The following is a 115,343-nucleotide window of genomic DNA, read 5'->3' as shown; positions in this document are numbered from 1 at the left end:
TCTTCAGTTCCCGGACGTTACCCGGCCAGGCATACTGTTGCAGATTGGTCAGATCCTGACGGGTTATCCTGCGCAACTCACGCCCGTGCTGGGTTGCGGCCTGGCGGGCATAGAATTCAAACAGCAGCGGAATATCTTCGATACGTTCACGTAACGGGGAGAGGTAGAGGCAGGACACATTAAGCCGGTAGTAGAGGTCCTGACGGAAATTCTCCTCCACGGACAGATCCGCTTTCGATGCAGCGACAATACGCAGGTCCACCGGCACCTGCTTATTGGACCCCAGCGGCTCAATCACCCCCTCCTGTAAACTGCGCAGTATCTTCACCTGCAGGCTGGCGGGCATACTTTCAATTTCATCCAGCAACAATGTGCCGCCATCGGCATGCTGAAACTTGCCGGTACGCTTTTTAGTGGCGCCGGTAAACGCGCCGGCTTCGTGACCAAACAACTCAGTTTCAATCAGGTTTTCCGGAATCGCACCGCAGTTGATCGGTACAAAATTTCGCTCACTGCGGGGACTGAACTCATGCAGACACTGAGCAACCAGTTCTTTACCGCTGCCGGTTTCGCCATAGATAATCACATTGGTATTCAACGCGGCGTATTTAAGAATATCACGCCGCAGTTTCTGGATCGCAGGCGAGATGCCGATAATCTTAGCGTCAATGCCGCTGCGGGATGCCAGATCCTGCTGCAGGCGCAGATTTTCCAGCACCAGCAGTCGTTTTTCACAGGCGCGGTTAATCGTTTCAACCAGCCGTTCAGGCACAAAAGGTTTCTCAATGAAGTCATAGGCGCCATCACGCATCGCGCTGATCGCCATATCCACATCGCCATGGCCGGTTATCAGAATCACCGGCAACTCAGGGATAATGGCACGCGCCTCCTGCATAAACTGTAAGCCATCCATCTGCGGCATCCGGACATCACTAACCACCACACCGGGAAACTGCTCATCAAGGTGGGTCAGCGCCTCAGTTGCCCGGTCACAGGCGATCACCTCGAATCCGGCCATCTTCAACCACTGAGATGTTGACTGCCGGATCACCGGATCATCGTCCACCAGCAATACCTGACCTCTGTTCATGATCACTCCTCTGACTGTCTGATTAATGGCAAGCTGACACGAAAGCAGGTATAGCCGGGTCGGCTGTTAACCCGGATGGTCCCACCCAGATCCTGCACGATTGAACGGACAATTGGCAATCCTAACCCCAGCCCTTCGCCAATCGGCTTGGTAGTAAAAAAGGGCTCAAACAGCTGTGACTGGCTCTGTGCATCGATGCCGCCGCCATTATCAATCACCTCAATACTAACGCTTTCTGCACTGTAGTGTATCTGAATCTCCAGACGCGGCTCGGCGACATCTGTCAGGGCATCACAGCCGTTACTGATCAGGTTAACAAATATCTGCTCCAGACGGGCACTGTCACCACTGACCCGCAGTTGCAGATCGGCATCGGAGTCAGATCGAGAGTCTGATCGGGAATAGTCCAGCTCAATCTGTTGCTGCTCTATGCGCGGACGAAACAGATCAACCACCTGATCCAGTGCCAGCAACGGATCAACCGGGGAAAGATGCTGGGGTTTCTGGTAAGCAAAGGTTTTCAGCTGCCGGGTGAGCACCACCATCCGACTGATCAGATCGTTTATCAGCTCAAGATTATTGTCCAGCTGCTCGGTGTCCTGCCGCTCAATCAGTTGACGGCAGATCGCAATATAGGTTCTCAGGGCCGTTAATGGCTGATTTAACTCATGCACCACCGCTGATGACATACGCCCTAATGCGGCCATTTTCTCAGCCTGTACCAGCTCATCCTGGGCCTCCCGGAGCGCCTGAGTGCGTTGCTGAACCTGATGTTCAAGCTGATCATTGGCCTCTTGCAGCGCCCGTTCCAGTCGTTTACGCGGCGTAATATCGATCACCGTCACCAGATAATTGACGCTGGCTTCCCGCTTGATCTGCTTGATTGAAAAAAGCATGGGAAATGTATTGCCATCGGACCGTTTGCCCACGGTTTCCATCGCGGTAACCGGCGCAAAACCGCGGCTATCCAGACGGTCCAGAACCCGTTTCAGGACCCCCTGTAACACTTCGGGTTCAATCAGGTCACCGATATAGTTTCCCTTAATCCGCGGCATCGACACACCAAACTGCTGCATCGCCATCGGGTTAATAAACAGAATCTGTCCCTGGTTATCCAGCGTAATCATGCCAACATGCGCGTTATTGATAATATCCCGCTGCCGCGATTCGCTCCGTTCCAACGCCTGTTGCGTCTCTCTTCTGGAGATATGCTTCAGCTGCCGTTCCCGTAGCAGAAAGACCAGCAACGAGATCACAATACAGAAGGCGATAGTAAACAGCGTCGCATTGCGCTGTATCCGACCCACCTCCTGCAGATCGTTCAGCACCGAAACCTGCCAGCCAAGGTCATCCAGAGTGACGGTCTGTAACACTGCCCTGGTGCCGTTAGCCAGCCCCACCACGGTTATATCAGAACCATCGAAGAGCTGATCGGTGCGCTGTTTCTGGACAACCTCCTGCAACTGTTTAGCCGTCTGAAAGGCCTTACTGGCGATCAGAATATGCCCCTCTTTGCTGAACAGGTAATGGCTGCCCTGATCCAGCCCCGCCTGCAACAGCGCCAGATCGAGCCGCACCGTTGCCACCCCCATCAACTGACGCTTCACATAGACGGGCGCTGAAAGGTAGGCAGCCCCCTCACTTTCGCCGGAGGGCAACACCAGTTGAAACCCCTGCTGTCCCTCCAGCGCCTGCAGAAAGTAGGCTTGCTGACGGTGACTGACGGTGTAGAAATCCTGCTGCTCACGCCAGTGACTAAACGCCTGAGCACGTCCCTGCACATCGAGGACAAACAGGGCTGTAGAGCCTGCCACCAGGTTAGTTTGTTCAAGATAGCGGCTGACCCGGGCAATTCTGTCCGGAGTGGGATTGCGCAGCAGCTCCGCCACCTCGTTACTTTGTGATATGAGAAATGGAAGGTATTTATAGTCAGCCAGTTCCGTACGGGTCTGGCTGATAATATTCAGCAGCTGGTTTTCACCACTTTCCTTCAAGTCGGTTAAGGCCCAGTTGCGGACAAACTGGGTCACCAGCGTCGTGCCCGCCAGAGAGAGCAGCAACATCAACAGGGCAAGCGGAACAAAACGCGGAAACTGCACTCACTCTCTCCTGTTATGTATCAAGGCAAGGGGTCATAAAACAGATGATCAGAATCTCAAAGGCGATTACCACTGCCGTTTCGGGGCTGATTCATCGCGCACAGCCTGATACCAGGCAGGCGCATCCGTCAGCGCCAGCAGTTCATCCAGCGGCGGATACTCCAGCCCCTGTTTATGACAAAAGTCAGCAAGCTCAGGAAAGCTCCATTCAAACAGAGTATCCTTATATTCCTGCGGATCAAGTCTGGACGCCTCATACATTCCCGCCTTGAGACGCTGATTCTGAGCCTCCACCAGAATAATACCTGCCGCGGTGGACACATTCAGTGAGCCCACCATCCCCATCATCGGAATCAGGATATGCTCATCCGCAAGCGCGGCGCCCTCATCACTGACACCGAACTTTTCCGCCCCCATCAACAACGCAGAGGGTACGGTAAAATCCACATCCCGGTAGTCGATAGCGCGATCGGAAAAATGCGCCGCATAGATTTTCATCCCCTGAGCTTTGGCCCCGGCCACGGCTTCTGTCACCGAGCTATGATTTTGCGTTTTCACCCAGCGATCGCTGCCTCTCGTCGTGCCTTTAAACCCGTAGCCCTCTTTGGGCGTCACCGTATGGATGCGAGGAATCCCCACCGCATCACAGGTGCGAATTAAAGCCGCGATATTACGAGGCTTGTGCACCTGATCGGTGATCAGGGTCAGATCGGGCTGGCGGCGGTTAAGGGTTTGAATAAGTTTCGCGGTACGTTCCGGAGTCATCGGGGTCCCAAATTAAGCTGGTAACAAAGTTGCTGCCATATTACTGAAAAATGTCAGTCTGCTCACTGCAAAAATCAAAATCTGTGACATAATTACCGCCTTACTTATTTTCATTAACCGGAACCAACATGTCAGCTGCACCGAACATCATCGCTTTTCAGGGCGTCGAAGGCGCCTACTCACATCTATCCTGTCGACGGGTATTCCCGGAGATGGAGGCGTTTGCCTGTGAAACCTTTGTTGAAGCGATGTTTATGGTGGATCAGGGCAAAGCCAAGCTGGCGATGATCCCACTGGAAAACTCAACCGCTGGCCGGGTGGAAGAGATCTACCGGCTAATGCCGAAAAGCGAGCTGCACATTATCGGCGAGCATTTTGAACCGGTAAATCACTGTCTGCTGGGCATCCGGGGAACCACCATTGAACAGCTGAAAACGGTTTCCTCACACCCGCAGGCGCTGGCACAGTGTGACGGACATATCAAACAGCTGGGCATTGAGCCGATAGCCGCATTTGATACCGCAGGTTCTGCCTATGAACTGGCACAAAATCCGGACAACACCCATGGCGCTATCGCATCCAGTCTGGCGGCAGAGCTTTACGATCTGGAGATCCTGCGGGACAACTTTCAGGATGTTACCGGCAACACCACGCGTTTCCTGATTCTGTCCAGTGAACAGGGGATTCCGGAGCACAAAGCGGACGTATCCTACATCACCTCCCTGATGTTTACCGTACGCAACATCCCGGCAGCACTCTATAAAGCACTGGGCGGCTTTGCCACCAACGGCATCAATATGGTGAAGCTGGAAAGTTATATGGGCAACGGTCTGACCAAAGGTGCCAGCTTTCATCTGGATGTCGAGGGTCATCCCGATGACCGGATGATGCAGTATGCACTGCAGGAACTGAGCTTCTTTACCAAAGAGATGCGCAATCTGGGAACCTATGAAGCCCATGAATTCCGCGCCCAGAACCGGCCACTGCCGGAATAAGCTGATCGGCAGGTTTTCAGGGGCCATCACCGGCTTCACCTGAAAGTCTGCCAGATCGTTTACGGCTTACTCTTTACTCAGCTTCAGATAGACCCCCAGCGACATCAGCAACGCCACCGCAGCCATCAGCATCCAGACCGCATTCAGCACGTGCCCGCCACTGTCTACCAGCAGCGACTTAAACATCAGCAACAACGATTCTATCGACACCGCGATCACAATAGCCGACATAAAGCGGGTGATCGTTCGTCGGGAGGTATCGTGGTGATGAATGTCTTTATTCGATAAGACCTCCTCTTCCAGAATAGTTTTGCCCAGATCAAAGATCGCCAGCCCCAGAGTGATCAGTATCACGATCCCGAATGAGCGGGTGGTGACATCCCCGCCCAACTCAAACGCTTTCCACAGAGAAGCGCCTGCGGCGTAGATCAGCAAGATCGAAACCAGCACCAGCATACTGCCTATGGCCGCATAGATCGTCTGAAAAATGGGATGAATACCGGCTCGGATCTGATCGCCTTTCAGGTAGGATATCAGCCGTTGCAGATTAAAATTCATCACCAGATAGCCGGCCACATTACCCTCAGCATCATGTACCACCTGAACACTGGAAATCGCCAGCTGATGGGTCGCACAGGAAAGGTAGGGATCCGTAACACAGACCTGATTTTCCGTATTGCGGGCGACCAGCATATAGGGACGATGACTGCGGTCACGCCCTTTACCCGGCTCCCGCTGCTGCCGATAACTCACGCCGGGGCTGCACACGGTATCCATCAGCTGTACACCGTTAACATCCACGCTATACATCAGCTCAGCAAATGGATAATAGCGGCATATCCGGTTCATCACCTCAGCCTGAGCATCGCGGTCCGACAACAATGTGGTACCCGCAAAGCTGGTCATCATCGATTCCAGCAGCCGTTGAATAGCCTGCTCATATTGCTGATACTTCTCTATCAGCCGCAAATGGTTCTGTCTCATCGCAACTTCACCAACACTTCACTAAACATTTCACTAAACACTTCGCTAAACATTTCGCTAAACAGAGATGTGCCACCTGCCCTCTCCTTCGGAAAAAAGCAGGCAACACGGGTGCAAGGATATAAAAATACGCAGACACTCTGCGTGTTTTAAAAAATCAGTTTGAAGATAGAACGAAACAGTTTTCGTCGGGGTCGTCCGCCAGACCGCGCAGGTAATCTGCCGCGCGGTTGAAGCTTTCCGTCATTGAACTGACAGTTGAAGAGGTCTCGGTGACACTCTGAGACTGAGAAGAAATTTCAGAACGGTCCTGAACAGCGTTTTTAGTTTTCATGAAGCCTGTCTGCATTATTTATTATTGTTTGTCTGAGTCTCTGACTTACGCTCCGGCGCTGATATACGGTCACAGAAAACTCTTTACGAAGGTATAACAATACAACACAACCAAAAGACGTTTGATCTATTATTTACATATAAACAACCATGTTCGACTTATATAAAAATTAATTAAACACAAACAGATCATAAATAAACAAATTTAAGGTCATATTGACTAACCAGAAAAACAACCTTCCACAACAATACCGGACTCGCGCTAAAAAGTAGCGATAACAGTCAGCGATTCAGATAGGTAACCCTTTATTTTCCAAAACAATTCAAAGAGCCAAGCGGCCCCTCCTGCAGGAGGGGCATGATTACAAACAATGGACTGAACGCCGGCCATATGAGCGACAGCCCCATTCGCGGATTAGCGGGTATTAATCTCCCGGAACTCGCCGGTAGACTGAGTGCCAAGACTGACCAGATAGATAGCCAACCAGGAAGCAATAAAACCCGGCAGGATTTCATACACACCCGGGCCGCCCAGGAAACTGCTATTCCAGCCCAGCTGGATCCAGGCAATGACCGTAATCGCGCCCACTACCAGACCCGCCACGGCACCACTACCGGACATACGCTTCCAGGTCAGCGACAATATGATCAGCGGACCAAATGCCGCGCCAAACCCGGCCCAGGCATGGCTGACCAGACCCAGCACCTTGGAGTCAGGGTTACCGGCAATTATCGCCGCCGCGATCCCGACCAGCAGCACACAGATTCGACCGATAAAAACACTTTCACGTTCACTGGCTTTTGTATGCAGGAACAAACGATAAAAGTCTTCCGTCAGCGATGACGACGACACCAGCAACTGACTGGAAATCGTACTCATAATAGCCGCCAGCAATGCCGCATAGAGGAAACCCGTAATCAGCGGATTGAACAGCAGATCCGCCAGAATGATAAAAATAGTTTCGGCGTCTTTAACATCCAGGCCGTTACGGACAGCATAAGCGCGGCCGAACACGCCGAGACACACCGCCCCGATCAGGGAAATGGTCATCCATGTCATACCGATGTTCCGCGCCACAGATACATCTTTAACCGAACGAACCGCCATAAAGCGCACGATGATATGCGGTTGACCAAAATACCCCAGCCCCCAGGTAACGGCCGACAGAAATCCAACGAGCGTCAAACCGTGAGTCCACGAAAGATAATTCGGATCGACCGTGGCAAGTGTTTCAGAGGCCTGAGTAAAGCCGCCACCACCACTGCCAAACAACACCACGGCAGGCATCAACACCAGTGCAATCATCATGATGCAGCCCTGCACGAAGTCAGTCAGACTGACCGCCAGGAAGCCGCCAATGACCGTATAGGTCAGTACGATGCCCAACGTCAGCCAGATTCCCACCGAGTAATCACTGACCCCACCAACACTGATCAGTCCGCTAAAAGCACTGGAAAACAATTTACCGCCCGCCACCAGACCGGAAGCGGTATACACGGCGAAAAACACCACGACAATAATCGCGGATACCGTGCGCAGCGCAAAGGCGCGACTCGGAAAACGGTTGGCGAGAAACTCGGGAATGGTCAGACTGTTATCGTAACGCTCGGTCTGTTCGCGCAAACGCGGCGCAACGACAATCCAGTTGACCAACGCCCCCACCAATAACCCTATACCGATCCACGCTTGCACAAGTCCCGAGGCAAACAGCGCCCCCGGAAGTCCCAGCAGCAGCCAGCCACTCATATCCGAGGCTCCGGCAGACAGCGCCGCGACCGAAGGCGGCAGGTTTCGCCCGCCCAACATATACTCTTCGGACGAGGCGGTCGACTTACGCCAGGCATAAAAGCCGATGGCAATCATCAGTACAAAATAAAGCGTCAGACTAACCCACACACCAATCGCCATGATAATTCCTCCCATATCCGGTCAGCACAACAACCGCCTGTACACCCCGAATCACTTTTCGATTACTTAAAGTTGTAGTTGTAAATGTGACAGTTCACAAGTTGAGCTTGAGCAGACAGGCTGTCTATCAGACAGACATTCATCCATTAATTCGACGCCGGGTCTTCAGTTAGAAAAGAATTTCAGCCGACAACGGGGCAGCCTACTGACTGCCCGCCTGCTGCAGGTAATCCAATAACTTATTCAGCGTATCCACCCTGCCATAGTCTGCGTCGGGTACGTTGATTGCCGTCGATTGCTTCAGGGCCGCCAGAAAATGCAGGTAGTCCATTGAGTCGAGATCACACTCCTCTCGCAGTGCTTCATCGGCATCGATCTCATCGCCCTCGATTTCAGGTGCGACAACCTGTATTGCCTCGATCACGGCCTGCTGTAGCTCATCTCTGTTCATAACTTTTCCGGTTTCTGTAATTTATTCGCCAGTGCATTTAAAAACCTCGCCCCGGTCATGCCATCGCTGACCCGATGATCCGCAGCGAGACTGACCGTTACGACCTCGGCCAGCTCCGGCTGATCATCTTTGATCAACATCGTTTTCCGGGGCTTGCCAATACCAATGATCGCCACCTGAGGTGGATAGATAACCCCGAACAGCAGATCGGAGCCACGCTCTCCCATATTACTCACAGTAATACTGGCATCCAGCAACTCTGAACTGCGTAACACCCCGCGACGGCTGCGCTCACTCATATCGCGCAATCTAACCATGATCTCTTCAACCGACAGCTGATCGACATCGTGAATGGCCGGCACCACCAGCCCCCCCTCCCGCAAGCTGATGACATTGCCGATATGGATGGCGCTGTTCGGAGTAAAAGTTTGCTGTTGATAATAGCCATTTAAAGCCGGATATTTATGCAGGGACCGGGCGACGGCTTTTAGCAACAGCGCCAACAGTAAAATACGCTCTTCCGGCCCTCGTTCAGCATTAAAATCCGCCAGCCAGCGTTGCGCCCGGGTGATATCAATCTCCAGTGAGAGATAATAATGCGGGATCTCACGCTTGGATTTTGCCATCGCCGCGGCAATGGCAGAGCGCATCGCCTGAGCCGGATCGGGAGAACCGGCAGCATTAGCCTCAGGTCCATTGGCAGGAAGATCCCGGAGCAAAATCGCCCCTTCAGGCCCTGACCCGGATAGCCGGCTGAGATCAAGTTGCTGTTCGGCGGCGAGTTTTCTGACCACCGGAGAGGCCAGTAAACCCTGCCGCGGTCTGTTCGGTTGAGGTATAACCGTTTGCTGCGACTGATCCGACGTAACCGGTGGCGATTTAATCGCAGCGGCCTGAGCTACAGGATACGAAGCTTCTGGCGCGGCGGGCCGGGCAGCCTCGCCTGCCACGCTCATCCTGGCCATCACCGTCCCCACAGGAACGCTCACCACAGGCTCCAACAGCAATTCCGTGATCACCCCCTGCTGGTAGACCTCCATATCAATCATCCCTTTCTGGGTTTCCAGCAAGGCGATAATATCGCCTTTATTCAAAGTATCCCCGGGTTTGGCCTGCCATTCCACCAGAGTACCTTCGGTCATATCTGCCCCCAGAGAGGGCATGGTGACATCAATTATCTTACTCATCAGCGGCCTTCCATTACCGCTTTCGCCATCGCCACAATGGTCTCAACCTGAGGGATCGCTGCTTGTTCGAGATGGGCTGGATAGGGAATGGGAACCTCAGCGCTACACACCCGTTTCACCGGTGCATCCAGATACCAGAACCCCTCTTCCATGATAATCGCGCTGATCTCCCCTGCCAGACTACCGCTATGCCAGCCCTCATCAATAATCACTGCCCGATGAGTCTTGGCCACACTGGCCAACAGGGTTGCTTTATCCAGCGGCCGTAAACAGCGCAGATCCACGACTTCGGCAGAAATGCCCTCGGCGGCCAGTTGCCCGGCAGCCGCCTGGGCTTTATGCAGATTGCCGCCATAGGCTATCAGGCTGACATCCTGACCCTGTCTGCGCACCAGGGCTTTTTCCATGGGGGCTTCCGCCTGCCCGGCCACCTCACCGGACTCATTCAGCAACATCACATGCTCAAAAATAATCACCGGATCAGGATCGGCTAACGCCTGCGCCAGCATAAAACGGGCATCGGTATGGGTGCCGGGACTGATCACTTTTAAACCGGGAATATGGGCATAGAGATTTTCCCAGCTATGGGAATGCTGGGCGGCAAGCTGTTTTCCGGCCCCACAGGCCATGCGAAACACAACGGGCACATTAAACTGCCCTCCGGACATATGCCGGAGTGTAGCGGCGGTGTTGACGATCTGATCCATCGCCAGCAAACTGAAATTCACCGTCATTATCTCAACAATAGGCCGCATGCCCCCCAGAGCTGCACCAATACCGACGCCCACAAAACCGGATTCACAGAGTGGCGTATCGATAATCCGGGTTTCACCATACTTATCAAGTAAGCCCTTACTGACCGCATAGCAGCCACCATATCGACCGACATCCTCCCCCATCAAAAAGGTTCGCGGGTCAGCATTCAGCGCCGCTTCAATACCCGCACTCAGCGCTTCGCGGTAAGTCATGGTGTGGGGATCAGACGTACTCATACGGCATCTCCTGAAGGTGTCGGCGAATAAACATCTTTGCAGAGGTCTTCCACCGCTTCCCATTCACCGGCTTCGGCAAAGGCAACTGCCGCAGCAATTTCGGCTTCGACCTGCCGTTCAATCTGATCCATTTCTTCCGTTTCAAAATGGTTATACTCCGTCAGCCAGCGGACCAGGCGTTTAACGGGGCCTTTTTTCTCCCATTCGCTGACCTCGGCTTTGTCCCGGTACAGCTGGCCGTCAAAGCTGGAATGACCACGAAAACGATAGGTCAGGCACTCCAGCAGATAAGGCTGCTGATTGTCGCGCACCGCATCGACCGCCTTACGCACCGCCGCTTCGACATCCACCACATTCATACCATCGACCTGAGCCACCTGAAGCCCATAGCTTGCGGCTTTTTTAGCAATGTTCATTTCTGACTCAGAGTATTGTAAAGCCGTGCCCATGGCGTAGCGGTTGTTCTCGCAGATATACAGCACCGGCAGTTGCCAGAGCGCAGCCAGATTCAGGCTTTCATGAAACTCGCCTTCCGCCACCGCCCCTTCACCAAAAAAACAAACGGCAATCGAGGATTGTTGCTGCTGTTTGTTAGCCATGGCCAGCCCGGTGGCCAGAGGCAGCCCGCCTCCCACAATAGCGTTGCCACCATAAAAGTGGCGGGCGTTATCAAACAGATGCATCGAGCCGCCACGGCCGCGACTGCAGCCGTTGGTTTTGCCATACATCTCGGCCATCACCGGCCCCATGGCCAGACCACGAGCCAGGGCATGGCCATGTTCACGGTAGGTGGCGACCACCTGGTCATCCTCATCCAGCGCGGCCATCGCGCCTACCGCAACAGCTTCTTCACCAATATAAAGGTGCAGGAATCCACGTATTTTTTGCTGACTGTAAAGCTCGGCACATTTCTCTTCAAAACGGCGAATACGTACCATCTGCTTTAACTGCTCCAGCAGATGGTCCCTGTTGATATGAAGTTTATTGCTCATCGCTCATCACTCTCCAGGGTAGAGATATCACCTTCCGGCAAGCCCAGCTCCCGGGCTTTTAACAAGCGGCGCATGATCTTACCGCTTCGGGTTTTCGGGAGATTCGTACGGAAGACGATCTCTTTGGGTGCCACTGCAGCCCCCAGGCGTTTACGGGCAAACCCCAGCAACTGTTTGCGGAGTGACTCATCTGCTTCTACTCCCGGTTTCAACGCCACAAAGGCTTTAACAATTTCCCCGGCGATAGGGTCTGGCTTGCCGATCACTCCGGCTTCGGCCACCGCCTCATGCTCCATAAGAGCGCTTTCCACTTCGAAGGGGCCGATCAGATGACCGGAGGACTTGATCAGGTCATCCGCACGCCCCACAAACCAGAAGTAACCGTCAGTATCTTGCATCGCCAGATCACCACTGAGATACCAGCCATTGGAAAAACTCTTCTGATACTTTTCTGGCTGATGCAGATAGGCACGGAACATTGAGGGCCAGCCCGGTTTCAGGGCCAGTTCGCCGATCTGCATGGGTTCGGTAATTTCTTCGCGCGAACCATCATTCTGAGTGACGATGGCAGCCTGAATACCCGGCAAAGGCCGGCCCATCGAACCGGGCTTCACATCCTGGCTGGCCAGATTAGCAATCATGATGCCGCCGGTTTCGGTCTGCCACCAGTTATCGTGAAAAGGCATGCCCAGAACCTCTTCCCCCCAGACCACGGCTTCCGGGTTCAGGGGCTCACCCACACTGGCGATAAAATGCAGCGCCGACAGATCGTATTGCCGACGAATGTCGGGGCCGGCTTTCATCAACATACGGATAGCAGTCGGCGCCGTGTACCAGACACTCACCTGTTGATCCTGCAAAATGCGATACCAGCGTTCAGCATCAAACTCGGCTTCATCAACGATCATCGTCACGCCCAGACAGAGCGGCGCAATAATGCCGTAGGAGGTGCCGGTGACCCAACCGGGATCTGCCGTACACCAATAGATATCATCGGGGTGAAGATCCAGGGCATAAAAGGCCGACTGTTTATGCACCATCACCGCCTGATGAACATGCACCACCCCCTTGGGTTTACCGGTGGTGCCGCTGGTGAAGTGAAGCAGAGCCATCTGCTCAGCCTGGGTTTCCTCACAGGGGAAATGGGGATCACCCTCAGCCATCAGACTGTCCAGAGAGTAACAACCCGGTTCGCACTCCTCCGCTTCAGCATCAATCAGCAACACCGCCTGCATATTTGGCAGCTCACGCCACCAGCTCGCCAGTTTCTTGCGGTACAGCGCTTTGGTGGTGAGCAGCACATTGGCTTCTCCGATCTCCATCCGTGAGCGGATGGGTTCAGGACCAAATGCTGAAAACAGCGGGGTGAAAACACACCCAGCCTTTAAGGTGCCCAGAGCACCGATATAGAGGGAGGGCAAGCGACCTGCCAGGCTGTAGACCTTAGCGCCAGGCTTTATCTCCAGCGTTTTTAAAGCACTGGCGAAGCGACTGGTCTGCTCCGCCAGGTCGCGGTAAGTGAAATCCTGAATCTGGTCTTTTTTGCTGATCCAGCGCAGCGCGAGTTTATCTGCAATAGCTTGGCTAAGATGGCTATCAACAGCCTCATAGGCGATATTCAAACCACCATCAGGCAAACCCTGCAGCTGCGTCCGGGCCTGACTCCAGTCAAATTCTGCGCAGGTCTTTGGGTAATCGATAAGGTTAGGCGCAACGCCCTGTTTCTCTGTTTTTGTAATCGTTCCAGACATTCCTTATCCCTCGGCGATGGAAATCGTTCTGGTCTTTAAAGCTAGCACAGATCTGCATATATGCTATTGCGCTTATATTGACAGAACCGCCGACCCGGAGGCCTTTCACAACATATAAATGAAAGGGATTGCAGTTGCAGGAAGGCGCATCAAACAGCGGCTTACTGGTTAATTAAAACAGAAAAATTGTTATCCAAGACTTAAATTGGTTGCTTTTTTCGCGTTAAGAAACAGAAAAGCATTACAATGCCCTCATTTCTAGTACACGGGTATTTCCTTGAAACTCAGCAAGCGGTTACAGCAGATTGAACAGATGGTGACACCGGGCTATAGCCATATCTGGGATTGCTGTTGTGACCACGGTTTTCTGGGTGCCGCCCTGCTGGCCCGTCCCGACACACAGATCCATTTTGTTGATATTGTGCCGCAACTCATGGCCGGGCTGGAAAGCAGACTACAGCGGTTTTATCCCGATACTGCGACACGATGGGAGACACACTGCATCGATGTCGCTCAGCTGCCGTTAGAACAGTATTCAGGAAAACAGCTGATTATCATTGCCGGGGTTGGCGGCGATCTGATGATTCGGTTCGTGGAGGCCATTCACCAGCAGCACCCCCACCTGAATATTGATTTTCTGCTGTGTCCGGTGCATCACCAGTTTGCATTGCGCCAGACACTGATCAAACTCGATTTCAGCTTAAAAGATGAACGGCTGATTGAAGAGAATCAGCGTTTCTACGAAGTCATTCTGGTTTCATCAGAGGTCGACGAAAACGCACACATCGATCCTGTGGGCAACAAAATCTGGCAATCCACGAGCGCTGAACAAAAACGAATGGTTGAACGCTATCTGAATAATACCCTCAACCATTACCGCCGGATTCAGCAAGGCAACAGCGCCAGCGTAGACCATATTATTGCGGCGTATCGCGCTGTATCGCTGTAATTGAGGCTCAGATCGGTGTTTTGCTAAAAGGATACTGCGATCATCGGCTATAGCGCCGGCAGTGAGTGTTGTTCTCATGCACATCAGAGTCAAAAGCGTGACCCAGACGTGTCGTCACTGAACGGCCGTCTTTCAACCGATGAAGCACCTGATGATAAGGATAATATGGCGTCGTCTGCCGGGGCCATCTATTCGAAGCGTGTGACCTGGTTACGACCATTCTGCTTAGACGTATACAGCGCCTGATCCGCCTGTTCCAACCATTCCAGTGCACTAGCCTGCTCGAATGTCACTTCGGCAATGCCAACACTGATGGTAACTGATAATCTGTGCTCTCCATACGGCATCACGGTTGCCTCCACGGCTGAACGTAAGCGCTCAGCAAAAACTTTCGCATTTTCGCCACAGGTTCCTACCAGAATAGCGCCAAACTCTTCGCCGCCATAACGGCCTGCAATATCCGTTTTTCGCACATATTGCCCAAGCGTCTGCGCTATCGTCTGGATCACCATATCACCCGCCTGATGGCCGTAGCTATCATTCACTTTTTTAAAATGGTCTATATCAAACATGATGACAGAACTGGTTTCTTGCTGCCGCGCAAAACGATCAAACTCTTTTTCCAGGCATTCCTGCCAATAGGCCCGATTATTCAATCCCGTTAGCCCGTCAGTTCTGCTCAGGGATTGCAGCTGCTGATTGGCGGCCTCCAATTTCTGCTGCCCTATCGCATTATCGGTGACGTCGTAGATCAGAATGCCGATATGATCAATCTGCCCGGTAGGTGAGCTTAAAGGGATCAGCGTGACATTCTGATACATATAAGGCGCACTACCTGTAATAGGCCGATGACTTTTAAACGGAAACAGGTAGGGCCTCTGTTCCCATGAGATATAAGCAGTATTGCTTAGCAATAAAACCGCCTCAATCTGTTTCTGGAGCCAAGGCGCCGGTAATTCAGGATAAAGCGAGAACAAATTCTGATGAATCGCTTTGCTGGCAGAGATACCGGAGTGGTTTTCCATAAAACCATTCCACATACAGATATAACTGTCACGATCAAGAACAACCAGACCGACCTCAAGGTTCTGTAATAACCCCAGGTTCCAGTGTAAATCTTCTATTTCCTGGTTGATGCCTCCAGTCATGAACAGTATCTCGCTATTTCCTGTAATTTAGGCAGTGAGTCCTCTGTAAATATCACCAGCAGCTCGCAATGAAAGCCCTGGGCCCTCAACTGGTAGTCTATAGAGATCATCAGCGTCTGTTGCCATTGGGAGTTCTGCTCTGACATACCGGAAAAGTCGCGCAATATTATAGGAGTGGCCCGACTCAAGGAGATGTCCAGCTGCTTTGAAAAGCTTGACGAAAAAGCGCCAATCAACACATTGGAAAGAAACACCTCCAACTCGGCCTGAAGCTGCTCCATATTGCCTTGCATATTCATCAGCCAGGCAATGGTATCCAGATTACTGCGCTTAATCACCAACAAGGCTTCGCCCGCAAGTTCAGGACCCACGAATCCCTGGCTGACCAGATCAAAACCGTTGCCGGCAGCAGACAGCAGCAGCTGTTCAATTTCTGCTGGTGATACCAATTTCACCTTTGGAATGGGAAGATCGACAAAAGTATTCAGTAACCGGGCTAACAGCGCCCCAGCCTCCCCCATCGCTACATTGGATATTTCCTGATAGTAATCCAGGAGTTCAATGGCGTGTTCACTGTGTAGCTGATCCTCAGGGTGTTCCAGCTCAGTGAGTAAACCATATCGGTTTAAGATATCCGCAATAATCTCAGGTGAGCAGGGTTTTTTTATAAACTCCAGCGCCCCAAGCTCTAACACTCGCTTTCTTGCTTCAGGCTGCACATCACCCGAAACGACAATCACCAGGGTTGGCAGATCATCTCTGCGAATCTCTTCCAGTACCTGATAGCCATCCATCATTGGCATATTCAGGTCCAGAAACAGGATATCTCCTTTTTGCGCCCGCACGGCATCCAACCCTTGCTGACCCAACTCAGCAAAGGTGATTTCGACATTCCAGCCATGTAAGGCAGATGCCATCTGCTTACGCGCCAAACCGGAATCATCACATATAACGACGGGAACCGCTTCACTCAAAGAGTTTTTCCTTCTGCATCCTGAGAAATATCAGATATCAAACCAGAAGTAGAGACTAGAGTATGAGCCAGCATAAAACAATGCCTGCGTGTTACCAGAGAGAGACAAAATATAAATACTTATACTGTCGCCTTACAGAGACAAAAAGAAATACAGAAGTACGGTGGTCATATGCGTGCCAACGCCCGAAGCAAAATAAAGCTACCTGGTAGCCAAAAACGCAGCGCTTGCGCATATGACCCTGGTGAATCAAAGCGGATGGTTAAACGATAACTGAATAATAAACTCAACGACTGCGGCACGTTTGAGGGGTGAAGAGCGGTTTTATCTCGAAGAATATGGAGAATTGAGTGAATACGAAAGTAGAGGGCGAAATAGCTGGCAGACCACCAGGTTGATGACAGAGTCTGATAAGGCCAATCTATCAGTCCCCTGTCTCTTTTATCCTTATTGCATTATCAGTCAATACCGCTGTGCGTGATTAAACTGACGCCACATTTTCAGCCTCCAGATATGCACCTAAATAAGCGCTCCACTCTGAAATCTTGCCATAAAACTGAGTGTGTTCCAGCTTCTCCAGTTTACCCTCTTTTTCAGTAATCAGCGTTGGATAGCCACTGACCTGCATTTGCCCCATTAAGCCATGACTCGCCTTAATCATATCCATCATCTCAGGCTCAAACTTCACCATGTTTTCATTCCACAGGGTTTCGTCCAGGCCGATGGAGACGGCGAGTTCTGCCAGCACGTTCCATTCATCTAAGTGTTTACCCTCCTGGTAATGCGCCTTTTGCAGGGTTTCCAGCATTTTATCTGCAGCGATCCCCATTTCCTGCCCGACAAGGAAGGCGCACGTTGTGGCATATGAATCCACCACAAATTCACCGGCACCCGCTATTCTCGTTTGATAAGCCTCGCCGAAGGGCGCGCCCGTCATGGCCGCAATTTTTCTATCGGCGTGCAGAATATGTTGTCTGAAAGCAGGATCAATTGCTTGCTTCATGATCATGCCGCCCGGATGGTAAATAATCTTAAATCCGGGCGTTGCTGCAAGAGTACGTATTAATGAAGACGCGCCATAGCACCAGCCACACATTGGATCGAAGAAGTAATGAACCTTTACCATTGCATTTCTCCCTTATGAACTTTCGCTGCAATATTCAGATTCAAAGCACCTTTAGCATTCGGATATTTCTCAGACATGGCCTGAATAAGCTCAGCGCTGTTCTGGCTTTCTTGCTTCGCTTGCTGAAAGTCGGTGATGTAGTCCATCGTGTAAGTAATAGCGCTTGAATCAGCCGTCGTATCGGCTGCCATATGGCCAGGAATCACAACCGCTGGCTTCAGCGCCAACATCTCTTTTAATTGCGTTACCCAGGCTGTCTGGGATTCGTCAGATTGCGCATCGGCCATCCACAGGTGAATGCTGCCAAATACGGCGACGTTACCCAGAATCGCCTGGTTTTCAGGAATCCATAAATAAGGACGGTGAGCCAATACACCTTCGGTACCACGGATTTCGATAACATGGCCATCGACAGTCAGTGTGGATTGGTTGTAGACAGCAGGCACTATTGGGTTTACAGGTGCATTGTCGCCCATTTTAGGGCCCCAGAACGCCACTTTTCCAGCCAGTTTCTGCTCTATTACTTCTTTGACCGCAGGTGTCGTAATGATCTTGGCATCAGGGAAGATCTTCTGCAGAGTCTCGGCACCAAAGTAATAATCAGGGTCTGCCTGACTAATAAAAATGGTTTTAAGCGCTTTGCCCGAATCTAATACTTTTGCGGCAATGCGCAGAGCATCCGCTTTGGTAAAACCGGCATCGATAACCATAACCTCAGTGTCACCGTACACCACGGTAGACGTTACGCTAAAACTGCTGGCTTCGGCATTGTATACATCCAGGGTTAATGGCGCCTTGTCTGCTGCCAAAGCTGAGAATGTAATCAATGTCGAGGCGGCCAATGCGATAAGTTTTTTCATCTGTTTCTCCGGTAAAGGCTCAATGGTGAGCGTGGACTCATAATAGTGAATTGATCTGAGCGGAAAAATAGACAAAAATGAACATTATTATTTCATATATCGTGCAAATCAGGAGAGTGTAATGGACCGGGTAATCGCCGCTCAGGTGTTTCTCGACGTCGCCGAGTCACGCAGTTTTACCCGTACGTCTGAGCGTCTGGCTATGTCGCGGCCCATGGTGACACGTTACATAGAAGCGATGGAGGATTGGTTGAAAGTCCGTTTGTTACATCGGACAACCCGTAAAATATCGCTGACCAGTGCCGGAGAAGCGTGCTTAAAAGATGTCGAACGATGGTTGGAACAGGCGGACAACATTACCGCTCTGGCCAATACGGGCGAAGAATTATCAGGTTTGCTTCGCATCACCGCCAGTGTGTCGTTCGGTTATTCTCAACTGATGCCCGCGATTCAGAGTTTTATGGCGCAGCATCCTCAAGTCAGTATTGATATTGATTTAGAAGACAGTACCGCAGACTTAACAGAAAAACGCATTGATCTGGCCCTGCGAATCGCCTCAGATCCAGACCCTCAATTAATCGGTAAGCCGATCGCGGTGTGTGAGTCAGTACTGGTGGCATCACCGGCGTATCTTGAAAAAGCGCGTCAAACACTCGATGAGATTCAACACCCACAAGACTTAATCAACTACGAGTGTTTAGGCTATAAAAACTTCAGGCGCCACATCTGGCATCTGTCTCAGGATGAACAGTTCGAATCAGTATCGGCACACTGTCGTGTAACGATTAACGAAGCAACAGCGTTAATGCACGCCACCTTAAATGGCATGGGCATTAGCCTGCAACCGACTTACTTAGCGAATCGATATATAAAAGAGGGCCGGTTGCACCACCTTCTACCCGAGTGGAAACCCAAAGATCTGTCTATTTATGCCTTGTATTCGTCCAGAAAACACCTGTCACCGAATGTCCGGGCGTTAATAGACCACTTAGAAGATTACCTGGCTGCCCATCCCTGGTAGCAGTTCCGTGGTAACAGATCCCTGATAACGCCCGAAACGCCAAAACGACACCCGTCTACCCTGTGTCATCAATTTGCGCTTAACACTTCACGCACGTTATAAACCAAGCTCACTCAATCCGGGGTGGTCATCTGGCCTGCGACCCAATGGCCAATGAAACTTTCGCTCCGTCTCTTTGATCGGTAAATCGTTAATACTCGCGAAACGTCGTTGCATATAGCCTGACTCATTGAACTCCCAGTTTTCGTTACCATAGGCACGAAACCACTGACCGGAATCATCATGCCATTCATAAGCGAAGCGAACGGCGATTCGGTTTTCCGTGAAACTCCATAGTTCCTTGATTAAGCGATAGTCTGATTCACGGGCCCATTTACGCTGCAAAAATTGATGGACCTGCTCACGCCCCACAGGAAATTCTGCCCGATTTCTCCAGACGGTATCTTCCGTATAGACCTGTACAACCCGATCCGGGTCGCGGGAATTCCAGGCATCTTCCGCCATCCGGACTTTTTTAGCCGCCGTTTCGGGGTTAAATGGGGGTAAAGGTAATTTCTGTTCCATAATGATCTCCTGCTCTCTTTATGCACTATTTATGGATCCCAAGTAGACAGATCTGTCTACCCATAAACAGGAGACTACACAAGATAGACAGGTCTGTCTATAATGCGCCAATGCAACCCATTAAAAAATTACCCGCACGCGACCGCATCCTGACCACCGCCCACGACCTTTTTTATCGAAATGGTATCAGGGCCACGGGTATAGATCGGATTATCGCGGAGTCAGGCGTGGCTAAGGTCACCTTCTATCGCCATTTCCCAAGCAAAAATGATCTGATCCGGGCCTTTCTGGAATACCGGCATCAGCGCTGGATCTCATGGTTTAAAGGTGCTCTGGAGCGGCATGGTCAGGACGTTCATGCGATTGTCCCCGCCTTAGCCGAGTGGTTTCACAGTGAGCAATTCAGAGGCTGTGCGTTTATCAATTCCGTCGGCGAACTGGCGAATGAGTTACCGGAGGTCTGCGAGATTACCCGCCATCATAAGCAGCAGATGGTTCAGGTTCTTTCTGAATTCGTGCCGCCATCGACTCAGCGTGACGACCTGTTAAATGCACTGGCCGTTGCCATAGACGGCGCGATTATCCATGCGCAATATGACACCACACCCGAAGAGGCTCTGAAGGCCGTCGATCACATTATTGCCGCATTGATGCAGTGAATTACTGCACTGCCCCCTGTGCGGTTAGATCGAGCAACTAAATGCGCGAAAGACAGCGCAGCAGCACTAAAGGAGTCACCCTGCCCCCTGTACATCAGCAACGCAGGGTCGCGATAACTTACACTAACACTTGCCGCGTGTTAGCGATGTAGTGATGAATCTGACCCTCAATGTCGGAGTCAATCATCACGTCCGGGCGTTTACCATTCGGGCAGGGCATATTAGGTGTGGTGCCAAACAATCGGCAGATCAACGGACGTTCGGCATACACCGTACAACCATCAGGCCCCAGATGGACGCAGGTAAAGTCCTCTAATTTTGCCTGATGCTCAGCCTCAGTTTTCACCGGTAGCCGTGACATCTCTTCCGAAGAAGTGGTTACCGGGCCACAACAATCATGGCAGCCGGGCACACACTCAAACGATGGAATGTTCTCCCGCAGTCGCGCAATTATATCTCGGTTAGTGTACATACAATCCCATCTGCTTCACGGTTCGCTTGCATTATTGTTTTATACCCAATTTACCAGAATGACAGCGCTTCAAATTAACAGAGAGCCATAACATTCTTTTATAACAAAACCTTATATTCAAAATATAAACAGCCGACTATATTTTTCACCATTTAAAATCATTATATGAATCATAGTTTTAGTTCCATATAGATACTCAAAGGATCATATTGATAACTGCCATACTCTTGTCGCTCTTGAAAACCAACTTTTTTATATAAGCTTAACGCTTCAGGCTGTCTGATACCGGCTTCAAGGCGAATCACAGGTAATTGAGATTTTCTTGCATGTGCAATCAACGCTTGCATAATAACTTTAGAAACGCCCTGACCACGGTATTTTGATTTGACATAAACTCGCTTCAACTCACCATAAACACCATCATTGTTTTTATAAACTAAGGCACCACAGCCGAGAATATCCTGATTGTTTTTCACACCTATAAAATGTACATTTTTCTCTTTAAGTTCCTCAATTGATAGTAGCTGGTTACTTTCCTGTGGGTAGAGAGCGTTCATTAACCCATCAATATCTTCAATGATCTCTCTGACATTTTTTGCTGCAGGGTCCAGTTCTATAACTTCCATATCGTTCACGCTTCTTGTTCACCTGACAAAGCCTTCGATTTTGACATAAAAATCCATCTACCGCAGTATTCCCCAGCTTTCCCGGCATTACACGGAGTAAAAACCTATCATATTATCTTCCGTTTCTTTCGCGAGGCAGATGAACCCGTGTTCACCAATAGACATTTTCCCCTTCACAATACTGCCGCCGTTTTTGATAACCTGGGAAGCTTCCTCAGCGCAGTCCTCACACGCAAAATAGAACAGTGTGCCACCACTAACCTTCCATTTTGACGAGCATGCCACAGGCTCCGTAGGTGGCCATAGAATCGTCCTTATCTGCGGGAAAGCTCCACATTTTCATATCCATGTCCTCTATTGGAGCAGGCATTTTTCCAGTTTGACGTTGAACACCGCTTCATAGAGCGCTTTAGCGCGATCCACCTCCTGGACCTAGATTTCAAACCATACAACGGGACTACTTTTCATGGATTTGTCCTTTAACCTGAAGCTAAGCATAGCTTCACCGCGGGCGGTGAAATTACCGTAACAGCATTTTACTAACCACCCAGCCTCTCTCACCCGATCTCAAAAGATGTCACACCAAAAAGGCGCTGTATTGGAAGATCAGGAAAATCGCCCGTATACATTCTGGCCGTTTCAAATGAGGCACTCATATTATTGCCCTCAGCCAATGCAACCGCTGCCGGATTAATATCGGGTGTATCAAGGAAAATCGTTTCCGATGAACGTGTTGTGGATTTTAAGGCCAGAAAAAGAGATTCGGCCAATTCTGGATTGTCCGCATAGAGAGGGCCAATTTTATAACCATTGCGGCATTTACGTATGACACCATAGCCCGCCAGCTGGCCATTCTGCAGGATGCCCAGCGCATGACTCTCAGGCTGGGTAATCCATGACTGGGCAAACTGCGACCTGTTAGCAGGGAAAAATGGCTGATCGTATTGATCAATGGTTTCAAAAGGTAATGTGGCGAGTTCTACAATCTCAGCGTTTTGGGGGTGCGTGCCGCCACCAACCCCTTCGTAGCGGATATTGCGATAGGCAAGCTTAAAACCAGACTTGATGTAGTTTTCTTGCTGGGTCACCACACCATCAAGACCGATGTTAACGCCTTCAAGATATTTAAGCCCCGCGTTCCAGATTTGAATCCCATAGCCTTTGCCACGGTGCTCGGGTTTGACAATGTAGAATCCAATAAAGCCAAAAGACTCTCCATATTTGATCGCAGAAATCGTGGCAATGGGTTCGTCACCCAGCAGCCCGATGAGAAAGCCATTCGAATCAGCGGAGTAATAGCAGTCAGCATCATGCAGGCCGGGATTCCAACCCTCTTTTACTGCCCATTCAATGGCAATATCTATTTCCTTTCGATCCATTGTTTTGATGGTGTAGTTTCTATCTTGCATAGGATCCTCCTGAAAATTTCATCACTGTTTGGCGGCTAAACTTAAGCAGCCGATCATTTAACGGTGTCGGATATAGGCTTTACCGGTACTGCATTGCAGAGTTCTGCCATGCACAAGCATCAGTTTTATATTAGCTCCGAGGCGATGCATCGGTGTTAAATATTTATTCAGGAAAACCGCTAAAACTCTCAGCTTGTAACCCCGGCTTTAATCAACACGCTTCTTCAGCTGTAAAGATATTGGCTTGCGGCTGTATATTGGGTAACTGATTTAATGAACCCGCAGGAACAATTAATGAGGATCTGGCTTTGTTTACAAACGGGACGGCAGAGCCACACGTTTTGCAAAATGACTTGGAGAGCTCTCGTGAAGGGTGTTCATAACGGGTGATCTGGTTTCGGCCACAAAGCCACTCGATGTTATCCCGATCTGTGAAAATGTTGGAGGCAAATGCAGGGCCGGTTAGTTGTTGACACTCCCGACAATGGCATTGGTAAAAAGCCTTAAAGTTATCTGCAACGGAGAACTTTACGTTACCGCACAGGCATTCGCCCGTTAATGTATTGCTCATACCCCGTGTACTCCTGATTGTTAACGCAAAACTAAACGGCCATCAGATTGCTGCGTCCTTGCTTGTGCGCCTGATGAAAAGTGAACGGACTCCTGGCCCTGGTTCTATTTTTTATAAAACTAAATAAATCATAATTGTTTCACGGCCCCCAAATTCCATCGCAGCTGAACTGACTACAGAGAACACGGGATATCGATCCTTAGTCCCCTCCCCCAGCGACGGAAAAGAAGATTTCCGGCAAAGGTTTTGCAGCCGGTTGAGCGCTCGTGGCGTCATACGGTGTCGGTGCCGGTCGGGTGTAGGAGACAACCCCAACCGTGTTGTCATCGTAGATATTCACCCGGGTAAAGCCAAAGTAGGCCCCGCCAGCAGGATTCCAGTTGCTCTCCAGCTGACTGCCGCCATTGCCGGCGATCACCTGAGTTACGTTTTGCTTCGGCCCGAGCTTGTCAGTGTAGAGCCATTCATGGGCATGGGCGGCGAAGTATCCGGCGAATTTCTCTGAGTTGCTGAACAGCGTCAGCAGCGTGTTGCCCAGCGTATAAGGAGCGGTGTCATATACCACATCGTGCGGCCCCGGGTTATCGAGCACCAGTGGCTTATGGGCCAGCACCACGATCCTTTTAATCTGTGGATTCTGTTCCGCCCTGGCGAAATCCTTCTCCACCCAGTGCAGCGGAACCCAACTCGCCACCGTTTTGCCCGGCAGGCTCGGGTTGGGAACGGTCGACAGAGAATCGGTATTCAACATCAGGTAGTGAACACCGCTGCTCAGATCATCGAAGGAGTAAGTCTGGGTCTGGTTGTTGTCTTCTTCCAGCAGGTCACTTTTCAGCTCCGCCGCTCCCGAGGGACCATTGTCCGCCTTGGCAAGATCATGGGTATTCAGCCAGTTCACCCACGCGGACAGGTTGGCCGCGTCCGGATATTCCACGTAACTGCCATCGCTGACCTGCGTTGACGCATCGGCCTCATGGTTACCCACAATCGGTAGCAGCTCGATACCGCTCGTGGCGAACCGGGTTTCATCCACAAGTGGTTTCCAGGCATCCAGCTCAGCTGACAGAGTCTTGCCGCCATCGGCCTGCATTCCCAACACCATATCGCCGACAAAGAAGAAGTAATCAGGCTTCACCGGTAGCGCCGCAATATCGGCAAGGGTCTGCTGCAACTGCGCCACATTGGCCGTACTCGGTGCCGCGTCGGTCGCTCCGAAACCGACCCGGTTGCAGCCGACATAAACGAAATTGGCGATCAACTCCCGCGCACCGGCGGTTATAGGGGTGATCCACAGTGCGACCAGGATGGAGAGGATAAAAACCGAACGGATTCGATGCATGTTATTTCCTTATTCATGCGGCGGAGTAACGTGTTTCCTGCCTATTGGTTTGTGAGGCACTATTGATTTGTGGGGCCCAGGCCATTTAACGCAGCGCTCTGCGGCAAGTCTGTAGCATAACGGAAAATGTGTCCGGCAACAGTGCCCTAGAGTTCTTCCGATGGTCAACTTGGTTTAGGTAAGCCATTCCTGCGAAAAGGCCTTGGTTAAATACTGCATAACCAGTTTTATTCTTTCAACATTACGTAGATCCGGGTGAGTTAACAACCATAGGTTACTGGGATTATTCTCCTGAACACCAAACAATCTTGTTATCTCTGGACGGAGTTGATCATCAGGTAAAAGTGCCAACCCCTGGCCCGACTCTACAAAGTAGGACATCGCGGTCAAATCATCACAACGAGCGATGATTTGATGCGCAAAGTGCTTATCTAACCAGGTGAATGCTGGCAGACGACAGATGGCTCCTGTCGCACCAATTAAAGAATGACTTATCAACTCACTCGTATCTCTGGGTAAACCAAATGTATCTTCATAACGCTTGCTGCCATAGACACTCCAATGAAGGGTGCTTACTTTTTTTCCAATCAAATGCTCTGGCGGTGAAGGTGTCGCTCGCACCGCAATATCAGCTTGACGGTTAGACATATTGAATTCTTGATTACTCACCAACAACTCAATATGTATCTCAGGATAAAGGATATTAAATTCAGAAATGTAACGAGGCAAATAACGATAAGCGATGTTGTTGGGTGCGGTGATCTTCACGATCCCCCTGGGCTGAAAATCTTTGCCAACAATGTGACGGCTGATACCATCAAAAGAGTTTTCAATATTTTGTGCAAGCTCCAGCAGCTCATGTCCCAATGTTGTCAATTCGTAGCGGTTATTTATACGTTCAAACAGCTGACCACCTATTTCTTCCTCAAAGGCATTCAAGCGCCTGAAAATGGTTGAGTGATTAACGACAAGTTCATTGGCCGCCCCGGATAAAGTTCCCCGACGGGCGATAGACAGAAAGACCTTCAATGAATTCCAATCCATACAACTCCCCATGTATTGCAATTTTGCAATATTACTTTGCGAATTTAGCTAATTTACCACTATTACCGCAAACAGCATAATACACAGACACTTACCTAAAGGGAGATAACCACAATGAACCTCATACTCAATCCCGCTATCGGTGCATCTATCTTAAGAGCTTCGCTTGGTATCGTACTTATGGCACATAGCCTCTATCTAAAAATGATCGTATATACCTTAGCGGGCACCGCACAGTTTTTTGCCTCAATCGGGTTACCGGAGATACTCGCCTATATTGTTTTTTTTGTGGAAGCCATTGCTGGTGTGGCTCTTGTGCTGGGTTTTAAAACAAGGCTTTTCTCTGCGCTCGTAATACCCATTTTACTTGGCGCTACCTGGGTGCACTCAACCAATGGATGGCTTTTCAGTAACACGGAAGGAGGTTGGGAATACCCTCTACTGCTTACCATTATGGCGGTGGCACAATTTGGTGTGGGTGACGGGAAATATTCTATCAGTGCATATTTTCAATCAAAAAAATCACCCTGCAACAGATTGGAAATCCACTCATGAAACAACACAGTTTTCATCTCATTAGCCACGCATTGTGTCCATATGTGCAACGTGCAATTATCACGTTGAAAGAGAAGCGTATCCGCTACACCAGAAGCGATATTGATCTTGCCAAAAAACCGGCGTGGTGTGAGCAAACATCCCCTCTGGGAAAGGTTCCTATTCTAGTAGTTGATGATAACCGCACCCTCTTTGAATCAGCGGTCATTTGCGAGTATCTGGATGAAGTGACATCCGGTTCCCTGCACTCAACGGATAGTTTTGAGAAAGCGTATCATCGATCGTGGATAGAGATGAGCGCTGGAATTCTGAACAACATCGCCAGCCTTTACAACGCAAAAGACAGAACAGCTTTTCAAACAAGCCATACTGACATAAAACGGAAATTTCAACTTATTGAAAAGGCGATCTGCGGTGTTCCATTTTTTTCAGGAGAAAAGTTTCACCTGATAGATGCTACCTATGGGCCAGTTTTTCGATATTTTGACGTGTTCGACAGCTTCACTGATTTGAATACTTTTGTTGATTTACCTAAGTGTCAGATATGGCGTAACGCATTGAGACAACGGAAATCTATTCAGCAGGCTGTTTCAGAAGATTACCCGGACCTTTTGATACAATTTTTAATACGTCGGAATAGCTATATCTCACAGCTTATTCCGATTGAAGGCAGCCAGTAACCAGAAAATATAACGTCCATGCTCAGTGGGTTGCGTAGAGTTCGCGAAGCGACTCCATCAGGACTTCTTGTTATGCATTGGAAACTTCACTGAGCACTTGTGTCAGACGATCAATGTTCTGTTCGTTTGCTGAACCAACCCTCTGTTTGACGGCTTGCGCCGTTTCGGCATCTTCAAAAACTTGCTCCCAAACCAAGTGCGTACCGTCACTGACAGGAGTGAGCTGCACAGTAAGCCTGAAGTTTGGAGGGCAATCATGATGGATGACAATTTTGCTATCTGGCACAATTTCTTCGAAGCAGCTTTCATTGGGATAGTGACTCCCGTCAGGGCCGTGCATGATGAACGTCCAGCGCCCCCCCTCAGTGAACTCAAAAATTTCGAAGCTGTTGGAAAAGCCTTCAGGCCCCCACCATAAAGCCAACAGCTCAGCCGACGCAAAAGCGCCATATATTTCTTGGGGTGTATATGGCAAATCTCTGGAAGTGCGCAGTGTTCTCGCTTCGATCATAACCGTGACTCCGAAGTAAGCTGGTTTAGTACAGCATAGCGTTTTACTCACTTGGCAAAGACCAACTCCAGCGAGTAATTTTTCCGGCGGCGTAATTTTTTACACCCCGGACTTAGCTTTTTGAATCAATATAGCTAACTCAGGCTTAATTGGCATTTTCTTAAATGGGCTGACGTTGGAACCACCCGTATTGCCTTGTGGTACCAGCCCAAATACTGTTTTAGACGCAGCACCAAAAATCCGAAAAATCTGACCTGACACTTCCCGGGCTGAGCGATTACGCATAGCCCACACCAGCATTAAGACATGAACTTTAACGTGCCAATAGGTTGATTCCTGCCCTAGCACATGCGCCCGTTCCAAATGGCTAAATTCTTTTTGTGTCTCACCCACTAACCTAGCCCGCTTAGCCTCGGCTAGCTCTGCCTCAACATAATAAGCCACTCGTTGTGAAAACGTATTTTGCATAAAAAATTCCTCACAGAGGTATATCGGCAAGCTAAGCGGCGCGCGTCCTTGCTTGAGCCTAATATTATGCCAGTTCATACTCAAACTCACAGACATGCTGACCATCTTTAATATTGATTGTCATTTTTCCGTTTAAGCCCTGTCACTGGGTTATATTTTGAATATTCTACCCACCCGGCTTGCCGATGAGTAAATCATTCCGAAATATCTCCTATCTCATTCAGCATCCCAATTGAATAGCCTTCCTGGTGATGCAGCAAAAAAAGATCGGCCCCTGTTTCCTTTATCACGTTATTGAGCGTTATTCATCACTATTCAGTGCTAGAGTGGCTGCACGATGAATAATACGCGCATCGTTCAAAGCGCGATGTGCACGATGCCCTTTAGCTTGTGACAACTCATCAAAGCAGGCGACGAAAGTGCTCGCTTTGTTACCGACCAGAAGCGTATTGAGATCCACTACATAAAATTTTTGTTCAATACCCGCCGCTTCAAACAGGCGACTCATCCAGAAGCTGTCCCAGTCTTCGTGATCGGAATACACTATTTTAGACGCCAATAGGTTGTTAAGCTCCTTTGCGACCACATCGACCGGCCGGCCCTTGTCGTAGAGGTCCTGACGCGAAAGCCCGTGCAACGCTTCTGATCGTAGGTTCCAGTGTACCCAGGACTCTTCAGGCAGAATAAGTGTTTGATACGCCTGCTCGCCGTTAACCAGGCCAATCTCAATCGGGTAACTAACGGGACTCAGTCCACTGGCTTCGATGTCCAAAATCCATAAATCACTCATCTGCCGCACCTTTCAGAAGACGCACTTGCTCTTCCAGTTCTGCGATCCGCTGATCACGCTGCTGCAACAGTTCTTCAACATCCTCCCGATCAATCCGTTGCGGAATATGTTGTGGACAGTTCTGATCCCAGGCATCAATGGTAAAAATTACTACTTGCTCCGGTCGTGCCTTGTATAGATCCCGGCTGGGCATCAGTTCAGTCAAAAGCGCTGGCTGATCCTCTACCACTTTTGCGCTTCCCCAGATTTTGACTCGAGTCCTGTTGGCGTAATCCATTAAGAAGATAAACGCCCTGGGGTTATCGGTTAAATTTCCCTGAGTAATAAACTGCTTGTTTCCCTGATAGTCTGCAAAAGCGAGGGTTTGCCTGTCGATAACCTTCAGAAAACCCGGCGGACCACCACGATGCTGGATATAAGGCTGACCCTCAGCATTAACGGTCGCCAGATAGAAACTTCTCTGTGCAGCGATAAAGCCCGCCAGCTCGGGGGTAATTTCACTTTGCCACCCGCCGTTTTCTTCCATTCGGGCATAAATATCCCTGGACCCCTTTCTCGACTGAATTGCCTTTACACTCTCGGTAAAGGCGATATCGCTTGTATAGGTCAACTTTACATACCTCTTTCTCCAGGGCACCTCTACAGGCCCAGATCGCTCAGGCCGGGATGATCATCAGGGCGACGCCCAAGCGGCCAGTGAAATTTTCGTTCCTCAACACTGATCGTATGCTCATTGATGCTGGCGATCCGTTGTCTCATCAGGCCGTTGTCGTCGAACTCCCAGTTTTCATTGCCATAGGCACGAAACCACTGTCCGGAGTCATCATGAAATTCATAGGCAAAACGAACGGCAATTCGATTCCCCGTGTATGCCCACAGTTCTTTGATAAGCCGGTAGTCAAGCTCACGGCTCCACTTGCGTGTCAGCAGCTGCACTATGGCTTCGCGTCCTGCCACAAACTCAGCCCGATTGCGCCACAGGCAGTTCTCGGTATAGGCCAGCGCTACCTTCTGGGGATCGCGGCCGTTCCAGCCGTCTTCAGCGAGCCGGATTTTTTCGATGGCCGCTGCTTCGTCAAAAGGCGGCAGAGGGGGTCTGGACATATTGCATCCTCCTATAAGGGTAAAGGGTGGCGAAAACGCCACCCATACACTGACTCAAGCCGCCAGTGCATCGACAACCGGAAAGTCGATTTCGGTACCCAGCACTTCGTTAACGTAGTTAGTCAGGGTGTTCAGTGCAACATGGCCCACGATCTCCACGATCTCTGCGTCGCTATAGCCGGCAGCACGCACAATCTCGAAGTCACGATCAGATACCTTGCCGCGGTTGTTCACAATGTTGACGGCGAAGTTCACCGCTATTGCGGCTTTTTCGTCACCGGAGGTACCCCGGCGATTAGCTTCAATTTCAGCGGCGCTCAGCCCGGCCAGATTAGAACCAAGATACTGATGTGCAGCGAGGCAGTAGTTGCAGCCATTGACCTCGGCAACAGCAAGGGCAATACGCTCACGGGTCCGGACATCCAGTGAACCGTTACCGAGTGCACCATTCAGACCGAGGTAGCCCTCCAGCGTCTGCGGGCTGTTGGCAACAATGCGAAACAGGTTGGGAACACTGCCCAGAAGAGTATTGACCGCTTCAAGTGCTCCTCTGGAGGCTTCCGGTGCAGCCATAACAGATGCCGGAGTAGGTATACGAGACATGATTAGCTCCTAAATATTATCGGATTGGAGAGCCCAGCATACAATTAACATAAACAAAGATAATTAGACTGAAATTTAATTATCTATTACTGTTAATGAAATAATGTAGCTAATGAATCTGTGTGGTATTGAATGGATAAACTTGAAGCGATGCGGGTTTTCATCGAGGTGGCGGAATGTCAGAGTTTCGTTGCCGCCAGCCGCAAGCTGGATCTGTCGGCCCCGGCGGTAACCCGATCTGTCGCTCAGCTTGAGAAGGTCCTGGGTGTGCGGCTGTTCAACAGAACCACCCGTCATGTCCGCCTTACGGATTCGGGTACCCGTTTTTTTGAAGACGCCAAACGGATTTTAGAAGATGTCGAACAGGCTGTGGCTACCGCCTCCGGAAGCTACGCCGAACCCAAAGGAGTGTTATCGGTGACGGCCCCGGTATTGTTTGGTCAGATACATATCGCACCGATTCTGACGGAATATTTGCAGCAGAATCCATCGGTAACCGTAAGAGCAGTTTTCTACGATCGCATCAGTAATATACTCGATGAGGGTTTGGACGTGGCTATCCGGATTGGTCACCTTAAGGATTCAAGTATCTATGCCACACCCGTCGGAAGCGTTCAGCGGCTGGTATGCGCTGCACCCATCTATTTGAAAAAACATGGCATACCCAACCACCCTTCCGAGCTCAAAGAGCATGAAATCATTCAGGCCTCAACCGTTGAACCGTCAACGACGTGGCAATTTGAATCATCCACAGGCAAGGAGTCCGTAAAAGTTGCCCCCCGCCTGCACTGCTCCCAGAATGGAGCGGCAATTACAGCGGCTAAACAAGGGTTTGGAATCACCCGGCTTATGTCCTATCAGGTGGGCGAGGAATTAAAAAACGGTTCCCTGACGCGCATACTCGAAGACTACGAAAGCAAACCACTGCCGGTCAGCATTGTTCATCTCGAAGGGCGACAAGCCAACGCCAAGATCCGATCGTTTATCGACCTTGCGATTGATCGACTAAGGGCCAATCCCTATATAGGCCACGATTAAGCAGGTCACGTGGTGGATATTTGAGGTCAGCGATATTGGGGTCTGTTTAGAGTCAGAATAACAACTGAAGCTTTCATTTTCAGGCACTGGGCCTCGCTTCAAGACAATCACGCCTCGACCTGATAATGACTCGATCCCTTCTTTAAATCGCTCATTGCCAGTCAACGCCTCTATGAACTATTACACTGCCCCCAAATATCCGGGTTTCCTTCTCTGCTGCAGGGGGCAGATCATCTATTTTGCAGTTCTGCCCCAGGGCTGACGTTTAGCCGCTAAGCGGCGGAAAAGCAGTCCCTACCCCGAAGAGGCGATAACAGCCGGTTGTTAGTCTGAACCCCACTTATTGATCAGACTTTCCTGGCGACTATGAAGACCGATTCATGGCTAGCCTGCCATTCCCGTTCAATCGTAAAACCTGCTTTCAATAATTTGGAAATCAGCTGACGCTTCGTAAAGCGGCTGACATAAGGCGCTAAACCAAGCAACTGCATGCCAGAGATCAGCCACCGAAAAGCTAAATTGATTTCTGCTATTAGCGACGTGCTTGACACAAATACACCCTCATTTTTTAGAAGTTGATGTACTTTTACTATCGCGCCATCGACATCTTCCAAAAGATGTAACACATTCAGTCCCAAGACAGCGTCAAAACTTTCATTTTTGAATTGTAGACTGTCGAGTGTTCCCTGCTGAAAAACAATGTTCTTTACGCCGGCTTCGACCGCTTTTCTCTGAGCCGCTTCGATCATCTTGTCAGATATATCCGTAGCAACAACCTGTGCCACATGAGGCGCATGAAAAATTGCGGTGGCACCACTGCCGCAGCCGAACTCCAGCACCTTGTAATCCGGCCTCAGGAAGGCCTGGGTAATTGCCAGCTTCTTCTGATACGCAGCTTCGTCTTTAATGGGACTCTTAATATACTTTTCAGCTGCTTTATCCCAAAATGTCTTTGAATCTTTCATGACTCATATATTCCAGTATGGTCGCGGAAAGCTAACGCCAGCATCATGCCTGCCCTACTTTTCACATGGCACCACAAAATCAACGTGATAGTGCTCGTCGTGCCTTACCCATGAGCGCTTTTTAGATAATGCGATATTGGACTGTATATAGTCCCCGTATCGTGTATTAAAGAGACCTGCCTGTAATTCAGGATCAAATATTACACGCCATATTTTGTGATCTCTCGACTTTGCTGCACGATCCAATGCAACGATATGGGCCGCCAGTGCATCGTAATCAATCATAAGGTCTTCAAATCGACCCCTTTCATCAAATTCAATACTATAACCAAATTTATTCCAGGGATATGTCGGGAGGTGTACAGACGCCCCCTGCCTGCTCTTAACCGGCGTCATAAAGTCGACTGAAAGACCATTTCGATGAGTCTTGTGCGGCTTGAACTCTCCGCCTTCCTCAAATCCGGTTTCAGCGTACTTATAAACCTTGTTGGGCAGCTCTTTTTCAAGCTCAGCATAGGCAGCCACTATAATTTCACTAACCTCAGAATGTACGTAGGTTCGCCCAGCGATTCTTGCAACGTTACTATATGTGACGAAGTTCGGGCCTGACCGGGGTAGCTCTACACCATTTTCCAGGCGCCCATCAGATGTTGTTCCATGGCAGACACTTTCTGCGCCAAAAACCACGCACGGCAACAACCCAAAAATCACCCGAAAACGCTTCATACCATTCAGGGTGCTAATGCAAACTAAACGACGCGCTTTAGCGCATCCGGTTGAGGCCCAGAGAGCCGGAGCAACTTTAAGCGATTGGTTAAGTGCCATCCGAAATGTCCCGTAAGAACACCGGAAAGTCAGTGACTGGTGGCGAAACATTGAGCTGATAGAGAATGCCAGCAACGTGGCCGCGGTGGTAGGTGGTATGGTTTACAACATGCACAAGGATATCCCGGCGATTCATTTTTCCGGTTCCTCCGCCAATAAACTCAAATTCTACAATCTCCTCCAGTTCATTCTCTGCGGTTGCATCAGCGTAGTTAACATACCACTCATCTATGCTGCGCTGGCCTACAATCAGCTCCTTCAGTTCCGGACACTCTTTGGGGTTGCGGGTGGTTAAACCGTGAGGTTTGCCTAGCAGGTGACATTTCCAGACGTGGTCCATTTGATAGGCGTGGTTGAGCGTGCGAAGCAAATTACCAAAGACGATTGGGCGCGGTGCGGTAAGCTCCGTATCGGGAAGCGAAGACAACGCTGATAAAATCAACTCGTCTGCCCAAGCCTTGTAGCGGGTCAGAACCTCCGTCTGTCTCATAAAATTACTCCTATCGTTAAAATATTCGTCCAGCTCATGATTATGAATTATGTTGCCTCAAGCGCCCGCCGCAAACCCCGAAAACGTTTACGGTACTGAAGGGGTGTAATTCCTACTTTGCGGCGAAATAACCGTCCAAAAAAAGCAGCGTCTTCATAACCAACATCTTGCGCGATGGCTTCAACGGGTTGGTCGTCGCTTTCAAGTAACTGCTTTGCTTCCTCAATACGCAAGGTATGCACATAATCGATAGGCGACATTCCGGTTGCCAGTTTGAAACGCCGGTTAAAGGTGCGTTCGGTCATGCCGCTGAGCTGAATCATGGTTGCCACGGGCGAAGAGCGCTCATAGTGCTCGGCAATCCAGTTTTGGCAGTGAGCGATTCCGGCATCATCAACCTGACTGCCGCGCGCTAAGGCTGCATAAGGTAACTGACCGACATCATGCCAATCGATGAGGAACAGCTTAGCGATGTGCATAGCTTCGTCAACACTAACCAAGCGTGCCACCAGATAAAGCGCCAGGTCCTCCCACGAGGTGCCGCCGCCGGCCATGATAAGACGCCCACCTTCACCTCCAACAACCAGCGCGCGATTCGGGTGAACCTGCACACCGGGGTAACATGACAAGGCGTCACAATAGGCCCAGTGAGTCGTCGCTTCACTGCCGTTTAACAATCCGGTCTCGGCGAGCAGCAGGGCGCCAGAACAGGCCGTGGCAACTATGGCACCGCCTTCATAGCAGCGACGCAACCAAGCAATTTCATCTCGGTGGGAGTCGGTTAACACGGCACCCGGCGCGACCGCCACTTCCGGTACGCAGACCACGTCCGGTACTACCCCGTCGTCCTCATCCGGCACAATTCGAACGCCATTGGTCAGCGTCATAGGCCCTGGCCCTCGGAAGGACACCACTCGCGGATCGAGTACCGACTCGCCTTTCTTGCCCTCCACCAAGGCCGCCCAGTCGCGTCCAGCCGAGGCGAACACATCATTCATACCGTACAGTGTCGAGGCAGCGACTTCGGGAATTGCCAGTAATGCGATGCGAGGTTTTAAGTGGCTCATGGCGGAAATGACCGTTTTTCGTCTTTTTACACTTTAGTTTAACGGACCGTCGGGTTTCATACTAGCTAGCACTCCGGACTGAAAAGTTCCGGCACTAGCAAAACACTTCAAGGAGTTAAAAATGGAAATCGCAACACTTAGCCCGTCAGGTTCGGCGCTCGACAATCATCGCCAAGCTGAGTTTGAAAACCGTTTTGTTCATGCGTTAAATGAAAGCGGTATGTTACAACTGGTGTCACTCGGCCATCGCGCTGGCTTGTTTGATCAATTGGCTAATGGCGTAGCCGTCACCTCTAGCGAGCTGGCCCGCCTTAGCCAACTCAATGAACGTTATATTCGCGAATGGCTTGGCGGACTGACGGTATCAGGCATTGTGGAGCACGACGCCGACAGCATGACTTACCGCTTACCACCTGAACACGCCGCGCTGCTTACTAATGGTCGCGACGCTAACCTAGCCGTATTTGCCCAGTACATTCCCCTGCTCGGCCAAGTTGAGGATGACGTCCTCGAGAGCTTCCAGCATGGCAAAGGTGTGCCCTACGAAAAATTTCATCGTTTCCATGAGGTGATGGCCGAAGACAGTGGCCAGACCGTGTTGCCTGCTCTATTCGACAGCATACTGCCATTGGCGCCCGAGATACCCGAGCGTCTGGAGGCTGGTATTCACGTGCTCGACTTAGGCTGTGGTCGCGGTCTCGCATTAATGGAAATGGCCGAGCGCTTTCCCAACAGTCACTTCAAGGGCTACGACCTGTCACAAGACGCGATTACCTGGGCGTGCGAACAGGCCGAGCGGCGAAGTTTAAACAACGTGTCATTTGAGGTTAGAGACTTGTCCGACTTTAATAGCACCGCAGAGACCCAAGCCTTTGATTTTGTGACCACTTTTGATGCCATTCATGATCAGGCCAAACCGCTCAATCTGCTGCAAGGCATTTGTCGCACGCTCAAACGCAATGGTGTGTATTTGGCACAGGACATCCATTCATCCAGCCATCATCATCATGATCGCGAGCACCCGTTGGGCCCACTGCTTTACACCATCTCGATCATGCATTGTATGAGTGTGTCTCTCGCACAAGGTGGTGAAGGTTTAGGCACCATGTGGGGTCGTGAGGTCGCGCGTGATTACTTTACGCGTGCCGGCTTCAGCCGTATCGATGTGCACCAGCTACCCCACGATATCCAGAATGACTATTGGGTATTAAGGCCGTAACGAACAGCAAGGCCACAGCACTAAGTGCGCTGGTCTTTCCTAACTCAATCATCTTGGCCCCACAAAGAATCTGTTTCTCGCCAAGGGAATGCGCGTCGTATAGCGGATGTGCAACCAGTAACAGCGCAACCAACAACACCGCGACGCCCTAAAGCAATCATTGAAGGAGTACATGACCCATGTCACAACCAACCTTTCATAACGTCATTATTATCGGTGCCGGCTTGTCCGGCCTGACTACCGCACACGCCCTCAAAGCGAAAGGCATCAAAGCGACTATCATCGATGCCGCATCGCAAATCGCAGAGCCGTGGCGGGCGAGGCATCCACAGCTCAAACTGAATATCTACCGCAAGTTTGCCAGTTTACCGGGTTTGCCGATGGATAAACGACACGGTGATTTTGTCCCGCGCGACGCAGTGGTAGGCCACCTGGAAACCTTCGCGCGCCAACTCAACCTGCCGATACAATTCGAGACCGAGGTACAGCAAATATCGCGTCAAGGGGAGCATTGGCGGGTTGATACCAACAAAGGATCACTCGAATCTAACCATATCGTCGTCGCCACTGGCCGCGAGAAAATCCCTTATATACCTGATTGGCCTGAGCGTGATACATACAGCGGTGAAATCCTGCATGCCGCAGCACTGGGGGACATCGCGCGCTATGCCGAACGTGACATCCTGGTGGTCGGCGCCGGCAATTCGGGCACCGATGTACTCAATCATCTGTCACGAATACCCACCGGTAAGGTCTGGGTGTCACTGCGGCACGGCCCGACGATAATGCCAACCCGCTTGTTTGGCTTCCCGATGCACCGACTGGCGAAGCTTTTTACTTTATTGCCCTTGCCGGTACTCGATGCTGCACTGGCACTGACTCAGCGCTTAGTCTATGGAAAGCTGTCGCGTTACGGCCTGCACAGTCACCCCGATGGCGGCGGCACGCGACTGAACGTTGATGGTATTTCACCGGCACTGGACGACGGCTTTGTCGCTGCGCTCAAACGCGGCCAAATGCAGATTGTTAGTGAAACGATGGCATTCAACACCGATGCCGTGCAATTAGGTGACGGCTCCATCATCAAACCCGAAATCATCATTTGCGCCACGGGTTATCGCTCCGGCCTTGAAGGCTGGTTCGCTGGCATGGGTGTACTGAATCGAGATGGGCGCCCTAAGTGTAGCGCTGGCGAATTCGACCCGAGTCATCCTGGCCTCTGGTTTTGCGGGTACAAGACCACGCTCACGGGCTATTTCGACGCGGCTACCGTCGCCGCAAAAAGGATTGCAGACGGCATCGCTTCAAGGCATTCAAGTTATAAACGTGGCAGTACACACAGCCGTCAAGACCCCAGCTCCTCGGCGCCCAATCCAGAACCGTCGTAACAAGAAGCGCTGAGCTAGCAAAGGGTCTTTATACCCGTACACAAAGCAAATACACATTCGACAACTTAATCGACAGTCAGTATTTTTTAAGATAACAAAACGGTAATAAGCTCTATTATGTATGACACTTTACTAACCAGGCTGGATAGAGGCTGCATTCACTTATTAAGATTGATACTTCCGTTTAGCCATGTAGCACCTCCACTTTCAGTTAATTATAACGATAGAAAGTGTCTACAAATTGTGGGGCACTCGGACATTTAACGCTTAAAGCAGCCGCGCAGTATACGTCGGATGGCTTTTCTTGTTAGGTTTACCATGTTTCACACCTGCCAATATCAGTTATTAATTCAGATATCTCTGTTTCTGATTGAGGCAAACCGAAAGCAAAAGCTTCTATAGACTCTCTATCCTCCACAACCTTCAGTAGCTGGCTGCACAAATGCTCCTTCATAGTGCTAGGAAGTTTTTCTTGGTGGATGTTAGCTTTTAACAAATTTAATTTCAGATCACTAAAAATTAACTCTTTTGCCTTAACGTCCTCATTTCCACCAAAAAGAACAGCATAGGAGGAAGCTTGATGGGTTTGATAGCCTATCAAATTAGTCAAGTTGAGAGGTTTGTAATAAGCAGTTGCTATTTGACCGCCAGTGTAAGCTCCAGCCCCAAAAATCAGAACAAACCAGAGAGCATATTTTATCGACCTTTTCATCCTTGAACTCACTTACAAACCTAACGCCCTTGTTCAGTGGGCCCAAACGTAGCGAGGCGTTTGCGCAACAATGCCGAAGGCATGTGCAAAAAGCCGCGCGGGGTTTGGGGACCGCTGGAACTAATTGTCATGTTCTCGACAGCGGTAGAGAAAACACCTTCGATTTCGATGTGAGCGCGCCACCTGAAATCATTAGTGTTTCCCATTGAGTGATTGCTGATTCCCTAGTGCTTGTTACGACCTCTTCGTGCAAACTCCCTGAGCATACAGACAACCCCTCATCCGTAAGACGAACCACTTCCGTTCTGCCCCTAGGTTCTAGCAACCCTTTTTCTTTCCAGTAGCTCAAGGCTCTTGGGCTTAGCAGAAACCGAAACACATCCGTGCGCATAGCCCTTTTATCAAGTTGCCGAGAATTCTGAATAATTCGAAAACCTGCGACAGTCATAGCGCGCAGAGCTTCTTTTTCGGTGGGATATTGTTCGGCAGCATGCAGTTCGACCTGCAATGCTTCTTCCTCGTAGAAAGTGCCCATCAATCCTCCTTTTGAACATAACGTCACAATTCACCGGAGGCGAAAAGCATAGTGAGGAACGAACGGTGCTTTTTTCCGTCCGCGTGAAATTTCCTTGTTATGCCTTTAGTTTTAGTAACTTTATTGTTGCAATAAATAATCACGCAACTTCTCCTTGTATTCAGCGTGACCACTAACATATTTGGAAACATCAAAATTATTAACTTTCGAGCTCTCAATACAATGCCTACCAATTGGTTTACCAAAATCAAACTTCACACCTTCTCCTACTTTGTACAAATACTTTAGAACAGAATCATTTTTACTGTAATAGTTATTAATGTTTCCAGAAACGGAGTTATGAATTTCTGACCAATTTACACTATTAGAACCATCATCAATAGATGAACAGTTATTATTAATGGCACCGCCAAGAAGGTGAGCGTCTCTTATAAAGCATTTATCTTTCGTTTTTAGAGCGGCTAAGCATGAATATATTACTCGAGCACCTAAAGAGTGCCCAACCAAAATATATTCTCTGTCAGTTCTTGCAATAATATCTGCTAGCAAAGCACCAGTTTGATAAGCCTTTACTCCTGCTACAGACCACGGGTTAGTAGCCAGACCAAGCGCCTGAAATGCTACACCTACTGGGGCTAACTTGGTGGCTGCAGTTTTTGATGCAGATTTAGCCAAACCTAAAAGCCCTTTTTTAGCTATTTCTTTGCCGCCAAGAAGGCTAACAGAACTCGCAATATCTTGAAGCCTTTTGGCCTCCCATTTAACATAGAATATTTCGTTATCGGGATATTTTTCAGATAAAGCTTCCAGCCATTTATTGGGTGCTTCTTTAGATTTTTCGGTCAAGAAACCATCGATACAAATTACAGAAGGGCCTTTGCCTGGTTTGATCTTTATTATTTCAAAGCCATCAATATCACCATAATAGCCATTCGAAATAACTGCTCCATATCTTCCTCCTAGCGCAGATCCCGCTGCTGTAACAACTGCTACGCCTCCAGCCATGCCTGCCCCCCCAGCAGCAAGAGCACCTCCGCCTAATGTAGCCAGACCAGCATTTGTTGCTGCTGCACCGCTATAACCTAGCAAGGATGTACCAATAGCCCCACCTACAGCAGGGGCTGCGGCAAGAGCTAAAGGAGCAATAACAGCCGCGCCACCAATGGTGAAAGCTGCTGTTGTTCCTATTTTCTTATAATTTTTTTCTTCTCTTTCTACAATATCCCTAAATTCGCCGATACTTGTGAGCTTCCAATTTAAAGTTTCAAATTTGGCAATCACGCCTTCGTGTACAGCACAAAAATTTCCTGACCAAATACCAACGTCATCACTAGCGACATTTTCTTCACCAGCAAATTTTGCTTTGTTATTACAAGCACGGCATTTTACAATTTCTTTCCCACAGCCATTACATGTATAAATATTGCGGGAGAAATTATTTTTTTCTTTGGGAGTACAGCCATGCTTCTCAAAGCACCATGAACAATAGCTTTCAATTTCTTCCAGATTGGAATCCAAGTAGTCGCCAGCTTTATCAGATAAATCAGCAATTGTATCTTCAAGAGTATTTTTAAGTTCACTGTAACGACCCGAAACTTTCTCTGGTATATGACCCTCTGCTTTTTCTGATACTTCGGAAGTAGTTTGTTTTATTTTGTCCTTCAAGTCGATCACTTTATCTGGAACAATATCACCAACCTGACCTGCAACATTGTTCGTAGATTCTTTTGCGGAATTGGCCAGTTTTTCCGCATTTTCTCTTAATTTTTTAAACATTTATTGCAAATACTCCGTATTTAATTAAATGACGATATATCTCTTTTTTGCATAACGCGCTGGCTTTGCGGCGTGCCGGAGCGCCAGCGTAGGCGCGTCCGCCAACAGCCATTGGTTAGCTTTTGTTGATAGATGGTTTTGCAATGAGGTTCCATGAGTGAATATCGGGTTCACATTGCATCATCTTGATATCTTTTCTCCCCCAGGACTGAAGCACACCTTTCAAATTTTCATCAGTAACAGAGCCGTCTTTGGTAACATTTCTATATAAATGCCGCCCCAAGTAGATTTCCTTAAGTGAGTTCTCTGGCACATCAAAGCAGTATAGAGGTCGACCAGAGACAATCACCTTATTCCATTCACAATAGCGACCGCCGCCTGTGTGATAACCGAAGGGGATATCCTCTATATTCTTTACAACACGGACTTCTTCTTCGTATGCCCACTCGAGAGACTTATACAGAAAAGCTCTCTTCATTAGGTTGAAGGCACTCGAGTCAAAGCGGAGGCTACCACCAATATTCAGTAGCTCATGTTCGCCAATCATGGGGAGATCGTTGTGCGGCTTCGTAGCTGAGTAGATCATCTCTCCGTACTGGCTTGGAATCACATTGCTTTGCGGGTCTGAAAAGCCGGCCAAATCACAATCGAATCCAAGAACTACTCCTTGATGAGAGTCTCCATAATGCGACCACATAAGCGCGTTTAACGGCTGACGAGTCAAGGATAAAACACCGTATTTCCTCGAGAAACGGTTTCTACAAGCACCCGTGGCGGTTTTCGCGCTTATAGACTCATCGCTATCTTTAAAACCAAAGGCTGTGCATTCAAAAGGGTCGTTCAAATCTTCAAGACATGAAAACCCTAGTGACAGGGTTTCAATCACCTTTCGAGCGGCACCGAAGGACATGTACTTGTATAGAATCATGAACCTGCCTCAAGAGAAGCTAACATTTTAATTGTGTGCGTGCGCGTTTTGACACCGCTAGACTTTGACGGGGGAGGTTGTATCTATTTGAACTGAAAGAATAATTCTGAAGCACGTCGTTTTTCATCCCCTGAAAACACGCAAGCACGGTTTGCTGTTTTTGTATGGCACGCTTTGTCACCTGCCATATTTCCTATCTGTCTGATAATGCCTCACTTTTATGAGTTATTCCAGTGACAAACCATACCAGCTTATCAACTGCGGGATTACACCGCCTACAACCTCTTTCGAACTGATACCTTGCGCCTGAAGCAACGCCGATGTGCCTGAAACTGAACCCGTTGAATGGCCATAACAGTCTTATCCCCTCTCTGCCTGGGGAGAGTCGTGTTCGCATAACAGACGGGCTTTGCATAACGTCCAAGACTCTGGCAGTTCGGCCTGTTTAGGTTTATCGTTCTAATATTAACGAGTTACGAATGCTTTTTCTTTTTCGCCCGTGCTTTGTAAGCCACAGAAGGCCAACACCATGCGCTATCTTATTTATCTGTTATTGCCGTTTCTCGCAGCCTGCAGTGATTCTTCTGATCACCTTGCGCTGGGTACACTGGAGAGAGACCGGATAGCCCATACCGCTACGGCCAGCGAAGTGGTGGTTGAGCTGCCAGTTTCTCCCGGTTCCCAGGTGACCAAAGGCACGCTGCTGGTGAAGCTCGATTCAACCCTGCAACAGTCGGAAGTGGATAAAGCCAGCGCTGAAGTTGCCCTGGCACAAGCGAATCTGGAAAAACTCAGAAATGGCGCGCGTGAGGAGGAAGTGGCTGCAGCGGCGGCCAGGGTGGCAGGCGCGCGGGCGTCACTGGTTGAAAGCCGCGCCAACCATATCCGCATTCTGAATCTGATAAAACAGAAACTGGTGAGTCAGTCTGAGCTGGACCGGGCACGGGCAATACGGGATGCTGACCAGGCCGTTTTACAGAACGCTCAGGAAGCCTTATTACTACTCACAAACGGTACCCGTGAAGAGGATCTGCGGGCTGCCGAAGCGGCTTTGAATGCGGCAAAAGCGATGCTGGCTATCCAGAGCAAACGTCTTGCGGATCTCACCATCACCGCCACCCGCGACGGCATTCTCGATAACCTGCCCTGGAATCTGGGTGAACGGGTCACGATCGGCAGCCCCCTGGCGATTGTGCTGGCGGGTAAAGCGCCCCATGCGCGGATTTATGTACCGGAACCCTATCGGATTAAGCTCAGGGTCGGTGACCCGCTTGTGGTGCATGTGGATGGTCTTGATCAGCCGATCACCGGCCATCTGAGCTGGATAGCCACCGAACCGGCCTTTACCCCCTACTATGCGCTGAATCAGGAAGAACGCGCCCGGCTGATGTACCTCGCCGAGGTAATGCTACCGGAGAGTGAAGCCCAACTGCCCAACGGAGTCCCGGCGCAGGTCGAACTGCCATGACCCGCGCACCCGCCAGCTATGTTATTCAGGCAGAGCAACTCAGTCGTCGCTTTGGTGACACCCTGGCGGTGCAGGAACTTGATCTGGAGGTGGAGAAAGGCCGCATCTATGGCTTTCTCGGCCCCAACGGCTGTGGTAAAACCACCACCATCCGCATGCTCACCGGGCTGTTGCAACCCAGCGCGGGCCGGGCTCAGGTACTGGGATTCAGTCTCCCCGATGATGCCGAAAAACTGCGCCTGCATATAGGCTACATGACGCAGAAATTCTCTCTCTATGATGATCTGACCATATTGGAGAATCTCCGGTTTATCGCCAGCATCTATGGCCTGACGGCCCGAACACAGAAACAGCGTATTGACGAGCTGCTGAGTATTTATGGCCTGCAGGCAAAAGCCAGAGAATTTGCCGGCAGCATGAGCGGCGGCCAGCGCCAACGACTCAGCCTGGCCGCCGCAACCCTGCATAAACCGGAGCTGCTGTTTCTCGATGAACCCACCTCGGCGGTCGATCCTGAGAACCGCAGAGAGTTCTGGGAACAGCTGTTTGACCTGAGTGATCAGGGCACCAGTATTCTGGTATCCACCCACTACATGGATGAAGCGGAGCGCTGCCATAAACTGGCGATTCTGGAAAACGGTATCAAACGGGCCGATGGCAGTCCCGATCAGCTGATGCAGGAAATGGGTTCCAGGGTGGTCGAGATCAGTTCCGCGGATCTGCGGCCATTGAAACAATCACTGATCAGGCTGCCTGAAGTGATCTCCGCGGCCCAGTTGGGGGCGCGTTTACGAGTGCTGGTCAGGGATAGCGTCGCCGATCCCGTCAGTTTTCTCGCCCGGCAGCCTTCGGTTAAACCAGAAGATCTGCTATCGCAGGTGCGTCCCAGCCTGGAGGATGTGTTTGTCAGCTGCACCGGTTCAGGGAGGGAAGCATCATGAACCCATTGATTCGGGTGCGGGCGATTGCAGGAAAAGAGTTGCTGCAATTGAAACGGGACAAAATGACGTTCGGTATGATCGTCATGATCCCGCTGATTCAACTACTGCTGTTCGGTTTTGCCATCAATACCAATGTGCGTCACCTGCCGGTGGGGGTGGTCGATTACAGCAACAGCGGTTTAAGCCGGGTGCTGATTCAGACCCTCGGTGCCACTCAGGTGGTTACCTTCACCCGACATTTCACCAGCATGCCCGAGGCTGAAGCCGCGATCGCCAGCGCCGAGGTCAGGGCCGTTCTGATCATACCCAGGGATGTCAGCCAGCGATTGGTGCGCAATCCCAGCGTGGGGCCGGGCTCCCCTGCCGCCACCGATGCAGAAACCAGCCGCCCGGTGGCGCAGTGGCTGGTCGATGGCTCGGATACGATTGTCGCCGGTGCGATCAAGGGGTTGCGCGGCATGCCCCTGGTGGAGCTGCTGGATAAGCCCGCTAACCGCAAGCCCCCGACCTTTGAAGTCACCATGCTGTATAACCCGGAACAACGTACCGTGGTCAATATCGTCCCGGGACTGGCGGCGATTATTCTCACCATGACCATGATCATGTTCACCTCGGCAGCCATTGTGCGGGAACGGGAACGGGGCAATATGGAGATGCTGATCACCACACCGGTGCGACCCATTGAGTTGATGATCGGTAAGATCGTGCCCTATATTTTTATCGGTGCGATTCAGGTGGCCATTATTCTCGGTTTGGGTCATCAGCTGTTTAATGTGCCGATCAACGGTAATCTGCTGCAGCTGGCAGGCGCGACACTGCTGTTTATTACCGCCAGCCTGACTCTGGGGCTGATTATCTCCACCATCGCCAAAAGTCAGCTGCAATCGATGCAGATGACAATCTTTGTGCTGCTGCCCTCAATCCTGCTATCCGGTTTTATGTTCCCCTATGAGGGGATGCCGCTGGCGGCGCAATATATCGCCGAGGCGCTGCCGGCAACCCACTTTATGCGGCTGATTCGCGGTGTGGTTCTGAAAGATGTGGATGTGGTGAATCTGGCCGCAGATATGTACTGGCTGGCGTTGTTTACGCTGGGCGGCTTAGCCGTCGCCTCTCTACGCTTCAAGAAGCGACTCGATTGAACTCTTTCTGTTTACAGAGTTTCCTCCCCCGCTATCCTGAAATGCTCAAACCTCCCGGCAGGCTATTCATCAACGCTATGTGAGCTATTGATAGTGCCGCTGTTTTTTTATTCACGCAGGCTGTTCAAGGATGATGGCTTAACGTCTACTTTTAGCTCCAGCTAAAAGCGGGATGATTAGCAACGCCTTAAGAAGAGCAACACAACCCCCACATGAAAGCCGGAAAAATGCGCTGAATCAGAAGTCTTTAAATAAACATTAGCCAACAATTGGCACGGAAAGAGTTAAACAAGGCACGATAGGATGTCGCCACGTCGCGACATTCACTCTAGAGTTTTAGCTTCATCTGATTACCCCGCCCCGATCGATGACCCAACAGGGAAACTCATCGATCGTGTATAGGCGAGCAGATCAGTGAAACGTCGCGGCTGTCAGAACTGCTGTTTATCACCAGACTTTATGGACAGGCTTTTCTCACAGACAGACGCAACGGCAGTGCCCCTGCGGCATGAGCACCCACCTCAATGAGGTGGATATATAGCAAGACAATAATTATAAATCTCGTGCCCAGCACGCTGCTTTCCGGAGACACTGACACATGCAAGCATTTGTCGATTTTACCAACGGCATTATCTCGAGCCCTGCTATGACCTATCTCCGCCTGGGGGCCGGTCTTTTCTCCTCAATCCTGATCCGTTTTGTGCAGCTACAAATGTTCCGCGACATATGCGTACCTCTGTTTTCAGGATCACAAGCTGAACCTGAATTTGCACCTGCAAGAATCTGAAACGCTCCGACTCAACAGCACAGACCCAACTAAGGATTAAAAGAATAAAGAAGTGGAATACTCTTTACGAAGTTTAAGCGTATAGCACGGCTGTTAAACACGGCTTTGCTCTGATTTTTCATTAATTCATTATAAAAAGAAGAGGAAGTACCCAATGAAGAAAACCCTAATTTCCGCTGCCGTCCTGATGGTTGCAATGACCGGTACAGCTATGGCTGGTACTTTGGAAACTGTGAAGGAACGTGACGCACTTCAGTGTGGTGTAACGAGTGGTGTCCCCGGTTTTTCGGTGCCTGATGATAAAGGTAACTGGAAAGGTCTGGACGTCGACGTGTGCCGGTCTGTAGCTGCTGCAGTGTTGGGCGATGCGACTAAAGTTAAATTTATTCCACTGAATGCTAAAGAACGTTTTACGGCGTTGGTGTCTGGGGAAGTTGATGTGCTGTCCCGTGTGACCACCTGGACACAAACCCGTGATACACAGCTGGGTATCAACTTTGCCGGTGTGAATTACTACGATGGTCAGGGCTTTCTGGTGAAGAAAGAGCTGGGCCTGACGAGTGTTAAGGATCTGGATGGTGCGACCGTCTGTGTGCAGTCCGGTACAACCACTGAGCTGAATATGGCGGATTACTTCCGAACCCACGGTATCTCCTATACTCCGGTCGTATTCGACACCAATGATCAGGCGGCTCAGGCATTTGATTCCGGCCGTTGTGACTCATTTACAACCGACCTGTCCCAGGCGGCGGGCCTGCGCACCCGGATGCAGGATCCATCTGCTGTCGGCGCATTGCCAGAGGTTATCTCTAAGGAGCCGCTGGGCCCCGTTGTCCGTCAGGGCGATGATACCTGGTTTAATATCGTTAAGTGGTCTTTCAATGCGATGCTCAACGCCGAAGAACTGGGTCTGACGTCGGCTAACGTCGATAAGATGAAAGCGGAAAGCTCTGATCCTAACGTGAAGCGTCTGCTGGGTCTGGACGGGCCTAAAGGTAAAGGCCTGGATCTGGCGGATGACTGGGCATACCAGATCGTTAAGCAGGTGGGTAACTACGGTGAAGCTTATGAGCGCAACGTGGGTAAAGACTCGCCACTGGGACTGGATCGTGGCTTGAACGCTTTATGGAATCAGGGTGGTCTGCAGTACGCTCCACCTATGCGTTAAACCGCTGATCAACGGCTGGCCGAAAGGCTAGCCGTTTTTGTTTCTGTCCTTAGCCTTACTCACAGGACAGAAGGATCTGTGTACCGATTTCTGGAGTTAACTTAACAATGTCCTCAGACATTTTGCAGTCAGGTGTCAAGCCTGATGGCGGCAGTACGCCGCAGTCAAAAGCCCCTCCGGTGAACAAACCAAAGTTCTGGAACGACCCGAAAAAGCGGTCGTTACTGTTTCAGGTGCTGCTGCTGGCCGCACTGGGCTTCGTTTTCTACACCATTATACAGAATACCCTGACCAACCTTGAACAACGTGGCATGACCACCGGTTTCGACTTTCTATCGAGGGAAGCGGGCTTTGGTATTGCCATGAGCCTGATCGATTACACCGAGGCGTCCAGCTATGGCATGACGTTTATTGTCGGCCTGCTGAATACCATCCTGATTGCGGTGATGGGTATTTTTGCCGCCACCATTCTGGGCTTTATTCTGGGTGTAGCGCGGTTATCCGATAACTGGCTGATCGCTAAATTTTCTGCACTGTATATCGAAATTTTTCGTAATATCCCACTGCTGCTACAGATCTTCTTCTGGTATTACGCGGTGCTGCGTACCCTGCCAACCCCGCGGCAGAGTCTCGAGTTTTTCGGATCTTTTATTAACAACCGGGGTCTTATTATGCCTGCCCCGGTGCCTGAAGACGGCTTCGGGCTGGTGACTATTGGTTTCTTTGCGGCCATCGTTGCCAGTTGGTTTATCGCCCGCTGGTCACGCAAGCGTCAGGAGCTGACCGGGCAGCAATTTCCGGTCTTTCTCACCAGCATCGGCTTGATTGTCGGTGTCCCGCTGCTGCTGTTCCTGTTTAGTGGCTTGCCTCTGGGGCTGGATCATCCCGAGTTGAAAGGATTTAACTTCAAAGGCGGTATTACCGTTATACCGGAACTGATCGCGCTCTGGCTGGCGCTGAGTATCTATACCGCGTCGTTTATTGCGGAAACCGTGCGTGCCGGTATTCTGGCGGTGTCCCATGGACAGACGGAAGCGGCCACGGCGCTGGGTATGTCAAAAGCCAAAACCCTGCGACTGATTGTTGTCCCCCAGGCGATGCGGGTCGTCATACCGCCGCTGACCAGTCAGTATCTTAACCTGACCAAGAACTCCTCGCTGGCGACGGCTATCGGTTATCCGGATCTGGTGAACGTCTTTGCCGGCACCACGCTTAACCAGACGGGACAGGCGATCGAGGTCATCGCGATGACCATGGCGGTCTACCTGACGCTGAGTCTGCTCACCTCATTCTTTATGAACTGGTATAACGCCAGAATTCAGTTAACGGAACGCTAGGAGGGGATGCTATGAAATATGAAATTCAACCCACGCTGCCCCCGCCATCCAGTATGATCGGAGTGGTTGGCTGGCTGCGTAAAAACCTGTTTGACGGGCCGTATAACTCGGTGGCCACGATTGTTGTCGGCTATTTTCTGATCAGCTTTCTGGTACCGACGATTCAATGGATCTTTATTGATTCGGACTGGATCGGCACCAGTCGTGACGCCTGCACCAGCGGTGGCGCCTGCTGGGTGTTTATCGCCAACCGGCTGGACCAGTTTCTCTATGGCTTCTATCCGGAGGCGGAACACTGGCGGCCGCAGTTAGCCTTTATCATCCTGATCGGCTCCATTATCTGGCTGGTGTTACCGCAGACACCGAAGAAGGGGCTAGTCGCCACACTGCTGCTGGTGGTCTATCCCGTCATTGCCTACTTCCTGTTGTATGGTGATCTGTTCGGCCTGCCTCAGGTTGAGACCCACCTGTGGGGCGGTTTAACGCTGACACTGGTGCTGGCGGTGGTCGGTATTGTGGCGTCGCTGCCATTGGGTATTGTGCTGGCGCTGGGGCGGCAGTCCGATATGCCCATTGTGAAATCGGTCTGTGTGACCTTTATCGAGATCTGGCGGGGCGTACCGCTGATTACGGTGTTGTTCATGGCGTCAGTCATGTTACCGCTGTTCTTCCCCGAAGGGATGAGCTTTGACAAGCTGCTCAGAGCGCTGATCGGTATCACCCTGTTCCAGTCAGCCTATATGGCTGAGGTTATCCGGGGCGGATTACAGGCGATTCCTAAGGGACAGTATGAAGCGGCCGATGCACTGGGGCTGGGTTACTGGCAGAAGATGATTCTGATCATTATGCCGCAGGCACTGAAGCTGATGATTCCAGGTATCGTAAACACCTTTATCGCCCTGTTTAAGGATACCAGTCTGGTACTGATTATCGGTTTGTTTGATGTCCTGGCGATTGGTCAGGCCGCCAACCAGGATCCCGACTGGATCGGCTATTCCACTGAGAGTTATTTGTTTATTGCCCTGTTGTTCTGGGTGTTCTGTTTCAGTATGTCGCGCTATTCGCAGCATCTGGAGAAGAAACTACATACCGGCCACGGCAACCGCGCCTGATAACAGAGAGATTTTGAGATGAGTGATACACACGCGACTGATAATTTTATGGTGGAACTGCGCGACCTGAATAAATGGTATGGCGAGTTTCATGTGCTGAAGAATATTAATCTGGAGGTCAAACAGGGCGAAAAGATCGTTATCTGTGGCCCCTCCGGTTCCGGTAAATCGACCATGATCCGGTGTATTAACCGGCTCGAGGAACACCAGAAGGGCGATATCATCGTTAATGATATTCCCCTGAATGAAGATATTAAGAATATCGAAGCGATCCGCAAGGAAGTGGGCATGGTGTTCCAGCACTTCAACCTGTTCCCGCACCTGACAGTGCTGGAAAACTGTGTGCTGGCGCCGATCTGGGTGAAAAAAATGCCCCGTAAAGAGGCCGAAGCCCTCGCGATGGAGCTGCTGGAGCGGGTTAAAATCCCGGACCAGGCGCTGAAATATCCGGGTCAGCTATCCGGTGGACAGCAGCAACGGGTAGCGATTGCCCGCTCGCTGTGTATGAACCCGGATGTGATGCTGTTCGATGAGCCGACCTCCGCACTCGACCCCGAGATGATTAAAGAGGTGCTCGATGTCATGATCGAACTGGCCAACGAAGGGATGACCATGCTCTGCGTAACCCATGAGATGGGCTTTGCCAAGACCGTGGCCGACCGGGTCATCTTCATGGATGGCGGACAGATAGTTGAAGAGAACGAACCCCATGAGTTCTTTAACAATCCCCAGCATGAACGGACTCAGTTGTTCCTGAGTCAGATTCTTCAGCATTAAGGTCTGTCGCCAGACGCGGCTTCGCCGCTTGCTAGTGGTTAGAAGCTAGATAAAGCATGAAAAAAACCGCCTGATTGGGCGGTTTTTTACTTAGGGCTGAGTGGTTTTCATGACTAACTGGCAGTACATCTATCTGACAACCGTCACATTCCATCACGCCCATGGGGTGCGTCAAAATCAAGCTCAGGCCCCAGCGGCACCACCCGGGTTGGGTTGATCATGTGGTGACTGTAATAATAGTGCTGCTTGATATGCTCCATATTGACCGTCTCAGCCACGCCTTCAATCTGATACAGTTCACGCACATAACCGCTAATATTCGGATATTGACGCAGCTGTTTCAGGTTACATTTAAAGTGACCGTGATACACCGCATCAAAGCGGACCAGGGTGGTAAACAGACGCCAGTCTGCTTCTGTCAGTGCGCTCCCCGCAAGGTAGCGGTTCTGAGACAGAATACCTTCAATCCGGTCGAGGCTGGCAAACAGGTCTTTAACGTTATGCTCATAGGCTTCCTGAGTGGTGGCAAAACCCGAACGATAGACACCATTATTAACGGTATGGTAGATCCAGCTATTCAGCTCTTCGATCTCATCCCGAAGCACTTCAGGCCACAGATCGCAATCATTGCCCGTCAGTTGGTTAAATGCTGAATTAAACATGCGGATAATCTCTGACGATTCATTACTGACAATGGTCTGCTGCTGTTTGTCCCACAGAACAGGCACCGTCACCCGACCGGTATAATCCTGCTGCGCCCGGGTATAGATCTGATGCATAAACTTTGAATCGTATAAGTGATCGCCGCTGGCGCCTGTGTGCATATCGAAGCTCCAGCCCTGCTCCAGCATATGCGGGCTAACCACTGACACCGTGATCAGATCTTCCAGCCCTTTGAGCTTGCGAAAGATCAACGTGCGGTGTGCCCAGGGGCAGGCCAGCGACACATACAGATGATAACGGCCAGCCTCTGCTTTAAAGCCACCCTCACCGGAAGGGCCGGGGCTGCCATCGGCGGTTACCCAGTTGCGAAACCCCGCCTGTTCACGGACAAACTCCCCTTTGGAATTTTTAGTCTCATACCAGCGATCTTGCCATTTACCTTCGATCAGCAGTCCCATCTTTTTACCCTTATTCTGTCTGTCAGGTTATCTGTGGTGTTCTTCACACATAAAGTTTGTGCAGCTGGCTCGGTAAAACGTACCTATTCGAGCCAGGCTTGTTATTCTGATGCCAATAGTAAGTAGCTGGATTACAGTTATTTATCTTTTTTACGCCATGCATCGACACTGTATGCACCCGGGCCATTAGCCACCAGTAGCAGGAAACCGCCGGCGATCGCTATATTTTTCCAGAACATAACAAACTGAGTCTGATCTGCCAGGTTGAAGTGGAATATCAGTGCTGAAGCTATGCTGAATACCGCCAGCCCCAGAGCCGCAAGCCGGGTAAACAATCCGATAACAATAGCCATGCCACCCAGTACCTCAACGGCAATCACGGCGGGTAACAGCGCTCCCGGAACCCCCATACTCTCCATATAGCCGACAGTGCCTTCATAACCACTGATTTTAGACAGGCCCGCCATAATAAAAATAGCGGCCAGACCCAGACGGGCGAGTAGTGAAGCGGATGCTGAAAAGTTCATTGTTAATTCCTCGTGTTGTGTTGCTTGAGTTATGCCTCCATATTAGCTTTCTATTTTTTAAATAAAAATTACTTAATTTCGTACTTTATATTCGAATAATTAGAAACATCATTCTCGCAACAGTGGTGTAGTAACTCGGCAAGCCGCTTAATCCCGGGGCCAACCTGATCGTGCCGGGCATAGTAAAGTTGCAACGTCATGTTCCGGCGTCCCCCCATCTGCAGCGGAACCGGGAGCAAGTCGCCCTGACTCAGCTGCCGGCTGATACGGGTGACCGGTATCCAGGCAAACCCCATCCCCCGACAGATCATCTCTATTGATGTGGAGATATTACTCACCGTCCAGCGTTCATCCGCTTTCAGCCAGCCCGAGTCGGTTTTCTTTTCCAGTGCAGAATCACGGGTGACCAGCTGACGGTAATTCACCAGATCATCAATCTGCAGTGGCTGAGTATCATTATAGGATCTAAACAACGGATGATCAGGCGAGGCCACCGCAATAAAGTCGACGGTAAACAACGGCTCTGCCATAAAGTGAGACACCCCCGAACCGGCAATGGCCAGATCCACCTGCCCTTTGTTAAGTGCTTCGGCAGCACCGGAAAGCACGGTCTCATAGAGTTGGATGCGGGTATTTGGATATTCATTGGAAAACTGTTCCAGCACCGTGCCGATATACTCCGGAGGAAACGTCTGGTCCACCGCTATCGAAATTTCAGGTTCCACGCCAGCATTCAGGCTGACGGCCAGCGAATCGATATTAGCGGCGGATTCCAGCAGATGCTCTGCCCTTTGCAATAATAACCGCCCGGCATCCGTCAGGTGCGCTTTGCGACCTTTGACCTCCAGCAACTTAACATCCAGCATCAGCTCCATTTTCTGAATCGCATGATGGATACTCGACTGACTCTTATGTACAACGCCGGCGGCATGGGCAAAACCACCGTGCTCAACAACCGCTTTTAGCATGCGCCACTGCTCAAGTGTTACCTTCACTCTGCAATTCCTTTCTAAAAAATAGAATATATAGCTCTATTTATACCGATTTTCATTCCCAAATAAAGGACTATTATGTGGCCATGTCAAATCAGAAACGGCTTAGATCGATTCAGCCAAAGGAGACGCGTTATGACGATTCAAATCATTCAAAGCCACCCATCATCCGATGGTGCCGGCGTGAAAATACAGCGGGTTCATGGCTTTCGCGATAACGGCCTCGACCCTTTTCTGATGCTGGATGAAATACTCTCAGATGACCCCAATGATTATGGCTCCGGCTTTCCTGCGCACCCTCACCGGGGCATCGAAACTCTGACCTATATCCGCCATGGTGGATTTGAGCATCAGGACCACATGGGTAATAAAGGCGGAGTACAGAGCGGTGAAGCGCAATGGATGTCCGCCGGACGGGGCATTATTCACTCCGAAATGCCTTTGCAGAAAGATGGCCTGATGCACGGTTTTCAGCTATGGCTCAACCTGCCCGCCAGTCAGAAGATGAAAAACGCGGACTGGAAAGATATCGGCCGTGATCAGTTGCCCTGGCACCCGCTGAACAGCGCCGAAGTTAAAGTGATCGGCGGCGAAATCACCCTGGACGACCAGCAATTCAACGGCCCTCTGCAGCAACTACCCGGTCATGCAGCAGTGGCAGACCTCTGTCTCAAAGCCGATGCCAATATCCGTATTGCAAACCCGGCAGGCCGGACACTGCTGCTCTATGTTTACGAAGGGGAAGTCACCCTGAATGGCAAAACGCTGACGACCCGGCAGATGGCCAAAATTACCGAGCCGGGCGCTTTGCAGATCGCATCAGCCAACGGTGCCGGAAGCCTGCTGCTGAGTGGCGAGCCCCTGAAGGAACCGGTGGCTCATTACGGTCCCTTTGTAATGAACACCCAGGCTGAGATCAATCAGGCGATCCGCGATTATCAGCAGGGTACTCTGACCGATTAACATCGCAGCCAAATAGCCTCCCCCCTCATTCAGAGGGGGACAACACCTGAATAGGTGATCCCCGAGAGATAGGCTAACTCGCGATTCCAGGTCGCCAGATCCCCCATATCGAATTGTTTCAGATGATTATGGCCACAGGCACGGGCCATTACCTGCATCAGATGCACCGAGCCGGTGAGAAAGTTCGCCAGCTGAACGGCTGACGTTTCCACATTCAAGCGCTGCCGCAGGTCAGCCTTCTGGGTGGCGATGCCCGCCGGGCAGTTATTGGTGTTACAGATCCGCGCAGCAACACAGCCAATTGACTGCATCGCACTGTTCGCCAGCGCGATACCGTCGGCCCCCAGCGCCAGGGCTTTAACAAAATCCGTGGGCACCCGCAGCCCTCCGGTAATAATCAGTGTCACCCGACCGGTAGCACCGTTGGTGTTAAGACAACGACGCGCCCGGGCCAGCGCCGGGATGGTGGGCACGCTGATATGATCCCTGAACATCTGTGGCGCAGCACCGGTACCGCCGCCGCGGCCATCGAGGATGATATAATCCGCCCCGGCTTTCAGTGCAAACTCAATATCCCGCTCTATATGGTTGGCACTGAGCTTAAAACCTATCGGGATTCCGCCACTGAGCTCCCGGACCCGGTCAGCGAAGTAGCTGAAATCGGCCACGCTGTGAAGGTCGGTAAAGGTAGCCGGTGACACCGCATCCTCGCCCTCAGGAATGCCCCGCACCTGTGAAATCTTACCCACATTTTTACTGCCTGGCAGATGTCCCCCGGTACCGGTTTTAGCCCCCTGCCCTCCTTTAAAATGGAATGCCTGAACCTGCTCCAGCAGCGCTTCCCGATAACCAAACTTCGCACTGGCCAGCTCATAGAAGTAGCGGGAGTTGGCCTGCTGTTCCTCCGGCAACATACCGCCCTCTCCGGAACAGATACCGGTACCCGCCAGTTCGGCTCCTTTTGCCAGTGCGGTTTTTGCCTCTTCAGACAGCGCCCCGAAGCTCATATCGGAGACCAACAACGGGATATCGAGTTGCAGCGGTTTTTTCGCTTCAGGGCCAATCACCAGAGAGGTTTCCACCGTCACATCGTCCAGCAGCGGCTTCCGGGCCAGTTGAGCCGCCATGATCTGGATATCATCCCAGGCGGGCAACAAATTCCGGGGCACCCCCATCGCCGTCATAGGACCGTGGGAACCCATCCCTTTGATCCCCTCGCGGGCCAGTTGGTGAATAAATTCTACGGTGGACTCCGCTGCGGTATTCACCGCCACGGGTGCCTTATTAGCTGATGCGCCAGCAGAAGCAACAGGCCCCGGTCCCTCGCGCCCCACAGCGGCGGCATCAAACTGCTTATGAGTGCCGTCGCAGTAAGGAGGGCTGCCGGTATGTTTACAGACGCAGAGCCACGCCTCGCCACTGCTCTCGGCCCTGAATGCTTTGGGCGTCAGCCCGGTGCCTTCATGCGAACCATCGCAGAAGGGTTGCTTAGAAGAACGGCCGCAGGCACAGAAATGATACTCCTGCCCCTCAATCAGCTCGACTTTAGCGGGTTTATTATCCGCCACCAAAGGTTTTGCAGACATGACTCACTCCTGAGAGTCTAACGATGAGTAAAGCCTAGCAGCCATTTTATAAAAAGAGCTAAAAATGCCTTTGGAGTGGTCTTAAAGAAAGCGCTCAGATGGCATCGAAAATCAGCTTAACGCCGACGATCAGCAGCATAATCAGGATAATCCGGTAGAACAGCTGATCATCCAGTTTATTATGAATAACCAACCCTAAGCGGATGCCGATCCAGGCCACCGGCGCCAGCACCAGCCCCACCAGCAGATTGTCGGTATTGATCTGTCCCAGGGCGCCATAAGCGACCAGTTTGACCAGATTTACAATCGCCAGAAAGACCACCGCCGTGCCGAGAAACTCCGCCCGGGGCAGTTTCATGGGGATCAGATAGAAATTCATCGGCGGTCCGCCCGCATGGGCGATAAAACTGGTGAACCCCGCCAGGGTACTGGAGATATACCCCACCACCGGCGAACCGCCCCGGCCTAACTTTGAACCATTCAGCAGCCCCCAGAACGCAAATCCAACCGACAGAATCCCCAGCAAAAGGCGCAAGATATCATCATCCAGATAGCCAAACAGCAGATAGCCGATAAAGATACCCAGCACCGCCCCCGGCACCATAATCTTTAACAGGTCGGTTCGTTTACTGCGCCACCAGGCCCGGACGCTGAAGAAATCCATCAGAATCAACAACGGCAACATAATAGCCGCCGCCTGAACCGGACCAATATAGAGCGACATCAGTGGTACGCTGATCACGCCGACACCACCGGCAAAGCCTGACTTCGATATGCCGGTAAACAACACGCCAATGCCGGCTAACAGCCAGAATGCCCAACTGAACGACAGGATAAGATCCACTGAATTCCCTCCAGAAAAACAATATCTTACCCTGATAAACCAACAGGTAAAACTGATCGCCGTATTTACAGCCTGTCGCTGACAGGGTAAAACAGTAATGAACAGTTTCGACTTGCGAACCTCCATGATAAGAATAAAACGTGCTTCAGACCGGGGATATGCCCATTTCGGCTGGCTGGAATCCCGCCATGCCTTCTCTTTCGGCAGTTATTTCGACCCAGAGTGGATGGGCATTTCAGAACTGCGGGTCGCGAATGAAGATCTGTTGCACCCGGGTGCGGCCATTGATCCCAGCAAACACCAGGATATGGAGATCATCTCCGTTATTCTGGACGGTAAAAATCTGCATACGGATTCACTGGGAAGCCGAAAACTACTGCAAGGCCGCAGTTTGCAACTACTCAGCACCGGAACAGGCACGGAGTTCACCGAACAGAATGCCTCCCTGGAAAACAATCTGAGAATGCTGCAGTTCTGGATCATACCCGGGAAGACCGGCAGCCAGCCACGCTATCAGTCACGCCAACTCCTCAGTCGGGAGGGTGTACAACTGATTGTCTCACCCGATGGCCGGGATGATTCGCTGCAAATTGATCAGGATGTCGAGATGTATCAGTTCCGACTGCAGCACACCAGTTACGGTCTGCCGACTGCCGCTCATGGCTTTCTGTTCCTCTTCAGAGGGGAGCTGGAGGTCAATGGAAGCCTGCTACAAGCGGGAGACGCAATGCTGTTTGAAGATGAGCCGCTGATCTCACTGCGGGGTATCAGCAGAGCGGAAGGGTTTTATTTCACCCTCCCCTGAATCCGCCTGCCTGTTACCGTGTAATAAACTCTGAAAAAGTCTGCTCAGACTGTCAGATTAATAGATTACAGTGTTTAAAAAACACCCCTTTATAACAAAACGTTCCAAACAAACCCGCCTCAGAGTGCCCAAAACAGGGGGGTGTCATAAAAACTTTACCAACTTTATGTTGCATCGCACAAAAAATTCGCTATATTTAAATGGCACTTTGCTTTTTGAGCCACTAATTTTGGCTTACTTAGACCCGGCGCCCGCCGGGTCCTTTTTTTCCGCATCGCACAAAAAACAACCAGTTTATGACTCAATAATGTTATTTATACTGAACTCTTCTGCCAGAGACTGCAGTGAAGTGACGCTTTTATCCGGCTGAACATCCCAGAAATCAAACACAGCAGCCGGGCTGCGCTGAATCCACGCAGCATTCAGACCCGCATGCTTTGCACCGATGACATCCCAACTATTACTGGAGATCAGCCAGGTATTGCCAGACTGACTTCCGCAGCGTTTTAACAGGTGCAGGTAGACCGCCGGATCGGGTTTATAACGCTGAATTTCATCAACACTGATAACATCATCCAGTAACTCAAGCACTGCGGCATTTCCCAACAACGCTTTCACTTTATCGGCCGGGCCGTTTGAGAAAGCCACGCAGCAATGTCCCTGGGCACGCAGTGACTGAATTGCGGGGATAACATCAGCGTAGGCTTCCAGTTGCTGGTATTGAGCCATCAGAAACGCTTGTTGCTCAGCGGTCAGTACAAGGTCGGTTACTTTAAGGGCATATGCCAGTGCCTGCTGAGTACATACGTTAAATGGCTCGTAACGGCCCATCAGGCCACGCCGGAATGCATACTCAACCTGTTTTTCCCGCCACAGCTTCGACAATGAATCGGCTTTATCCCCCACCATCATCTGCAGATGCTGACTCATTTCAAGGGGGTCTACCAGTGTGCCATACACATCAAAAGCAAAAGTCTGACTACGCATATCGGATCTCCAGCCGGTGAGTCGATCCGGAAAACAGTTCTGAACCGGGCTCAAACAAGTCTATCGGATAACAATAGTATGGCTTGATAGCCAGAGCAACACAGCCACACAACTGGACATCCACGGACGGGTAAAAAAGTAAAAAACTGAGGCTTTAAACGGGACTGAATCAGACGATTGAACAACTGATTAAAAAAGAAAGCCCCGCGCTAGCGGGGCTACATGTGGCATGCGAAGTACTTTCTTCTGTATCTTGTTCATCCCAACTTATTGGGACTCTATATTCTCTGCCTTAGCAGAGTAATTTCATCATAGTACAGAATTGCCGTTTCGAACTTGAAAGTTTTTTATAGCATATCAGGCTTATTTGCAGTTTTTTCGCTTGATCCCGCCGGCAGGCAAGGCCGCCTGCGGGGTATCCGGCCACGGATCAACTCAGGCTTACGGCAGCAGTACCTCAGACAGCAGCCAATCGTTACTCAGTAGCTATACTTATATTTCCGACTCTCATCAATGTCAGATCAAAACACGCTACTGAATCAGGGTAAAACCACGGAGGTTTTCGCAATGAAACTCGCTATTCTATCCTGCGGTCCGACGTCCTACAGCACCATGAGGCTCAAAGAAGCAGCGCTTCAGCGGGGACATAACGTCAAGGTACTGAACACCCTTAAGTTTGCCATCGACCTTCAGAAAGGTGTGCCCAGTCTATTCTATCGACAAAAGGAATTGAGCACTTATGATGCCGCCCTACCCCGTATTGGCGCATCAATCACCTATTATGGCACCGCGGTGGTCAGGCAATTCCAGGAAATGGACGTATTTTGTGCCAATACTGCCCATGGTATTGCCAACTCAAGGGATAAGTTACGCAGCTTACAGATATTAAGCCGTCATCATATTGGTATCCCCCGTACAACCTTTGTCAGGGACAAAAAAGATGTCCTCCCTGCAATTGCACGCGTGGGCGGCGCACCGGTCATTATCAAGCTGATTGAAGGGACTCAGGGCATAGGTGTGTTACTGGCAGAATCCATAAAAGCCGCTGAATCTATTATTGAGCTGCTGCAGAGCCAAAAGCAAAATGTACTGATTCAGAAATTCGTCGCTGAAAGTAAGGGCAGGGATATACGCGCGTTTGTTGTAGGAGACCGGGTGGTTGCCGCCATGCGCCGGGTAGCCCAGGGGCAGGAGTTTCGCAGTAATGTTCACCGGGGCGGTGTCGCTGAAGCCGTTGAACTCAGCCCTGAATATGCAGAAACAGCGGTCCGTGCTGCTCAGATACTGGGATTACAAGTGGCCGGTGTCGATATGCTGGAGGGGAAAACTGGTCCGCAAATCATGGAAGTTAACTCGTCACCGGGTCTGGAGGGGATAGAAACCTGCACCGGATTAGATATTGCGGGGGCCGTCATCGAGTATATTGCCGCACAGGTAGACTTCCCTGAAATTGATGTAAGGCAACGCCTGACGGTTAGTAAAGGCTATGGTGTAAGTGAGATCTACCTTCCTGAAGGCTCTAAATTTGAGGGAATGACGATTGCCGAGACACAGCTTCGCGACCAGGATATCAATGTGCTGACGCTTTACCGTGACGCCAAAGTTATCCCCAACCCGAAAGAATCCCGCGTGCTGGAAGCCAACGATAAGCTGCTCTGTTTCGGTAAACTGGAATCCATGCGGGGTATGATCCCGGAAAAAACACGTCGAAGACGCCGGCCTAGCATTGCCGACCTGCCCCCGGAGATACCCACAGAGGCGTTATCAGATGATTCAGAAGACGCTGACGATCAATAATCAATACCGGGTTCTAGATTCATAGCTTGTGAATTGGCGCAGGGGCTATTCAGGTTTCTGCGCTTCAGCTTGCTTTGCCGCTGCACTTCCCGGATCAATAATACGCACATCGCGTTGAGGAAAGGGAATCTCAATACCATTGTTCTGTAGCGTTTCGAGAATAATCAATAGCAGATCGCCGCCGACCCGGTTTTTGCCATCATCGACGCCTTCCATCCAGAACTCAACAAACATATTGATGCCGGAATCACCGAAGCTATCGATTTCACAATCGGGCCTTTCTTCTATCGGATATGCTTCGCCACTCAACACCTGCGGATGGCTCGCGACGGCGTCTTTAATCAGCTCGACCATGCTTCTGACATTGGTGCTATAGGCCACTGAAAAGTCAACGCGATATCGCTGTTTGGTATTCTTGTGCGACCAGTTGGTGAAGCAGTTGGTGATAAACTTTTCATTAGGCACCACGATATCTTTACCATCGTAGGTTTCTAATGTGGTCGAACGCATATTCAGCTCAGTCACAAAGCCGGTTCGGCCATCGTCCAGCTCGATATAATCGCCAATCGATACGGACCGGTCGATAAGAATAATAACGCCCGATACAAAGTTTGACGCAATGGCTTGTAGTCCAAAGCCAAGCCCCACACCCACAGCACCACCGAAAACAGCCAGCGCGGTGAGGTTTATCCCCATTAGCTGCAGCAACAATAACAAGATCGCAAAAAATATCAGGATCTCAAACAGCTTGGCAAAAATTTCCCGGGTCTTGAAATCAAATGATTGCTGCTGGCGAATAATAGCCTGCCCTGTTGAGCTCGAAATGCGTCCCAGCCAGAATAGCAGCGAGCCAAAGATCAGGGTGCGTAAAATGCCGTAGGCCGACAGCTTGATACCACCCAGCTCAATCGATACCGATTCAAGCACGCTGGTAATATCATCAAGCACACCGATAGCATAAAAGAACACAATCGGCATACCAATCCAGCGAAACGCTTTAGCAGCAATCGTATTGGTAATCAGCAGATTAATAAACGAGTTGAAAAACAACAAAATGGCGATGGTCAGGGCGGTCTGCATGACCCAGCCATGTTCCAGCACGGACTGACTGAACTCCAGAGAGATTTTCAGTAAGGTAATGGCAAAAATCGGAAAGAGTAATTTACCGCTGCGGTATATCAGTCTTGAAATGGGCGAGTCCTGCAGTGACTCTGGTGGTTTATTCAGCAGCCCAACAAATCCGCGAATGCGTCCCGCAAAAACGTATGCCACGAAGTATATCGCGATAATAATACCGATCTGGCTATAGGTTTCTATATCAGTAAACGCGGCGATACTGCGTACAGTTACTTCATCAAGTATTTTTGAAATAGATTCAATATTCATAATACCTTCTGAACGGTAATTGAGTATTCAGTTTTCAAGCACCTTATCGTTGCACTTTGAGTCATCCGTATAATCAGGATATCTCAATTACGCAGAAACTCCATGACACAGAAACCCAATAACTCAGAAACCCGATAACTCAGAAGCTAAGTTATGTCGGACTATACTTATTTTGTTGGTATACAGCTAAGCATTTTTTTAGTACACATGACATATTCCACCAACACCGGTGAGCGGGAAAAATCCCTTAATCTATAGCACGGTGTTGAGTGGCAGGTTCCGGGATACAGATGCTACAGTTAATACTGTTCTGACCAGGAAGAGCGATTGGGATTTGTCATTGGAGAATTGTAAATGGCTGCAGCGGACATTCAGAACTCAGATTCAAGCAGTCAGTCGCCGCCTCAGGAACTGATTATTGACAGAATTCCAGACTTAAAAGATCTGCTGCCCGATGCCCTTCAACCTTACTGGGCGGCTATTGAACAATATCCGCTGATCGGCGCACTGCTGATTGTATTAGCCTCGTTCCTTGTGTCCTTCTTCTTCCGTGCAATACTCATCCGCAGTCTGCAAAATTTCAATGTTTCATCACTGAGCTTTGCCGAAGATAAAATTATCCGCCACCTGCGCAAACCATTATTTACCACCATCCTGTTTCTCGGTTTTACGCTCGCTGCACAGATCGCGAATATGGGTGTAATGACCGATATTCTGGTGAATGTATCGGTCTCGGTCATCGTCGCCAGCTGGATGCGGGCAGCGTTTCATCTAAGCACGACTATCCTGGAATCACTGGGCAACAGTCACGACAGGATCCCGGTTATCGAGCCTCAGACGGTCCCGATTCTCAATTTATCGGTCCGGTTGATTGTGATTTTATTAGGCAGTTATTGCCTGCTGATAATCTGGGGTATTAATCCACTCGGCTGGCTGGCCTCAGCCGGTATAGTCGGCATCGCCGTTGGTTTCGCCGCCAAGGATACACTGGCCAACCTATTCTCTGGGTTCTTCATTCTTGTCGATGCGCCCTATAAAGTTGGCGACTATGTCAATCTCGATAGCGGCGAACGGGGCCGGGTTACACACATTGGATTGCGCAGCACACGCTTGATGAGTCGTGATGATATTGAGATCACTTTACCCAATGCGGTCATCGCCAACGCTAAGATAGTCAATGAAAGCGGTGGGACTAACTCTAATATCCGGATAGCGATAGCAGTCAGCGTCGCCTACGGATCCGACGCCGATAAAGTCTGTGAGATATTACAATCAATCGGCAACGAACATGAGGGGTTTTGTGAAGAACCTGAGCCGCGTGTGCGTTTGCGGGCCTTCGGTGCTTCAGGTCTGGATTTTGAATTGTTGGGCTGGATACAAAAGCCTGAAGACCGGGGCAGAATCCGACATGAGCTGTTGCTTGATATATACAAGCAGTTTGCTGTTGCAGGTATTGAGATTCCCTATACCAAAACAGATGTCTACATTAAGGAGTTCCCTAAAGGCTGACCCCACGGCTTTACTCATTACGCTTCTTACGTTTAATCCCGTCGGAGGGCAAGGCCTCCTGCGGGTTATCCGGCCACTGATGTTTTGGATAACGCCCCTTCATATCCTTCTGAACCTCGCGATAGCTGTTGGCCCAGAAGCTGGCCAGATCCTGCGTTACCGCCAGAGGCCTGCGGGCCGGCGAGAGCAGGTGTATTTTCACCGCTACGCCATAACCGATAACCGGGGTATCCGTTGACCCCAGCATCTCCTGAAGCTTCACCGCAAGCACCGGCGGAAACTCACTGTAATCAATCGCTGCGCTGTGCCCTGAAGGCAGCTTCAGGCGGGTCGGCGCAAGCTTCTCTAACTCATTCGGCAGTGGCCATGGCAACAACCCCTGCAGTATTCCCGCCAGATCAAGGCGGGCAAAATGGTTGATATGATTTACCGGATCAAGCCAGGGCTGTAACCAGGTCTCCAGCGTGTCCAGCAGCGCCTGATCAGACAGATCCGGCCAGCCCGCCTTATCCGGCTGTGTTTGATGGAGAAACATGACCCTCTGACGCCAGCGCTGAATCTCCTTGTTCCAGGGAAGAATCTGTAACCCCTGCTTGCGAATCATCTGTATCAGCGCCAGGTTTTTCTCTGCCAGAGGAATCTCCTCCAGCTCCTGACGACTCAACACCAACACCCCAATCCGGCGCTGCAGCTCACAGCACATACGTTCCTGCCGGCGATCCCAGTCCACCACTTTATGCTGCTGCACCAGTCCTGACAGTTCACTCGCAAATAGCGTTTCCGGCAATGCCATCGCCAGAAACACCCGGTCGGCGCTCTGTCCCTGCATACCGCCGCAATTCGCCACCGCCAGCCAGCGCTGTTTTGCCAGCGGATCAGTCTCGGCCAGCCGCACCGCCCGGCCACCACTGAGCTGATAATCGCCGCCCCCCTCCCGGCGTTGTGAGGCGATCCGGTCCGGATAGGCCTGCGCGATCAGCATCGCACTCAGGGCTGATTCTGACAGAGCCACAGCACACTGACTAAGCTCACCCAGATGGCGGTTGCACAGCCGGTAAAACTGCTGACTGAGCTGACGAATACGCTGCAGAATCCCTTTCTGGCTGGCAGCGCAGACGATGTCCCCTTTAAGCCAGCTGAGACGACGCTCAAAATCAGCATCACCGCTGAGTGGATCCCGTTCACTCAGCAGTGCGGCAATATCGCAGGCCAGCTTGCCACAACCGCACTGCCAGCCCACCAGTAACAGGTGAGCAAGCCTTGGGTGCAATGGTAACTGCGCCATCTTCGCGCCCGCATCGGTCAGTTGCAGACCCGTCGCGGTGGTCTGCAATGCTCCCAGTCGCAGCAACAGATCCCGCCCCTGATTCAATGCCGCTTCCGGTGGCTGATTAAGCCAGCGAAGCTCGGCAGGGTCTTCCACTCCCCAGCGCGCCATCTGCAGCGCCAGCGAGGTCAGATCGGTAGCAAGAATTTCCGGCGTCGTATGAGCCGCCAGCTGTTCCTGCTGGCTCTCCGACCAGAGCCGGTAACAGCAGCCCGGCTCCATCCGTCCTGCCCGGCCCGCTCGCTGGATACTGGCGGCTCGCGACACTCTGCAGGTATGTAACCGGGTCATGCCACTGGCCGGATCAAGCCGGGCTTCACGACTCAGCCCTGCATCGATCACCACCCGGATCCCTTCAATGGTCAAACTGGTTTCAGCAATATTCGTGGCCAGCACCACCTTGCGCTGTCCCGCTGGCGCCGGCGCTATCGCCTGCTGCTGAGCCTGAATACTCAGATCCCCGTAAAGGGGTGCCAGCATAACGCTATCGGACACCTGTCCGCGCAGGGCATTCATTACACCGCGAATCTCTTTCTGTCCGGGCAGAAATACCAGCAGGCTTCCGGTTTCATCTTCCAGTGCCTGTTGTACCGCCCGTGCAACCTGCTGATCCAGGCGCTGATCACGCCCCGGCGCTCCCAGATAACGGATATCAACCGGAAACATCCGTCCTTTACTGCTGACCAGCGGGGCCTGAGGCAGCAACTGCTCTATCACCCGCTTATCCAGGGTGGCTGACATCAGCAGCAACTTCAGCGGCTGATCCTCACGGAACAGCTCGCGCCCCTGCAGTGCCAGCGCCAGACCAAAATCGGCGTCCAGACTTCGCTCATGAAACTCATCGAAAATCACCAGGCCATACGCTTCAAGACTGGGATCATCCTGCAACATGCGGGTCAGAATACCTTCGGTTACCACTTCGATGCGGGTATCCGCACTGACTTTTGAGTCCATCCGCACCCGGTAACCCACCGTTTTGCCGACTGGCTCTCCCAACTGCTCTGCCATCCACGTGGCAGCCATCCGGGCAGCCAGACGCCGTGGCTCAAGCATCAGGATCTTTTGTCCACTCAGTTCAGGATGCGACAGCAGTTCAAGCGGCACCAGAGTGGTTTTACCCGCGCCAGGCGGGGCCTCAAGCACCACATCGTCATATTGACTCAATGCAGCACGAAGCTGATCCAGGACGTCCGATACGGGAAGAGTGCTCATGGGCGAAGTTAATCCGGTGAAAAACAGAGAGCGTATTCTAACAGGCTGAAGCAGAATTACGGCCAAAAAACGGCATGTAACGATGGCCGGTTGCCGGCAGAAGTAAAAGTTACACCGTTGCGTCAATCGAATCAGCATTGACGAAGGTTATATCTGCAACATCGTTCAGCCCCCGACGTGACTCGCGAGCCCCTTAATGGTCATCATCTGACTCATTGCCCTGCTCATACTGCATGCCTGACACCAGCGCTCTCAGCCGTTCCAGGTTATCCTCAATTGAGTGCTGTTGAGTTTCGCTGGCGGCGGTAAAGCGCACATCATGCTGCACCAGATTATCAAACAGATCCAGGGTAAAACCGGCTGCATTACTCAGCCGCTGATCAGTGCGACTGATCTGATGCTGCAATTGCTCCCAGAACGGTTCAATACTACGCGGCGAAACGGCGGAAGCGTCTTCCGCCATCGACCGGATCTCTCGATACGTTTCAATAGCACGATACTCTACCGACTGCTTCATGGAGATATCCGCCTCTGCCAGCTGCGCTGAATCAAGCGCGAGATCTCCGGCCTGCTGCATCGCTGCCTGCAGATTGCCATTGAAGAAATTACTCGCCATTGAGGATAGGTCCTGCACAAGCGTCACGATCGCATCGATCTCTTCAATATCCAGATCGCCTGTAACGCCAAAGCCAAACTCGCTGCTTTGATCCTTGTCGATACGGTAATGCTGCTTTTCCGGCCCATTGCCACTACGCTGGGCAAAATCCGATTGATAGCGGGTCTCGCTGCGAAAGGTGATCTCAACCTGATCACCCTCCTTCGTTGTCACACTGATCGTAAAGCTATCGTTCAGGCTAAAGCGTTCAGATGACGAGTAAGACTGGAGGGCCGGTGCGGCAGAAGTCGAACGGCTCTGACCGGAGTCATCGGTTGCAGAACGATCCGGGGCAGCACTGTCCGGCAGACTATGACCCGGATGCCCGGTCTGCTGGCTGAGTCCGGGAGGAAACACAAAAGGAGATAAGCTGAAAAAGTTAAACATCACAGGCCCCGGTTTTAGTATTCACCTAACCTGTTATCGCCTGCCTGTGGCTTATCTCAAATGAAAAAAAATCATAATACAAACGTTTGAATATGAATCGGCCTCTATATCGCACCGAGGTTAAAAAAGTTCAACCTCTTCTGACCATGCTCGCTCCTCCTCATCCATGTACACCTGTTCCAGCAACTCTCCGGCCCAGGCTTCCTGCTTCGCCAAATGTTGCAGCATCGCCACCGAGATCACCTTAACCGGTGTCACAGAGCTCCACATTGAGTTGGCCAGAAAGCGCCAGTAGGTAGCATCGATCGTTTTTGGCCGATCCAGCTGCCCCTCACAGGTCTCACAGATCATAATACAGTGATCGTAATCAGGCTCGGCCTCAATGGGCGGCACTTCATAGACCACCAACTTAACCCCATGGTCTTCACACAGCTCGCATTTAGAACCGCAACGGCGCACCAGATCCTTGCCAAACTGTGACAAACCATGATGTCTTTCCTGATGTTTCGCATGGCCTTTTGACATAGGAGTATTCCTTGTAAATCAGATAAATATAACTGTGTATAACAATAGGCTTAAAGCAGAAAAAAGTTAAGCCATCAGATGATATATCTACCCATAGCAGCGTTGAAATGAGCGCTAGCGGCGATCACAAGCGATCCGACCAGCCCTACTGGCACAGAAGGAGGCAAACAAGGCACGGAAGGATATTCCCCGAATGAGGCATTCACTCTAAAGTCCCCCCCACTGTTGATAAATGAAAACACAGCCCACTTTAAACCTCTGCCGCCAGATTATTCATCAGGCGACACAGAGGGGCAACCGGGTTGCGTCATAGTCTTATCTTCTGAGCTGATTTTCTGGTTAATCCGTCACGACTGCGAAATGCCCGGATAGCATTTCATCAACCGTTATCTGACGTGGCAACCAGTAACAGGGCTGTTAGCAGCAACCATTTAATAATTCCCGGGTTCTTGAAATGGAGCTCTGAAAATGGAGTTCTGGGAATGGTGATCTGACAACCCAACGACAGTAAGCATCCACCTTCGTGAGATGGATATCTGTAGCAAAACAATAATTCTAACTTTCGTGCTCAGCACGTTGCTTTCCGGAGACACTTACACATGCAAGAATTTGTCGATTTTACAAACGGCATTATCTGGAGCCCCGCTCTGATCTATCTCTGCCTTGGGGCAGGTCTTTTCTACTCAATTCTGACCCGCTTTGTACAAGTACGAATGTTCCGTGAAATGTGGATTCTGCTTTTCTCGGGCAGAGCCTCTGAAAAAGGGATCTCATCCTTCCAGGCGCTGGCAGTTTCACTGTCCGGACGCGTAGGTACCGGTAATATTGCAGGCGTTGCCGCCGCGATCGGTTTTGGTGGTCCAGGGGCCGTTTTCTGGATGTGGGTCGTCGCCTTCCTCGGTGCCGCCACTGCATACACTGAATCCACCCTGGCACAGATCTACAAAGAGGAGCATGAGGGGCAATACCGCGGTGGCCCGGCCTTCTACTTTGAGAAAGCAATGGGGCAAAAATGGTTTGCCTGGATCTTTGCTATCGCCACCATTCTGGCGTGCGGCATCTGTCTGCCAGGCGTTCAGGCAAACAGTATCGGTAACGCCGTTGAAGCCACATTCGGTTCCGGCGCGATGATTGAAACCACCATGGGCACGCTGAGCTTCGCTAAGATTCTCACCGGTACTGTTGTGGTCCTGACTCTGGGCTTCATTATCTTTGGCGGTGTAAAACGTATCGCCAGCTTCACCCAGATCGTTGTGCCTTTCATGGCCCTGGCTTACATCATCATCGCCGGCGTTATCGTACTGCTCAACATCGATATGCTGCCCAGCGTTATCGGTATGATTTTCGAAGATGCCTTTACTCCGATGGCCGGCATGGGTGCAGCGATCGGCTGGGGTGTAAAACGGGGGGTTTACTCCAACGAAGCAGGTCAGGGAACAGGTCCGCATGCGGCAGCAGCGGCATCTGTTGAGCACCCTGCTCAGCAGGGTCTGGTACAGGCATTCTCGGTATACATCGATACGCTGTTCGTCTGTTCAGCTACCGCGTTTATGATCCTGATTACCGGTGCATATAATGTACATGGGGTTGGCGATACATTCCTGGTGCAGAATCTGGGAGCCGATATTGCGGCGAACGGCCCGCTGTTTACTCAACAGGCGATTGAAAAAGTGCTGCCTGGCCTTGGCAACCCATTTGTCGCCTTTGCACTGTTCTTTTTCTCCTTTACCACGATTCTGGCGTATTACTACATCGCCGAAACCAACATCGCCTATATCCAGCGTACAATCAAAATCCCGGGCATGATCGGTGCTCTTAAGCTGGTATTGATGGCGGCTACCTTCTACGGTGCGGTTAAAACTGCCAACCTGGCATGGGGGCTGGGTGATATCGGTGTTGGCCTGATGGCATGGCTGAACATTGCCGGTATTCTGATCATCTTCTTTATGTCTAAACCGGCTCTGAAAGCGCTCAGAGATTATGAAGCACAGCACAAGGCAGGCGTTGAAAACTATACCTTTAACCCGCTGAAACTGGGCATCAAAAATGCCACTTTCTGGGAAAAACGTTACAACAAACGTACTGCGGCACCGAAGAAAGAAACTGAAACTGAAACTGAAAAAGAAACTGAACTGGTTTAATACCGTTCTAACTCATCAGATTCAGCTAAGCTGATCAGAAAAGCCCGCCCTGGTAACACGGCGGGCTTTTTTATACCCGGACTACGGCAATCCTCTATCGAAACTCACATCGGAACCGCAAAGATTCAAAAACCACCAGACTAGGTTAAAATAGTTTTCTGGTAGGCCAAAGATTATTCAGAACAGCCCTTAACCCTGAGCCGTTAATAGTGTGATAAAAACTCAATGTCGATAACAACCCATATTAAGATTTCAGCGCTGGCACTTCTGTTGCTGCTCTTAAGCAACACGGCAACCGCAGCCTGTCAAACCAACTTCCTGGTGGGCTGGCTGAACTGGAAGCCTTACCAGAGATGGGAAAATGGCAAAGTCACCGGGATGGATATCGAACTTCTTGAAGCAATTATGCAGACCGCCGGCTGCAGCTATGAGCTTACAAAAGTCCCCTGGGAACGGACGATGCGCTATATTAAGTCCGGTGATCTGGACTTGGCGCTCGGTGCCTCAAAAACAGCAGAACGATCAGAATGGGCCTATTTCTCAGAACCTTACCGAAGGGAGATCATGGCTATTTTTGTACGCAGCAATGAGTATGAAAAGTGGAATGCGGCACAAAACTTTGAACAACTGGCCGACTTGCATCCACGTATTATGGCGTTACGCGGAGCCTACTACGGCAGCACCTGGAATCAGATAAAGGATCGCTTTTTTGTACACCAGCTTAATCAGTACAAGCAATTAATCAAAATGCTTGAAGTACAGCGTACCGACGTTGTATTAACCGATCTCTATAACGGTAAAGTGTTAGTCAAAGAACTCGGAATTGAAGAAGAAATAACAACTCTGGACTGGAATGCCAGCGATGATGAGATCCACATGATATTCAGTCAGGCAACCGTTAATCCAACCGATATCGAACTGATCAATGACGCTATTCGTAAACTGCGCGAAACCGGCAAACTGAATGAGATCATCAATCGCTACCACTAACCCCTCTTAGCGCAGCCTACTGCCGGCTTCATCAGCACACTTCTCTACTTCGCTCAAAAAACGGCACGAAAAGACATACAGCTGAACAACTGTATGTTATTCTCGCATTTAATAAAAAAAATCAGCCACATCCTTCCATGCCAATATTGTTTTCATGACGGTAACCACTGCATCAACCAAACTACTGGAACCGGTATTACAACTGGCCCAGCACTACAGACTGGATCAGACTGAGATTCTGCAGAGCGCCTCACTGACCCAGGAAGAATTCTCTATACCCGGGGCGCGCTTTCCGACTGCCGCGTATGGCCAGATACTACAGACCCTGGCACACGCCACTGACAACCCCCGCGTTGCACTGAACCTCGGCGAAGCCACCCAACCCCGAATGCTCGGGTCTATCGGTTTTCTGATGTCTACCGCAGCAACGCTGGGTAAAGCCTATCAGGCACTTATCGATTATCTGCCCCTGCTGCTTGAAGGGGCGATGATTCAGATGGAGCAGACCGCTGAGGGAACCCTGCTCACGTTTGAACTGAACGAGCCTGAGCTGCACTCCGTTGAATACCTCCTCGCCTGCCTGATCAACTGGCCCCGCTGGTTAACCGGCCATCAGATACCTGTACGTATGGTCCATCTGACGTTTTCGAAGCCGGAAAACCTGCTCCCCTACCAACAATTCTTTGCTGCTGAGGTGCAGTTTGAGGCCCCCAGAAACCAGCTGTTACTGGCCAGTGATTACCTGTCGCTAGGCTGTCTCGATGCCAATCCGGAGATGCATCAACTGCACCGGGAATTTGCCGACTCGCTGTTAAGTAAATCAGCTCAACAGAGCGCCCTGACGGCGCAAACCCGCAACCTGATCAGGCGTCAGCTGGCAGAGGGTAAAGGCTGTATCCGCCGGGAACAGATTGCGGAATCGGTCGGACTCAGCCTCAGGACTCTGCAACGTAAACTGGGTCACCTGGGGACTAACTTTCAGGATATTTATGACCAGACCCGCCGGGATGTCTGTCTGCAACTGATTCAGCGCGGCCAGTTAAGTTTTGGTGAAATAGCTTTCCAGTTAGGCTTTTCTAACCAGTCGGCATTTCAAAAAGCATTTAAACGCTGGATGGGCGTCGCCCCCAGCCAATACCGGCAACAGATTAAGCCCGTCGCATTTATTGACGCCTCATCTGGCGCCCGCCACCCGGACAGCCATAGCAGCTGGCTGCAGGAGAGTAGCAGCCGCCGGCGGATCAATGAAATTGAAAAGCGTATCGACAAACTCAACAACTTTACCCTTGAACTGTTGGAGTGGGCGGTTCTACTGGGTGAACAGTTCAACCTGACAGAACTGGGCGAGATCACCAACAACCCGGTCGCGCGCCTGGCAATACACCTCTGGCCCGCCGAGCAACTTGGACTGATCGATATCGGTCACAGTGCTAAGATCCGCGCAGCACATCATACCGCTGAAAGCTTATCCCATATGGCAGAACAAGAGGCTGCCGGTCAGCAGACCCTTTGCTGTTTTTGTCATACAGAGATCCGTAGCGCCATTTACCAGCGGCTCAGTGAAACCGAAAAATGCTCACTGCATCAGCATTGCGGCACGGTGATGCTAAAGCGTCTGCCGGCAACATATACACTGGATCAGATCACCCCGGTGCTGTTACACCTGAACCGGGCATTTCAGCACAGCGACACGCAGCAGCACAAACGGCTACGGCAACTCAACATTCACGCCGCCGGACTCGCTCAGCGAGCACAATGCTTTGGCAGTGCCAGTCGCTACCTGTCTAACGCCTACCGGCTGTTGAAACCTAACCAGGTTACCCAAAAGAATAAACTGCTGCTGCAGCGGGCTAAATTACACCTGTTAGCAGGAGAGGTTGACTCCGCCGACCAGTGTCTGCAGCAACTGCCCACGGGCAACATCGCGCCACTGGACAGCATTAACGCGGCGCTGATTACCGCCGAAATATGTTTGCACCGAAACCAGCAGGCGCTGGCGTTAAACCACCTGCTGGAACATCTGGCATTACTGATTGATTCAGCACTGCCCGAAACGGACAACCAACAGCTGTTACTCTTGTTAGCACTGCACGCAGAGATCAGCACACTGACAGATGAACAACAGATACCTCAGCTAGCACCACTAACGTCACCTGAAGCGTTGCTTCGGTTACAACTGTTGGAAAAAATCAGCCTGATCGCACGTCAACAGAGTAAGCCTCTGCTGGCCGCCTGCGCCATCGGACAGATGACAAAGCTCAGCCTGCAACAGGGCCGCACCCACCTGACCCCCTTTGCGTTTGTCAGTTATGCCTGGGTCGCCAGTTGGTTCTGTGGCGACTATCCGCTGGCACAGATATTCTCAGTTCAGGGAATGCAACTGGCAAACCAGTTTGGCGGGCTACTGTCGCAGGATACAGATGCGTCGCAGCGTGACACCGATCAGCAACCGGATATCGCCACTAACGCGGCACTGTTGCAGTGCAGTCAGGTGCAGCACTGGTTCACCCCCCTGCACAGCGCCAGAGAACAGATCCAACACGTCGCATCGCTGTCTGAAAAGCATGGCCAGTGGCTAATACAGAGCGAGAGCCGTCTGCTGCAACACCAACTGTCGCTGTTAACGACAACTGCGCTGGATGAGCAACTGTCGCTGTGTCGTCAGCATCACCAGGAGATGCTTGATCGGCAGCAATCCCATCAGGCAGCCCGCCTGCAGCAATCATCCCTGCTACTGATGGAACAGCTGCGTGGCGAAAAGCCCCTGCCAGAGCGGGTTGAATATCAGCATGGCTGGCAGGCTATCAGCTCGATCATGGCGGCCTTTCTGCTCAACCAACAACACCTCTGGCCTGAGTTATATAGCTGGGAAGCAGCGCTGGAAAATGAGCTGGCCGGGTATTTTTGTGTCACGGAAGCCCTGTTTTGTACTGCCATGATGCGACTCATTCTGGCACAGCCGCAACAGTTGCTGGTGCATCGCCGCCGTCTGGAAGTTGATCAGATTGAGTCCCGCTTCGAACTCTGGGCAAAGCACTGTCCGGAAAATTTTAAAACACAGCTTCTGCTGCTGCAGGCTGAAAAAGCCCGTCTGCTTAACCAGCCTGCCGCACCGCTGTATGAACAGGCCATTGTCAGTGCAGAACAGCACGGTTTCAGTCATCACCCGGCGCTCTGTTATGAACGCTATGGCGATTTTTTACAATCGCAGCAACAGCTTTGTCTGGCGCGCTTTTGCCTGCATAAAAGCCAAGATCTTTATACCCAGTGGGGGGCCAGCGCAAAAGCCCTGCAGTTTGACCAAGTACTGAGTTAATCGATTATCGCGGCCCTGATAACAAAAAGAAATAAACGACGGACACACTTTAGTTATGAAATTATCACACCCCGCCCGCTTTTTCTGGTACTCGGGCAACCTTTACTGGCAAAATAGCAGCTCTGAAAAAACACCGATGTGTAGCAGTTTATGAACCCATGGAAAGTGCTGGTCGTCGACGACGAAGAAGGTATTCACGGAATAACCCGGATGATTTTTCGCGGTTATGAATTTGAACAGCGGCCAATCGAACTGATCAGCGCCATGAGTGGTGCCGAGGCCAGAAAGCTACTCTCCGAGCACCCGGATATCGCGCTGGCACTGCTGGACGTGGTCATGGAAAACGATGACGAAGGGTTGCAACTGGTCGAATATATCCGTAACCAACTCAACAACCGGGATATCCGGGTCATTCTGCGCACCGGCCATCCGGGTTACGCCCCCGAATCCCAGGTGATTGTTAATTACGATATCAACGATTACCTGAGCAAGGCAGAACTGTCCGCTTCCCGTCTGTTAACCTCGGTAGTGGTTGCGCTGCGCTCGTTTCGTGACATAAAAAATGCCCGCTTGCAGGCCACCACTCCCAGTCTGACAGCAAGCCCTGATAACCAGCTACTGAAAGCGGTCACACAGCAGTTAAATCAACAGATCCAGCCGATCCTTAAACAGAGTCAAAGACTGCAACAGATGGACCTGAACCCGGTGGCGCAAGATCTTGCCACCAGCCTGCACGCCCAACATCAGCGATTGCAGAATAGCATCGGCATTCTGCACCTGGCTGACCAGACGGCGAAATCCGCACCGGTCAGACTGATTCCCCTGATGGACGAGATCCTCTACACCTTTCTTCCCCAGAGCCGTCGTGAAGGCTGGCTACTGGATTACCGGGTAGATGATGCACTGCCAGCCCAGATCAACACCGACCCGGTGCGGATCAGGCAGATACTGATCAGTGCAACTGAACTGGCCTTGCTGCAGGCCAACGGCGCGGACCTGAAACTGAGCATTGAACCCTCTACACAACCGGGCCAGCTTCGTCTCAGTGTGACCCTGACCGATGGCCAGCCGGTGTTCTCATCATCGCCCTGGGCTCAGCAGTTGCGTAATCACCTGCAACTCCTCTGCCAGCAACTGCAGGGGGAGTTAGCCGAGATGGATGAAAGCGGTGCCATTCACTGCCAGATTCCGCTGTTATAACGCGAGCCGGCAAAACGGATAATCACTCTGTCCGTTTTGCTGAAGGTTGATGCGTGAAGAGCCGTTTTACCACCGCGGACACAGACAGATAACGCAAAGGGCACCGAGAAAAAAGATTGCGCAAACACGTTTTCAGGGAAGAAATACCTACCCCTTTATTCATTGTCTATTGACTCCGGGGCGGCTCATCCAGGTTATGCCTTTCACAGTTTCCTGGTCATCAGTAACCATTCACCGCCGTGTAAACAACCGGGGTACGTCACGACAGGCAATGATGATACAGACTCATACCCGAGATATTCATATAAGCCTTTTGCCCGCGTGTTTTCGGATGCCACGATGAGACTCAGTTCAGAGACCCCTTCAGATACGGCTCTTTCTTCAGCTTCTTTGAGTAACATCCGTGCGATGCCCAACCCCTGATATCGCTCAAAGGTCGCTATTGCATTAATGTACCAGCTACCGGGTGCTTTCGATTCAAGAAGAATTAATGGCTTAACGATGTCCGGGTAGTCGTCAATATCGTCCGTAGAATAGATGTCGGGCTGTTTATAAGAGATGATCATACCCTGGACCTGAGCATCTTCCACACACACTCGTGCGTTTCTGTAGCTAAACCCGCCTTCCTCCCGTGAAGCACGCATTTCGCCATAATCCATTGGGTCCTGGCCCTCTTCAGCCATTGAGCTCCAGAGGTATTTTGGAATACCCTCGCCCGCCAGATTAATAAGATGGGCCAGATCAGAAGCATTCTCTTTTGTAGCGTTTTTAATTTCCATCTCTCTCATCCACTTACAATGCATAACGACGCATTCAGCGACTTGTCAGCCACAATGCTGTGTTAAATTGTAGCAGCATAGATGAAACCGGATATTAGAAAACCAAGGAATAAGAGCGCGTATATAAATCCTTGGTCAAAGAGCTTTGACCCCTTTAATTTCAGACGTATCTTCCGTCCGGTTGATTGGTTTGTTGGCTGTCAGTTTTCATAAGCAAAAGACTATGGTTCACTACGCACCAAACGTACTGCCAGTGGAAACCCTTTGGAGTGACCATCTATTGCTCCATCGATAAAATCAATGAAGTAAATTAGTGATGGTATTTCCTCAACGTTGGTATCACTCCAATAAGGCGCACCTTCTCCAAAATTTGTCACTGTTGGGAACACTCTGGAGTTAATCGTTGGATTGAAGCATTTCTGTTCAACAATACTATAGAGTTCTTCAATCGATGGAACACGCCAACCGCCACCGAGTTCCTGTGCTAATTGTTTTGCTTTATCTAATCCCAATAGCTTCACTTTCCCTATGCAACCAGTATCATTCGTCCAGGTGGTACCCACACTGCAACGGTTCCACGTCAGTTTCGTTTGTTGGTCATATGCTTCACCGCCGTTAAGAACGAAGCGTGAGGAAGGTGAGCTTTCGGTAATGTTCTCATCACAAGCTGCCCAAACGGCACTTGAGGTCAACCATGAAGCAAGCATCAAAAATGTGATAATTCTTTTCATATGGATAAATACCGCTGCAAATAACCGGCGCGCAACGAAGCGGAGCGTCCGCATAAAATTGCCTTGTTATATGAAATTTTTGAGTGATTCAAAGCCTTGAGCCACCTTGGTTGGAACAAACTCAATAATTTCATAGTTGGCTAAATCCGCTTCAAAAAATGGATCTTCCTGCAAGATAGTCATTAGTGACTCTTTGCTTTCTGCATGAGCAAGTATCACGCCACCCGTTCGTGGTACTTTGCGGCCTGAGGCGATAAAGTTTCCTTTTTCGTAATGTTTTTCTAGAAACGCAACATGTTCCTCTATGTACTTATCTACTTCGGATAAGTCGACCTTGTAAGATAACGATACTACGTACACTGAATTCCCCATCTCATATAACAGCTGGTTATAGTGCCCTTTGGCACTATAACCTTTGAAAGCACGATGACCAAAAATCACTATTATTTAAATAATCAGCAGGATAACAACGGGAAGAATAGATTTTCTACAGAATTATAGTGCCTGTAGAGGCTGCATCCCTGCCAGTAACATGTCCGAATCATAATTTCTACTTGTCATTAATTCAAAGGGTTCATTAAGCTCCTCACTGTTAATGCGTAAAAAGCCCCTTAATCGAGACGATTTGTTAAAGAACTATAATCTCTTTAAATATCAGCTTTTATAACCTTACGTTCTTCGGCAGTCAGTACCGTCGGCGTCACGACAGGGTCACCCGACTCATTAAATAGTTGAGAACGTCGATACTGACCGCTAATACGCATCGATAAAACCAGCCAGATGAATCGCATGATGGTACCGAAGAGCCCTTTCTGCACGGGCTTTGGTTCGCCAATGGCTGAATCAACATGCACTACCGCGACGTTGCTACCGAAGTCCTTCTCAATCATAGAAGGATCGAGGGATGCACGAATAAGCCCAATAAAAGCAACCTTTGGATTAGCCAGAGTGTTTCCAATCGGGGTTTTGCAACAGTCTGCATACCAGCGCAACAGCCCTTTCTCACTCAGCCGGACCGCAGCAAGATGCTCCTGACCCTGCGAAAAGACCACCCGGGGCTGAGCCAGCTGCACAATCTCCGTTCCGCCCTGAGCGTCCAGCACATCATCGGAGCAGCCCAAAAACTTCGTAAAGCCTCTGCAATCAGCACAGTAACAGACAACCCGACTGCAGGTTCCCGCCCCCTGAATATGGCCTTGCAGCGCCCCGCATTTACATTGAATTCTGTGCATCATTCCTTATTCTCCGTAATTGGGGCTTACCGTCAGTGGGTGTGTAACATATAAAGCCAACAGCATGGGCATGAAAGTTAAAGGGCTTTAACCCCTTTAATTTCTTGGGTGGCAACAATCTAATCCATAGCCGTTGCACCAACTGGCTGAGCGTCCTCAGTAAGCGAAGACCACCTTACTTCCTTTAACAGCACCTTATTTCGCTCAAGTTCTTTCAGCTTACTTGCAAATGCTTGATCCGTAATTTCTTGGCCATCAATAATTTTACCTACGTCAGAATTAATGATGGCTCCGACGATTAGCCCACCAATCGCACCGCCAGCAAGGCCAGCTCCTGCAGCTTGTCCATAACTTACTCCTCGTCCTGCTATTCCCTGAGTAACGAGGCCATTTAAGGCTCCACCAACGGCCCCAGCTCCTGCAAGAGTAACCACACTAATTTTTGAAGTTTCAGGATTCCGTGTAAATACAGTATTGGAACAATCATAATTTTGGGGGGGAACCACTGGAGGTACAGCAACTGAACTCAAGTAAGAATATGTTTTTACAGGCTCATTTTTATCATGAGGCACGTAGAAACCTCCATCCGCTGTACCGCCTTTTGTATATGCTCCTCTTTCTTTATTCCCAATCCAGATACCACCTGTCGGTGCCCGATAGAATGTCCCTTTCTCATCAACTTTTTCTGACCAATATGCTCCACGCTCCAATCTAGTGGTCCACGTATATTTTAATATGCCGTATTTTCCCGAAAAAGAGAGTGACTCATCGAGATAAACACATGTCAAATGCTGCGGTGCTGACAGCTTCGCTGGATCAACTGGTGGATTACCTGCGCACCCAGCAAGTGAAAATACTAATAAGCACGTAAGTACACAATGCAACGTACGAATTACAAGTTTAACCATTTCTATTCCCTTCAACTTCTCAAAGACATCCATTGTTTAATATTGCCGCCTAACAGGCTTAGTTGTTGTGCGCGTGCGCATATGCACGGAAATGAAATACGTGTAAAAAACGATTAACTAATTGAATAAAATACATTTTTGAAAAATTCCCTTTCATTTGGCTCCGTGTAAACGCGCATGCGCGTTATCCCCAAATCACTCTGCGTACTATCCCGTGATAGATCGGTATAACACCTTGATTTGCTGAGAACTGTGGTCAACTATCCGATGATAACGCGCAAGCGTCAAGATATTTTACCGACAAAGCGCGCAAGCAAAAGCTGATATCAAAAAACACAGTCTCTTCATGCTCCTTTATCATGTGAGTCTGTCACCTGATGACCGTTGTCTGTTAACGAAAAAAAGCCAAACCATCTCTGCATAGGCTTTTTTTGGAATAACTGCCGCGCTAAAAAGGCGGAAGGCTAGGCCTTAAAATAAAGACCCGGCCCTCCTGGTGCTTGTTTCGGGTGGGGCGGGACTGACCTTGATGCTAATCAGCCCCGTTCACACCAAAGGTTATTTAATTGTCAGACAACATATAGACCGTTGATTCCTGACGCTGGGTTTCGATCCACCGTTCTACGTCATCGCGACTGCGACCGAAGAAAACCACCCGGGAGACCGGTTTAAGTGTGCCATTACCGCAGAACTCATGGCGGTAAACCCACCAGCTGTCTGCGGCCATCTGTTTAATATTCAGTGCGCATTGCACCACCTTTACCCCAGGAAATGAGTTTAGTGTTTTCATAATTCTGTACGTTGTTAATCTCTTTCCGCCTGTCTCCAGGCCCGTTTTACCGAAGTTGCAGGGGACTCACATACGCCCCCTGCCCCTTCCGGTTAATCGTTACTGCGCCTGCGCCAGTTCCATGAGTTCACGGATCGCCACGGTAATGATAGCGAAGTCCTGATGCGCACTGCCACGTACCTCATGCAGCACAGACTGCCAGCGCTCTAACAACCGACTGTTTTTTTCCAGCCAGTGTTCGACCTGCTCACCACCGTCACGCCCGGCTTCAGAACCTGTGTCCTCCGGGAGGTCTGCGCTACCGTTGCTCAGAACACTGACGGTAATCGCCTGCTGATGACTGGTCAGATCTTCACGAAAACCATCCCGGGCCATCGACTCCCAGTGATTGCTTGCCGCCAGCTCTTTCACCTGCTGATCAAACCACTGCAACTGCAAACGCTCTCCCAGACCAAAATGGATCTGAGCCACCTGCTGTAGCGATCTGCCGGTCAGTTCCGCTGACTGAATAATGCTGAGCAACGCATACAGACTGTCAGCACCGGCAACGATTGACGCCAGTTCGTCCGGTACACCTGCCGTTGTCAGTTGATCATGTTTGTGCTGCCACAGGTTCAGCGGTTCACCGTTGAGTAATTGTGACAGTTGTCCACTGAGCGTCTCGACGCCATTGCGGAACTGCTGCACGGTTCCGGCAACGTCCAGAGGCCGCCGGTGACGCAGAAACCACTGGGTAGCACGGCGTATCAGACGGATCACATCAGCCATCATCTGTTGCTGAAGCGCGGAATCAACCTGGTTATCCAGTGATTCAATCTGCCGCCACAACTGATCAATGCTGAAGACATCCCGGGCAATCACAAAGGCCGCCGCGACATCACCAGAAGCGGAACCGCTGATCTGGCAGAGCCGGTCTGCAAAGGTGATCCCCATGCTGTTGATCATGCCGTTGGCGATCTGAGTCGCGATGATCTCGGAGCGCAAGCGATGCTGCGAAATCTCATCGGCAAACTCGTTCACCAGGCGCTGCGGAAACGCGGAAACCGCCTCATGACTCAGGTAAGCATCATCGGTGATCCAGGATTCACTGAGAGCTTCTTTCAGCTCAGCCTTCACATAGGAGATCAGCACCGACAGTTCCGGCCGGGTCAGCCCCTGCTGCGCCTGTTTACGTTCCTGAAGCAGCTCATCGTTCGGAATAAATTCCAGCTCCCGGTCCAGCTTACCGGAGGCCTCCAGACGGTGGATCAGGCGGATATATTCATCCATTGCCCGGCGAGCATGACTGTGGGCAATACTGATCGCCTGCGCCTGTTCATAGTTGTTTTGCAATACCAGATCTGAGACTTCATCGGTCATCTCCCGCAACAGGGCGTTACGCTGCTTAACGGTCATATCTCCGTTAGCCACTACCTCATTGAGCAGAATCTTGATGTTTACCTCATGGTCGGAACAATCGACGCCACCGGCATTATCGATAAAGTCGGTATTGGATTTACCGCCGTTGGCACAGAACTCTATCCGCCCCAGTTGAGTGAAACCGAGATTTCCGCCCTCGCCCAGCACCCGGCAACGCAGCTGATTACCATTGATACGCAGGCTGTCGTTGGCCTTGTCCCCCACCTCGGCATGGCTCTCTTGAGAGGCTTTCACATAGGTACCGATACCGCCGTTCCAGATCAGGTCGACCGGCGCTTTCAGCAGCGCCGTCAGCAACTCATTGGGTGACAGCCGGGTCTCTTTAATATCAAAGCGGGCCTGCATCTGCGGGCTGATATCCAGCCACTTGGCGGCGCGGGAGAAAATACCACCACCGGCAGAGATCAGTTCCCGGTTATAGTCCTCCCAGCTGGAACGAGGCAGTTCAAACAACCGCTTACGCTCAACAAAACTGCTGGCCGCATCGGGCTCAGGATCGATGAAGATATGCAGGTGGTTGAATGCCGCACACAGCTGTATATGTTCAGACAGCAGCATGCCGTTACCAAACACATCGCCCGCCATATCGCCGATCGCAATTACGCTGAAATCTTCCGACTGGATATCTTTACCCAGTTCACGGAAGTGCAGTTTGACCGACTCCCAGGCGCCCCGTGCAGTGATTCCCATGCCTTTATGGTCATACCCCTGAGAACCGCCGGAGGCGAACGCATCTCCCAGCCAGAAGCCCCGCTCCTCGGCAATCGCATTGGCAATATCAGAGAATGTTGCGGTGCCTTTATCGGCGGCGACCACAAAATAGGGGTCGTCTTCGTCGTGACGCACCACATCCACAGGCGGCACGACCTCCCCGCCGACCAGATTGTCGGTAATATCCAGCAGCGCTGAGATAAAGATCTGATAGCTGGCGATCCCTTCCGCCTGAAACGCTTCACGGCCGCCGGTGGTGGGTAATTTCTTAGCCACAAAGCCGCCTTTGGCGCCCACTGGCACGATCACCGAGTTTTTCACCTGCTGCGCTTTCACCAGCCCCAGCACTTCGGTGCGGTAATCCTCCAGCCGGTCTGACCAGCGCAGTCCGCCACGGGCAACCTTGCCGCCGCGCAGATGCACCCCTTCCACCCGTGCCGAATAGACAAACACTTCAAACATCGGACGGGGCTGTGGAATAGCGGCAATCGCCCGGGGATTCAGCTTGAAAGCAAAATAGTCTTTCAGCTCGCCGGCAGCATCGCGCTGGAAATAGCTGGTACGTAAGGTCGCTTTGATCAGCTCGAGAAAGCGTCGCAGAATCTGATCTTCATTGAGGTTGTCCACTTTCTCGAGGGCATCGACAATACTGTTGCTGATACGCTCAGCCAGTGCCGCAGCCTTCTGACTCCCACGGCGTGCCGGTTCAAAACGCGCCCGGAACAGAGCCACCAGCAGTTTGGTGACATGAATATGCCGGGCCAGCGTTCCGGCAATATAGGATTGTGAAAAACCAAAACGGATCTGCTTGTTATAACGGGCATAGGCACGCAGCATGGCCACTTCACGCCAGCTCAGGTTGGCGCCGATAACCAGATGGTTAAACTCGTCATTTTCTGCACGGCCACCCCAGATATTGGCAAACGCATCATGGAAGACATCTTTAACCTCTTCCAGTACGACCGGCTCAGTGCCCTGACTGATCAGGGTAAAATCGTGCATCCAGAACTGCTGCCCGTCACTGCGATTCACCGCATAGGGGTGCTCGCCAATCACCCGCATGCCCAGGTTCTCGAGCACCGGAATCACATCGGACAAGACCAGCGGCTCGCCCGCATTAAACAGTTTGAAACGCAGGACGTTCTGACTCTGCTCCAACACCCGGTAGAAACTCATGGTCACCGGATTCGCTTCGTTCAGCGCTTCAATACGCTGAATATCGTACACCCCACTCAGCGCAGGGAAATGCTCACGGTAGGCACTGGTAAAGGCGTGACCATAGCTATGGTGCAACCGGTTACCCTGCTCTTCACCGCACAGATCGGTCAGCGCAGAATGCAGTTCATCCCGCCAGTCGCGTGATACGTGAACCACTTCAGCTTCCAGCTGCGACAGGTCCAGCGTGTCGGCGTTATCCGGGTCGATACGCAGCACAAACTGAACCCGGGCCAGAACGGACTCGCTGAAGGTGGTGGTAAACTCCGCTTCGCTGGCATTACAGGCCCTGACTAACAGATCCTGAACCTGAACCCGCAACGCGGTGGAAAAAATATCCCGCGGCACATAATAGAGGAAGGTTATAAACTGGTTACAGCGGTCTTTGCGGAACAGTAAGCGGACTTTACGCCGATCATGCAGACTGAAAATCCCCATCGCACTGTCCAGCAACTCCTGTTCACTGGAGAGAAACAGCTCATCCCGGGGCAGATCATTTATAATCTGCAGCAACTCTTTACCGTTGTGGCTGCGACGGTCAAAACCGACACGCTGCAGTACCGCTTCAGCTTTACTGCGCACCCCCGGTATCGCCAGCATCTGCTCAGAATACACCGACGAAGTATACAAACCATGAAAACGGCACTGACCCACCACATTGCCCTGATCATCAAAGCGTTTGATCACTACACAATCCATATACGCCGGCCGGTGTACCAGCGAGTAATGGTAATCTTTGACAAACATCAGCCGGGTTGGCTCTAACAGAAAATCCCGCTCATCTTGACGCAGGTCTTGCAGCTGACTGAAGCTACCCTGCCCCGCATTTTTATGCAGTTTCAGTGTCCCCAGCTCGCTGCCCTCAACCCGCTGTACCCGGTCATCACTGATAGTCAGCTCATCGTAACCGAGAAAGGTAAAGCGGTTATCCAGCATCCAGCTCAGGAACGCCTCTGCCTCAGCATCATCTGACTGTGTCGGCTGTTGCGCCAGCTCATCAAGCAACGCCTGTGCCTGCGCCTGCATCGGGGCGAAATCGGCCACCGCAATACGCACATTCTCTAACACCGACTGCAGCGAGTTCAGAATCGCTTTCAACTCTGTCGGATCGCTGGTGCGGTCGACTTCCAGATAGATCACCGATTCAGCCTGAGCAGCTTTATGATCCGGCTCAACAAAATCAACCAACTGGCCCTTATCGCGCTCAACATAGAGGATCGCATTATGAATGGTGTGAATCACCAGATTCCGGCGATTCAGCTCCATACGGACCGAGTCCACCAGAAACGGCATATCGCTCTGAACAATCTCGATCACCGTATGGTGTGAGCGCCAGCCAAACTTCTCCAGGTCCGGGTTATAGACCCTGACTTTTGGCTCGCTGCCGCTAAACTTCTGCAGAAACTGCCAGCATGACATCGTCGCACCATAGAGGTTTTCCAGCGAGCGCTCTCCCAGCCCGTCGGCGGTCGATGTCTGGTAATAATAACGTGAGAAGTTGACCACGGTACTGGCCATCTCTGCCGGGAGTCTTTCGATAACTAAGTCATTCAGAGGCGTGAGTAACACTGATTTATCAGATAAACGATCAGGCATGGTTGTTTTATTTTTTAACCTTTGTAGTTTTTACATGGGCTCAGACAGGCATCTGTCCAGAAGACAAAAATAGAATAGTTTAAGCAAGACAGGGCTCGGACCCTCTTTCATGCCAATAACACCTCCTTGTATGCCAAACCTTGCTAAACGGTATTAAAGCTCAGGGAGTTCAGGGTCCCGATGGCGAGTTCGTTGCGGTTAACCGATACCGACCCCGTCGTCGAAAATCAGCCGACTGCTCCCTGTGGTTTGCCGCGCCACAGGTAAGCAGTCGTCGGTAAAGTTCCCACAAACGGAGCACCCCTCTTGCATCACTGACTCATGGATCTTGGCAGATAGGTCACAATCTCAGGGAACAGATAGATCAACACCACCGCGAACATGATCAACAGAAAAAACGGCAGTGCAGCACGCGCCACATAGAGAATATTTTTGCCGGTTAACGCCTGGATCACAAACAGGTTGAACCCGACCGGAGGGGTGATCTGCGACATCTCCACCACCAGCACGATATAGATACCAAACCACAGCAGATCGATACCCGCCTGCTGCACCATCGGCAATACCACCGCAACCGTCAGCACCACCACGGAAATACCATCCAGGAAGCAGCCCAGCGCAACAAACAGCACCGTCAGACAGATCAGCAATATGCCTGGAGAGAGAGACATCTGTGCGATCCACTCAGCCAGCGCCCGGGGAATCCCCAGAAAGCCCATGGCCAGGGTCAGAAAGTGGGCTCCCGCCAGAATCAGGCCGATCATGCAGGAACTTTTAACGGCGCCTGTTAGGCTCTCACCAAAACTGTTTTTGTTCAGAGAGCCGGTTACCGCAGCCAGAAACAGCGCACCGACAACACCCAATGCAGCCGCTTCCGTCGGCGTGGTAAAACCACCGTAGATAGAACCCAGCACAAAACCGATCAGGCCCATAATTGGCAGCAATAATCGCAGCGCTTTTATCTTTGCTGCAAACGAGATGTGCTGTTTATCGTGTTGGGGTAACTCATCTTTGTTCAGTAACGCCCAGATCATGGTATATCCCATAAACAGGACCACCAGCAGCAACCCGGGTAAAGCACCGGCGATAAACAGACGGCCAATGGAGACCTCCGCCGCAACACCGTAGACGATCAGAATAATCGAAGGCGGAATCAACAACCCCAGCGTGCCCGATCCGGCCAGTGTGCCAACGGCCATCCGGTCGCTATAACCCTGTGCCTTGAGCTCCGGCAGCGTCATCCGGCCTATGGTCGCCGCAGTGGCCGCAGAAGACCCCGATACCGCCGCAAAAATACCACAGCTGAGCACATTAACATGCAGCAGCTTGCCCGGCAGCCCGCTCAGCCAGGGCGACAAACCTTTAAAAAGGTCTTCCGAAAGCCGGGTTCGAAACAGTATCTCCCCCATCCAGATAAACAGCGGCAGCGCGGTCAGCGACCAGGAAGTACTGGCACCCCAGGTTGAGGTCGCAAACAGTAAACCGATCTGATCATTACCGGACAGAAACAACCCCAGCACCCCGACGCCAAACAGTGTCAGAGACACCCAGAAGCCCAGCGCCAGCGCCAGCAGCATAAACACGGCTAACGAAACACCTATAATCGTGATATCCATCAGATTTCCTCCAGATGAAGCTCACCTTCATGGGTCTTGTATGAGGGGCTCCTGCGTCTTAACAGAACGATAAGATCATCCAGAATGGCGATGTTCAACATCACAATACCCATAGCGACTGGCACCTGAGGCATCCAGATCGGTATAGACACATAGCCCGAAGAGACCTCTTCAAAAATGTATGACTCCCACACCATATGGATCGAGTAGAACGACATAAAACTCACCAGTAACAGAGCCAGAATAAGCACCAGCAACTCCTGCAAATAGCGTGCGCCTTTGCCCCACTGCTGAATCACCAGCGTCACCCGTATATGTCCGCCTTCCCGAAAGGTATAAGCCAGTCCGAAAAACGTTGCGGCAGCCAGTGAATAACCGGAAAAATCTTCCGCTGAAGGCACAATAAATCCAAATATCCGACCCACAATTTGCGCCACGATAATCAGCGTAATCAGGACGATACAGAACCCCGAGAGGTAGCCGGATGCCAGATACAACTTATTGAGTAGAGAACGCATGGTGGTCCCCCCTTGTCTGAAGGCCCCGCCAGAGTAGCGGGACCTGTTAGGCTTAAAGATTACTATAGTAAGTGGACAGAATAGTCTCGACTTCAGGGGCTTCGGCTTTCCACTCATCGACCATGGTGGCACCGATCTTATTCAGTTCCTCCATCAGCTCAGGTGAGGGCTCGGAAACGACGATACCGTTCTCCGCCAGCGTCATCGTATCTTCCGCAGCTTTACCCCGAACGCCCGCCCAGCCTTTGGCCTCGGCACTGGCTGCAGCATCAAGAATAACCTGTTGAGTTTTCTTATCCAGACGCTTGAAAGAACGCTTATTCACAACCACCACGTTCTTGGGAATCCAGGCACGGACATCGGTATAGTTGCTGACGTAGTCCCAGGCCTGGCCATTGACACCGGTGGAGGGCGAAGTGATCATCGCATCGATAATACCGGTGCTGAACGCCTGCGGAATCTCGGGCACCTGCACGGTCGTTGGCGAGGTGTTCATCAGATCCGCCAGTCGTGAAGTAGAAGGGCTGTAGGCGCGCATCTTCTGTCCCTCAAGATCGGCCAGACGGTTAACCGGCGCCTTCGTATACAGGCTCTGAGCGGGCCATGCCACCGTATAGAGAAGCATCATCCCCTCTTTGTTAAGCTGTTTCTCGACCTCAGGCTTAGCCGCTTCCCAGAGTTTTTCTGCACTGTCATAAGTTGTGGCAAGGAAGGGAATGTTATCGTGCTTAAACACCGGATGGGTATTACCCATGATACCGATAAACACTTCGCCCAGCTGAACCTGGCCGGTTTTTACTGCACGGGGAATCTCAGGATGCTTAATCAGTGAAGCACCGGAATGCACCACAATATCCAACTCTCCGGCGGTGTTGTTTTTAATCTCTTCAGCAAACTCGTAAGCGATCTGGGTTGGCAGGTTAGCATCACCATAAGGGGTGGGCATATGCCACTGAGTCCCTGCCGAAGCATTAGCTGCAGACCCCAGTGTAACGACAGACGCAAACAGGATTGCAGCGCGTTTGAGTGAAAATCTCATTATTATTCTCCTAATAGAGGTTTATAGTGATCGCAATGGCGTTCGCTCTCATTAACTCCTGTTAACTATAGCAACGCCCGTACCAAACCCCTGAAAATATAATAAAACCTTCTAATACAAACAGTTACAAAACGCCCGAAAAACAAGAAAGCCGTCAACGGGTTAACTTTGACTCACACAGAATTAACTCTATGGGTCACTTTTAACTCACTCCTGCGTAAAGTCACTTCGCTCAATGCCGTACTTCTTCATCCGCAGATAGAGCTTTTTACGGGGAATACCCAGCTTTTCAGCGGTCAGTTCCGCCACGCCTTTGTTTGCCTTTAATGCGGCAATAATCACCCCCCGCTCATAACTGGAAACCAGATCATCCAGATTGCTATTGGGGTCTGCAGGCGCGACTGCAAGACTCGTGTCTAAAGGCAGTCCCAGCACCCATCGCTCAGCGACATTACGCAACTCCCGCACATTTCCTGGCCAGGATTGAGCGCAAAGCTCTCTTAACAGCGTTTCAGGCACCGCACGACTTTCACGACCAAAACGCTGATTTGCCAGATCGGCAAAATGACTGAACAAAACCGGAATATCCTCCTTCCGCTGATCCAGACAGGGGATATCAATACTGGCAACATTCAGCCGATAATACAGGTCTTCCCGAAATGAACCTGCGTCAGACGCTTCACGCAGATCAACTTTTGACGCCGCCACTACCCGGATATCGATGCTGATGTCAGCGTTGCCACCCAGCCGTTGCAACACCCGCTCCTGCAACACCCTGAGCAACCTCACCTGCAAAGAGGCCGGCATGCTCTCTATCTCATCCAGAAACAGCGTGCCGCCACTGGCATACTCTATCTTGCCAATGCGCTTACTGTTGGCCCCGGTAAAAGCACCCGCCTCATGGCCAAACAGCTCACTTTCAATCAGGGACTCCGTCAGGGCACCACAGTTAAGCGCCACGAACGGTTTTTTCGCCCGGGGGCTAAAGTCATGCAGACACCTCGCAACAACCTCCTTACCGGTACCGGTTGCGCCATTGATGATCAGATCAACATCAATCTGCGCCAACTGCAGCACCGTTTCCCTGAGCCGCACGATCCCTGGAGTCTGTCCAACCAGACGATTATGAATTTCATGTTGTCCCTCAACCGTCTGACGTAAACAGCGATTTTCCAAAACCAACTGGCGTTTTTTCCAGGCCCGTTGAACGGTATTCAGATGGTGTTGAGGGTCATCATTCTTTTCCAGAAAATCGTAGGCACCCAGCCGTATAGCCTGAACTGCGATCGAAATATCGGAATGACCACTGAACATAATCACCGGAATTTCTGCATCGATCTCGAGTATTTTCTGCAGCACCTCAAGACCATCCATGCGATCCATTCGCACATCGCAGATAACCACGCCCTGCCAGCCCATAGAGCACTCAGCAATCGCCGTTAAAGGATTTTCAAACCCCACCGCTTCATAGCCTTCCAGCTGCAGAGTCTGAATCATCGATTCGCGGACAATCTCCTCATCATCTATAACGATGACCTGGCCATCACAGGTCGATGAGCTCATGCCTTGCTTCCCCGAAATTCTGGTAGCTGAATACAAAATGACGCTCCTTTTTCCGCCTCGAGATCCACGCTTAATTTGCCTCCAAAGCTATTAATAATGTTATACGAGATCGATAAACCCAGTCCGAGACTCTGGCCACGCCGCTTGGTGGTGAAAAAGGGTTCGAATATCTGCTCACGCAACTCGCTGCTGATTCCCGGACCATTATCCTTTACATAAATATTTAACCAGTCCTGGTGATGTCGACACTCAATACTGATCTTTTTATCAGCGTTATCTTTTATCGCATCCAGGGCATTGGTCAGCAGATTAAGCACCACTTGCTCAAGCTGCACCGGATCGGCATTAACCTGGTTCTGTTGCTGATCATAAACAACATCGATTGAGGTCAGCTTTCTGACTTCATCCCCCTCAAGCATCAGTAACACATTATCCACAACCTGCCGGATTTCAACGGCGATCAGATTATCTTTTTGCGGCCGGGCTAAGGATTTAAGGCGGGTAATAATGATCGTGGCACGTTTCTTAAGATTAGAGATCTGATTGAGGTTTTTTTCTACCTCCTCTAACCTGCCCGCCTGCAGAAATCTCAGGCCATTATGCGAGTAGTGGCCGATGGCAGACAGCGGCTGATTGATCTCATGAGCAATACCCGCTGACAGCTGCCCCAGGGCTGCCAGTTTACCGGCCTGCACCAACTCCTCCTGCAAGGTAGACAACTGATCACGGAAACTCACCAGCGAGCGGGCCATCGTGCCTATCTCATCCCCGCCTTTAACCAGCACCGGCTCATCCAGATTGCCATTGGCAATGGCGCGCATACTGGCATCCAGACGGGTAATTCTTGCGACCATATTACGACCGACATACAACCAGACTGTCAGAATGGAGAACAGTAAACTCATGGCAACCATCAACACCATCCAGACACGACCCTTTTGAATCGTCTCGCGGATATTATCGGCTGAATTAAGTGCGGCATCTTCGGTATTAGTGGTCTGAACCGCGATCAACTGGTTTAAATTATCCAGCTCCTCACTAATCTTAGAAAGCAGTTGCTCTCCGGCCTGCAGCGTCAGACGTTCCTGACTCCGTACAGAGAAGATATTGCCCTCTCCCCGGGTCAGTGACACGATACCCGTCACAGTTTCTTTCAGGTTTTGCAGGTCATAGAGATCGTTAACCTGCTGCAGGTCTTCATTAATACGCAGAATAATCAGGTCAGAATGAAGCTGAGTCGCAATCAGTGAATTGAGGTCAGGCAGGTGCCCTGCCCGATCGACTAAATTGGTTAGCAGGTTTACATCCGCTTCAATGCGATACAAACGTTGCAGATCAGCATTGATCTCACTGACGGAGTCTTTACCGAAATAGTTAGACACCGCCCAGGCGTCGGGATACCCCTGATTGATGCGACTAAAAAGATGAAGCTGGGCACGCTCGGTAACGGATCTGATCTCTGTCAGAAAGCTCGAGCCTGCCCACCTGAGGCGCTGATTTTCAGTTTTTTTCTGGCGCTGAATAGCAAACATCTGAAGCACATTGCTATCCAGTTCAGCCAGCGTCGACTTTAACGCTTTAATCTGTCCAAGGAGTTGTTCCTGCCCCTGATGATCCGGCGTAACAGCAGAGATTTGTGGTAGCAGGCCGGTCATAGCGTTTATGTTTGCATTTAATCCGGTCAGAATTCGCTGACGACTGTCCTCATCTTTGGCCGCCATCAGCGTCGGCGCCATCAGCGTTATCTTAGTTCCACCCTCTTTCAGATCGGCGATCAGACCCAGCGTCTGGATATTTCCCTCCACCAGCCGGTTCAACTCATCACCCAGACGGTTATACGATATCCAGCTGATAAGCGTTGCCAGCAGGGTAAGTGCACTCAGAACGCCAAACGCTAAGAAAAAACGTCCACGAATCCCCAGCTTATAACCTCTTTTCATAAATAGGACGCCATGCTATACCGATACTGAATGATAGCTATTTCAGAGCTCAAATAATAATTTTCCAGATATGCACTTTACCCGGTCTCACCCGTATCTGATATCAACCGGTTATAGTCAACCGCTATAATAATACGCTACTCTCGACAGCTGGCTGAAACTTTAACCCATGTAAGTAATAAACCGGTACTTATGAAAACCATACAACGTTACACAGTGGCAATGATACTGGCTCTGCTAGGCTCGGGTATAAGCAACTGCGTGATTGCAAACGATACGATCATCATTAAGGCCGTCGGCACCTGGGGATATTTCGCTAACTACCCAACCCATGAGGAGCCCTTCTGGAATCACCATATCGCCGAAGTATCCGGTGGCAGTATCGTCGGTGAAATAAAACCACAGGATGAACTCGACCTGAGGGGCTATGAGATCATGCATCTGCTTAAAAATGGCGTGTTTGATTTTGCCTTTGGTCTCCCCGGCTATGCGATGCAGGAAAACGAAATTTTCGAAGGCGCCGACCTCTCTTCACTGGTGCAGAATATAGCTGTACAGAAAAGAGTCGCTGATGCCTATTTTCCAACCCTGTCGCGGGCGTTTGCAGAAAAATACAATGCCCGGCTAATGATGCTCTATCCCTTCCCGAGTCAGATGATCTGGTGCAAACAACCGGTCAACAGTATTGCAGACCTGAAAGGAAAACGGATCCGGGTATTCTTAAGAACCCTGGGAGATTTCGTCGAGGGTGTCGGCGGCATTGCGGTCAACGTCGCCTATCACGATGTCCCTGATGCGCTGGCGAACAATCGGGTTGACTGTGTTATCACCGGAACCATGTCGGCCTACACGGTCGGGCTGCACAAACTCACGCCCTATGGCTTTACACTACGGGTTGGCTGGGGACTGGCATTCGGGGCCATGAACCTGACTAAGTGGAACCGCCTGAACGAGTCACAAAAAGAACTGCTGAACAGAGAGATAGCAACTCTCACAGAAAACATGTGGCAGCAAACCGCAACTGAAGATGAAATCGCACTGGCCTGTTTGTCTGGCGGCTCCTGTGCTATTGGCGAAGCCGGTAATATGACCCTGGTTAACCCCTCTGAAGCTGATCTGAAAATACGTGATAAAGTGGCTAAAGAGGTTATTCTGCCCCGCTGGACTGAGCGCTGTGGCCCTGAATGCACGGCCAACTGGAACCGAACCGTCGGTAAAGTGCTCGGTCTCAGGGCAGAGGCAACCCCCCAGTGAGTTCCTTCAAAAAGATGCACCTGTTTCAACGCTTTAATGAACTCTGCAGCCGGAAACCCTTAGGGGTCAGGCTACTAACCGCTATCCTGCTCTACAGTTCGGCCATCACCCTGATCGCCACCGGCACCCAGCTCTGGCTCGATTATCGTTATGAACGCTCGGCGATCAATGAACGTTTGCAACAGATTGAAGCCAGTTCACTAAACAGCCTTGCCAACAGTCTGTGGGAGATCAGCCCAACCCAGATACAGGTGCAGCTGGACGGTTTACTCCAACTGCCGGATATTCGCTATCTGGAGATCCGCTCCCAGTTTGGCAATATCTATACTGCTGGGAACAAGCCTCGTGTGGGCGCGACGGTTGAACGTCATTTCGAGCTGGACTACAGCGACACAACCAATAAAGCGGTTAAAGTAGGCGATCTGACCCTGATCGTCAGCCTGGAAGAGGTCTATCGTCGTCTGGCAGATAAGGTGCTGGTGATTCTCGCCTCTCAGGGGATCAAAACCTTTCTCGTTTCCATCTTTATCCTCACCCTGTTCAATCAACTGGTAACCCGACACCTCAGCACCATGGCTGCGTATGCCCGGCGACTCAGGCTCGACCAACTGGACACCCCACTCATCCTGAAACGCAAGCCCAGAGAAAAGGAGGATGAGCTCAGCCAGGTTGTCACCTCAATGAATCATATGCGGCAGTCGATGCTGACCGATATTGGCAAACGGAAAGAGGCCGAACGTTCACTGGCCCGGTTAAACGCTGAACTGGAACAGCGGGTTTCTGAGCGCACACAAGCATTGGAACAGAGTAACGAAGAGTTGCGCGCCACACTGGAGAAACTACAGGAAACTCAGCAACAGCTGGTTGAATCGAAAAAACTCGCCGCGCTGGGGGGATTAGTTGCCGGCGTCGCCCATGAGATAAATACACCGATCGGGATCGGCTATACAGCGGCCTCATTTCTGGCCGATCAGGCTGAACTCTACCAGCAACAACACCCCGACAACTCACTGGCCGGGACTGCGGTTGAAAGCAGTCAACTGATCTGTGAGAACCTTGAACGGGCAGCGCAACTGATCAGTGCCTTTAAACTGGTCTCGGTAGATCAGGCGAGTGAGCAGCGCAGACGCTTCGACCTGATCCAGTATATTGACGAGATACAGCGTTCACTAAAACCCAAGCTGAAACAGTCCAACCCCGACATAACAGTGCATGGGCCTGAACAGTTGATGCTGGACAGCTACCCGGGTGGGTTTTATCAGATTTTTACCAATCTGATCCTCAACTCATTACTGCATGGTTTTGATAACCAGCCCGGCGGCAAAATTACCATTGAGATAAAATCCTATGGCAACCGGATGCTTATAGACTACCGGGACAACGGTGTGGGTATCGCCGACGGCTGGCTCAAAAAACTGTTTGAACCCTTCATGACCACCCGGCGAAACCAGGGCTGCAGCGGGCTTGGCATGCATATTGTTTATAATCTGGTCAGTCAGTTGCTGCAGGGCCAGATAGTGTGTCTGCCAAGCGAGCATGGCGCACACTTTCAAATCGATCTGCCGCTAACACCCGAGCTGACATCAGTTGATTAGCCAGGACTCGATTAGCAAGAGGCATGACCGCTAGAAAAGGTTTCTATATTTATCCCAAATTAGCCGCTGTAAAAATCACATTGATAGAAATATACAGTCTGAGGGATAAAAAAAAGCCAGTGAACAAGTCACTGGCAAAATGTCGCCGCAATAAAACTTAATAACAAAGAAGGAGAAGATCAGACCCTCGAACACGGAAGCGTAACAAGGGTCGTGTTAATTACCGGTTGGTCTTAATATTGGTCCAGGCCCGGTTGAGGATACGGTCATACTTCTGACTATGGGCTCTCAAGGCAAACAGTGTTTCTTTCACCTCATCGGATGGGTAGATACCCGGATTATTAAAGATTTCCGCTTCGACATACTCATTCGCACCGAGGTTTGGCACCGCATACTTCACCATATTAGAGATTGATGAGCCGATCTTAGGCTCCAGGATAAAGTTGATGAACTCGTGGGCCCCATCAGGGTTAGGTGCATCAGCCGGAATCGCCATCACATCAAACCAGATCAGTGAGCCAATGTTAGGAACCGAGTAAGCGATTTCGCGTTCAGGATCGATTGTCTTCGCGATCGCATTGCCCGCCAGGATGATGCCGTTGAAACCCAGCGCCACACAGATATCGCCATTGGCCAGGTCATCGCGGTATGAGCCATTGTGGAAATACTTATAATTCCCTCTGGCAGCCCTGACCATCATCTCAGCTTTTTTCAGATCGCCTTTGTCTTCAGAATTAGGATCCAGGCCAAGATAATGCAACGCCATCGACATCGCTTCAGCTGGCGAATCAAGCAACGCAATACCACAGTCTTTCAGTTTTGCAGAAACCTCAGGGTCGAATACCATATCAAAGGTATTCTCAGGAATTTCACCTAAACGTTCCTTAATCATTTTCACGTTGTAACCCACACCGATACTGCCCCAGGCATAGGGAACACTGTATTGATTACCCGGATCGTACGTTTCAACTTTCTTTAAAATAACCGGATCAAGCTTGTTATAGTTGGGTATTTTTGATTTATCAATTTTCTGATAGATCCCGGTTTTTACATGGCGTTCCATAAAGTTTGCGGCAGGCACCACAAGGTCATACCGGGAACCACCAGACAGCAGTTTAGTTTCAAGTATTTCATTACTTTCATAAACATCATAATTGAGTTCTGTTTTCGATGTATCTCTGAAAACCTGCAGAGAATCATCCGGAATATAACCAAACCAGTTATAAACATTCACCTGAGCTGCACTGACTGAACATGAAGCAGTCAGCAGGCATAGTGAGAGAATCTTTTTATTTATTCGCATAACACCCTCTGAAACTTATAATATGTTTTATCATTTAAGAGTTATTAAAACTCAACAAATCTATCAGCAGCTATTGTATGAAGGGGATTATACAACAGCCCTGATAAAACTATCGTATTAGAATGATTTAGAGACGGAGAATACCACGGCATCCTGATTCGCCATGTGACCACTATCAACCGCATAGGTACTGGAGATATCCGTGTTCACATAGGCCAGCTTCAGATCAAGACCACTGAAGCTCTTGGTTACACCAACCGAATAATCCATATATTTATCCAGCATCAGCGTGGTCGGATCGTCAAACACCTCACCAAACGAGGAGCCTACGTGCAGCTCTAACCCCACACCCTCAGCAATATCTGTCTGATAGTTCAGATAGAGATACTGATACGCCTTACCTGAGTTAATGTAGTCAGGTGCATGCTCATAACCTAAGCGGAAACCATTGTAATTAAGCCCCAGCTTCAACTCAGCAAAATCCTGATCAACCTCATCACCCGGATACTGATAGTAAAAGAGGATTGCATCATAGGATATATCGTCGTTGATCGCACCGGCATAACCCGCCAGCAGATCGAGCTCAACCGTTGCGCCATCATCAAAAGGGTGTCCGGTCGGGAAAAAATCTACGTTACTGGCCCAAACGCTGGCGAACAAGCCACTCTGGTTATACCAGTCAATACCACCCTGAATGGCGAGCGACTCATTGGTCATAGAGACACCACGGTTACGCCATTCACTCAATACTGAAACATTGGCCCCCAGATCTGCCTGAGCCAGACCAGACACCGACAAAAGACTTAAGCCGATAGCTGCAATTGATTTAATATTCTTCATGTCACCCTCACGTTTACTTTTTTTAGTATGCAACCATCATTTCAGAGATTCTTTTGAGCCGGTATACCCCTATTTCATTAGTTGTAAAAACAGTGTCATCTAAACCGCCAATTTATTTATAACAACCCGCCATCCTCTATACCTAACGTGGTATTCCTGCTGAACTTAAATACGGTAATGTGACCGATATATGAGATATATTTTCAAATAAAAATTAAAAACATAATAAATAGTCAGAGGTTAATTACCTGACAGCCACAGCGATACCTTTTGTCCACACTTTAAGAAATGGATATGTTTAATGTCATACATAGCAGACAAGATAATTATCAACGGCAACATCCATACAATGGATGATAAAAATGAGAAAGCAGAAGCGCTGGCAATATATGGTGATAAAATCATCGCAGTAGGCAGCAATACTGAAATTAAAGCGCTGACTGACAATAATACGCAGATGGTCGATGCTCAGGGTCAGCTGGTGCTACCCGGTTTTCAGGATACTCATATACATTTTCAGGCCACCAGCGCCGATTTTTTCCATTATGTCTCGCTACATGAGATGAAAACAATGGATGATCTGCTTAATGAGATTGAGCGTTTTGCCAGAGAGAACCCCCACAAAGAGTGGATTAAGGGGATCGGTTTTAACCCCTCTATATTTAACGAGAACAATCTCACCAAAGAGCGACTGGATGCGGTGACCGGTGGACGTCCTGCACTGATTTTCTCGTTTGATTACCACAGCGGCTGGGCGAACAGCGAAGCGTTCCGCATTGCTGATGTCACCGTCGCAACCCCTGAACCTGCCAGTGGCAGCTATGCCCGCTGTACCGATGGTTCACCTAAGGGTTATATCTATGAAGATGCCATCTGGGCCATGAACCGGTTCTCTCCAGCGTTCAGTGACGAGGATTATTTCGAGGCGATGCAGCACTACTGCAAGGTATTCAACCAGCACGGTATTACCGGCGTTCTGGATGCCGTTGCCCCACGCAAAACAATGGAAAACTACCAAACTCTGAATAAGCTAGGCCAGCTATCTTTGCGGGTTGCGGCGACCTCAAAAATCTTTGCTCATCTGCCGCTGGCAGAGCAGATGCAAGAGCTCCTATCTCTGCGGGAAAGCTATGCCGATGATATGGTTTCACTGCATTCGGCAAAGTTCTTTCTCGACGGTGTGCTTGAAAGCGGCACAGCAACACTGCTGGAACCCCGTTGCGATACCGGATCAACCGCACCGCTGATGTTTGATCAGCCACTGATCAATGAGTTCTTTGCCGCATTTGATAAAGAGAAGTTCCAGCTGCATGTTCACACCATTGGCGATGGTGCGGTGAACGCGGCACTGAATGGTATCGAGTATGCCCAACAGGTTAATGGTTTATGGGATAGCCGACACCAACTGGCACACATACAGCTGGTAACCGCTGAAGACTTTCCCCGCTTCAAACAGCTGGGTGTTTACGGCAACGTGCAACCACTGTGGGCACAACCCGATCCGGACAATGATAAGATCGCCCTGCAAATGCTGGGTGAGGAACGCTATCGGCAAATTTATCCCATTGGTGAGCTGGTGCGTCAGGGAACGGTCTGCGCACTCAGCAGTGACTGGGGCGTGAGTACCTTTGACCCCTTCGCTATCATGCAGACGGCGCTGACCCGTCAGGTTTCCGGAGCCAATAAAAACTCACCGGCACACAACCCGCAATACCGCATCGATATCGATACCGCAATCAAAGGCTATACCATCAATGCAGCACGGGCAGCCTGGAGAGAGAAAACCACCGGTAGTTTAACGGTCGGTAAATTTGCTGACCTGATCATCCTCAATCAGGATCTCTATACCATCTCCCCATACGAGATTGAAAACACCAAAGTTGTGTTAACCCTGTTAGGCGGCAAAGAGGTCTACCGGGACACATCTCTCTGATCCGCAGATATACTGTATCAGCAAGTCTGCAACAGGCTTGCTGAATAATTTCAGGCCCTGTCTCGCCCTCCCAAAATTCCCATTCGACAAAAATTAACTAACCGATATACTATTGAGCAACCATGAGGTCAGAATCCCAGAGGAAGTATGAGTGGAAGATTCTTCAGAAAATGTATACCTGCTTGCCTCTAAGCTGATCGAGACGAGTGGTACTGACGCGTTTAATCCAGCCCTGCTCAGTCTGATCAACTCTGCCACACCCTGTGAATCCGTATTCGCCATTCACTTTCATAAAAATAGCCGTCCAACGATTCTGCTATCCCCTGATTCAACCCTGTTAACATCCAAAATAATGGATGAGTACCTGAACGGTTTCTATATGATCGATCCGTTCTATAATGCCTTTAAAGCGGGGCTGCCAACCGGTTTACACTTTATCAAAGAGATCGCCCCGGATGACTTTTTCGAAAGCACTTACTACACCGAGCATTACTGCAACCGGGGATATGAAGAAGCAGCCTTCGTCATAAATCTGGACAACGATTCACAGATACAGATATCACTCACCGTCATCGAAACCCCGGCGACAGTCGCCACACGAGAGCGGCTGCATGCGATATCACCACTGGTCATCTCAGCCTACAGAAAGCACTGGCAAAGTATAGAGAACACGCAGACAGCCTCACAACAGGCCAGCGATATCATCCACGAGCAGATCTCCAGTGTATTTAAAAACTTCGGCTACGGAGTGTTGACCGAAAGAGAAACGGAGCTAGCGATACTGATTATCCGGGGCTACTCTTTAATCGCTATTGCGGAAATGCTGGGTATCGCTCACGGTACGGCTAAAGTCCATTGCAAAAACCTCTACAGCAAACTGGAGATTAATTCTAAATCTGAACTGTTTTCGCTGTTTCTCGACCAGATCAGTTTGACTTAACCCCCATTCTTTCATCTTCAGCCTAAGTCAAATAACAGACACAGGTTGCCTTATACCTGCAGGGATAAGGCAACCGCTGCATTTCACAGATCCTCACCTTACTTATATTAAGCGCTGCTCTGATCGGCACAGCCCGACCAGAACGCACTGCCTGGCTCACGCGGTCTGTCTCAAACGGCCAGTCTCACTCAGTCCAGCGAAAAACAAGCTAAAGAGCTTACCAAAGCGCCTATTCAAAGACCTGCCAAAATACCGACCAAAATACCGACCATACGGGAAAGTTTGCCAGACAGCTCGTCTAAAATGCAGACAAAACCACGCCACACCTAAATAAAAACCTTAATAATCATAAAGTTAATTAAAATAACAGATTAAAGAACGTCACATCCCTACATTCAAATTTAATTTTTTGTATCCAAAAATACTTATTTACTGTAATTAATAGCCAATAATAGCTATTATTGGATACATAAAAACAATCAACACCTTTTTTGGAGTCCCTTCTATGTTCCCTAAAAACTGCTGGTATGTAGCCTGCACCCCTGATGAAATTGCTGAAAAACCTCTTGGCCGAAAAATCTGTGGCGAACAGATCGCATTCTTCAGAGATGGCGAAGGAAAAGTCGCTGCAGTAAAAGACTTTTGTCCTCATCGCGGCGCCCCGTTGTCCCTGGGCTATACCGAAGACGGTGGTCTGGTCTGTGGTTATCATGGATTAAATATCGGTCGGGACGGTAAAACCCGCTCCATGCCCAAGCAGCGGGTTGGCGGTTTTCCCTGTATGAAGAGCTATCCGGTAGAGGAACGCTATGGCTTTATCTGGGTGTGGACAGGCGATGCAGAACTCGCCAGTACCGATGCTATTCCCCATCTGGAATGGGCTGTCAGCGATGACTGGGCTTACGGTGGAGGGCTGTTTCATATCCAGTGCGATTACAAACTGATGATCGACAACCTGATGGACCTGACCCACGAAACCTACGTTCACTCCACCAGTATTGGTCAGAAAGAGATTGATGAAGCGCCGGTTAAAACCGAGAAAGTGGGCACTGAAGTTACCACCAGCCGCTTTATGGATAATGTTATTGCACCGCCCTTCTGGCAGGGAAACCTCCGCACGAAAGGCCTGCCCGATGATCAACCGGTGGATCGCTGGCAGATCTGTCGCTTTACCCCGCCCAGCCATGTGCTGATCGACGTGGGTGTAGCACTGGCTGGCAACGGTGGACGGGAAGCCCCTGCCGACAAACGGGTGAACAGTATTGTGGTCGACTTTATTACCCCGGAAACAGAAACCAGTCACTGGTATTTCTGGGGTATGGCACGCAACTTTAAAGCTGATGATCCGGCACTCACCGATGCGATTCGCGAAGGTCAGGGCGGTATCTTTTCTGAAGATCTGGAAATGCTGGAATTGCAGCAAAAAAACCTGCTGGCCAATCCTGAGATGCGACTTCTGAAACTGGACATTGATGCCGGTGGCGTTTTCGCCCGGCGCATTATTGATAAGCTGCTAAAAGAGGAAAACTCAGCCGCCACTGAGTCTTCACTGGCCTGATACCGGCTCAATTGGCTACCTGATGAAGATCCGGAGAGTTAACTATGTTTGAAGTCGAAGTCACCGCCAAGGTAAAGGAAACAGATGATATTCATCTGTTCCGCCTGGCACGTACCGATAATTCAGCACTGCCGGCCTTTAGTGCCGGAGCACATATTGATCTGCACCTGCCCAATGGGCTGGTGCGACAATATTCGTTGTGCAATCCGCCCCATGACCACCACTGTTATGAAATTGGTGTGCTCAACGACCCGGATTCCCGGGGTGGTTCGGTCACCCTGCATGAGTCAGTTAATGTGGGGGACCGTTTAACCATCAGCGAGCCACGCAATCTGTTTCCGCTGGAACACAGCGCCGCTCACCATCTGTTAATAGCGGGTGGAATTGGCATTACCCCGCTGCTTTGCATGGCGGAACGTCTGGCTCACACAGATGCCAGCTTTTCGTTGCATTACTGCGCCAAATCCCCGGCGCACGCCGCGTTTGTTGAGCGCATTAACACGTCTGAATTTGCTGACCGGGTAACATTCCACTTCAGCCAGACGGAGGGCCGCCTGGATATGCAGGCACTGCTTGCCGATCCGGACAAAGGCACTCACCTCTATACCTGTGGCCCAAATCCTTTTATGGATGCAGTGCTACAAACAGCAGCCGCACAAGGCTGGGATGACTCCCGCTTACACCGGGAATATTTTGCCGCGGCAAGCGGCTCAACCGAAGCCGATAGCGCTTTTGAAATTCAGCTTGCCAGTAGCGGCGAAGTGATTCAGATCCCGGCGGATAAGAGTGCGCTGGACGTTTTGCTGGATCTGGATATCGATATTCCGTTTGCCTGTGAAGAGGGGGTTTGCGGTTCATGCTCTACCCGCCTGCTATCCGGCGATCCGGATCACAGGGATGTATATATGTCCCCTGAGGAACACGCTAAAAACGAAGAGTTCGCCCCCTGCTGCTCCCGCGCCAAAAGCGCGCGATTAGTGCTGGATATATAAACATCGGGCTACTGACTAGCTGATAAGTATTGAATAAAACACTGTGCTGTATCCAATAACAATAAATAACCTTTAAAGGTACCTACATGAAACTAAAAACAACAATTAAACGATCTATGGCTGTCTGTGCTTTATTACTGGGGGCTGGCAGCGCCATCGCGGCTGAACCCGAATTCACCTTTAAGCTTCACCATATGCTCCCCCCACCCTCTAATGCGCATACCAATTTCCTCGTGCCATGGGCTGATAAAGTCATGGCCGAATCAGGCGGACGGATAAAAATTGATATCTACCCGTCAATGCAACTGGGTGGCAAACCACCTCAGCTATTTGATCAGGTACGTAAAGGTATCGTAGATATTTCCTGGACTGTCACCGGATACACACCCGGCCGCTTCCCTAAATCAACCGTATTTGAGCTTCCTTTCATGGCCGCTGATGCAAAATCAGTCAGCATGGCAATACAGGATTATGCCGAACAGGAGATGGCTGACGAGTTCAAAGATGTGCACCTGCTGGCGATGCACGTTCATGCACCCGGCTCCCTGAACTCGCGTGATAAAGCGATTCATACAGCGAAAGATATGGACGGTCTGACGGTACGTGCGCCCAACAAAGTCATGGCTAGCGCATTTGAAGCACTAGGTGCTAACACCGTCTTCATGCCGGTACCACAGATGCCCAGCGCTTTGTCGAAGGGTGTCATCGATGTTGCCGTCCTGCCTTTTGAAGTTGTAAAACCACTGAAAATACATCAGTTAGTTAAACATCACACAGAGATCCTGGGAAAACGCGGCCTGTATGCAAATAGCTTTGTCTTCAGCATGAATAAAAAAGCCTATGAAAGCCTCCCGGCTGATCTGCAAAAAGTGATCGATAATAACTCAGGGGTTGAGCTTGCTGGATTTATTGGTAAGGCGTTCGACACCTATGAGAAAACCGGCCGACAGGCCGCGGTTGATCAGGGAAACGAATTATACCAGCTACCCGAATCTGAAATTGCCGCCTGGAAAGACAAGCTGGCATTCGTAACAGAAGACTGGCTGAAACAGATGAAAGCCGATGGCTATGAATCTCAGATGCTGCTGGATAAGGCGAATGCGCTGATCGATAAGTATCAGGCCGCGAATCAGTAATAATCTGACTGATGACTCCCACCAGAGACCCCGGGTAAAACCAGGGTCTCTTACAGACCAGGTCAAGATACCAGACATCCTGTTCATAAAAACAGGCGGACTAAAGCAGCTGAAACATCACCTTATTCAACCCCTACCGCTTCAGCAATTATTTCACGAAACCAGTGCAGTGCAGGAGACTCCAGACCGCGTCTGGACCAGTACAGGGCCACCTCAAACGAAGGCACCGCAAACGGCAACGAATAGATCTTCAGAGGCACAATTTCGGAAAAAGCGAAGGCAATTTTACGTGGCAGAATAACCATTAACGGTGAATGTTTAAGCAATGATGGCAGCACCGAAAAATGCGGCAACACTAAACTGACTTTGCGCTGCAGCCCCATATCAGCCAGAACCTCTTCCGCTAAACCATGACCCAGGCTGCGCGTCACCAGTGCATGTTTCTGGTTCATGAACTGTTCGAGTGTCAGTTCATCACAATCCGGGGCGAACTGCTGGTGCATGACACAGACATAGCTCTCTTCCAGTATCACCCGACGCTCAATTTGCGCCCCGGGAATAGTCCGGCTACAGATCACCGCATCCACTTTCCCGCTTGAAAGCCACTCCTCCACCTTGTCGATCTCCAGTGGCAACACCTCCAGCTCAACGCCCGGTGCCTGCTGCTGAAGCTTTTTGAATATATAGGGCAGCAGTGCCATCTCACCCAGATCCGTCATCGCCAGCGTGAAGCGTTTCTCCGTCACCGACGCTTCAAAATTACGCGCGCTGTCCACGGTGTGTTCGATGGTCTGCAACGAATCGCGAAACACCCCGTACAGCTGTGTGGCGTAGACGGTTGGCTCCATCCCCTCCCTGCCCCGCACAAATAAGCGGTCCTTGAAGATCTCCCTTAATCGGGACAACGCATAACTAACCGATGGTTGAGTGACAAACAGTTTATCCGCCGCCAGGGTGACACTTTTGGCTTCATAGAGGGTGACAAAGGTGCGGATAAGATTGAGATCGATACTGGGCAAAATAAATACCATCTATTTTATATAGAAATACTATCAATTGGATAAATTAAAGCAGTCTTTATATGGTAGGGGCAAGTGTTAATTAATCGAGACGATAACAATGGCAACAGTGCATTCAGCAACCTACCAGCTACTGCGTAAACAAGGTATCAACAAAATCTTTGGCAATCCGGGTTCTAATGAGTTGCCATTCCTCAAGGATTTTCCTCAAGACTTTGAATATATCTTAGGCCTTCATGAAGGTGTTGTGATGGGGATAGCCGACGGATACGCGCTGTCCAGCGGTGAACCGGCGATGGTCAACCTCCATGCGGCGGCCGGAACCGGCAACGCCATGGGTGCGCTGACCAACGCCTGGTATTCTCATTCGCCACTGGTTGTCACCGCTGGCCAGCAGGCCCGCTCGCTGGTGGGGGTTGAGTCGATGCTGTCAAATGTTGACGCAACCCAGCTTCCCCGTCCACTGGTGAAATGGAGCTACGAGCCCAGCTGGCATGGTGATGTCCCCCGGGCCATCAGCCAGGCGATCCATATGGCGACTCAGCCCGCGCGGGGCCCGGTCTACGTTTCTATTCCCCATGATGACTGGCAGCAGGAGGTTGATGATGATGCCCTGCTGCTGGCAGACCGTGACGTTGCCACCGCAGGTATGCCCTCGACTGCACAACTGACTAAACTGGCCGACCGGTTGAATAACGCAGAAAACCCGGTGCTGGTACTTGGCCCCGACATCGACGCTTATCATGCCAACGAGTTAGCGGTACAGCTGGCTGAAAAAATTGCCGCGCCGGTATGGGTGGCGCCTTCTGCACCCCGCTGTCCTTTCCCGACCCGTCATGCCTGTTTCCGCGGCACCCTCCCGGCAGCCGTTGCCGGGGTATCCGCAAAGCTTGCGGGTCATGATCTGATCATCGTTATCGGTGCGCCGGTATTTCGTTATCATCAACACGCCCCTGGCCGCTATCTGCCAGAAGGCGCAGAACTGGTGCAACTGACCTGCGATCTGCAGGAAGCCTCAAGAGCCCCCATGGGTGATGCGCTGGTGGGCGATATCAGTGGCATGCTGAGCGCGCTGCTGAAAGCGACACGACAGACCCAGCGCAGTATGCCTGTGGCACTTCCCGTTCCTGTTCCAGCCCCGGATGTGACGGAAGGTCCGCTGACGCCGGAGATCATCTTCGATGAGCTCAACGCGCTGGCACCGGATGATGCAATCTACGTTAAAGAATCCACCTCCACTGTTACTGCCTTCTGGCAGCGGGTTGAGATGCGTCATCAGGGGAGTTATTTCTTCCCTGCGGCTGGCGGTCTGGGCTTTGGTTTACCCGCTGCGGTGGGAGTGCAACTGGCCCAACCTGACCGACAGGTGATTGGTGTTATCGGCGATGGCTCAGCCAACTATGCCATCACCGCACTCTGGACCGCCGCTCAATATCAGATTCCGGTGATTTTTATCATCCTGAAAAATGGAACCTACGGTGCCTTACGCTGGTTTTCCCGCATTCTGGACGCTGAAGACTCTCCAGGACTGGATGTCCCCGGACTGGATTTCTGTGCCATCGCCCAAGGCTATGGTGTCGAATCCATTGAGATAAACAGCCGTGAACAGTTTCAGACTGAATTTAAAAATGCGCTCAAAGCAAAGGGGCCGGTGCTGCTGGAAATACCCACCACGACGATTGAACCCTGAGCAACAGATAAAACAAAAATAATGACTAAGAAAGGAACATAATAATGACAAAACTATTCCCCAAAATAGCATTAGCGGCGTCACTGGCATTCGCAACTGGCGCCAGTTCTGCAACCGAGACTCTGCGTTTTGCACACTTCTGGCCGGCAACGTCAGCAGTCAACACTGAGGTGTTTGAAGCCTGGGCCAAAACCGTTGAAGACGCGTCAAATGGTCAGATAAAGATTGATATGTATCCATCGCAAACACTGGTAAAAGCCGCTAAATCATACGATGGTGCGGTCAATGGTCTGGCAGATATTACCGGCGTGGTTCAGGGTTACTCCGCCGGGCGTTTTCCACTGACAGAGATCGTAGAGCTACCCGGCATAACGGCATCAGCCTTTCAGGGTTCCTGTATCCTCCAAAGCCTGTATGACTCAGGCGACGTGGCTCATGAATACGATGACACCCACGTGCTGTTTATGTTTTCCACCGGCCCCGCATATCTGCATACCCGGGAGAAAGAGGTTAAGGTACCGGCTGATCTTGCCGGACTGAGAATGCGTCGTCCCAATGAAGTTGCCGGCTCGATGCTGGCTGAGATGGGGGCAGCACCCGTTGGTATTCCGGCTCCAGGCATTTACGAAGCGCTGGAGCGCGGTGTGGTTGACGGTCTGAGCTTTCCGTTTGAAGCGATGAAGATCTTCCGCATCAATGAACTGACAAACCATCATGTCCAGATCCCGTATGGCAGCAGCACCTTTGTCGCTACAATGAATAAGCGTACTTACGAAAGCCTCTCACCTGAGCTGAAAAAGGTTATTGATGATAACAGTGGTATGAAATGGGCGATGAAAGCGGCCAAAGTATTTAACCGTCTGGATCAGGAAGGCCTGGCCGAGGCCAAAGCGCAGGGGGATAGCATCCATGTTATTAACGATCCGCTGAACGATCCTGAATGGGGTATGCCGCTTAAAAATGGTACTGAGAAATATCTCAGAAACATTGAAGAACGTGGCGCCACCACCGCCCGTGAAGTGTACAAAAAAGCCACCGAACTGCGTAGCAAGTGCGAAGCATAAAACAAGAAAAGGGTAATCAGATGAACAACATCTCTTTGTTAATCGCCGGTAAAGATCAGCCAGCCACTAAGAATGCAACCTTTCAGCGCTGTAATCCACTCAGCGCTGAAGTGGTCACCGTAGCCGCTGCAGCCACTGCCGATGATGCCAGGGCGGCAGCAACCGCTGCGGCAACCGCTTTTAAAACCTGGTCCCAGTCCGGCGTTGGTGAACGCCGGGCGAAACTACTCAAAGCGGCTGATATTATGGAGTCCTATCAGGATGAGTTTATTAGCCGGATGATGGCAGAAACAGGTGCCACCCCAGCCTGGGCCGGATTCAATGTCATGATCGCGGCAGGGGTTCTGCGGGAAGCGGCATCGCTGACCACACAGGTTGGCGGTGAAATCATTCCTTCAAATGTGCCTGACAATATGGCGATGGGTATCCGTGTCCCTTGCGGGGTAGTACTGGGTATCGCCCCCTGGAACGCGCCGATTATTCTGGGTACACGGGCTATCGCGACACCGATCGCCTGCGGTAACACCGTGGTACTGAAAGCCTCGGAACAGTGTCCGGCCACCCACCAGCTGATCGGTCAGGTACTTAACGAAGCCGGTCTCGGTGACGGTATCGTCAATGTCATCACTAACGCCCCGGAACAGGCGGGTGAAGTAGTAACAGCCCTGATTGAGCATGAAGGCGTGCGCCGTATCAACTTCACCGGCTCTACCGGTATCGGCAAAATCATCGCCGAAAAAGCCGCACGTTATCTGAAACCGGTGCTGCTGGAGCTGGGCGGCAAAGCCCCCTTTGTTGTGCTGGAAGATGCCGACCTGGACGCAGCGGTTGAAGCGGCGGCCTTTGGGGCATTTTTCAACCAGGGGCAGATCTGTATGTCCACCGAACGGCTGATCGTGGTTGATTCAGTAGCGGATGAGTTCGCCAGCAAACTGGCTGCCAAAGCTAAAACACTGGTCGCCGGAGATCCGCAGGACAGTAACAATCAACTCGGTACTCTGATCAGCACTCAGGCCGGTCTCAAACTCAACGACCTGCTCGAAGATGCCCTAAGCAAGGGCGCCAACCCGCTATCGGGTGGCAAGGCTGAAGGTGTCATCATGCAGGCAACCCTGGTCGATAACGTCACCTCAGATATGCGCCTTTACAGCGAAGAATCTTTTGGCCCGTTGGTGGCGATGATTCGTGTCAAAGATGAAGATGAAGCGGTCCGTCTGGCGAACGACAGTGAATATGGTCTGTCGGCAGCAGTATTCAGCAAGGATATTGCCCGGGCGCTGGCCGTTGCCAAACGGATCGAATCGGGTATCTGTCATATCAATGCACCGACCGTCCATGATGAGCCACAGATGCCGTTCGGTGGAGTTAAATCCAGTGGTTATGGTCGCTTTGGTGGTAAAGCCGGGATTGAAGAGTTTACCGAACTGCGCTGGATGACTATTCAGCTTGGCCCTAGACACTATCCCATCTGATTCGCACCAGCGATATCTCTTCTGCCGCGGAGGCTGTACCCCTCTGCGGCACTATTAACACCTTTACCGGAGCACTTTCATGTCTGATAACTCACTCGCTCAAACATCCGCATCGGCACTGACGGCACAACCACATATCGCGGTGGTTGGCGCGGGAGCCATGGGTTGCTATTTTGGTGGCCTCCTGCTTAAAGCGGGTCACCGGGTGACCTTTATCGATGTAAACCCGGAACAGATTGCCACCATCAACCGCCAGGGACTGATCCTGGAAACCGATGCAGGGCGTAGCGAAATGCCTGCCACGGCCGCACTGGCTGCGGATGTTACAGCCCCTGCCGATCTGGTGATTCTGTTCACCAAAACCATGCACACCGACGACGCGATGCGGTCGATACAGCATTTGCTTAAAACCGATACGGTTATCCTGTCGTTACAGAACGGTCTGGGAAATGCGGACAAAATAGCGCAGCATCACGATCTCAGCCGCATTGCCGTAGGCACAACGCTGGTCCCTGCCGACCTTCACAGTCCCGGTCATGTGGTGTCCCACGGACCATCCAGCTCACGCATGATGGATGCCAACACGCAACACCCGGAATGGGTTGATCACCTGGCAGCCCTTTTCAATAGCGCTGGACTGACCTCAGTACTGGACCCGGATATCCACTCCGTAATCTGGTCGAAGGTGGCCTTTAATGCCGCCCTGAACTCAATCTGTGCCGTGACGGGAGCCACACCCGGACGTATTGCGGAGGTTGAAGATTCGGTTCAGTTGGCACGCAGTGTGGTGCATGAGACCGTTCTCACCGGTAAAGCGAAGGGGATCACTCTCGACGAAGCGCATATCTGGGACAATGTTGAGATGGCGATGCGAGAGCACCCAAACCATAAACCCTCAATGTTGCAGGATATTGAAAACGGCCGGGCCACTGAGATCGACTCCATCAATGGAGCCATTGTCATGGCAGCCACTGAAACCGGTATCGACGCACCGGTCAACAGAACCCTCTGCCAACTGGTTAAACTAAAACAGCATCTGGCAGTATCCGTCTGAGGTTAAACCGCTCTGACAGCATATTCCCGGTAGACGTCATCATCACTGCGATGAATGGCGACATAATTAAGGAATTACTATGAGTATCGCAGATCCTATCAAGATAGAAGACTATCGGGAGCTGGCCAGAAAACGCCTGCCACGGATGGTATTTGATTATTTAGACGGCGGGGCCGATGAGGAACACAGCCTGAGCCACAACCAGGTGGCACTTTCCAGCATCCGTTTGACACCCAAACGACTTCTGGATGTCAGTAGCCGGACACTGGAAACTGAGCTGTTCGGCAAGCAGTTTGCTGCACCGTTGGCAATTGCCCCCACCGGGCTGAACGGTATTCTCTGGCCCAAGGGTGATCTTGCGCTGGCACGTTCGGCGGCGAAGTTTAACATCCCCTTTATTCTGTCGACGGCATCCAACAGCTCGATTGAAACGGTTGCTCGCTGCAGCAACGGCGAAAAATGGTTCCAGCTGTATGTGCTTCACAGAACGCTGGCGCAACAGCTGGTGGAACGCGCCTTAAACAGCGGCTATACCACTCTGATTCTCACCACTGATGTGGCCGTCAATGGTTTCCGTGAGCGGGATCTGAGAAACGACTTTGGTATACCGGTTAAATATACGCCAAAAGTTATACTGGATGGCTGTCTCCACCCCGGCTGGTCGATGGCCCTGCTCAAGCATGGCGTCCCTGAACTCGCCAACTTTAAGACTGCCGATGCCAGTGACACAGAGTTGCAGGCAGCCCTGTTATCACGACAGATGGATGCCAGTTTTGACTGGCAAGCACTTCGCTGGCTGCGTGAGCTATGGCCCCACACACTGCTGGTAAAAGGCATAATCCACCCGGACGACGCTGTACGCTGTATCAGTGAAGGCGCGGATGGCGTCATCTTATCCAATCATGGCGGGCGACAACTCGACACCTGCGTGGCACCGATAGAGACTCTGGCACAGAGTGTTGCGGCAACTGACAAACCGATACTGATCGACAGTGGTTTTCGCCGCGGTACCGATATCGTCAAAGCAATCGCCATGGGTGCTAAAGGTGTACTGCTGGGCCGGGCTCTCCTCTACGGGCTGGCCGCACAGGGTGAAGCCGGCGTCGATCATTCCCTGAGTATGATTTTAGCGGATATTGACCGCACCCTGGCAAACGTTGGCTGTCCCTCCACCTCAGCCCTCACCCCCGATTATGTTAAATCGCCTTTCTGAGACATGAGATAACGCCATATTAGTACAGCTCAGAGCCCAAAGGGGTCGCTGTACTCACAGCCCGCGATCGCCACAGATGCAGTTACTCAAACGCACACTCTCATCTCTTCCGTTTCAACCATATATTAGATCCCGCAGAAATAAACCCCAGCTCAGTCTTTACAGATAGACTCTAAAAGAGCATCCAACTACTCACCGAACTGTGCATATATGGACAAAAAAAGCAGATCTATTTTTATTAAAATGGTTATTTTTTCGATCCTTTTCCTAAGCGTCGCAATGAGCATAATTTTTTACTCTATAAATAGTTTAGCAACAGGGATCGTTGATAGTGATACGAAAAATTATCTCAGGTCCGTCACCACAGAAAAGAAACACCAACTGGAACAGACTTTTCAAAATCTGCTTAGACAAAACGAGAATCTTACCAGAACGCCTCACTTTGAATACACCATTACCCAGGACTCTCAGAAAGATAAAAAGGCACTCAGAGCGTTCCTGAAAAATGTACTTCAGGCAGGCGATGGCATTTATGAAAACGTCTTTATTGAATTTAACCGACAGATTCTGATCGACGGCATTAACGGGGCATCGGAAGGTTTCAGCCTGAATGACAAAAATTTTCCTGACCTCTTCATTGTCAGAGAAACAGGTGAGGCACGGTTAACCCATCCGCAAATTTCACCCATCACCGGCAGGCAGGTATTTATGCTTCTGCCACCCATAAAAAGTGCCAGAAACAACCAGGTTATTGGGGTCATGGCTACTGTCATTGACCTTAACAATATGGCCCAGAAAATCATTGATCAAGCGCTGGTGTCCTCAATTGACAGCCATAGGAAAGGCGTTATTGCCGACTTAATCAGCATCACGGAAACAGCGCTGACAACATTAAGCATTGCAAAAAAAACAGACGAAACACTGCAATATTTTATATCAACGATGGAAAGCATTAACGATGGCAACCTGATTATTGCCAGCGCTACAGAAGAGCAGAGCCGGGTCGCGCAAGAGATTGAGCTGAACCTGGAAAATATCAACAGTGACGCACTCATCGTTCACGATAAGGTTCACGCCACCTCTTCAGCCAGCAGCGAACTCAATAAACTGGTATACGATCTGAGGGAGCGGATGGATAAGTTTTCGATTTAAGCACGCCCCATATAACAATTAAGGTAATACTTATGTCATCCTCAAACAAAAGAACAATTCCCCAACAGATGCCACACGACTGGGAGCCTCCGGTTCCGGCATGGAGTAGCGATAATCATCACGAACATATTTTCATCGCTTATTATGGGATTCAGACAACCAAAGGTAAGGATGCTCAGGAAGTAAAAGAGTTCCAAAACTGGATATCTACAGTCACATCAACCGACTGCGATTATACTCCACTGAAATGTGAATATGCCGAGTACACTGATGCTCAGGGCTACTACACCTGGCTACTGATTGGCTATTGGAACAAAGCTGATGATCATGAACAGTGGGGTTCCAATACGGAATTCAAACAATACTGGAACGCACCCGAGAGACTCACTGCCGCAGCCGGCGTTTTTAGAGAGCTGCTCTCTATCCCGGCAGAAAGATTTGAGAATTTATTTTCACATGAATCAATAGACTCAGGCTCTGCAGATGTTGGCCCCGGCCATCACTGTAAAAAGCTTGTAAGGGAACATAACTACTGGGGAGGTATGCGTGACCGGATAGCACTGTCGGGCACCGATCCGATGAACGCTGATGCTCCCCAACATCGCTCGGGCAATACCAACACACAAGGGAAACATCTGACCGTTAACGTTCCGCTTAATTGTGCGGTGATACGCTCCGGACAAAATTTTGAGCAGGTAGGTGCTGAAGAACTAGCGCGTTTTAAAGCGGAAGTAGAACCCTATTTTGCTGAAGGAATGGCATTTTTAAGTCAGAACTATGATTCGACTGGTTGTTATAGCTGCCGGGTTTTAACGGAAACCGATGCCCAGGGCTCACGACAGAAGAAAACGTTCGGGCTGGTACACTTCGTATCGCTGAAGCATTTAGAAGAGTGGGCCAAATCACACCCTACCCATTTAAGAATCTTCAACTCTTTCATTCAGTACGCCACAGAGCTGGGAGCAGACATGCAGCTTCGTTTATGGCATGAAGTGGCAACAATCCCCGAGCAGAACCCTCTCTTTGAATACCTCAACTGCCATCATAAAACAGGCCTGCTTGAGATATTACCCTATTCCGAGGTCTGATCTCCCAGCCTAAGACACGGCTGCATATGCCCGGAAGCTTTTCCGGGCTACTTTCGCGAACTCCAACCTGTTGTCGAGCACTGTACTGGACTTCGTAAAGCACGCTTTGTTCACCCCAACCTACCCGCTATCAAAAAACGATCAGCTCCATACCCTAAACCGCAGGTAATGCAGGTAATATAGGTTGGGGAGCGAAGCGAATCCCAACCTGTTGCCGGGCACTGCACTGAACTTCGTAAAGCGCGCTTTGTTCATCCCAACCTACCCGCTAAAAAAAAGGTTCTTCGCGTGTTATGGGGAAGAATGTAGAAAGTGTTGATATCTTCCCAGTTTAAGTCGGATAGGTGCGCTCTCCAAATATATAAAATCTCTGCCAAGCGATCTTTTGTAGGCGGTAAAAGCCGAACGCCTGACGTTTTAGGATACAGTTCCAAAACCGGCGGGCGGAGGCCTGGATAGTTGACGCTGACAAATATAAGGAAGTGATAAGGTTTTCTCTGTGCTCTCCGTGTACTCTGTGGTGAGTCTCTTTCAGGCTGTTGTATCGCTCCACAGAATATCAAATATGCTGGCATCCTTTTCCGATAGAGCGCGATGAACTCAAAAAAAGGCAGGTCATTACGACACACCTTAAATTATTACGTTGGTAGCTTGGGCCAGATCTTAACTGACGACCTTCCTGCCCTTATAGAGAGCCGAGCCCGACGTCTGGCATCAAGATTTACCACAAATTTCAGACATAAAAAAAGGCACCTGATCGCTCAGGCACCAAAAGAAAAGGAAATCTAAAAAGGCCGGTCGACAACAGTTATTATTGCCGACCGGCAAGCTCAGGAGTCAATGCTGATCATGCTTCGTTTGGATCCTCTTCGTGACTGAATTCGTCTAAAGAATCCAATGGCATCGCCATATGCTCTACCGGTCGCATCCGTTTTTTGTTCAGTAGCAACCGGGTAACATCGGGACGTGAATAGTGCCCCCCCGGATCGATGGCGTTTTTAGCCACACCAATCACACTCAGATCAATATCTGCATAGAGAATACCTTCCTGATCTTCCGGCAGCTTGTCGCACAGCGGGCTGCCATCCGGGCCGTAGATCACTGCATGACCTCCCCCCACATGGATCAGTTCACGCTTATCGGGTGTATCGCACAGCTCATCCTCCATCTCCTGAGACAATACAGCACTCGGCGCTACCACAAAGCACGAACCCTCTACGGCATAGACCTTACTGACCGCATTATTCACTTCATACCCCAACGCATGGGCAAAGGGCTCGTAGGTAGTAAAGCTCGGCCAGGAGGCCACATGCACCTGTTCATTCTGTGAATACATGGCGAATTTATTCAGCGAAAGAATATTTTCCCAACAGTTGAGTGCTCCGATACGACCCAACTCAGTTTCATGTACGGCCAGATCACTGCCATCACCTTCACCGAACACGGTGCGCTCGCCATGGGTGGGACGTACTTTACGCCGCTGGGCAATCGTTTCACCGTCAGGTGCAATCAGCCACTGAGCAATGTACAACGTCCCTCCGGAACGCTCTGCTAACCCCAGAACCACCATAATATTATTGCGTCGAACCGCGTCACGGATACGCTCAGCCTGAGGGCTGTCGTAGGTCAGCGCGTTGTCAAAATAACGCTGCACAAAACCTTTCTGAATGGCCCAGGCTGGCGCGCCCAGCCAGATCCACCAGGGATAACCCGGAATCCATAACTCTGGAAATGCGACCAGCTTTGCACCATTGGCAGCGGCCTCGTCGATATATTGAATGGTTTTATCAACCGCACCATCCAGATCCAGAAATGCGGGGGCCGCCTGCACTGCAGCAACTTTATATTTGGGATGTTCGATACCCATAACTCTACTCCTAATTAATTAAGATCCGCTTGCATCAGTTTCAAAATGGAATCGACGTTTTTAAACGGAATGCATAGCCGGATGGGCGGTTCTTCACCTCAAACTCTTTTTCAAACTTGGCAGTGAACAGCCAGTTCTTATCATTCATATACTTAACCGATGGACCGATTGAAAAAGCACTGCCTTTTGAATCCGCCAGAGTGACGCCATTCAGCTCATCATTTTCCAGCTGTTTATAGAGATAACCACTGACGCCCACCGTCCAGTCATTACCCAGGCCAAAACCAACAGAGTAATCAACATCAAACTCTGTACCGGTTTTGTAATGAGTGGCACTGTTTTCCTGGTTGAAAATCAGGTTTGCTTTGAAGTCCCAGTTAAGACCCTCAGGATCGATATAGGACATGGTATAAAGAGCGATAGTTGACCAGTAATTGCGGCCAATATTGACGCCGTCATTCTTATCGTAGTCCCCGGTGGGAGCAACAAAATCCACCCCCAGCACACTGTGAAGGTTTTGCGAATGGTGATGCACAATACCCGGTCCGAAGACGATGTCGCCCAGCCCGGTTTTGCGTTCACTGTTGCCCATCGCTTCAACTTTCAGATCAACCAGTGGGAAAATACCGTGCATAACCAGCGTACCGCTGCCAATTTCATACGGCGTTGACCAGACAAAACGGGGAGCAATGACGTTGGCAGACAGTTTAAAGTCATCGGGTGTAACGGTGTTACCATTGTTATCCAGCACCTTATCGGCACGATACATATTGCCAAACACCAGGGTATAGAAGCCTGGCGGAGGTACCGCCCCCATCAAAAAGTTATCACCACCAGAGGCGTAGTTGGAACCGCCCCCTTCAGCCGCCTGAACCGTTGATACGGCGCCCAATAACAGGCTGGCAGCAATCACTGCATTAGCGGAGTATTTGATTTTTTTCATTATGCGTCTCCAATTTTAAGGCATAGTTATCCCGTTCCATGCTCATGCATGGAGCCGGGCTGTGTTGTTAAAGGTTTAAGAGAAAACGGGTTTATTCAGGATAAAATCCTGCGTATCCCAAACGGATCAATCTGTTTTCTGCGGGTAATAAGACTCCACGCACCACCCGGTGCAAGCACCATTGTCAGAATGGCGATACACCCCAGT

Annotated in this window: 103 protein-coding genes (2 of these 103 cut by a window edge); 39 read left to right on the top strand and 64 right to left on the bottom strand. The window is 50.7% G+C overall.

The window, feature by feature from the left end:
* The 3 genes from KDX31_03970 to trmH form a co-directional block, all read right to left on the bottom strand.
* Nucleotides 1-1,090, bottom strand: partial view of a sigma-54-dependent Fis family transcriptional regulator gene (locus tag KDX31_03970; GenBank protein UTW04182.1) — the 5' portion only. 287 nt of this gene lie to the left of the window's left edge; only the first 1,090 of its 1,377 coding nucleotides appear in the window; it begins with the start codon at nucleotides 1,088-1,090; its stop codon lies off the left edge, out of view.
* Nucleotides 1,091-1,092: 2 nt separating this feature from the next.
* Complete coding sequence (locus KDX31_03965; protein ID UTW04181.1) at nucleotides 1,093-3,189, bottom strand: PAS domain S-box protein; 2,097 nt, start codon at nucleotides 3,187-3,189, stop codon at nucleotides 1,093-1,095.
* 66 nt (nucleotides 3,190-3,255) lie between these two features.
* Entirely contained in the window at nucleotides 3,256-3,954 is a 699-nt protein-coding gene (gene trmH / locus KDX31_03960) for a tRNA (guanosine(18)-2'-O)-methyltransferase TrmH (protein UTW04180.1), read from the bottom strand.
* Between the two features lie 128 nt (nucleotides 3,955-4,082).
* On the opposite strand from trmH, the gene KDX31_03955 reads away from it, so the two are divergent.
* Entirely contained in the window at nucleotides 4,083-4,949 is an 867-nt protein-coding gene (locus KDX31_03955; protein UTW04179.1) for a prephenate dehydratase, read from the top strand.
* A 66-nt stretch (nucleotides 4,950-5,015) separates the two neighbouring features.
* Here the strand turns inward: KDX31_03955 and KDX31_03950 are convergent, their stop codons facing one another.
* The 8 genes from KDX31_03950 to acsA all read right to left on the bottom strand — a co-directional run bounded on the left by KDX31_03950 (nucleotide 5,016) and on the right by acsA (nucleotide 13,548).
* Entirely contained in the window at nucleotides 5,016-5,933 is a 918-nt protein-coding gene (locus KDX31_03950; GenBank protein ID UTW04178.1) for a hypothetical protein, read from the bottom strand.
* A gap of 157 nt (nucleotides 5,934-6,090) precedes the next feature.
* Nucleotides 6,091-6,267, bottom strand: a complete 177-nt coding sequence (locus KDX31_03945; GenBank protein ID UTW04177.1) for a hypothetical protein — start codon at nucleotides 6,265-6,267, stop codon at nucleotides 6,091-6,093.
* 414 nt (nucleotides 6,268-6,681) lie between these two features.
* On the bottom strand, nucleotides 6,682-8,175 hold the full coding sequence (gene putP, locus KDX31_03940; protein UTW04176.1) for a sodium/proline symporter PutP: 1,494 nt from the start codon (nucleotides 8,173-8,175) through the stop codon (nucleotides 6,682-6,684).
* Between the two features lie 202 nt (nucleotides 8,176-8,377).
* Nucleotides 8,378-8,626, bottom strand: coding sequence for an acyl carrier protein (locus tag KDX31_03935; GenBank protein UTW04175.1), 249 nt, complete (start codon nucleotides 8,624-8,626; stop codon nucleotides 8,378-8,380).
* Complete coding sequence (locus tag KDX31_03930) at nucleotides 8,623-9,813, bottom strand: 2-oxo acid dehydrogenase subunit E2 (protein UTW04174.1); 1,191 nt, start codon at nucleotides 9,811-9,813, stop codon at nucleotides 8,623-8,625. Before KDX31_03930 ends, KDX31_03935 begins: the two co-directional genes overlap by 4 nt.
* Nucleotides 9,813-10,781: an alpha-ketoacid dehydrogenase subunit beta gene (locus tag KDX31_03925; GenBank protein UTW05292.1), complete on the bottom strand. Its 969-nt coding sequence runs from the start codon at nucleotides 10,779-10,781 to the stop codon at nucleotides 9,813-9,815. Before KDX31_03925 ends, KDX31_03930 begins: the two co-directional genes overlap by 1 nt.
* Nucleotides 10,782-10,801: 20 nt before the next feature.
* Nucleotides 10,802-11,797: a pyruvate dehydrogenase (acetyl-transferring) E1 component subunit alpha gene (pdhA, locus tag KDX31_03920; protein UTW04173.1), complete on the bottom strand. Its 996-nt coding sequence runs from the start codon at nucleotides 11,795-11,797 to the stop codon at nucleotides 10,802-10,804.
* Nucleotides 11,794-13,548, bottom strand: coding sequence for an acetate--CoA ligase (acsA, locus tag KDX31_03915; protein UTW04172.1), 1,755 nt, complete (start codon nucleotides 13,546-13,548; stop codon nucleotides 11,794-11,796). The genes pdhA and acsA overlap by 4 nt, the downstream gene beginning before the upstream one ends.
* A 277-nt stretch (nucleotides 13,549-13,825) precedes the next feature.
* On the opposite strand from acsA, the gene KDX31_03910 reads away from it, so the two are divergent.
* Nucleotides 13,826-14,497, top strand: coding sequence for a tRNA (adenine(22)-N(1))-methyltransferase TrmK (locus KDX31_03910; protein ID UTW04171.1), 672 nt, complete (start codon nucleotides 13,826-13,828; stop codon nucleotides 14,495-14,497).
* Nucleotides 14,498-14,685: 188 nt separating this feature from the next.
* On the opposite strand, the gene KDX31_03905 is transcribed toward KDX31_03910, so the two are convergent.
* From KDX31_03905 to KDX31_03890, 4 genes are all read right to left on the bottom strand, one after another.
* Entirely contained in the window at nucleotides 14,686-15,645 is a 960-nt protein-coding gene (locus KDX31_03905; protein UTW04170.1) for a diguanylate cyclase, read from the bottom strand.
* A complete protein-coding gene (locus KDX31_03900) occupies nucleotides 15,642-16,562 on the bottom strand; it encodes a response regulator (GenBank protein ID UTW05291.1) in 921 nt (306 codons plus the stop codon). The genes KDX31_03905 and KDX31_03900 overlap by 4 nt, the downstream gene beginning before the upstream one ends.
* A 538-nt stretch (nucleotides 16,563-17,100) precedes the next feature.
* Complete coding sequence (locus KDX31_03895; protein ID UTW04169.1) at nucleotides 17,101-17,745, bottom strand: DsbA family protein; 645 nt, start codon at nucleotides 17,743-17,745, stop codon at nucleotides 17,101-17,103.
* Entirely contained in the window at nucleotides 17,739-18,605 is an 867-nt protein-coding gene (locus tag KDX31_03890) for an MBL fold metallo-hydrolase (protein UTW04168.1), read from the bottom strand. The genes KDX31_03895 and KDX31_03890 overlap by 7 nt, the downstream gene beginning before the upstream one ends.
* Nucleotides 18,606-18,726: 121 nt before the next feature.
* Here KDX31_03890 and KDX31_03885 point away from each other — a divergent pair, with 121 nt between their 5' ends.
* Nucleotides 18,727-19,626 carry a LysR family transcriptional regulator gene (locus KDX31_03885; GenBank protein ID UTW04167.1) on the top strand — a complete coding sequence of 300 codons (900 nt, stop codon included), beginning with the start codon at nucleotides 18,727-18,729 and terminating at the stop codon, nucleotides 19,624-19,626.
* A 96-nt stretch (nucleotides 19,627-19,722) separates the two neighbouring features.
* On the opposite strand, the gene KDX31_03880 is transcribed toward KDX31_03885, so the two are convergent.
* Nucleotides 19,723-20,190: a nuclear transport factor 2 family protein gene (locus KDX31_03880; protein UTW04166.1), complete on the bottom strand. Its 468-nt coding sequence runs from the start codon at nucleotides 20,188-20,190 to the stop codon at nucleotides 19,723-19,725.
* Nucleotides 20,191-20,300: 110 nt separating this feature from the next.
* Between KDX31_03880 and KDX31_03875 the strand changes: the two genes are divergently transcribed.
* Nucleotides 20,301-20,849: a TetR/AcrR family transcriptional regulator gene (locus KDX31_03875; GenBank protein UTW04165.1), complete on the top strand. Its 549-nt coding sequence runs from the start codon at nucleotides 20,301-20,303 to the stop codon at nucleotides 20,847-20,849.
* A 118-nt stretch (nucleotides 20,850-20,967) separates the two neighbouring features.
* On the opposite strand, the gene KDX31_03870 is transcribed toward KDX31_03875, so the two are convergent.
* The 6 genes from KDX31_03870 to KDX31_03845 form a co-directional block, all read right to left on the bottom strand.
* Nucleotides 20,968-21,321, bottom strand: coding sequence for a YkgJ family cysteine cluster protein (locus KDX31_03870; GenBank protein ID UTW04164.1), 354 nt, complete (start codon nucleotides 21,319-21,321; stop codon nucleotides 20,968-20,970).
* Nucleotides 21,322-21,491: 170 nt separating this feature from the next.
* Entirely contained in the window at nucleotides 21,492-21,956 is a 465-nt protein-coding gene (locus KDX31_03865) for a GNAT family N-acetyltransferase (protein ID UTW04163.1), read from the bottom strand.
* A 548-nt stretch (nucleotides 21,957-22,504) separates the two neighbouring features.
* Nucleotides 22,505-23,356 (bottom strand): GNAT family N-acetyltransferase, encoded by an 852-nt coding sequence (locus KDX31_03860; protein ID UTW04162.1) that lies wholly within the window; start codon nucleotides 23,354-23,356, stop codon nucleotides 22,505-22,507.
* Between the two features lie 211 nt (nucleotides 23,357-23,567).
* Nucleotides 23,568-23,927, bottom strand: a complete 360-nt coding sequence (locus tag KDX31_03855) for a GFA family protein (GenBank protein ID UTW04161.1) — start codon at nucleotides 23,925-23,927, stop codon at nucleotides 23,568-23,570.
* A gap of 199 nt (nucleotides 23,928-24,126) precedes the next feature.
* Nucleotides 24,127-25,266 (bottom strand): metallophosphoesterase, encoded by a 1,140-nt coding sequence (locus KDX31_03850; GenBank protein UTW04160.1) that lies wholly within the window; start codon nucleotides 25,264-25,266, stop codon nucleotides 24,127-24,129.
* A gap of 174 nt (nucleotides 25,267-25,440) precedes the next feature.
* Nucleotides 25,441-26,310 (bottom strand): LysR family transcriptional regulator, encoded by an 870-nt coding sequence (locus KDX31_03845; protein UTW04159.1) that lies wholly within the window; start codon nucleotides 26,308-26,310, stop codon nucleotides 25,441-25,443.
* A gap of 114 nt (nucleotides 26,311-26,424) precedes the next feature.
* Here KDX31_03845 and KDX31_03840 point away from each other — a divergent pair, with 114 nt between their 5' ends.
* Together KDX31_03840 and KDX31_03835 are read left to right on the top strand one after the other, a co-directional pair.
* Nucleotides 26,425-26,865, top strand: coding sequence for a DoxX family protein (locus tag KDX31_03840; protein ID UTW04158.1), 441 nt, complete (start codon nucleotides 26,425-26,427; stop codon nucleotides 26,863-26,865).
* Nucleotides 26,862-27,545, top strand: a complete 684-nt coding sequence (locus KDX31_03835; protein ID UTW04157.1) for a glutathione S-transferase family protein — start codon at nucleotides 26,862-26,864, stop codon at nucleotides 27,543-27,545. The genes KDX31_03840 and KDX31_03835 overlap by 4 nt, the downstream gene beginning before the upstream one ends.
* A gap of 70 nt (nucleotides 27,546-27,615) precedes the next feature.
* Here KDX31_03835 and KDX31_03830 read toward each other — a convergent pair whose 3' ends face one another.
* From KDX31_03830 to KDX31_03805, 6 genes are all read right to left on the bottom strand, one after another.
* Complete coding sequence (locus KDX31_03830; protein UTW04156.1) at nucleotides 27,616-28,056, bottom strand: SRPBCC domain-containing protein; 441 nt, start codon at nucleotides 28,054-28,056, stop codon at nucleotides 27,616-27,618.
* Between the two features lie 99 nt (nucleotides 28,057-28,155).
* Complete coding sequence (locus tag KDX31_03825) at nucleotides 28,156-28,524, bottom strand: DUF3703 domain-containing protein (protein ID UTW04155.1); 369 nt, start codon at nucleotides 28,522-28,524, stop codon at nucleotides 28,156-28,158.
* Nucleotides 28,525-28,825: 301 nt separating this feature from the next.
* On the bottom strand, nucleotides 28,826-29,314 hold the full coding sequence (locus tag KDX31_03820) for a hypothetical protein (GenBank protein ID UTW04154.1): 489 nt from the start codon (nucleotides 29,312-29,314) through the stop codon (nucleotides 28,826-28,828).
* Entirely contained in the window at nucleotides 29,307-29,924 is a 618-nt protein-coding gene (locus KDX31_03815) for a pyridoxamine 5'-phosphate oxidase family protein (protein ID UTW04153.1), read from the bottom strand. The genes KDX31_03820 and KDX31_03815 overlap by 8 nt, the downstream gene beginning before the upstream one ends.
* Nucleotides 29,925-29,953: 29 nt before the next feature.
* Complete coding sequence (locus tag KDX31_03810) at nucleotides 29,954-30,418, bottom strand: nuclear transport factor 2 family protein (protein ID UTW04152.1); 465 nt, start codon at nucleotides 30,416-30,418, stop codon at nucleotides 29,954-29,956.
* A 54-nt stretch (nucleotides 30,419-30,472) separates the two neighbouring features.
* Nucleotides 30,473-31,021: a carboxymuconolactone decarboxylase family protein gene (locus tag KDX31_03805; protein UTW04151.1), complete on the bottom strand. Its 549-nt coding sequence runs from the start codon at nucleotides 31,019-31,021 to the stop codon at nucleotides 30,473-30,475.
* 132 nt (nucleotides 31,022-31,153) lie between these two features.
* Here KDX31_03805 and KDX31_03800 point away from each other — a divergent pair, with 132 nt between their 5' ends.
* Nucleotides 31,154-32,059 (top strand): LysR family transcriptional regulator, encoded by a 906-nt coding sequence (locus KDX31_03800; protein UTW04150.1) that lies wholly within the window; start codon nucleotides 31,154-31,156, stop codon nucleotides 32,057-32,059.
* Between the two features lie 347 nt (nucleotides 32,060-32,406).
* Here KDX31_03800 and KDX31_03795 read toward each other — a convergent pair whose 3' ends face one another.
* The 4 genes from KDX31_03795 to KDX31_03780 all read right to left on the bottom strand — a co-directional run bounded on the left by KDX31_03795 (nucleotide 32,407) and on the right by KDX31_03780 (nucleotide 35,406).
* A complete protein-coding gene (locus KDX31_03795) occupies nucleotides 32,407-33,024 on the bottom strand; it encodes a class I SAM-dependent methyltransferase (protein ID UTW04149.1) in 618 nt (205 codons plus the stop codon).
* 54 nt (nucleotides 33,025-33,078) lie between these two features.
* Complete coding sequence (locus KDX31_03790; GenBank protein ID UTW05290.1) at nucleotides 33,079-33,750, bottom strand: penicillin-insensitive murein endopeptidase; 672 nt, start codon at nucleotides 33,748-33,750, stop codon at nucleotides 33,079-33,081.
* 88 nt (nucleotides 33,751-33,838) lie between these two features.
* Nucleotides 33,839-34,339: a DinB family protein gene (locus tag KDX31_03785; GenBank protein ID UTW04148.1), complete on the bottom strand. Its 501-nt coding sequence runs from the start codon at nucleotides 34,337-34,339 to the stop codon at nucleotides 33,839-33,841.
* A 47-nt stretch (nucleotides 34,340-34,386) separates the two neighbouring features.
* Nucleotides 34,387-35,406: a helix-turn-helix domain-containing protein gene (locus KDX31_03780; protein UTW04147.1), complete on the bottom strand. Its 1,020-nt coding sequence runs from the start codon at nucleotides 35,404-35,406 to the stop codon at nucleotides 34,387-34,389.
* A gap of 121 nt (nucleotides 35,407-35,527) precedes the next feature.
* Here KDX31_03780 and KDX31_03775 point away from each other — a divergent pair, with 121 nt between their 5' ends.
* Nucleotides 35,528-36,625, top strand: coding sequence for a class I SAM-dependent methyltransferase (locus tag KDX31_03775; GenBank protein ID UTW04146.1), 1,098 nt, complete (start codon nucleotides 35,528-35,530; stop codon nucleotides 36,623-36,625).
* 179 nt (nucleotides 36,626-36,804) lie between these two features.
* Nucleotides 36,805-38,013: an NAD(P)/FAD-dependent oxidoreductase gene (locus KDX31_03770; GenBank protein UTW04145.1), complete on the top strand. Its 1,209-nt coding sequence runs from the start codon at nucleotides 36,805-36,807 to the stop codon at nucleotides 38,011-38,013.
* Between the two features lie 313 nt (nucleotides 38,014-38,326).
* Here KDX31_03770 and KDX31_03765 read toward each other — a convergent pair whose 3' ends face one another.
* The 4 genes from KDX31_03765 to KDX31_03750 all read right to left on the bottom strand — a co-directional run bounded on the left by KDX31_03765 (nucleotide 38,327) and on the right by KDX31_03750 (nucleotide 41,964).
* Complete coding sequence (locus tag KDX31_03765; GenBank protein ID UTW04144.1) at nucleotides 38,327-38,725, bottom strand: hypothetical protein; 399 nt, start codon at nucleotides 38,723-38,725, stop codon at nucleotides 38,327-38,329.
* Nucleotides 38,726-38,852: 127 nt separating this feature from the next.
* Nucleotides 38,853-39,260 (bottom strand): hypothetical protein, encoded by a 408-nt coding sequence (locus KDX31_03760; GenBank protein ID UTW04143.1) that lies wholly within the window; start codon nucleotides 39,258-39,260, stop codon nucleotides 38,853-38,855.
* Between the two features lie 120 nt (nucleotides 39,261-39,380).
* Nucleotides 39,381-41,036: a DUF726 domain-containing protein gene (locus KDX31_03755; protein ID UTW04142.1), complete on the bottom strand. Its 1,656-nt coding sequence runs from the start codon at nucleotides 41,034-41,036 to the stop codon at nucleotides 39,381-39,383.
* Between the two features lie 115 nt (nucleotides 41,037-41,151).
* A complete protein-coding gene (locus KDX31_03750) occupies nucleotides 41,152-41,964 on the bottom strand; it encodes a DUF2971 domain-containing protein (GenBank protein UTW04141.1) in 813 nt (270 codons plus the stop codon).
* Nucleotides 41,965-42,493: 529 nt separating this feature from the next.
* Between KDX31_03750 and KDX31_03745 the strand changes: the two genes are divergently transcribed.
* From KDX31_03745 to KDX31_03710, 8 genes are all read left to right on the top strand, one after another.
* Nucleotides 42,494-43,432, top strand: a complete 939-nt coding sequence (locus KDX31_03745; protein ID UTW04140.1) for an HlyD family efflux transporter periplasmic adaptor subunit — start codon at nucleotides 42,494-42,496, stop codon at nucleotides 43,430-43,432.
* Complete coding sequence (locus KDX31_03740; GenBank protein ID UTW04139.1) at nucleotides 43,429-44,373, top strand: ABC transporter ATP-binding protein; 945 nt, start codon at nucleotides 43,429-43,431, stop codon at nucleotides 44,371-44,373. Before KDX31_03745 ends, KDX31_03740 begins: the two co-directional genes overlap by 4 nt.
* On the top strand, nucleotides 44,370-45,515 hold the full coding sequence (locus tag KDX31_03735) for an ABC transporter permease (protein ID UTW04138.1): 1,146 nt from the start codon (nucleotides 44,370-44,372) through the stop codon (nucleotides 45,513-45,515). Before KDX31_03740 ends, KDX31_03735 begins: the two co-directional genes overlap by 4 nt.
* 598 nt (nucleotides 45,516-46,113) lie before the next feature.
* Nucleotides 46,114-46,302 (top strand): hypothetical protein, encoded by a 189-nt coding sequence (locus KDX31_03730; protein ID UTW04137.1) that lies wholly within the window; start codon nucleotides 46,114-46,116, stop codon nucleotides 46,300-46,302.
* A 154-nt stretch (nucleotides 46,303-46,456) separates the two neighbouring features.
* A complete protein-coding gene (locus KDX31_03725) occupies nucleotides 46,457-47,470 on the top strand; it encodes an amino acid ABC transporter substrate-binding protein (GenBank protein ID UTW04136.1) in 1,014 nt (337 codons plus the stop codon).
* A 107-nt stretch (nucleotides 47,471-47,577) separates the two neighbouring features.
* The gene (locus KDX31_03720) at nucleotides 47,578-48,807 is read left to right on the top strand and encodes an amino acid ABC transporter permease (GenBank protein ID UTW04135.1); all 1,230 of its coding nucleotides are present in this window, start codon (nucleotides 47,578-47,580) and stop codon (nucleotides 48,805-48,807) included.
* A gap of 11 nt (nucleotides 48,808-48,818) precedes the next feature.
* A complete protein-coding gene (locus KDX31_03715) occupies nucleotides 48,819-49,919 on the top strand; it encodes an amino acid ABC transporter permease (GenBank protein UTW04134.1) in 1,101 nt (366 codons plus the stop codon).
* A 48-nt stretch (nucleotides 49,920-49,967) separates the two neighbouring features.
* Entirely contained in the window at nucleotides 49,968-50,696 is a 729-nt protein-coding gene (locus KDX31_03710) for an amino acid ABC transporter ATP-binding protein (protein ID UTW05289.1), read from the top strand.
* Between the two features lie 143 nt (nucleotides 50,697-50,839).
* Here the strand turns inward: KDX31_03710 and KDX31_03705 are convergent, their stop codons facing one another.
* The 3 genes from KDX31_03705 to KDX31_03695 all read right to left on the bottom strand — a co-directional run bounded on the left by KDX31_03705 (nucleotide 50,840) and on the right by KDX31_03695 (nucleotide 53,339).
* Nucleotides 50,840-51,817, bottom strand: coding sequence for a glutathione S-transferase family protein (locus KDX31_03705; protein UTW04133.1), 978 nt, complete (start codon nucleotides 51,815-51,817; stop codon nucleotides 50,840-50,842).
* 137 nt (nucleotides 51,818-51,954) lie between these two features.
* Nucleotides 51,955-52,344, bottom strand: a complete 390-nt coding sequence (locus tag KDX31_03700; GenBank protein ID UTW04132.1) for a DoxX family protein — start codon at nucleotides 52,342-52,344, stop codon at nucleotides 51,955-51,957.
* Between the two features lie 68 nt (nucleotides 52,345-52,412).
* Nucleotides 52,413-53,339, bottom strand: a complete 927-nt coding sequence (locus KDX31_03695) for a LysR family transcriptional regulator (protein UTW04131.1) — start codon at nucleotides 53,337-53,339, stop codon at nucleotides 52,413-52,415.
* 132 nt (nucleotides 53,340-53,471) lie between these two features.
* Here KDX31_03695 and KDX31_03690 point away from each other — a divergent pair, with 132 nt between their 5' ends.
* The gene (locus KDX31_03690; GenBank protein ID UTW04130.1) at nucleotides 53,472-54,299 is read left to right on the top strand and encodes a pirin family protein; all 828 of its coding nucleotides are present in this window, start codon (nucleotides 53,472-53,474) and stop codon (nucleotides 54,297-54,299) included.
* A 29-nt stretch (nucleotides 54,300-54,328) separates the two neighbouring features.
* On the opposite strand, the gene KDX31_03685 is transcribed toward KDX31_03690, so the two are convergent.
* Nucleotides 54,329-55,885 (bottom strand): CDGSH iron-sulfur domain-containing protein, encoded by a 1,557-nt coding sequence (locus KDX31_03685; GenBank protein UTW04129.1) that lies wholly within the window; start codon nucleotides 55,883-55,885, stop codon nucleotides 54,329-54,331.
* Between the two features lie 94 nt (nucleotides 55,886-55,979).
* Entirely contained in the window at nucleotides 55,980-56,855 is an 876-nt protein-coding gene (locus tag KDX31_03680) for a sulfite exporter TauE/SafE family protein (protein UTW04128.1), read from the bottom strand.
* On the opposite strand from KDX31_03680, the gene KDX31_03675 reads away from it, so the two are divergent.
* Nucleotides 56,827-57,534, top strand: coding sequence for a pirin family protein (locus KDX31_03675; GenBank protein ID UTW04127.1), 708 nt, complete (start codon nucleotides 56,827-56,829; stop codon nucleotides 57,532-57,534). The two genes, KDX31_03680 and KDX31_03675, sit on opposite strands and share 29 nt — an antisense overlap.
* A 294-nt stretch (nucleotides 57,535-57,828) precedes the next feature.
* Here the strand turns inward: KDX31_03675 and KDX31_03670 are convergent, their stop codons facing one another.
* Complete coding sequence (locus KDX31_03670; GenBank protein UTW04126.1) at nucleotides 57,829-58,521, bottom strand: haloacid dehalogenase type II; 693 nt, start codon at nucleotides 58,519-58,521, stop codon at nucleotides 57,829-57,831.
* 567 nt (nucleotides 58,522-59,088) lie between these two features.
* Between KDX31_03670 and rimK the strand changes: the two genes are divergently transcribed.
* Nucleotides 59,089-60,318 carry a 30S ribosomal protein S6--L-glutamate ligase gene (gene rimK, locus KDX31_03665; protein UTW04125.1) on the top strand — a complete coding sequence of 410 codons (1,230 nt, stop codon included), beginning with the start codon at nucleotides 59,089-59,091 and terminating at the stop codon, nucleotides 60,316-60,318.
* A gap of 45 nt (nucleotides 60,319-60,363) precedes the next feature.
* Here rimK and KDX31_03660 read toward each other — a convergent pair whose 3' ends face one another.
* On the bottom strand, nucleotides 60,364-61,704 hold the full coding sequence (locus KDX31_03660) for a mechanosensitive ion channel (GenBank protein UTW04124.1): 1,341 nt from the start codon (nucleotides 61,702-61,704) through the stop codon (nucleotides 60,364-60,366).
* A gap of 354 nt (nucleotides 61,705-62,058) precedes the next feature.
* Between KDX31_03660 and KDX31_03655 the strand changes: the two genes are divergently transcribed.
* Complete coding sequence (locus KDX31_03655; GenBank protein ID UTW04123.1) at nucleotides 62,059-63,213, top strand: mechanosensitive ion channel family protein; 1,155 nt, start codon at nucleotides 62,059-62,061, stop codon at nucleotides 63,211-63,213.
* Between the two features lie 10 nt (nucleotides 63,214-63,223).
* Here KDX31_03655 and hrpB read toward each other — a convergent pair whose 3' ends face one another.
* The 3 genes from hrpB to KDX31_03640 all read right to left on the bottom strand — a co-directional run bounded on the left by hrpB (nucleotide 63,224) and on the right by KDX31_03640 (nucleotide 67,319).
* Nucleotides 63,224-65,752, bottom strand: coding sequence for an ATP-dependent helicase HrpB (gene hrpB, locus KDX31_03650; protein UTW04122.1), 2,529 nt, complete (start codon nucleotides 65,750-65,752; stop codon nucleotides 63,224-63,226).
* Between the two features lie 193 nt (nucleotides 65,753-65,945).
* Nucleotides 65,946-66,794, bottom strand: a complete 849-nt coding sequence (locus KDX31_03645; GenBank protein UTW04121.1) for a hypothetical protein — start codon at nucleotides 66,792-66,794, stop codon at nucleotides 65,946-65,948.
* A gap of 120 nt (nucleotides 66,795-66,914) precedes the next feature.
* Nucleotides 66,915-67,319, bottom strand: a complete 405-nt coding sequence (locus KDX31_03640) for a phnA protein (protein UTW04120.1) — start codon at nucleotides 67,317-67,319, stop codon at nucleotides 66,915-66,917.
* A 599-nt stretch (nucleotides 67,320-67,918) separates the two neighbouring features.
* Between KDX31_03640 and KDX31_03635 the strand changes: the two genes are divergently transcribed.
* From KDX31_03635 to KDX31_03620, 4 genes are all read left to right on the top strand, one after another.
* Entirely contained in the window at nucleotides 67,919-69,460 is a 1,542-nt protein-coding gene (locus KDX31_03635; GenBank protein UTW04119.1) for an alanine:cation symporter family protein, read from the top strand.
* A 225-nt stretch (nucleotides 69,461-69,685) separates the two neighbouring features.
* Nucleotides 69,686-70,450: a transporter substrate-binding domain-containing protein gene (locus KDX31_03630; GenBank protein ID UTW04118.1), complete on the top strand. Its 765-nt coding sequence runs from the start codon at nucleotides 69,686-69,688 to the stop codon at nucleotides 70,448-70,450.
* Nucleotides 70,451-70,604: 154 nt separating this feature from the next.
* A complete protein-coding gene (locus KDX31_03625; GenBank protein ID UTW04117.1) occupies nucleotides 70,605-73,766 on the top strand; it encodes an AraC family transcriptional regulator ligand-binding domain-containing protein in 3,162 nt (1,053 codons plus the stop codon).
* 150 nt (nucleotides 73,767-73,916) lie between these two features.
* Nucleotides 73,917-74,966, top strand: a complete 1,050-nt coding sequence (locus tag KDX31_03620; protein ID UTW04116.1) for a hybrid sensor histidine kinase/response regulator — start codon at nucleotides 73,917-73,919, stop codon at nucleotides 74,964-74,966.
* A 203-nt stretch (nucleotides 74,967-75,169) separates the two neighbouring features.
* Here KDX31_03620 and KDX31_03615 read toward each other — a convergent pair whose 3' ends face one another.
* The 12 genes from KDX31_03615 to KDX31_03560 form a co-directional block, all read right to left on the bottom strand.
* The gene (locus tag KDX31_03615; protein UTW04115.1) at nucleotides 75,170-75,745 is read right to left on the bottom strand and encodes a GNAT family N-acetyltransferase; all 576 of its coding nucleotides are present in this window, start codon (nucleotides 75,743-75,745) and stop codon (nucleotides 75,170-75,172) included.
* Nucleotides 75,746-75,966: 221 nt separating this feature from the next.
* Nucleotides 75,967-76,476, bottom strand: a complete 510-nt coding sequence (locus KDX31_03610; protein UTW04114.1) for a DUF1566 domain-containing protein — start codon at nucleotides 76,474-76,476, stop codon at nucleotides 75,967-75,969.
* 66 nt (nucleotides 76,477-76,542) lie between these two features.
* Nucleotides 76,543-76,836, bottom strand: coding sequence for a GTP cyclohydrolase (locus KDX31_03605; protein ID UTW04113.1), 294 nt, complete (start codon nucleotides 76,834-76,836; stop codon nucleotides 76,543-76,545).
* A gap of 287 nt (nucleotides 76,837-77,123) precedes the next feature.
* A complete protein-coding gene (locus KDX31_03600; protein UTW04112.1) occupies nucleotides 77,124-77,711 on the bottom strand; it encodes a hypothetical protein in 588 nt (195 codons plus the stop codon).
* Between the two features lie 116 nt (nucleotides 77,712-77,827).
* Nucleotides 77,828-78,649 (bottom strand): hypothetical protein, encoded by an 822-nt coding sequence (locus KDX31_03595; protein ID UTW04111.1) that lies wholly within the window; start codon nucleotides 78,647-78,649, stop codon nucleotides 77,828-77,830.
* Between the two features lie 529 nt (nucleotides 78,650-79,178).
* Complete coding sequence (locus tag KDX31_03590) at nucleotides 79,179-79,406, bottom strand: hypothetical protein (protein UTW04110.1); 228 nt, start codon at nucleotides 79,404-79,406, stop codon at nucleotides 79,179-79,181.
* 99 nt (nucleotides 79,407-79,505) lie between these two features.
* The gene (locus KDX31_03585) at nucleotides 79,506-84,347 is read right to left on the bottom strand and encodes an NAD-glutamate dehydrogenase (protein ID UTW04109.1); all 4,842 of its coding nucleotides are present in this window, start codon (nucleotides 84,345-84,347) and stop codon (nucleotides 79,506-79,508) included.
* Between the two features lie 311 nt (nucleotides 84,348-84,658).
* The gene (locus tag KDX31_03580) at nucleotides 84,659-85,963 is read right to left on the bottom strand and encodes a TRAP transporter large permease subunit (protein ID UTW04108.1); all 1,305 of its coding nucleotides are present in this window, start codon (nucleotides 85,961-85,963) and stop codon (nucleotides 84,659-84,661) included.
* Nucleotides 85,963-86,481 carry a TRAP transporter small permease gene (locus KDX31_03575; GenBank protein ID UTW04107.1) on the bottom strand — a complete coding sequence of 173 codons (519 nt, stop codon included), beginning with the start codon at nucleotides 86,479-86,481 and terminating at the stop codon, nucleotides 85,963-85,965. Before KDX31_03575 ends, KDX31_03580 begins: the two co-directional genes overlap by 1 nt.
* Nucleotides 86,482-86,533: 52 nt before the next feature.
* The gene (locus KDX31_03570) at nucleotides 86,534-87,520 is read right to left on the bottom strand and encodes a TRAP transporter substrate-binding protein (GenBank protein UTW04106.1); all 987 of its coding nucleotides are present in this window, start codon (nucleotides 87,518-87,520) and stop codon (nucleotides 86,534-86,536) included.
* A gap of 207 nt (nucleotides 87,521-87,727) precedes the next feature.
* Complete coding sequence (locus KDX31_03565; GenBank protein UTW04105.1) at nucleotides 87,728-89,083, bottom strand: sigma-54-dependent Fis family transcriptional regulator; 1,356 nt, start codon at nucleotides 89,081-89,083, stop codon at nucleotides 87,728-87,730.
* Nucleotides 89,080-91,023, bottom strand: coding sequence for a HAMP domain-containing protein (locus KDX31_03560; GenBank protein UTW04104.1), 1,944 nt, complete (start codon nucleotides 91,021-91,023; stop codon nucleotides 89,080-89,082). The genes KDX31_03565 and KDX31_03560 overlap by 4 nt, the downstream gene beginning before the upstream one ends.
* A 222-nt stretch (nucleotides 91,024-91,245) precedes the next feature.
* Between KDX31_03560 and KDX31_03555 the strand changes: the two genes are divergently transcribed.
* Nucleotides 91,246-92,277: a TRAP transporter substrate-binding protein gene (locus KDX31_03555; protein UTW05288.1), complete on the top strand. Its 1,032-nt coding sequence runs from the start codon at nucleotides 91,246-91,248 to the stop codon at nucleotides 92,275-92,277.
* Between the two features lie 14 nt (nucleotides 92,278-92,291).
* The gene (locus KDX31_03550) at nucleotides 92,292-93,872 is read left to right on the top strand and encodes a histidine kinase (protein UTW05287.1); all 1,581 of its coding nucleotides are present in this window, start codon (nucleotides 92,292-92,294) and stop codon (nucleotides 93,870-93,872) included.
* Nucleotides 93,873-94,092: 220 nt separating this feature from the next.
* On the opposite strand, the gene KDX31_03545 is transcribed toward KDX31_03550, so the two are convergent.
* Entirely contained in the window at nucleotides 94,093-95,175 is a 1,083-nt protein-coding gene (locus KDX31_03545) for a polyamine ABC transporter substrate-binding protein (protein ID UTW04103.1), read from the bottom strand.
* A gap of 117 nt (nucleotides 95,176-95,292) precedes the next feature.
* Nucleotides 95,293-96,015, bottom strand: coding sequence for a TorF family putative porin (locus KDX31_03540; GenBank protein ID UTW04102.1), 723 nt, complete (start codon nucleotides 96,013-96,015; stop codon nucleotides 95,293-95,295).
* Between the two features lie 301 nt (nucleotides 96,016-96,316).
* Here KDX31_03540 and KDX31_03535 point away from each other — a divergent pair, with 301 nt between their 5' ends.
* The 5 genes from KDX31_03535 (at nucleotide 96,317) to KDX31_03515 (ending at nucleotide 102,574) form a co-directional block, all read left to right on the top strand.
* Nucleotides 96,317-97,948: an amidohydrolase gene (locus tag KDX31_03535; GenBank protein ID UTW04101.1), complete on the top strand. Its 1,632-nt coding sequence runs from the start codon at nucleotides 96,317-96,319 to the stop codon at nucleotides 97,946-97,948.
* Between the two features lie 151 nt (nucleotides 97,949-98,099).
* Nucleotides 98,100-98,888: a hypothetical protein gene (locus KDX31_03530; GenBank protein ID UTW04100.1), complete on the top strand. Its 789-nt coding sequence runs from the start codon at nucleotides 98,100-98,102 to the stop codon at nucleotides 98,886-98,888.
* Between the two features lie 505 nt (nucleotides 98,889-99,393).
* Nucleotides 99,394-100,446 carry an aromatic ring-hydroxylating dioxygenase subunit alpha gene (locus tag KDX31_03525; protein ID UTW04099.1) on the top strand — a complete coding sequence of 351 codons (1,053 nt, stop codon included), beginning with the start codon at nucleotides 99,394-99,396 and terminating at the stop codon, nucleotides 100,444-100,446.
* A 44-nt stretch (nucleotides 100,447-100,490) separates the two neighbouring features.
* Complete coding sequence (locus tag KDX31_03520) at nucleotides 100,491-101,438, top strand: oxidoreductase (protein ID UTW04098.1); 948 nt, start codon at nucleotides 100,491-100,493, stop codon at nucleotides 101,436-101,438.
* 86 nt (nucleotides 101,439-101,524) lie between these two features.
* Nucleotides 101,525-102,574 carry a TRAP transporter substrate-binding protein gene (locus KDX31_03515; protein UTW04097.1) on the top strand — a complete coding sequence of 350 codons (1,050 nt, stop codon included), beginning with the start codon at nucleotides 101,525-101,527 and terminating at the stop codon, nucleotides 102,572-102,574.
* 122 nt (nucleotides 102,575-102,696) lie between these two features.
* On the opposite strand, the gene KDX31_03510 is transcribed toward KDX31_03515, so the two are convergent.
* Nucleotides 102,697-103,593 (bottom strand): LysR family transcriptional regulator, encoded by an 897-nt coding sequence (locus KDX31_03510; GenBank protein ID UTW04096.1) that lies wholly within the window; start codon nucleotides 103,591-103,593, stop codon nucleotides 102,697-102,699.
* Nucleotides 103,594-103,693: 100 nt separating this feature from the next.
* Between KDX31_03510 and mdlC the strand changes: the two genes are divergently transcribed.
* The 7 genes from mdlC to KDX31_03475 all read left to right on the top strand — a co-directional run bounded on the left by mdlC (nucleotide 103,694) and on the right by KDX31_03475 (nucleotide 112,326).
* Nucleotides 103,694-105,283, top strand: a complete 1,590-nt coding sequence (gene mdlC / locus KDX31_03505) for a benzoylformate decarboxylase (GenBank protein ID UTW04095.1) — start codon at nucleotides 103,694-103,696, stop codon at nucleotides 105,281-105,283.
* Between the two features lie 44 nt (nucleotides 105,284-105,327).
* Nucleotides 105,328-106,347, top strand: coding sequence for a TRAP transporter substrate-binding protein (locus KDX31_03500; GenBank protein UTW04094.1), 1,020 nt, complete (start codon nucleotides 105,328-105,330; stop codon nucleotides 106,345-106,347).
* A gap of 20 nt (nucleotides 106,348-106,367) precedes the next feature.
* Nucleotides 106,368-107,819, top strand: a complete 1,452-nt coding sequence (locus tag KDX31_03495; GenBank protein UTW04093.1) for an aldehyde dehydrogenase — start codon at nucleotides 106,368-106,370, stop codon at nucleotides 107,817-107,819.
* A 79-nt stretch (nucleotides 107,820-107,898) separates the two neighbouring features.
* Nucleotides 107,899-108,873 carry a 2-dehydropantoate 2-reductase gene (locus KDX31_03490; GenBank protein ID UTW04092.1) on the top strand — a complete coding sequence of 325 codons (975 nt, stop codon included), beginning with the start codon at nucleotides 107,899-107,901 and terminating at the stop codon, nucleotides 108,871-108,873.
* Nucleotides 108,874-108,952: 79 nt separating this feature from the next.
* Nucleotides 108,953-110,086, top strand: coding sequence for an alpha-hydroxy-acid oxidizing protein (locus KDX31_03485; protein ID UTW04091.1), 1,134 nt, complete (start codon nucleotides 108,953-108,955; stop codon nucleotides 110,084-110,086).
* A gap of 210 nt (nucleotides 110,087-110,296) precedes the next feature.
* Nucleotides 110,297-111,238, top strand: a complete 942-nt coding sequence (locus KDX31_03480; GenBank protein UTW04090.1) for a methyl-accepting chemotaxis protein — start codon at nucleotides 110,297-110,299, stop codon at nucleotides 111,236-111,238.
* Between the two features lie 32 nt (nucleotides 111,239-111,270).
* On the top strand, nucleotides 111,271-112,326 hold the full coding sequence (locus KDX31_03475) for a phenylacetaldoxime dehydratase family protein (GenBank protein UTW04089.1): 1,056 nt from the start codon (nucleotides 111,271-111,273) through the stop codon (nucleotides 112,324-112,326).
* 847 nt (nucleotides 112,327-113,173) lie between these two features.
* Here the strand turns inward: KDX31_03475 and KDX31_03470 are convergent.
* The 3 genes from KDX31_03470 to KDX31_03460 all read right to left on the bottom strand — a co-directional run.
* On the bottom strand, nucleotides 113,174-114,193 hold the full coding sequence (locus KDX31_03470; GenBank protein ID UTW04088.1) for a carbon-nitrogen hydrolase family protein: 1,020 nt from the start codon (nucleotides 114,191-114,193) through the stop codon (nucleotides 113,174-113,176).
* A gap of 40 nt (nucleotides 114,194-114,233) precedes the next feature.
* Nucleotides 114,234-115,136 (bottom strand): transporter, encoded by a 903-nt coding sequence (locus tag KDX31_03465; GenBank protein ID UTW04087.1) that lies wholly within the window; start codon nucleotides 115,134-115,136, stop codon nucleotides 114,234-114,236.
* Between the two features lie 95 nt (nucleotides 115,137-115,231).
* On the bottom strand, nucleotides 115,232-115,343 hold the 3' portion of the coding sequence (locus tag KDX31_03460; GenBank protein UTW04086.1) for a branched-chain amino acid ABC transporter permease. Its footprint extends 905 nt past the window's final position; the window shows 112 of its 1,017 coding nt (coding positions 906-1,017); its start codon lies beyond the right edge, outside the window — the gene reads right to left on this strand; its stop codon occupies nucleotides 115,232-115,234.

It is taken from the genome of Amphritea atlantica (assembly GCA_024397875.1).
Lineage (GTDB): Bacteria > Pseudomonadota > Gammaproteobacteria > Pseudomonadales > Balneatricaceae > Amphritea > Amphritea atlantica_B.
The sequence above is the reverse complement of the archived record's forward strand: the minus strand, read 5'-3'. Positions and strand labels throughout refer to the sequence as shown.

Bases quoted from the DNA above. Each gene is read 5' to 3' on its own strand.
- KDX31_03710 (UTW05289.1), top strand. From the start codon at position 49,968: ATGGTGGAACTGCGCGACCTGAATAAATGGTATGGCGAGTTTCATGTG.
- KDX31_03580 (UTW04108.1), bottom strand. From the start codon at position 85,963: ATGGATATCACGATTATAGGTGTTTCGTTAGCCGTGTTTATGCTGCTG.
- KDX31_03555 (UTW05288.1), top strand. From the start codon at position 91,246: ATGATACTGGCTCTGCTAGGCTCGGGTATAAGCAACTGCGTGATTGCA.
- KDX31_03685 (UTW04129.1), bottom strand. From the start codon at position 55,885: ATGTCTGCAAAACCTTTGGTGGCGGATAATAAACCCGCTAAAGTCGAG.
- KDX31_03790 (UTW05290.1), bottom strand. From the start codon at position 33,750: ATGAAGCGTTTTCGGGTGATTTTTGGGTTGTTGCCGTGCGTGGTTTTT.
- KDX31_03490 (UTW04092.1), top strand. From the start codon at position 107,899: ATGTCTGATAACTCACTCGCTCAAACATCCGCATCGGCACTGACGGCA.
- pdhA (UTW04173.1), bottom strand. From the start codon at position 11,797: ATGAGCAATAAACTTCATATCAACAGGGACCATCTGCTGGAGCAGTTA.
- KDX31_03905 (UTW04170.1), bottom strand. From the start codon at position 15,645: ATGACTGGAGGCATCAACCAGGAAATAGAAGATTTACACTGGAACCTG.
- KDX31_03535 (UTW04101.1), top strand. From the start codon at position 96,317: ATGTCATACATAGCAGACAAGATAATTATCAACGGCAACATCCATACA.
- KDX31_03735 (UTW04138.1), top strand. From the start codon at position 44,370: ATGAACCCATTGATTCGGGTGCGGGCGATTGCAGGAAAAGAGTTGCTG.
- KDX31_03705 (UTW04133.1), bottom strand. From the start codon at position 51,817: ATGGGACTGCTGATCGAAGGTAAATGGCAAGATCGCTGGTATGAGACT.
- KDX31_03715 (UTW04134.1), top strand. From the start codon at position 48,819: ATGAAATATGAAATTCAACCCACGCTGCCCCCGCCATCCAGTATGATC.
- KDX31_03730 (UTW04137.1), top strand. From the start codon at position 46,114: ATGCAAGCATTTGTCGATTTTACCAACGGCATTATCTCGAGCCCTGCT.
- KDX31_03820 (UTW04154.1), bottom strand. From the start codon at position 29,314: ATGAGTGATTTATGGATTTTGGACATCGAAGCCAGTGGACTGAGTCCC.
- KDX31_03700 (UTW04132.1), bottom strand. From the start codon at position 52,344: ATGAACTTTTCAGCATCCGCTTCACTACTCGCCCGTCTGGGTCTGGCC.
- KDX31_03525 (UTW04099.1), top strand. From the start codon at position 99,394: ATGTTCCCTAAAAACTGCTGGTATGTAGCCTGCACCCCTGATGAAATT.
- KDX31_03835 (UTW04157.1), top strand. From the start codon at position 26,862: ATGAAACAACACAGTTTTCATCTCATTAGCCACGCATTGTGTCCATAT.
- KDX31_03880 (UTW04166.1), bottom strand. From the start codon at position 20,190: ATGGAACAGAAATTACCTTTACCCCCATTTAACCCCGAAACGGCGGCT.
- KDX31_03575 (UTW04107.1), bottom strand. From the start codon at position 86,481: ATGCGTTCTCTACTCAATAAGTTGTATCTGGCATCCGGCTACCTCTCG.
- KDX31_03500 (UTW04094.1), top strand. From the start codon at position 105,328: ATGACAAAACTATTCCCCAAAATAGCATTAGCGGCGTCACTGGCATTC.
- trmH (UTW04180.1), bottom strand. From the start codon at position 3,954: ATGACTCCGGAACGTACCGCGAAACTTATTCAAACCCTTAACCGCCGC.
- KDX31_03795 (UTW04149.1), bottom strand. From the start codon at position 33,024: ATGAAAGATTCAAAGACATTTTGGGATAAAGCAGCTGAAAAGTATATT.
- acsA (UTW04172.1), bottom strand. From the start codon at position 13,548: ATGTCTGGAACGATTACAAAAACAGAGAAACAGGGCGTTGCGCCTAAC.
- KDX31_03635 (UTW04119.1), top strand. From the start codon at position 67,919: ATGCAAGAATTTGTCGATTTTACAAACGGCATTATCTGGAGCCCCGCT.
- KDX31_03615 (UTW04115.1), bottom strand. From the start codon at position 75,745: ATGGAAATTAAAAACGCTACAAAAGAGAATGCTTCTGATCTGGCCCAT.
- KDX31_03825 (UTW04155.1), bottom strand. From the start codon at position 28,524: ATGCAAAATACGTTTTCACAACGAGTGGCTTATTATGTTGAGGCAGAG.
- KDX31_03725 (UTW04136.1), top strand. From the start codon at position 46,457: ATGAAGAAAACCCTAATTTCCGCTGCCGTCCTGATGGTTGCAATGACC.
- KDX31_03485 (UTW04091.1), top strand. From the start codon at position 108,953: ATGAGTATCGCAGATCCTATCAAGATAGAAGACTATCGGGAGCTGGCC.
- KDX31_03870 (UTW04164.1), bottom strand. From the start codon at position 21,321: ATGTACACTAACCGAGATATAATTGCGCGACTGCGGGAGAACATTCCA.
- KDX31_03755 (UTW04142.1), bottom strand. From the start codon at position 41,036: ATGTTTAAAAAATTAAGAGAAAATGCGGAAAAACTGGCCAATTCCGCA.
- KDX31_03470 (UTW04088.1), bottom strand. From the start codon at position 114,193: ATGGGTATCGAACATCCCAAATATAAAGTTGCTGCAGTGCAGGCGGCC.
- KDX31_03640 (UTW04120.1), bottom strand. From the start codon at position 67,319: ATGTCAAAAGGCCATGCGAAACATCAGGAAAGACATCATGGTTTGTCA.
- KDX31_03560 (UTW04104.1), bottom strand. From the start codon at position 91,023: ATGAAAAGAGGTTATAAGCTGGGGATTCGTGGACGTTTTTTCTTAGCG.
- KDX31_03465 (UTW04087.1), bottom strand. From the start codon at position 115,136: ATGAAAAAAATCAAATACTCCGCTAATGCAGTGATTGCTGCCAGCCTG.
- KDX31_03680 (UTW04128.1), bottom strand. From the start codon at position 56,855: ATGGAGGTTCGCAAGTCGAAACTGTTCATTACTGTTTTACCCTGTCAG.
- KDX31_03550 (UTW05287.1), top strand. From the start codon at position 92,292: ATGCACCTGTTTCAACGCTTTAATGAACTCTGCAGCCGGAAACCCTTA.
- putP (UTW04176.1), bottom strand. From the start codon at position 8,175: ATGGCGATTGGTGTGTGGGTTAGTCTGACGCTTTATTTTGTACTGATG.
- KDX31_03925 (UTW05292.1), bottom strand. From the start codon at position 10,781: ATGACTTACCGCGAAGCGCTGAGTGCGGGTATTGAAGCGGCGCTGAAT.
- KDX31_03520 (UTW04098.1), top strand. From the start codon at position 100,491: ATGTTTGAAGTCGAAGTCACCGCCAAGGTAAAGGAAACAGATGATATT.
- KDX31_03895 (UTW04169.1), bottom strand. From the start codon at position 17,745: ATGGTAAAGGTTCATTACTTCTTCGATCCAATGTGTGGCTGGTGCTAT.
- KDX31_03950 (UTW04178.1), bottom strand. From the start codon at position 5,933: ATGAGACAGAACCATTTGCGGCTGATAGAGAAGTATCAGCAATATGAG.
- mdlC (UTW04095.1), top strand. From the start codon at position 103,694: ATGGCAACAGTGCATTCAGCAACCTACCAGCTACTGCGTAAACAAGGT.
- KDX31_03770 (UTW04145.1), top strand. From the start codon at position 36,805: ATGTCACAACCAACCTTTCATAACGTCATTATTATCGGTGCCGGCTTG.
- KDX31_03610 (UTW04114.1), bottom strand. From the start codon at position 76,476: ATGAAAAGAATTATCACATTTTTGATGCTTGCTTCATGGTTGACCTCA.
- KDX31_03620 (UTW04116.1), top strand. From the start codon at position 73,917: ATGAACCCATGGAAAGTGCTGGTCGTCGACGACGAAGAAGGTATTCAC.
- KDX31_03645 (UTW04121.1), bottom strand. From the start codon at position 66,794: ATGTTTAACTTTTTCAGCTTATCTCCTTTTGTGTTTCCTCCCGGACTC.
- KDX31_03860 (UTW04162.1), bottom strand. From the start codon at position 23,356: ATGCAAGATAGAAACTACACCATCAAAACAATGGATCGAAAGGAAATA.
- KDX31_03875 (UTW04165.1), top strand. From the start codon at position 20,301: ATGCAACCCATTAAAAAATTACCCGCACGCGACCGCATCCTGACCACC.
- KDX31_03800 (UTW04150.1), top strand. From the start codon at position 31,154: ATGGATAAACTTGAAGCGATGCGGGTTTTCATCGAGGTGGCGGAATGT.
- KDX31_03625 (UTW04117.1), top strand. From the start codon at position 70,605: ATGACGGTAACCACTGCATCAACCAAACTACTGGAACCGGTATTACAA.
- KDX31_03480 (UTW04090.1), top strand. From the start codon at position 110,297: ATGGACAAAAAAAGCAGATCTATTTTTATTAAAATGGTTATTTTTTCG.
- KDX31_03760 (UTW04143.1), bottom strand. From the start codon at position 39,260: ATGGGCACTTTCTACGAGGAAGAAGCATTGCAGGTCGAACTGCATGCT.
- KDX31_03745 (UTW04140.1), top strand. From the start codon at position 42,494: ATGCGCTATCTTATTTATCTGTTATTGCCGTTTCTCGCAGCCTGCAGT.
- KDX31_03785 (UTW04148.1), bottom strand. From the start codon at position 34,339: ATGAGACAGACGGAGGTTCTGACCCGCTACAAGGCTTGGGCAGACGAG.
- KDX31_03670 (UTW04126.1), bottom strand. From the start codon at position 58,521: ATGCGTAGTCAGACTTTTGCTTTTGATGTGTATGGCACACTGGTAGAC.
- KDX31_03600 (UTW04112.1), bottom strand. From the start codon at position 77,711: ATGATGCACAGAATTCAATGTAAATGCGGGGCGCTGCAAGGCCATATT.
- KDX31_03845 (UTW04159.1), bottom strand. From the start codon at position 26,310: ATGGATTGGAATTCATTGAAGGTCTTTCTGTCTATCGCCCGTCGGGGA.
- KDX31_03850 (UTW04160.1), bottom strand. From the start codon at position 25,266: ATGCATCGAATCCGTTCGGTTTTTATCCTCTCCATCCTGGTCGCACTG.
- KDX31_03945 (UTW04177.1), bottom strand. From the start codon at position 6,267: ATGAAAACTAAAAACGCTGTTCAGGACCGTTCTGAAATTTCTTCTCAG.
- KDX31_03595 (UTW04111.1), bottom strand. From the start codon at position 78,649: ATGGATGTCTTTGAGAAGTTGAAGGGAATAGAAATGGTTAAACTTGTA.
- KDX31_03765 (UTW04144.1), bottom strand. From the start codon at position 38,725: ATGAAAAGGTCGATAAAATATGCTCTCTGGTTTGTTCTGATTTTTGGG.
- rimK (UTW04125.1), top strand. From the start codon at position 59,089: ATGAAACTCGCTATTCTATCCTGCGGTCCGACGTCCTACAGCACCATG.
- KDX31_03935 (UTW04175.1), bottom strand. From the start codon at position 8,626: ATGAACAGAGATGAGCTACAGCAGGCCGTGATCGAGGCAATACAGGTT.
- KDX31_03690 (UTW04130.1), top strand. From the start codon at position 53,472: ATGACGATTCAAATCATTCAAAGCCACCCATCATCCGATGGTGCCGGC.
- KDX31_03840 (UTW04158.1), top strand. From the start codon at position 26,425: ATGAACCTCATACTCAATCCCGCTATCGGTGCATCTATCTTAAGAGCT.
- KDX31_03805 (UTW04151.1), bottom strand. From the start codon at position 31,021: ATGTCTCGTATACCTACTCCGGCATCTGTTATGGCTGCACCGGAAGCC.
- KDX31_03545 (UTW04103.1), bottom strand. From the start codon at position 95,175: ATGCGAATAAATAAAAAGATTCTCTCACTATGCCTGCTGACTGCTTCA.
- KDX31_03890 (UTW04168.1), bottom strand. From the start codon at position 18,605: ATGAAAAAACTTATCGCATTGGCCGCCTCGACATTGATTACATTCTCA.
- KDX31_03570 (UTW04106.1), bottom strand. From the start codon at position 87,520: ATGAGATTTTCACTCAAACGCGCTGCAATCCTGTTTGCGTCTGTCGTT.
- KDX31_03830 (UTW04156.1), bottom strand. From the start codon at position 28,056: ATGATCGAAGCGAGAACACTGCGCACTTCCAGAGATTTGCCATATACA.
- KDX31_03780 (UTW04147.1), bottom strand. From the start codon at position 35,406: ATGAGCCACTTAAAACCTCGCATCGCATTACTGGCAATTCCCGAAGTC.
- KDX31_03775 (UTW04146.1), top strand. From the start codon at position 35,528: ATGGAAATCGCAACACTTAGCCCGTCAGGTTCGGCGCTCGACAATCAT.
- KDX31_03590 (UTW04110.1), bottom strand. From the start codon at position 79,406: ATGAAAACACTAAACTCATTTCCTGGGGTAAAGGTGGTGCAATGCGCA.
- KDX31_03955 (UTW04179.1), top strand. From the start codon at position 4,083: ATGTCAGCTGCACCGAACATCATCGCTTTTCAGGGCGTCGAAGGCGCC.
- KDX31_03885 (UTW04167.1), top strand. From the start codon at position 18,727: ATGGACCGGGTAATCGCCGCTCAGGTGTTTCTCGACGTCGCCGAGTCA.
- KDX31_03540 (UTW04102.1), bottom strand. From the start codon at position 96,015: ATGAAGAATATTAAATCAATTGCAGCTATCGGCTTAAGTCTTTTGTCG.
- KDX31_03750 (UTW04141.1), bottom strand. From the start codon at position 41,964: ATGATTCTATACAAGTACATGTCCTTCGGTGCCGCTCGAAAGGTGATT.
- KDX31_03585 (UTW04109.1), bottom strand. From the start codon at position 84,347: ATGCCTGATCGTTTATCTGATAAATCAGTGTTACTCACGCCTCTGAAT.
- KDX31_03740 (UTW04139.1), top strand. From the start codon at position 43,429: ATGACCCGCGCACCCGCCAGCTATGTTATTCAGGCAGAGCAACTCAGT.
- KDX31_03810 (UTW04152.1), bottom strand. From the start codon at position 30,418: ATGTCCAGACCCCCTCTGCCGCCTTTTGACGAAGCAGCGGCCATCGAA.
- KDX31_03655 (UTW04123.1), top strand. From the start codon at position 62,059: ATGGCTGCAGCGGACATTCAGAACTCAGATTCAAGCAGTCAGTCGCCG.
- KDX31_03475 (UTW04089.1), top strand. From the start codon at position 111,271: ATGTCATCCTCAAACAAAAGAACAATTCCCCAACAGATGCCACACGAC.
- KDX31_03495 (UTW04093.1), top strand. From the start codon at position 106,368: ATGAACAACATCTCTTTGTTAATCGCCGGTAAAGATCAGCCAGCCACT.
- KDX31_03855 (UTW04161.1), bottom strand. From the start codon at position 23,927: ATGAGCAATACATTAACGGGCGAATGCCTGTGCGGTAACGTAAAGTTC.
- hrpB (UTW04122.1), bottom strand. From the start codon at position 65,752: ATGAGCACTCTTCCCGTATCGGACGTCCTGGATCAGCTTCGTGCTGCA.
- KDX31_03515 (UTW04097.1), top strand. From the start codon at position 101,525: ATGAAACTAAAAACAACAATTAAACGATCTATGGCTGTCTGTGCTTTA.
- KDX31_03630 (UTW04118.1), top strand. From the start codon at position 69,686: ATGTCGATAACAACCCATATTAAGATTTCAGCGCTGGCACTTCTGTTG.
- KDX31_03930 (UTW04174.1), bottom strand. From the start codon at position 9,813: ATGAGTAAGATAATTGATGTCACCATGCCCTCTCTGGGGGCAGATATG.
- KDX31_03660 (UTW04124.1), bottom strand. From the start codon at position 61,704: ATGAATATTGAATCTATTTCAAAAATACTTGATGAAGTAACTGTACGC.
- KDX31_03675 (UTW04127.1), top strand. From the start codon at position 56,827: ATGAACAGTTTCGACTTGCGAACCTCCATGATAAGAATAAAACGTGCT.
- KDX31_03565 (UTW04105.1), bottom strand. From the start codon at position 89,083: ATGAGCTCATCGACCTGTGATGGCCAGGTCATCGTTATAGATGATGAG.
- KDX31_03900 (UTW05291.1), bottom strand. From the start codon at position 16,562: ATGGCATCTGCCTTACATGGCTGGAATGTCGAAATCACCTTTGCTGAG.
- KDX31_03720 (UTW04135.1), top strand. From the start codon at position 47,578: ATGTCCTCAGACATTTTGCAGTCAGGTGTCAAGCCTGATGGCGGCAGT.